The organism is uncultured Arthrobacter sp. (assembly GCF_964021775.1).
Taxonomy (GTDB): Bacteria; Actinomycetota; Actinomycetes; order Actinomycetales; family Micrococcaceae; genus Arthrobacter.
On sequence record NZ_CAXHZI010000004.1, the window covers coordinates 1 to 113,886 of the forward strand.

General features: G+C 66.7%; 103 protein-coding genes and 3 tRNA genes. 46 read left to right on the top strand and 60 right to left on the bottom strand.

From position 1 onward, the window contains the following. Window positions 1-101: 101 nt before the first annotated feature. Window positions 102-635: a hypothetical protein gene (locus ABIN76_RS05195; RefSeq protein ID WP_346958661.1), complete on the bottom strand. Its 534-nt coding sequence runs from the start codon at window positions 633-635 to the stop codon at window positions 102-104. A gap of 63 nt (window positions 636-698) precedes the next feature. Continuing rightward, entirely contained in the window at window positions 699-1,595 is an 897-nt protein-coding gene (locus ABIN76_RS05200; RefSeq protein ID WP_346958662.1) for an SDR family oxidoreductase, read from the bottom strand. 101 nt (window positions 1,596-1,696) lie between these two features. Here ABIN76_RS05200 and ABIN76_RS05205 point away from each other — a divergent pair, with 101 nt between their 5' ends. The 3 genes from ABIN76_RS05205 to ABIN76_RS05215 all read left to right on the top strand — a co-directional run bounded on the left by ABIN76_RS05205 (window position 1,697) and on the right by ABIN76_RS05215 (window position 3,228). Continuing rightward, complete coding sequence (locus ABIN76_RS05205; protein ID WP_346958663.1) at window positions 1,697-2,188, top strand: DUF6328 family protein; 492 nt, start codon at window positions 1,697-1,699, stop codon at window positions 2,186-2,188. A gap of 3 nt (window positions 2,189-2,191) precedes the next feature. Further along, window positions 2,192-2,902 (top strand): DUF6766 family protein, encoded by a 711-nt coding sequence (locus ABIN76_RS05210; RefSeq protein ID WP_346958664.1) that lies wholly within the window; start codon window positions 2,192-2,194, stop codon window positions 2,900-2,902. 101 nt (window positions 2,903-3,003) lie between these two features. Then, a complete protein-coding gene (locus ABIN76_RS05215; protein ID WP_346958665.1) occupies window positions 3,004-3,228 on the top strand; it encodes a DUF2188 domain-containing protein in 225 nt (74 codons plus the stop codon). A gap of 23 nt (window positions 3,229-3,251) precedes the next feature. Here ABIN76_RS05215 and ABIN76_RS05220 read toward each other — a convergent pair whose 3' ends face one another. Continuing rightward, complete coding sequence (locus ABIN76_RS05220; protein WP_346958666.1) at window positions 3,252-4,376, bottom strand: glycerate kinase; 1,125 nt, start codon at window positions 4,374-4,376, stop codon at window positions 3,252-3,254. 165 nt (window positions 4,377-4,541) lie between these two features. Between ABIN76_RS05220 and ABIN76_RS05225 the strand changes: the two genes are divergently transcribed. The 3 genes from ABIN76_RS05225 (at window position 4,542) to ABIN76_RS05235 (ending at window position 6,734) form a co-directional block, all read left to right on the top strand. Continuing rightward, the gene (locus tag ABIN76_RS05225; protein ID WP_346958919.1) at window positions 4,542-5,303 is read left to right on the top strand and encodes a histidine phosphatase family protein; all 762 of its coding nucleotides are present in this window, start codon (window positions 4,542-4,544) and stop codon (window positions 5,301-5,303) included. After that, window positions 5,287-6,180, top strand: a complete 894-nt coding sequence (locus ABIN76_RS05230) for an NAD(P)H-hydrate dehydratase (protein WP_346958667.1) — start codon at window positions 5,287-5,289, stop codon at window positions 6,178-6,180. The genes ABIN76_RS05225 and ABIN76_RS05230 overlap by 17 nt, the downstream gene beginning before the upstream one ends. Before the next feature lie 95 nt (window positions 6,181-6,275). Further along, a complete protein-coding gene (locus tag ABIN76_RS05235; protein ID WP_346958668.1) occupies window positions 6,276-6,734 on the top strand; it encodes a hypothetical protein in 459 nt (152 codons plus the stop codon). A gap of 61 nt (window positions 6,735-6,795) precedes the next feature. Here the strand turns inward: ABIN76_RS05235 and ABIN76_RS05240 are convergent, their stop codons facing one another. The 6 genes from ABIN76_RS05240 to ABIN76_RS05265 all read right to left on the bottom strand — a co-directional run bounded on the left by ABIN76_RS05240 (window position 6,796) and on the right by ABIN76_RS05265 (window position 11,959). Then, a complete protein-coding gene (locus ABIN76_RS05240; RefSeq protein ID WP_346958669.1) occupies window positions 6,796-7,596 on the bottom strand; it encodes a glycerophosphodiester phosphodiesterase in 801 nt (266 codons plus the stop codon). Window positions 7,597-7,706: 110 nt separating this feature from the next. Next, window positions 7,707-7,952: a hypothetical protein gene (locus tag ABIN76_RS05245; RefSeq protein ID WP_346958670.1), complete on the bottom strand. Its 246-nt coding sequence runs from the start codon at window positions 7,950-7,952 to the stop codon at window positions 7,707-7,709. 135 nt (window positions 7,953-8,087) lie between these two features. Continuing rightward, on the bottom strand, window positions 8,088-8,906 hold the full coding sequence (locus tag ABIN76_RS05250) for an HAD family hydrolase (protein WP_346958671.1): 819 nt from the start codon (window positions 8,904-8,906) through the stop codon (window positions 8,088-8,090). Window positions 8,907-9,045: 139 nt separating this feature from the next. Then, on the bottom strand, window positions 9,046-9,543 hold the full coding sequence (locus ABIN76_RS05255) for a YbhB/YbcL family Raf kinase inhibitor-like protein (RefSeq protein ID WP_346958672.1): 498 nt from the start codon (window positions 9,541-9,543) through the stop codon (window positions 9,046-9,048). A gap of 9 nt (window positions 9,544-9,552) precedes the next feature. After that, complete coding sequence (locus tag ABIN76_RS05260; protein WP_346958673.1) at window positions 9,553-10,518, bottom strand: carbohydrate kinase; 966 nt, start codon at window positions 10,516-10,518, stop codon at window positions 9,553-9,555. Between the two features lie 67 nt (window positions 10,519-10,585). Further along, window positions 10,586-11,959, bottom strand: coding sequence for an MBL fold metallo-hydrolase (locus ABIN76_RS05265; RefSeq protein ID WP_346958674.1), 1,374 nt, complete (start codon window positions 11,957-11,959; stop codon window positions 10,586-10,588). 198 nt (window positions 11,960-12,157) lie between these two features. Here ABIN76_RS05265 and ABIN76_RS05270 point away from each other — a divergent pair, with 198 nt between their 5' ends. Further along, complete coding sequence (locus tag ABIN76_RS05270) at window positions 12,158-13,423, top strand: MFS transporter (protein WP_346958920.1); 1,266 nt, start codon at window positions 12,158-12,160, stop codon at window positions 13,421-13,423. 16 nt (window positions 13,424-13,439) lie between these two features. Here ABIN76_RS05270 and nhaA read toward each other — a convergent pair whose 3' ends face one another. From nhaA to ABIN76_RS05290, 4 genes are all read right to left on the bottom strand, one after another. Further along, window positions 13,440-14,801: a Na+/H+ antiporter NhaA gene (nhaA, locus tag ABIN76_RS05275; RefSeq protein WP_346958675.1), complete on the bottom strand. Its 1,362-nt coding sequence runs from the start codon at window positions 14,799-14,801 to the stop codon at window positions 13,440-13,442. A 77-nt stretch (window positions 14,802-14,878) separates the two neighbouring features. After that, complete coding sequence (locus tag ABIN76_RS05280; protein WP_346958676.1) at window positions 14,879-15,574, bottom strand: TrkA family potassium uptake protein; 696 nt, start codon at window positions 15,572-15,574, stop codon at window positions 14,879-14,881. Beyond that, complete coding sequence (locus ABIN76_RS05285; RefSeq protein ID WP_346958677.1) at window positions 15,567-16,958, bottom strand: potassium transporter TrkG; 1,392 nt, start codon at window positions 16,956-16,958, stop codon at window positions 15,567-15,569. Before ABIN76_RS05285 ends, ABIN76_RS05280 begins: the two co-directional genes overlap by 8 nt. Window positions 16,959-17,007: 49 nt before the next feature. Then, entirely contained in the window at window positions 17,008-17,802 is a 795-nt protein-coding gene (locus tag ABIN76_RS05290) for an alpha/beta hydrolase (RefSeq protein WP_346958678.1), read from the bottom strand. A 205-nt stretch (window positions 17,803-18,007) separates the two neighbouring features. Between ABIN76_RS05290 and ABIN76_RS05295 the strand changes: the two genes are divergently transcribed. Continuing rightward, window positions 18,008-19,114: a (p)ppGpp synthetase gene (locus ABIN76_RS05295; protein ID WP_346958679.1), complete on the top strand. Its 1,107-nt coding sequence runs from the start codon at window positions 18,008-18,010 to the stop codon at window positions 19,112-19,114. 37 nt (window positions 19,115-19,151) lie between these two features. On the opposite strand, the gene ABIN76_RS05300 is transcribed toward ABIN76_RS05295, so the two are convergent. Continuing rightward, the gene (locus ABIN76_RS05300) at window positions 19,152-19,592 is read right to left on the bottom strand and encodes a protein-tyrosine phosphatase family protein (protein WP_346958680.1); all 441 of its coding nucleotides are present in this window, start codon (window positions 19,590-19,592) and stop codon (window positions 19,152-19,154) included. A gap of 170 nt (window positions 19,593-19,762) precedes the next feature. Between ABIN76_RS05300 and ABIN76_RS05305 the strand changes: the two genes are divergently transcribed. Continuing rightward, entirely contained in the window at window positions 19,763-20,056 is a 294-nt protein-coding gene (locus ABIN76_RS05305; RefSeq protein WP_346958681.1) for a DUF4287 domain-containing protein, read from the top strand. Window positions 20,057-20,108: 52 nt separating this feature from the next. On the opposite strand, the gene ABIN76_RS05310 is transcribed toward ABIN76_RS05305, so the two are convergent. After that, on the bottom strand, window positions 20,109-21,632 hold the full coding sequence (locus ABIN76_RS05310) for a SulP family inorganic anion transporter (RefSeq protein WP_346958682.1): 1,524 nt from the start codon (window positions 21,630-21,632) through the stop codon (window positions 20,109-20,111). Window positions 21,633-21,808: 176 nt separating this feature from the next. Between ABIN76_RS05310 and ABIN76_RS05315 the strand changes: the two genes are divergently transcribed. Both ABIN76_RS05315 and ABIN76_RS05320 read left to right on the top strand, forming a co-directional pair. Beyond that, window positions 21,809-22,207 (top strand): MerR family transcriptional regulator, encoded by a 399-nt coding sequence (locus tag ABIN76_RS05315; RefSeq protein WP_346958683.1) that lies wholly within the window; start codon window positions 21,809-21,811, stop codon window positions 22,205-22,207. Between the two features lie 90 nt (window positions 22,208-22,297). Continuing rightward, entirely contained in the window at window positions 22,298-23,308 is a 1,011-nt protein-coding gene (locus ABIN76_RS05320) for a bile acid:sodium symporter family protein (RefSeq protein ID WP_346958684.1), read from the top strand. Between the two features lie 26 nt (window positions 23,309-23,334). Here ABIN76_RS05320 and ABIN76_RS05325 read toward each other — a convergent pair whose 3' ends face one another. Further along, window positions 23,335-23,760 (bottom strand): DsrE family protein, encoded by a 426-nt coding sequence (locus ABIN76_RS05325; protein WP_346958685.1) that lies wholly within the window; start codon window positions 23,758-23,760, stop codon window positions 23,335-23,337. A gap of 301 nt (window positions 23,761-24,061) precedes the next feature. Here ABIN76_RS05325 and ABIN76_RS05330 point away from each other — a divergent pair, with 301 nt between their 5' ends. From ABIN76_RS05330 to ABIN76_RS05340, 3 genes are read left to right on the top strand one after another with little or no spacing between them, the layout of a single operon-like run. Beyond that, the gene (locus tag ABIN76_RS05330; RefSeq protein ID WP_346958686.1) at window positions 24,062-24,817 is read left to right on the top strand and encodes a DsbA family protein; all 756 of its coding nucleotides are present in this window, start codon (window positions 24,062-24,064) and stop codon (window positions 24,815-24,817) included. Further along, window positions 24,817-25,659 (top strand): cytochrome c biogenesis CcdA family protein, encoded by an 843-nt coding sequence (locus ABIN76_RS05335; protein WP_346958687.1) that lies wholly within the window; start codon window positions 24,817-24,819, stop codon window positions 25,657-25,659. The genes ABIN76_RS05330 and ABIN76_RS05335 overlap by 1 nt, the downstream gene beginning before the upstream one ends. After that, entirely contained in the window at window positions 25,649-26,176 is a 528-nt protein-coding gene (locus tag ABIN76_RS05340) for a hypothetical protein (RefSeq protein ID WP_346958688.1), read from the top strand. Before ABIN76_RS05335 ends, ABIN76_RS05340 begins: the two co-directional genes overlap by 11 nt. A gap of 36 nt (window positions 26,177-26,212) precedes the next feature. Here ABIN76_RS05340 and ABIN76_RS05345 read toward each other — a convergent pair whose 3' ends face one another. Then, window positions 26,213-26,983: a GntR family transcriptional regulator gene (locus tag ABIN76_RS05345; protein WP_346958689.1), complete on the bottom strand. Its 771-nt coding sequence runs from the start codon at window positions 26,981-26,983 to the stop codon at window positions 26,213-26,215. A 135-nt stretch (window positions 26,984-27,118) separates the two neighbouring features. Here ABIN76_RS05345 and ABIN76_RS05350 point away from each other — a divergent pair, with 135 nt between their 5' ends. The 4 genes from ABIN76_RS05350 (at window position 27,119) to ABIN76_RS05365 (ending at window position 30,276) form a co-directional block, all read left to right on the top strand. Next, window positions 27,119-27,730, top strand: coding sequence for a hypothetical protein (locus ABIN76_RS05350; RefSeq protein WP_346958690.1), 612 nt, complete (start codon window positions 27,119-27,121; stop codon window positions 27,728-27,730). Window positions 27,731-27,985: 255 nt separating this feature from the next. Continuing rightward, window positions 27,986-28,582, top strand: coding sequence for a copper chaperone PCu(A)C (locus ABIN76_RS05355; protein ID WP_346958691.1), 597 nt, complete (start codon window positions 27,986-27,988; stop codon window positions 28,580-28,582). A 2-nt stretch (window positions 28,583-28,584) separates the two neighbouring features. Further along, the gene (locus tag ABIN76_RS05360; RefSeq protein WP_346958692.1) at window positions 28,585-29,862 is read left to right on the top strand and encodes a Dyp-type peroxidase; all 1,278 of its coding nucleotides are present in this window, start codon (window positions 28,585-28,587) and stop codon (window positions 29,860-29,862) included. 174 nt (window positions 29,863-30,036) lie between these two features. Then, window positions 30,037-30,276, top strand: a complete 240-nt coding sequence (locus tag ABIN76_RS05365) for a hypothetical protein (RefSeq protein ID WP_346958693.1) — start codon at window positions 30,037-30,039, stop codon at window positions 30,274-30,276. 121 nt (window positions 30,277-30,397) lie between these two features. Here the strand turns inward: ABIN76_RS05365 and ABIN76_RS05370 are convergent, their stop codons facing one another. From ABIN76_RS05370 to ABIN76_RS05390, 5 genes are all read right to left on the bottom strand, one after another. Further along, complete coding sequence (locus ABIN76_RS05370; protein ID WP_346958694.1) at window positions 30,398-30,694, bottom strand: antibiotic biosynthesis monooxygenase; 297 nt, start codon at window positions 30,692-30,694, stop codon at window positions 30,398-30,400. A 211-nt stretch (window positions 30,695-30,905) separates the two neighbouring features. After that, complete coding sequence (locus ABIN76_RS05375; RefSeq protein WP_346958695.1) at window positions 30,906-32,690, bottom strand: biotin carboxylase N-terminal domain-containing protein; 1,785 nt, start codon at window positions 32,688-32,690, stop codon at window positions 30,906-30,908. After that, window positions 32,690-34,372 (bottom strand): 5-oxoprolinase/urea amidolyase family protein, encoded by a 1,683-nt coding sequence (locus tag ABIN76_RS05380; RefSeq protein WP_346958696.1) that lies wholly within the window; start codon window positions 34,370-34,372, stop codon window positions 32,690-32,692. The genes ABIN76_RS05375 and ABIN76_RS05380 overlap by 1 nt, the downstream gene beginning before the upstream one ends. A gap of 27 nt (window positions 34,373-34,399) precedes the next feature. Continuing rightward, window positions 34,400-35,749, bottom strand: a complete 1,350-nt coding sequence (locus ABIN76_RS05385) for an MFS transporter (RefSeq protein WP_346958697.1) — start codon at window positions 35,747-35,749, stop codon at window positions 34,400-34,402. Window positions 35,750-35,848: 99 nt separating this feature from the next. Beyond that, window positions 35,849-36,607 (bottom strand): 5-oxoprolinase subunit PxpA, encoded by a 759-nt coding sequence (locus tag ABIN76_RS05390; RefSeq protein WP_346958921.1) that lies wholly within the window; start codon window positions 36,605-36,607, stop codon window positions 35,849-35,851. Window positions 36,608-36,730: 123 nt separating this feature from the next. Between ABIN76_RS05390 and ABIN76_RS05395 the strand changes: the two genes are divergently transcribed. Then, window positions 36,731-37,417, top strand: coding sequence for a GntR family transcriptional regulator (locus tag ABIN76_RS05395; RefSeq protein WP_346958698.1), 687 nt, complete (start codon window positions 36,731-36,733; stop codon window positions 37,415-37,417). A 43-nt stretch (window positions 37,418-37,460) separates the two neighbouring features. Here the strand turns inward: ABIN76_RS05395 and galK are convergent, their stop codons facing one another. The 7 genes from galK to ABIN76_RS05430 all read right to left on the bottom strand — a co-directional run bounded on the left by galK (window position 37,461) and on the right by ABIN76_RS05430 (window position 45,941). Beyond that, a complete protein-coding gene (gene galK, locus ABIN76_RS05400) occupies window positions 37,461-38,648 on the bottom strand; it encodes a galactokinase (protein ID WP_346958699.1) in 1,188 nt (395 codons plus the stop codon). Continuing rightward, on the bottom strand, window positions 38,645-39,787 hold the full coding sequence (galT, locus tag ABIN76_RS05405) for a galactose-1-phosphate uridylyltransferase (RefSeq protein WP_346958700.1): 1,143 nt from the start codon (window positions 39,785-39,787) through the stop codon (window positions 38,645-38,647). Before galT ends, galK begins: the two co-directional genes overlap by 4 nt. Before the next feature lie 99 nt (window positions 39,788-39,886). Next, window positions 39,887-40,789 (bottom strand): aldose 1-epimerase family protein, encoded by a 903-nt coding sequence (locus ABIN76_RS05410; RefSeq protein WP_346958701.1) that lies wholly within the window; start codon window positions 40,787-40,789, stop codon window positions 39,887-39,889. Continuing rightward, window positions 40,786-42,306 (bottom strand): L-arabinose isomerase, encoded by a 1,521-nt coding sequence (gene araA, locus ABIN76_RS05415; protein ID WP_346958702.1) that lies wholly within the window; start codon window positions 42,304-42,306, stop codon window positions 40,786-40,788. The genes ABIN76_RS05410 and araA overlap by 4 nt, the downstream gene beginning before the upstream one ends. Window positions 42,307-42,342: 36 nt before the next feature. Next, the gene (locus ABIN76_RS05420) at window positions 42,343-43,074 is read right to left on the bottom strand and encodes an L-ribulose-5-phosphate 4-epimerase (protein ID WP_346958703.1); all 732 of its coding nucleotides are present in this window, start codon (window positions 43,072-43,074) and stop codon (window positions 42,343-42,345) included. Further along, window positions 43,071-44,786, bottom strand: a complete 1,716-nt coding sequence (gene araB, locus ABIN76_RS05425; RefSeq protein WP_346958704.1) for a ribulokinase — start codon at window positions 44,784-44,786, stop codon at window positions 43,071-43,073. The genes ABIN76_RS05420 and araB overlap by 4 nt, the downstream gene beginning before the upstream one ends. Before the next feature lie 132 nt (window positions 44,787-44,918). Beyond that, window positions 44,919-45,941, bottom strand: coding sequence for a LacI family DNA-binding transcriptional regulator (locus ABIN76_RS05430; protein ID WP_346958705.1), 1,023 nt, complete (start codon window positions 45,939-45,941; stop codon window positions 44,919-44,921). A 267-nt stretch (window positions 45,942-46,208) separates the two neighbouring features. Between ABIN76_RS05430 and chvE the strand changes: the two genes are divergently transcribed. The 4 genes from chvE to ABIN76_RS05450 all read left to right on the top strand — a co-directional run bounded on the left by chvE (window position 46,209) and on the right by ABIN76_RS05450 (window position 50,812). Further along, complete coding sequence (chvE, locus tag ABIN76_RS05435) at window positions 46,209-47,339, top strand: multiple monosaccharide ABC transporter substrate-binding protein (RefSeq protein WP_346958706.1); 1,131 nt, start codon at window positions 46,209-46,211, stop codon at window positions 47,337-47,339. Window positions 47,340-47,441: 102 nt separating this feature from the next. Then, complete coding sequence (mmsA, locus tag ABIN76_RS05440) at window positions 47,442-48,971, top strand: multiple monosaccharide ABC transporter ATP-binding protein (RefSeq protein ID WP_346958707.1); 1,530 nt, start codon at window positions 47,442-47,444, stop codon at window positions 48,969-48,971. Between the two features lie 5 nt (window positions 48,972-48,976). Then, a complete protein-coding gene (gene mmsB / locus ABIN76_RS05445; RefSeq protein ID WP_346958708.1) occupies window positions 48,977-50,284 on the top strand; it encodes a multiple monosaccharide ABC transporter permease in 1,308 nt (435 codons plus the stop codon). Between the two features lie 192 nt (window positions 50,285-50,476). Beyond that, complete coding sequence (locus ABIN76_RS05450; protein WP_346958709.1) at window positions 50,477-50,812, top strand: hypothetical protein; 336 nt, start codon at window positions 50,477-50,479, stop codon at window positions 50,810-50,812. A 66-nt stretch (window positions 50,813-50,878) separates the two neighbouring features. Here the strand turns inward: ABIN76_RS05450 and ABIN76_RS05455 are convergent, their stop codons facing one another. Next, window positions 50,879-51,616: a LysR family substrate-binding domain-containing protein gene (locus ABIN76_RS05455; RefSeq protein ID WP_346958710.1), complete on the bottom strand. Its 738-nt coding sequence runs from the start codon at window positions 51,614-51,616 to the stop codon at window positions 50,879-50,881. Between the two features lie 123 nt (window positions 51,617-51,739). On the opposite strand from ABIN76_RS05455, the gene ABIN76_RS05460 reads away from it, so the two are divergent. Continuing rightward, window positions 51,740-52,144, top strand: coding sequence for a DUF5997 family protein (locus ABIN76_RS05460; protein WP_138767873.1), 405 nt, complete (start codon window positions 51,740-51,742; stop codon window positions 52,142-52,144). 35 nt (window positions 52,145-52,179) lie between these two features. Here ABIN76_RS05460 and ABIN76_RS05465 read toward each other — a convergent pair whose 3' ends face one another. The 7 genes from ABIN76_RS05465 to ABIN76_RS05495 all read right to left on the bottom strand — a co-directional run bounded on the left by ABIN76_RS05465 (window position 52,180) and on the right by ABIN76_RS05495 (window position 62,557). Then, window positions 52,180-55,581: a DEAD/DEAH box helicase family protein gene (locus ABIN76_RS05465; protein ID WP_346958711.1), complete on the bottom strand. Its 3,402-nt coding sequence runs from the start codon at window positions 55,579-55,581 to the stop codon at window positions 52,180-52,182. A gap of 70 nt (window positions 55,582-55,651) precedes the next feature. Continuing rightward, a complete protein-coding gene (locus ABIN76_RS05470) occupies window positions 55,652-56,947 on the bottom strand; it encodes a type II toxin-antitoxin system HipA family toxin (protein ID WP_346958712.1) in 1,296 nt (431 codons plus the stop codon). Further along, window positions 56,941-57,165 (bottom strand): helix-turn-helix domain-containing protein, encoded by a 225-nt coding sequence (locus ABIN76_RS05475; RefSeq protein WP_346958713.1) that lies wholly within the window; start codon window positions 57,163-57,165, stop codon window positions 56,941-56,943. The genes ABIN76_RS05470 and ABIN76_RS05475 overlap by 7 nt, the downstream gene beginning before the upstream one ends. 113 nt (window positions 57,166-57,278) lie before the next feature. Then, entirely contained in the window at window positions 57,279-59,474 is a 2,196-nt protein-coding gene (locus ABIN76_RS05480) for a DUF262 and DUF1524 domain-containing protein (RefSeq protein WP_346958714.1), read from the bottom strand. Next, window positions 59,475-60,548 carry a restriction endonuclease subunit S gene (locus ABIN76_RS05485; protein WP_346958715.1) on the bottom strand — a complete coding sequence of 358 codons (1,074 nt, stop codon included), beginning with the start codon at window positions 60,546-60,548 and terminating at the stop codon, window positions 59,475-59,477. Window positions 60,549-60,625: 77 nt separating this feature from the next. Further along, window positions 60,626-62,122, bottom strand: a complete 1,497-nt coding sequence (locus tag ABIN76_RS05490) for a class I SAM-dependent DNA methyltransferase (protein ID WP_346958716.1) — start codon at window positions 62,120-62,122, stop codon at window positions 60,626-60,628. Between the two features lie 57 nt (window positions 62,123-62,179). Then, window positions 62,180-62,557: a VOC family protein gene (locus ABIN76_RS05495; RefSeq protein WP_346958717.1), complete on the bottom strand. Its 378-nt coding sequence runs from the start codon at window positions 62,555-62,557 to the stop codon at window positions 62,180-62,182. A 135-nt stretch (window positions 62,558-62,692) separates the two neighbouring features. Here ABIN76_RS05495 and ABIN76_RS05500 point away from each other — a divergent pair, with 135 nt between their 5' ends. After that, window positions 62,693-63,310 carry a hypothetical protein gene (locus ABIN76_RS05500; RefSeq protein WP_346958718.1) on the top strand — a complete coding sequence of 206 codons (618 nt, stop codon included), beginning with the start codon at window positions 62,693-62,695 and terminating at the stop codon, window positions 63,308-63,310. Further along, window positions 63,307-63,945, top strand: coding sequence for an NAD(P)-binding domain-containing protein (locus tag ABIN76_RS05505; protein ID WP_346958719.1), 639 nt, complete (start codon window positions 63,307-63,309; stop codon window positions 63,943-63,945). The genes ABIN76_RS05500 and ABIN76_RS05505 overlap by 4 nt, the downstream gene beginning before the upstream one ends. A gap of 35 nt (window positions 63,946-63,980) precedes the next feature. Here ABIN76_RS05505 and ABIN76_RS05510 read toward each other — a convergent pair whose 3' ends face one another. The 4 genes from ABIN76_RS05510 to ABIN76_RS05525 form a co-directional block, all read right to left on the bottom strand. Further along, on the bottom strand, window positions 63,981-64,463 hold the full coding sequence (locus ABIN76_RS05510; RefSeq protein ID WP_346958720.1) for a pyridoxamine 5'-phosphate oxidase family protein: 483 nt from the start codon (window positions 64,461-64,463) through the stop codon (window positions 63,981-63,983). 129 nt (window positions 64,464-64,592) lie between these two features. Further along, on the bottom strand, window positions 64,593-66,119 hold the full coding sequence (locus ABIN76_RS05515) for an APC family permease (protein WP_346958721.1): 1,527 nt from the start codon (window positions 66,117-66,119) through the stop codon (window positions 64,593-64,595). Next, window positions 66,116-67,030 carry a universal stress protein gene (locus ABIN76_RS05520; RefSeq protein ID WP_346958722.1) on the bottom strand — a complete coding sequence of 305 codons (915 nt, stop codon included), beginning with the start codon at window positions 67,028-67,030 and terminating at the stop codon, window positions 66,116-66,118. Before ABIN76_RS05520 ends, ABIN76_RS05515 begins: the two co-directional genes overlap by 4 nt. A 75-nt stretch (window positions 67,031-67,105) precedes the next feature. Continuing rightward, window positions 67,106-68,521 (bottom strand): NAD(P)/FAD-dependent oxidoreductase, encoded by a 1,416-nt coding sequence (locus tag ABIN76_RS05525; RefSeq protein ID WP_346958723.1) that lies wholly within the window; start codon window positions 68,519-68,521, stop codon window positions 67,106-67,108. Window positions 68,522-68,678: 157 nt separating this feature from the next. Here ABIN76_RS05525 and ABIN76_RS05530 point away from each other — a divergent pair, with 157 nt between their 5' ends. After that, window positions 68,679-69,368, top strand: a complete 690-nt coding sequence (locus tag ABIN76_RS05530; RefSeq protein ID WP_346958724.1) for a TetR/AcrR family transcriptional regulator — start codon at window positions 68,679-68,681, stop codon at window positions 69,366-69,368. 115 nt (window positions 69,369-69,483) lie between these two features. Here the strand turns inward: ABIN76_RS05530 and ABIN76_RS05535 are convergent. Continuing rightward, window positions 69,484-69,566, bottom strand: a tRNA-Leu gene (locus ABIN76_RS05535). A gap of 386 nt (window positions 69,567-69,952) precedes the next feature. On the opposite strand from ABIN76_RS05535, the gene ABIN76_RS05540 reads away from it, so the two are divergent. The 7 genes from ABIN76_RS05540 to pknB are packed head-to-tail and all read left to right on the top strand — an operon-like array spanning window position 69,953 to window position 79,607. Further along, on the top strand, window positions 69,953-70,696 hold the full coding sequence (locus tag ABIN76_RS05540; RefSeq protein WP_346958725.1) for a DUF3662 and FHA domain-containing protein: 744 nt from the start codon (window positions 69,953-69,955) through the stop codon (window positions 70,694-70,696). After that, complete coding sequence (locus ABIN76_RS05545; RefSeq protein WP_056736728.1) at window positions 70,693-71,175, top strand: FHA domain-containing protein; 483 nt, start codon at window positions 70,693-70,695, stop codon at window positions 71,173-71,175. The genes ABIN76_RS05540 and ABIN76_RS05545 overlap by 4 nt, the downstream gene beginning before the upstream one ends. Window positions 71,176-71,177: 2 nt before the next feature. Next, window positions 71,178-72,878 carry a protein phosphatase 2C domain-containing protein gene (locus ABIN76_RS05550; RefSeq protein WP_346958726.1) on the top strand — a complete coding sequence of 567 codons (1,701 nt, stop codon included), beginning with the start codon at window positions 71,178-71,180 and terminating at the stop codon, window positions 72,876-72,878. Continuing rightward, complete coding sequence (locus tag ABIN76_RS05555; protein ID WP_346958727.1) at window positions 72,875-74,332, top strand: FtsW/RodA/SpoVE family cell cycle protein; 1,458 nt, start codon at window positions 72,875-72,877, stop codon at window positions 74,330-74,332. Before ABIN76_RS05550 ends, ABIN76_RS05555 begins: the two co-directional genes overlap by 4 nt. Continuing rightward, window positions 74,329-75,786: a penicillin-binding protein 2 gene (locus ABIN76_RS05560; protein ID WP_346958728.1), complete on the top strand. Its 1,458-nt coding sequence runs from the start codon at window positions 74,329-74,331 to the stop codon at window positions 75,784-75,786. Before ABIN76_RS05555 ends, ABIN76_RS05560 begins: the two co-directional genes overlap by 4 nt. Beyond that, window positions 75,783-77,609: a protein kinase gene (locus ABIN76_RS05565; RefSeq protein ID WP_346958729.1), complete on the top strand. Its 1,827-nt coding sequence runs from the start codon at window positions 75,783-75,785 to the stop codon at window positions 77,607-77,609. The genes ABIN76_RS05560 and ABIN76_RS05565 overlap by 4 nt, the downstream gene beginning before the upstream one ends. Before the next feature lie 6 nt (window positions 77,610-77,615). Next, the gene (gene pknB, locus ABIN76_RS05570) at window positions 77,616-79,607 is read left to right on the top strand and encodes a Stk1 family PASTA domain-containing Ser/Thr kinase (RefSeq protein WP_346958730.1); all 1,992 of its coding nucleotides are present in this window, start codon (window positions 77,616-77,618) and stop codon (window positions 79,605-79,607) included. A 24-nt stretch (window positions 79,608-79,631) separates the two neighbouring features. Here the strand turns inward: pknB and ABIN76_RS05575 are convergent, their stop codons facing one another. Both ABIN76_RS05575 and ABIN76_RS05580 read right to left on the bottom strand, forming a co-directional pair. Further along, window positions 79,632-80,273 (bottom strand): aminodeoxychorismate/anthranilate synthase component II, encoded by a 642-nt coding sequence (locus ABIN76_RS05575; RefSeq protein WP_346958731.1) that lies wholly within the window; start codon window positions 80,271-80,273, stop codon window positions 79,632-79,634. A gap of 171 nt (window positions 80,274-80,444) precedes the next feature. Further along, window positions 80,445-81,254 carry a class E sortase gene (locus ABIN76_RS05580; protein ID WP_346958922.1) on the bottom strand — a complete coding sequence of 270 codons (810 nt, stop codon included), beginning with the start codon at window positions 81,252-81,254 and terminating at the stop codon, window positions 80,445-80,447. A gap of 180 nt (window positions 81,255-81,434) precedes the next feature. Here ABIN76_RS05580 and ABIN76_RS05585 point away from each other — a divergent pair, with 180 nt between their 5' ends. After that, entirely contained in the window at window positions 81,435-81,689 is a 255-nt protein-coding gene (locus ABIN76_RS05585; RefSeq protein ID WP_346958732.1) for a cell division protein CrgA, read from the top strand. Window positions 81,690-81,812: 123 nt separating this feature from the next. Then, on the top strand, window positions 81,813-82,421 hold the full coding sequence (locus ABIN76_RS05590) for a DNA-3-methyladenine glycosylase I (RefSeq protein WP_346958733.1): 609 nt from the start codon (window positions 81,813-81,815) through the stop codon (window positions 82,419-82,421). Between the two features lie 1,189 nt (window positions 82,422-83,610). Here ABIN76_RS05590 and ABIN76_RS05595 read toward each other — a convergent pair. Beyond that, complete coding sequence (locus ABIN76_RS05595) at window positions 83,611-84,504, bottom strand: rhomboid family intramembrane serine protease (protein WP_346958734.1); 894 nt, start codon at window positions 84,502-84,504, stop codon at window positions 83,611-83,613. A gap of 9 nt (window positions 84,505-84,513) precedes the next feature. Beyond that, on the bottom strand, window positions 84,514-85,059 hold the full coding sequence (locus ABIN76_RS05600) for a peptidylprolyl isomerase (protein ID WP_346958735.1): 546 nt from the start codon (window positions 85,057-85,059) through the stop codon (window positions 84,514-84,516). A 154-nt stretch (window positions 85,060-85,213) separates the two neighbouring features. Here ABIN76_RS05600 and ABIN76_RS05605 point away from each other — a divergent pair, with 154 nt between their 5' ends. Both ABIN76_RS05605 and ABIN76_RS05610 read left to right on the top strand, forming a co-directional pair. After that, entirely contained in the window at window positions 85,214-86,152 is a 939-nt protein-coding gene (locus ABIN76_RS05605; RefSeq protein WP_346958736.1) for a hypothetical protein, read from the top strand. A gap of 155 nt (window positions 86,153-86,307) precedes the next feature. After that, window positions 86,308-87,183 (top strand): glycosyltransferase family 2 protein, encoded by an 876-nt coding sequence (locus ABIN76_RS05610; RefSeq protein ID WP_346958737.1) that lies wholly within the window; start codon window positions 86,308-86,310, stop codon window positions 87,181-87,183. A 40-nt stretch (window positions 87,184-87,223) separates the two neighbouring features. On the opposite strand, the gene ABIN76_RS05615 is transcribed toward ABIN76_RS05610, so the two are convergent. The 12 genes from ABIN76_RS05615 to dnaA all read right to left on the bottom strand — a co-directional run bounded on the left by ABIN76_RS05615 (window position 87,224) and on the right by dnaA (window position 100,632). Beyond that, window positions 87,224-88,138: a DMT family transporter gene (locus ABIN76_RS05615; RefSeq protein ID WP_346958738.1), complete on the bottom strand. Its 915-nt coding sequence runs from the start codon at window positions 88,136-88,138 to the stop codon at window positions 87,224-87,226. A 114-nt stretch (window positions 88,139-88,252) separates the two neighbouring features. Then, a tRNA-Ala gene (locus ABIN76_RS05620) sits at window positions 88,253-88,328 on the bottom strand. A gap of 71 nt (window positions 88,329-88,399) precedes the next feature. After that, entirely contained in the window at window positions 88,400-88,516 is a 117-nt protein-coding gene (locus tag ABIN76_RS05625) for a DLW-39 family protein (protein ID WP_346958923.1), read from the bottom strand. Between the two features lie 59 nt (window positions 88,517-88,575). After that, window positions 88,576-88,649, bottom strand: a tRNA-Ile gene (locus ABIN76_RS05630). Between the two features lie 98 nt (window positions 88,650-88,747). Then, on the bottom strand, window positions 88,748-89,374 hold the full coding sequence (locus ABIN76_RS05635) for a DUF3566 domain-containing protein (protein WP_346958739.1): 627 nt from the start codon (window positions 89,372-89,374) through the stop codon (window positions 88,748-88,750). Continuing rightward, complete coding sequence (gene gyrA / locus ABIN76_RS05640) at window positions 89,371-92,079, bottom strand: DNA gyrase subunit A (RefSeq protein WP_346958740.1); 2,709 nt, start codon at window positions 92,077-92,079, stop codon at window positions 89,371-89,373. Before gyrA ends, ABIN76_RS05635 begins: the two co-directional genes overlap by 4 nt. Before the next feature lie 58 nt (window positions 92,080-92,137). Next, window positions 92,138-94,225 carry a DNA topoisomerase (ATP-hydrolyzing) subunit B gene (gene gyrB / locus ABIN76_RS05645; RefSeq protein WP_346958741.1) on the bottom strand — a complete coding sequence of 696 codons (2,088 nt, stop codon included), beginning with the start codon at window positions 94,223-94,225 and terminating at the stop codon, window positions 92,138-92,140. Window positions 94,226-94,636: 411 nt separating this feature from the next. Next, complete coding sequence (locus ABIN76_RS05650) at window positions 94,637-95,197, bottom strand: DciA family protein (RefSeq protein WP_346958742.1); 561 nt, start codon at window positions 95,195-95,197, stop codon at window positions 94,637-94,639. Continuing rightward, window positions 95,194-96,408: a DNA replication/repair protein RecF gene (recF, locus tag ABIN76_RS05655; protein ID WP_346958743.1), complete on the bottom strand. Its 1,215-nt coding sequence runs from the start codon at window positions 96,406-96,408 to the stop codon at window positions 95,194-95,196. Before recF ends, ABIN76_RS05650 begins: the two co-directional genes overlap by 4 nt. A gap of 22 nt (window positions 96,409-96,430) precedes the next feature. Then, a complete protein-coding gene (gene gnd, locus ABIN76_RS05660) occupies window positions 96,431-97,315 on the bottom strand; it encodes a phosphogluconate dehydrogenase (NAD(+)-dependent, decarboxylating) (RefSeq protein ID WP_346958744.1) in 885 nt (294 codons plus the stop codon). A 179-nt stretch (window positions 97,316-97,494) separates the two neighbouring features. Further along, window positions 97,495-98,619, bottom strand: a complete 1,125-nt coding sequence (dnaN, locus tag ABIN76_RS05665) for a DNA polymerase III subunit beta (protein ID WP_346958745.1) — start codon at window positions 98,617-98,619, stop codon at window positions 97,495-97,497. Between the two features lie 591 nt (window positions 98,620-99,210). Beyond that, complete coding sequence (gene dnaA, locus ABIN76_RS05670; RefSeq protein ID WP_346958746.1) at window positions 99,211-100,632, bottom strand: chromosomal replication initiator protein DnaA; 1,422 nt, start codon at window positions 100,630-100,632, stop codon at window positions 99,211-99,213. Between the two features lie 466 nt (window positions 100,633-101,098). On the opposite strand from dnaA, the gene rpmH reads away from it, so the two are divergent. From rpmH to ABIN76_RS05710, 8 genes are all read left to right on the top strand, one after another. Further along, complete coding sequence (rpmH, locus tag ABIN76_RS05675; RefSeq protein ID WP_003800212.1) at window positions 101,099-101,236, top strand: 50S ribosomal protein L34; 138 nt, start codon at window positions 101,099-101,101, stop codon at window positions 101,234-101,236. Window positions 101,237-101,277: 41 nt separating this feature from the next. Next, window positions 101,278-101,688, top strand: coding sequence for a ribonuclease P protein component (gene rnpA, locus ABIN76_RS05680; protein WP_346958747.1), 411 nt, complete (start codon window positions 101,278-101,280; stop codon window positions 101,686-101,688). After that, window positions 101,681-102,088: a membrane protein insertion efficiency factor YidD gene (yidD, locus tag ABIN76_RS05685; RefSeq protein WP_346958748.1), complete on the top strand. Its 408-nt coding sequence runs from the start codon at window positions 101,681-101,683 to the stop codon at window positions 102,086-102,088. The genes rnpA and yidD overlap by 8 nt, the downstream gene beginning before the upstream one ends. 16 nt (window positions 102,089-102,104) lie before the next feature. Beyond that, window positions 102,105-103,085 (top strand): membrane protein insertase YidC, encoded by a 981-nt coding sequence (gene yidC / locus ABIN76_RS05690; protein ID WP_346958749.1) that lies wholly within the window; start codon window positions 102,105-102,107, stop codon window positions 103,083-103,085. Continuing rightward, a complete protein-coding gene (locus tag ABIN76_RS05695) occupies window positions 103,085-103,696 on the top strand; it encodes a R3H domain-containing nucleic acid-binding protein (RefSeq protein ID WP_346958750.1) in 612 nt (203 codons plus the stop codon). The genes yidC and ABIN76_RS05695 overlap by 1 nt, the downstream gene beginning before the upstream one ends. A gap of 16 nt (window positions 103,697-103,712) precedes the next feature. Beyond that, a complete protein-coding gene (gene rsmG, locus ABIN76_RS05700) occupies window positions 103,713-104,363 on the top strand; it encodes a 16S rRNA (guanine(527)-N(7))-methyltransferase RsmG (protein ID WP_346958751.1) in 651 nt (216 codons plus the stop codon). 85 nt (window positions 104,364-104,448) lie between these two features. Next, entirely contained in the window at window positions 104,449-105,516 is a 1,068-nt protein-coding gene (locus ABIN76_RS05705) for a ParA family protein (RefSeq protein ID WP_346958752.1), read from the top strand. A gap of 68 nt (window positions 105,517-105,584) precedes the next feature. Then, window positions 105,585-106,886: a ParB/RepB/Spo0J family partition protein gene (locus ABIN76_RS05710; RefSeq protein ID WP_346958753.1), complete on the top strand. Its 1,302-nt coding sequence runs from the start codon at window positions 105,585-105,587 to the stop codon at window positions 106,884-106,886. A 5,675-nt stretch (window positions 106,887-112,561) separates the two neighbouring features. Here the strand turns inward: ABIN76_RS05710 and trxA are convergent. Both trxA and trxB read right to left on the bottom strand, forming a co-directional pair. Further along, window positions 112,562-112,888: a thioredoxin gene (gene trxA / locus ABIN76_RS05715; RefSeq protein ID WP_346958754.1), complete on the bottom strand. Its 327-nt coding sequence runs from the start codon at window positions 112,886-112,888 to the stop codon at window positions 112,562-112,564. A gap of 37 nt (window positions 112,889-112,925) precedes the next feature. Next, complete coding sequence (gene trxB, locus ABIN76_RS05720; RefSeq protein WP_346958755.1) at window positions 112,926-113,882, bottom strand: thioredoxin-disulfide reductase; 957 nt, start codon at window positions 113,880-113,882, stop codon at window positions 112,926-112,928. Window positions 113,883-113,886: the final 4 nt, after the last annotated feature.

Below are 113,886 nucleotides of genomic sequence, written 5' to 3' on the forward strand. Positions count from 1 at the left end.
GGTCGTTGCAACTCCCAAAAGTTCTGGGTGTTGCAACGACCGCTAGAAGCCAAGGTGGCAGGGCGCCGGCCTTTCGTGTGAAGACGGCGGTCTAGTTACGTCTAGCCGGCGTCGAACGACTCTGCGTCATCGCGGCCGCGGTCCTTGGGTGACTGCTCGTCCGGCAGGTCCGTGCCGCTGCCGTCCGGAATCCCGGCGGCGTCCTGGCCGGATTCGGAGGAGAACGGCCGGCCCGGCTCGGGCTCTTCGGTGTTGGCCGCGTCCATATCCGCTTCCGAGGAGGGCACAGCGCCGCCGCTTTCGGCTGCCGCTTCGTTGCCCGGCTCGAAGCCGGCGTCGGTGCTTTCGTTTTCCGCGTTCATCTGTTCCTCTGTTCCTCCGAAGCGTCCGGCTCCGGGTTCTCCTGCACTGTCCTGGTCTTCGGCGCCAAACTGGCTCAGGTCCGGCGCTCCGGCCGGGTACGTCTCGCCGTCTGGGCTGTCCTGGTTGAGGCCCGCGGCGTCGAAGGCCTCCTCGTCGCGCGGCTGGGCGAAGGTCTTCGCGTCCCCGTCCGGCAGTTCCTGCTCCGCGGTGGGGGTGCCGTAGCCGCCTGCTTCTTCCTCAACGGCGCGTCCCTGGTGGTTTTCCTCACTCATGTCGTTCCTCCTGCTTCCTGGCATGTGGCCGGTCGAATCTGGATGGTCGGATCTAGGGGGTGTTCAAAGGCCCTTGCCGCCAGTCACTGGCAGCACCGCGCCGGAAATATAGGACCCGTGGTCGGACGCGAGCAGCACATAGGCCGGGGCGAGCTCCGCGGGCTGGCCGGCGCGGCCAAGGGGCGTGTCCTGGCCGAAGCTGGGGAGCTTGTCCGGCCATTCAGTCGCCGGAATCAGCGGTGTCCAGATGGGACCGGGAGCCACGGCATTGACCCGGATGCCCTTCGGTCCCAATTCCTGAGCCAAGGCCTTGGTGAAGGCCACCTGGGCCGCCTTGGTCATGGCGTAGTCGATGAGCTCCGGCGACGGATTGAAGGCCTGGATCGACGCCGTCGTGATGATGGACGCCCCCGGCTTCAAATGCGGGACCGCCGCGCGCGCGGTCCACATAAGGGAGTACAGGTTGGTCTTGAAGACCCGGTCGAACTCTTCGGTGGGCAACGTTTCGAAGCTCTCCCGGTTCTTTTGGTAAGCCGCATTCAGCACCAGGACGTCGAGCCGTCCGAACTCTGCCAGCGCATCCTCGACGATCTTCGCGGCAAACTCCTCGCTGCGCCCATCGCCCGGGAGAAGGAGCGCCTTGCGGCCGGCTTTCCGGATCCACTCGGCCGTATCCCGGGCATCGTCCTCCTCTTCCGGGAGGTAGGAGATGGCGACGTCGGCCCCTTCGCGGGCGAAGGCGATCGCCACTGCCTTACCGATTCCGGAGTCCCCGCCAGTGATCAGCGCAGCTTTGCCACTCAGCGCCGCGCTGCCCTCATAACTGTGCTCGCCGTGATCGGGTTTTGGCTCCATCGGAGCTGTGAGTCCGGGCTGTTCCTGGACCTGCTCGGGAAAGGGCCCGGCGTGATAGCCACCCCTGGGGTCTTTTGGCTGGTCCTGCTGTCTAGAGTTGCTCAATAGTCCACCTACCCAAATGTGTCGGTTTTCCTGTTCCTCCACCGTACCCGAAAATCGTCAGTAAGCTTAGTACCAAGTTTTGATCCACGTTAGGAGCGATGATGCCGAACGCCGAGGAGACCCGCAAAGACGACCGGGACGAGAGCTTCGACGAGAAGATGGACCGCAACTGGGCAGAGCTCCTGCAGGAGTTGCGGGTGCTGCAGACCGGCGTGCAGATCCTCGCGGGCTTCCTGCTGACCCTGCCGTTCCAGAGCCGTTTCGAGACGCTGGACGACTTCCAGGTGACGCTCTATCTCGCCAACGTCATCCTGGCGGCGCTGACCACCGCACTGATCCTGTTGCCGGTCAGCACGCACCGGCGGCTCTTCCGCAAAGGGCTCAAGGACACCCTGGTGGCCAGCGCGGACCGCATCGCGAAAGTGGCACTGGCCGGCGTCGCGCTCTTGAGCGTGGGCACCTCCGCGCTCGTCTTCGATGTGACGGCCGGACGTGCCGCCGGGCTTACGGCCGGCGCCGCCCTGCTCGCCGTACTGTTGGTCCTGCTGGTGCTGATTCCCAACATGCTTCGCCACCGGGCCCGCCAGGACTAGGCCTTGACGGAAACCACACGTCACACCCACCACCCAGAGCCGGGAGCAAAGATGCGCAAGTGGGCCAAGGAACACGGACTGCTGCTAGCCAACATTGGACTTTTTGTTGTCTTCTTCGGCGGCATGGTCGTCAGCGGCGCGGCCGATTACAGCGAGGACCAGCTCGCCCACGGCCAGTCCGCCGTCGGAATCTTCGAGTATCTGGGCACGGGCGCCTTCCTGGAGGCGACGTTCGAAAACTGGGAGTCGGAGTTCCTCCAAATGGGCATGTACGTCATCCTGACGGTGTTCCTCTTCCAGAAGGGTTCCTCGGAGTCCAAGCCGATGAACAAAAAGGCCCCGCAGGATGAGGATCCGCGGGACGCCCCGATCAAGGCGGCGACACCCTGGCCGGTGCGCCGTGGCGGATGGGTCCTCAAGCTTTATGAACACTCGCTCTCCATTATGTTCCTGCTGTTGTTCCTGATGTCGGTGGGACTCCACGCTGTCGGCGGCAGCGAGGACTACAGCGAGGAGCAGCAGGCCCACGGCCAGCCGCCGGTCAGTGTCCTGGGCTATCTCGCGACGAGCCGGTTCTGGTTCGAGTCCTTCCAGAACTGGCAAAGCGAGTTCCTGGCCGTCGCGGTGCTGGTGGGCGCCTCCGTCTACCTGCGGGAAAAGGGCTCACCGGAGTCCAAGCCCGTCGCCGAACCGCACTACGAAACCGGGGCCTGACCTCGGGCGGGCGCGCCTTTCGGCACCGCTTGCCCCCTTGCGTGGCCCGTCTTGTGTAGCGTGACCGTTGTCAGCAGACCGTGATCAACAAGGAGCTTTCCATGGCCAAGGGCGATATCGAGACGTACTACGAAGACGGCGTGTGGAAGAACAAGCGCGAAGGCACCGGGCGCGCTTTTTCCACCAGCGGAACGAAAGACGAGGCGGTCGCGGAGGGCCGGGAAGCCGCCAAACAGGACAAGGTTGAGCACGTCATCAAGAACCAGGACGGGCAGATCGCCAGCAAGAACAGCTACGGCAACGACCCCGCAAACGTCCGGGGCTAGTCCCCGCTAACGGCGAGGGCGGCTCAGGCCCCTTCGAGTACCTGGCTGGTGGCCCAGGCCAGGTACTTCGCTGCTTTCGCGATGGCCTCGGCCGGGCTGGGCGCCACGTCCAGCAGTTGGGCGGCGGCGACCACCCCGTGCCGGGCCAGGTCCTCGGGCGTGACGAGGATCCGGCCGGCCACCATGATCACCGGAATGCCCAGTTCGCGGGCGGCGTCGGCGAGGGCAATCGGCGCCTTGCCGGTCAGCGACTGCGAGTCCAGCGAACCCTCCCCCGTGATCACCAGGTCCGCGTCCGCGAGCTTTGCGGCGAGTCCGGTGAGCCCGGCGACGAGTTCGAACCCGCCTTCCAGCGAGGCGCCGCTAAAGGCCAGGAACGACGCCGGGAATCCCCCGGCCGCGCCCGCGCCCGCGACGTTGACGTCACGGCCGGTCGCCTGCCGCAGCACCGAAGCCCAGTTGCGCAGCCCGGCGTCGAGCACTTCCACGGCCTCCTGGTCGGCGCCCTTCTGCGGGCCGAACACGTGGGCGGCGCCGTCGGGTCCGTAGAGCGGGTTCTGCACGTCCACGGCAATCCGGAACTTCACGGCGGCCAGCCGCGGGTCCAGGCCGCTGACGTCCACGGCGGCCACCTCGCCAAGCGACCCGCCGCCGAGCGGCACCACGTTGCCGGCAGCGTCCACGGGCTTCAGGCCCAGGGCGCGCAGGGCGCCGCTGCCGCCGTCGCTCATGGCCGAGCCGCCCACGCCCAGCACGATTTCGGTGGCACCGGCGTCCAGCGCCGCAGCGATCAGCTGGCCGCACCCGTAGCTGTGGGCGCGCAGGGCGTTGGCGGGCGTCGGCTCCATGTGCGCGAGTCCGGAGGCCTGTGCTGTCTCAATGACGGCGGTGGCGCCGCCGAAAGCGTCCTGGCGCATTGCCCAGGCCGCCCCGATCGGCGCCAGGATCGGCCCGACGACGGCGTTTAGGCGCTCCTCGTAGCCGGCGGCGACGGCCGCCTCCAGGGTGCCCTCGCCGCCGTCGGCCACCGGGAACTGGATGGCCTCGGCCTCGGGATAGACGCGCAGGGCGCCCTCGGCAATGGCGGCGGCGGCCTCGGCCGCGGTCAGGGAGCCCTTGAACTTGTCCGGGGCGATCAGGATACGCATGGTTCCATCCTGCCAGCCGGCGCGGACATTTCGCTTCCGAGACAAGGCCGCGCGGGCGGGAGTAACGTGGGCACTTCCGGGCCGCCCGGGGATTCTCCCGTGGACGGCCGTGGCAGTTCCGGCCCGCGCCGCGGGCCCAGCGCGCAGGAGGTAACGGTGAGCATCATGGGACACGCCGGCGGCGGCCGGCCGGGTATTACGGGGCTGGTCCTGGTCCGGCACGGGGAAAGCGAAGGTAACGTGGCCGCCACGCTCGCGCATCAGGCCGGGTCACACGTCATCAACGTTCCGGCGCGCGACGCCGACGTCGGCCTCTCCGACACGGGCCGGGAACAGGCGCTGGCCCTGGGCCGGTTGCTGGCCCGCGTCCCCGAGCAGGGCCGCGCTGCCGTGTGGTCCTCCCCCTACGCCCGCGCCCGGCAGACCTCCGAACTGGCCGTCCAGACCGGCGGATGGCGCGGGCAGATCAGGCTGGACGAGCGGCTCCGGGACCGCGAGCTGGGAATCCTGGACATGCTGACCTCCGCCGGCGTGGAGGCGCGGCTACCGGAGGAAGCCCAGCGACGGCGGTGGCTGGGGAAGTTCTACTACCGGCCGCCGGGCGGCGAATCATGGGCGGACGTCGTGCTGCGGCTCCGCTCGCTGCTGGCCGACCTGGACCGGGAGCACGCCGGGGAGGAGGTTCTGGTGGTCTGCCATGACGCCCTGATCGTGCTGTTCCGCTACATCCTGCAGGGCCTTTCGGAGTCCGAGCTGCTGGACATTGCCGCCACGACCAGTGTCCTCAATGCCTCTGTCAGCCGCTTCGTCCGCGCCGGCGGGGACGGGGCCTGGGAGCTGGAGAGCTTTAACATGGCGGACCACCTGGCGGAGCAGGGCGTGCCCGTCACCGAACACGCAGGAGATGCCGATGTCCACCCGCGCTGAGTCCTCGCCCGTGGTCCAGGTGACACCGACGCTGCTGCGCGGCTGGCCGTTGCCGGGCGGCGGGTCCGGCAAGGATGACCGCGGCTCGGTGCTGGTGGTGGGAGGTGCCCGCAAGACGCCGGGCGCGGCCCTGCTCGCCGGCGTCGCTGCCCTGCGCTCCGGCGCCGGCCGGCTGACCCTGGCGGTGGCGGAGTCGACGGCGGTGCAGCTGGCGGTTGCCTTCCCCGAGTCCGGCGTCGTGGGGCTGCCGGAGACCGCCCGCGGATCGGTCAAGGGTTCCGGGGCGTCGCTGCTGGCGGACGAGGTTGGTGCGGCCGACGCCATCCTGATCGGGCCCGGCCTGGATGACAAGGACGAGACCCTGGCGTTGCTGCGCGGTTTGCTGCTGCCGGGACGGTCGCGGCCCAAGCGAGGTCCCGCCGTCGTCCTCGACGCCTACGCCCTGGGCTGCCTGCCCGAGCTGGCCGGCGAGTTGAAGCCCTGGGCGGGCCGGCTGATCCTGACCCCCAACGTGACCGAAGCCGGCATCCTGCTGGGGCACGATGTTGAGGACCTCAAGCGGGACGTGCCGAAGATCGCCGAGGCCTACCAGGCCGTCGTGAGCTGCCAGGGCATCATCGCGGCGCCGGGCGGGGACAGCTGGGAAATCACCACCGGACACAGCGGCCTGGGAACCTCGGGCAGCGGCGACGTTCTGGCCGGCGCCATCGCGGGCCTGCGGGCCCGCGGCGCCACCGATGAGCAGGCCGCCTGCTGGGGCTCCCACCTGCACGCCGCCGCCGGTGACCGGCTCGCCAGCAGGCTGGGAGGGCTCGGCTACCTGGCCCGCGAGCTCTGCGACGAGTTGCCGGCCCTGATGGTGGAACTCAGCAGTTGAGACGGACTCTGGACTAATCCTAAGCATGCTGATAATTCTGGATGGGCAGGGCCGGTTCTTCCGGCCGCGGCGAAATTGAGAGTGAGGAGTACGCGATGGGCATCGGAGACAGCATCAAGAAGGGCGCCGAGTACGCGATGGAAGACCTCGCGGGGACGGCTAAGAAGTCGGACGACGGCCACGCCCCGGACCCCGGAAATCCCCGCGACGAGGTCCAGGTACATTCCTCGATCAGCGAGGGCTCAAATGCGATGGAGGGGGAACGGGACGACAATGACGGCGCGCTGACCGGCGACCGCGCCGCAACCGATCCGACCTCCACCCCGCCGGGCGAGCGGCCTGCGGACCCCACGCAGCCACCGGGCGGCCCGCTGGACAACCCTGTCAACGACCCCGACAACGCTCCCCCGCTGGGCGACCCCGCTCCGGGGCCGGACAGTGCCCCCGGCAGCGTACCCGGGCCCGGGGGCCTGCCGGAGACCCAGCCGGGCCAGTTCCGGGGCGATCCCTCTGAAGGCGACGGCGACCCGACCCTCAGCATGGGGCGCGGCTAGGCACCCGCGCACTGCTCCTTCCCCGGCCGGCCGTCGCCGTCAGGGAAGGAGCCTTAGGGCTTCAGTCCTGCCACTGACCGCGCTCCTGCAGCACGCTCTTGAGCAGGTCGGCGCGGTCGGTGACGATCCCGTCCACGCCGAGGTCCAGCAGGCGGTGCATCTCGGCCGGTTCATTGATGGTCCAGACGTGGACGTGCAGGCCGTGGCGGTGGGCGCGCCGGACGAACCCCGCCGTCACCACCGGCATGGCCCCGTAACGGACCGGGACCTGCAGGGCGTGCACGCCGCGCAGCGCACGGGCCGTCACCCGGCGCAGCACGCCCGCTGGAAGCAGCGGACCCAGCAGCACGAACAGGGCGTTGGACGCCATGCCGGCGGAACTGGCGGCCGGACGGCTCAGGCGCCGCAGCACGGCGCGGCGCCGGCGGTCGGAAAAACTGGCGATCAGGACTCGGTCATGCAGGCCGTGCTGCTCGATCGCGGCAGCCAGCGTGGCCACCGAGTTCCAGTCCTTGACGTCGAGGTTGAGCCGGATGTCGGGAAACTCCGCGACCAGCTCGGCCAGCAGCGGGATCGGCTCCGCGCCGGCGATCCGGGCCCGGGCCACGGTCGCGGCGGGCAGCTCGGAAATGCGCCCGCTGCCGTCGGTGACGCGGTCCAGGGTTTCATCGTGGAACAGCAGCAGGACACCGTCGGCGGTGGTGTGCACGTCCGCCTCCAGATAGCGGTACCCGAGGGCGACGGCGGCGCGGAACGCCGCCATCGAGTTCTCGGCGCCTGCCGGCGAGAAGCCGCGGTGGGCCATCGGCACGGGCGCTCCGGCGGCGCCGCCATGGGCGAGGAAAGGGTGCGGGGCGGTCACTCCTGAAGCGTACCGGAGCCGAGCCCGGTGGCGCCCGGCTGGCCGGGGGCGCCCGGCTGGCCGGGGGCGTCCGGCTGGCAGATCCTCGGGCTGGCCGCTGCGGATCAGGCTCAGCCGTGCGGCAGGATCTCCACCCCGTCGCTGCAGTGCAGCAGGGTACGGCCGCCGCCGCCGTCGAGGTCCACCCACACCGTGGTGTGGTCCGGCGTCACCGCGTCCACGAACCCGCCGGTCTCGAACCCGGGCGTGAGCCGCACCCGGACCCGGTCACCCTGGCGCAGGCTCTTCCAGTGCGCGTCCGGGTCGACCCGCCCGAACGGCTGGTCATCACTATTTCGGTTGCCGTATCTGGCCATGAGTGCCCCACCATCAGTCAAGAGATCCGTTCGGTCCCGCCAGCCTAAGAGGCCAAGGTGAACGGCAGTTGTCCGTCAGCTGGGAATCCCATGGCCGTCCGGGCCGCGCGGGCCGCGGCGGGCAGCCGGGGCCGGCTACGGGTGCCGGACTCCCAGCTCGGCGAGCTTGGCCTCAAGGATCTGGGCCACGCCGTCGTCGTCGAAATGCGGTGCCTGCCGGCCGGCGGCGCGGATGGCCTCCGGGTGGCCGCTGGCCATGGCGTAGCCGTGACCGGCCCAGCGCAGCATCTCGATGTCGTTGGGCATGTCGCCGAAGGCCACCACGTCCTGCGCCTCGACGCCCAGGGACGCGGCGTATTCGGCCAGGGTCACGGCCTTGTTGACGCCCGGCAGCGACAGCTCCAGCAGCGCGATGTTGGGGGCGGAGTGCGTGGCGGCGGCCAGGTGGGCCACCGCGGGAGACACCTCGGCGAGGAAGTCGTCTGCGGTTCCTTCCCGGACGATCGCGAGGAACTTCACCACGGCGTCGTCCGGGGTGAGCGTGTCCTGCAGCGGGGCCGGGGTGAATTCGGCGAGCAGGCCGCTGGAGCCGGTTCCGAGGAAGCCCGGCTCCAGGTGGAAGCCGGTCAGAGTTTCCGCGGCGAACAGCGCGGACGGGCGCAACCGCTGGATGATCCGGCGGGCCTCGAAGACGGCGTCGAGCTCCAGTGCGCGGGCGGACACCATCTTGTCGGCCTCCAGGTCCCACACCACGGCGCCGTTGGAGCAGATGACCGTTCCGGTGTGGCCCAGCTGCTCCTGCAGGGGATGCAGCCAGCGCGGCGGGCGGCCGGTGACGAACACCAGCTCCACCCCGGCGTCGCGGCAGGCGTGGAAAGCGCGCACGGTCCGGTCGCTGATGTGACCGTCGTGGCCCAGGATCGTTCCGTCAATATCACTTGCTACCAGCCGCATACTGCCAGTCTACGTTGGCTGCGGCGGTACCATTTCGACGGTTCCCTGCCCGCAGGGTAAGCGGAAACGTCGAGGGCGCGGGGAACCCGTCGAAACGGGGAGCTGGGCGGGCTGCTTCCGGGGCCGACGACGTCGACGGTCAGTGCCGTTCGTAGAGTCCGGTCAACGTGGCCCGGGCCAGGGTGTGCGGGCCGAGCTTGGCTTCCAGCTTGGCCGGGGACCCACCGGCGTCGAGCCCGGACTTTTCCACGTTGAGGGCCAACACCGTGATGACATAGCGGTGCGGTCCATGCCCCTTGGGCGGGGCCGCCCCCAGGTAGCCGGCCGAACCGCCGTCGTTCCGGAGCTGGAAGGCGCCGAGCGGCAGGCCCCCGCCGTGCCGTGCTCCCGCACCGGCGGGCAACGAGGTAGCGTCCGCGGGGAGGTCCAGGACGGCCCAGTGCCAGAAGCCGCCATGGCCGGGGGCGTCGGGATCGAACATCGTGACGGCGTAGCTCCGGGTGCCGGCCGGGGCTCCGCTCCAGTGCAACGGCGGTGATTCATCCTTGCCGCCCGGGCCGGTCGCCGCGCCGCGCTGGGCTGCCGGCAGGATCTGGCCGTCCTCGAAGGTGTCGCTGCGCAGAGTGAAGGTTGCCATGGCTGCCTCTCAGTTGCTGGTTAGGCCCGCACTTTCAGGGTTCAGTTCCATCCGGTTCAGTTCGGCCCGGGTGGGCGGGTTGGCGCCGGCGCGGGAGACCGTTACGGCGGCGGCCGCAGCGGCGTGGACCAGGAGTTCACGCAGGCTCTCCGCGGAGAGGCCGCGCAGTTCGGGGCGGTTCTGCGCCCCGTTGAGGCCCAGGTCCACGATGCCGGAGAGCAGGGCGGCCATGAAGGAATCGCCGGCGCCGACGGTGTCGGCCACCTTCACTGCCGGGGCCGGGGCGTGCGCCTCGCCGGCAGCGTTAATGGCCCAGGGGCCGGCCGCGCCGCGGGTGACGACCACCATGGCGGGGCCCTCCGAGCCGCCGAACGAGAGCCAGCGACGGGCCGACTCGAGCGGGTCCACGCCGGGGTAGAGCCATTCGAGGTCCTCGTCGGAGGCCTTGACCACGTCGGCGAGGCTGACGAACTTCTCGGTCTGGTGGCGCGCATAGTCGGCGTCGGTGATGATGCTGGGACGGCAGTTGGGGTCGAAGCTGATGGTCGTCGAAGGATGGGCATGCTCGACGGCGGCGAGCACGTCCGCGGCGCCCGGGGCCAGCATGGTGGCGATCGACCCGGTGTGCAGCAGGGTGCTGCCCTGCAGCATGAAAGGCAGCCGGTCCGCGAGGCCGGGGAGTTCCCAGGCGAGGTCGAAGGTGTAGCTCGCGGCGCCGTCGTCGTCGATCAGCGCAGTGGCCACCGACGTGGGCAGCTCATCCGGTCCCAGCGGCAGCAGCACCGAACTGGACTTCAGGTGGGCCGCGACGGATTCGCCGTAGGCGTCCCGGCCGTAGCGGCCGATGAACTGTACCGGGTGGTCCAGCCGGGCCAGTCCCACGGCAACGTTCAAGGGACTGCCGCCGACGTGGGCCTGGATACCTGAGGAGCGCTGGACAACATCAACCAGGGCCTCACCAATGACTGTGAGCATGCTCATACTCTGCCAGAGAACCTGGCCGGGCGCCGCTGTGTTTCGCGCGGGGACCCGGCCCGGCGGCCTAGTCCGCGGCCTGGAGGGTCGATTTGTCCATCGGCACCCCGGAGGTCTCGGCTTCCTCGAACGTCGCGTCGATCTGGACGACGTCCCGGCCGGCCCGCTGCAGCAGGCTGGCGGCGACGCCGGCCCGGTAGCCGGACGCGCAGTGCACCCAGAGCCTGCCGTCGGGCACCTCATCCATCCGGCCGAGCAGTTCGTGCAGCGGCACGTTCACGGCGCCGGCCACGCGCGACCCGGCGAACTCGTCGGTGCGGCGCACGTCCAGTACGGCATCCCCTTCGGCCCGGCCGCTGAGCAGCCCGTCCCAGCCGACGCGCGGATACGAGGCGAGTGCGGCATCGGGGGCCAGCGCGTGCGGCTCGGTGCCGACGGCGGCGTCCGGGGAATCGATGCCGATCCGGGAAAGGTCGCGGATGGCGTTTTCGACGTCCTCGAGTGAGCCCACCAGGGTCAGCTTCTCGTCCCAGGGCAGCACCCAGCCCAGGAACGTGGTGAAGCTCGAGCCGTCGCCGTATTCGAAGCTGACGCTCCCTTTCAGGTGGCTGCTGGAGAACGCCACCCGGTTGCGCAGGTCAACAACCCATTCGCCGTCTTCGAGGCGGCGGTTCAGTTCCGCCGGGTCCACCGACTCCGGAACCGACAGGTCCGCGGCGCCGGGGCCCTGGGTGTTGGACGGGCCCATGTGGGCGTAGTACGACGGGTAGGCCGTGAGGTTGGCGATCAGTTCGTGGACAAAATGCTCTTCATCCGGGTCCGTCAGGGCGTGGTTGGCGGTGAGCTGCTCGCCGATCGTGGATTCGTCCGCCCCGGTGGCCGGACCCGAGGAACAGAACGACCCGAACCCGTGCGTCGGGAACAGCGCAGCGTCCCGGTCGGCCTGCTCGACCAGGCGGCGGACCGAGGCGTACTGGTCGCGGGTCAGGCCGACGGTGTCCGAAGCGGCCACCAGGTCGGTCCGTCCCACGGAGCCGTAGAGCAGGCTTCCGCCGGAGAAAACGGCCTGCTTGTCGCCGTCTTCAACGATGAAGGACAAGTGCGTGTGGGTGTGGCCCGGTGTGGCCACGGCCTTGACCGTGAACGCGCCGACCTGCACGGTCTCGCCGTCAGTGATCGGCGTGCGCTCGAACTTCACCGGATCGGCCGCATTGACGAGGTAACTGGCGCCGTGGGCCTTGGCGAGTTCGAGGCCGCCCGTGACGTAGTCGTTGTGGATGTGGGTTTCCGCCACGTGCGTAATGGCGACGCCGGCCTCCCGGGCGGCCTGCTCAACCCGGTCCGTGTCGCGCTGCGGATCGATGACCAGCGCGACGGCGCCGTCGTGGACCAGGTAGCTGCGGTCCCCGAGCTGCGGGGTATCAATGACGATGACATCCATGGTTTCTCCTTCAAGGTCCGGCGGCGCGTGGCGCGCCACCCTTGCGCGGGCAACGTGGGTACAACAAGGTCACCGCTTCCATCATGAAACCCCCGGGGGTATGGACGCAAGGACCCGGCCCCCGCCGGGCGGTTTGGCCGGATACCCCGGGGGGTATAAAATAAGGGCATGGCCCCGATCGAGAGCACACGCCCCGGCATGCCCGCTGCACCACGGTCCGGCGGGCGGAACGCCGTCGTCCTGGGGCTGCGCCAAAACCTTGCCCAGTTCATGCTGCTGGTGGCGGTCAACGCCCTGGTAGGCGGCACCCTGGGCCAGGAACGCACCGTTCTTCCCCTGCTCGCCAGCGAGGTGTTCCACCTCGACAAGTACACCTCCGCCCTGACCTACATTGTGGCTTTCGGGCTGGCCAAGGCGGCCACGAACTACTTCGCCGGAACCCTCTCGGACCGTTTCGGGCGCAAACCGGTGCTGGTGGCCGGCTGGCTGATCGCTCTGCCCGTCCCGCTGCTGCTGATCTTCGGCACCAGCTGGTCCTGGATTGTGGCCGCCAACGTCATCCTCGGCATCAGCCAGGGGCTGACCTGGTCCACCACCGTGGTGATGAAGATGGACCTGGTGGGGCCGAACCGGCGCGGCCTTGCGATGGGCTTCAACGAGGCCGCGGGCTACCTGGGCGTCGCGGGCACCGCCCTCTTCACCGGCTACCTCGCCGCATCCTACGGGCTGCGTCCGGCGCCGTTCTTGCTGGGCGCCGCCTACATCGCCCTGGGGCTGGGCCTGTCCGTGCTCGCCGTCAAGGAGACGCACCACCACGCCAAGACCGAGGCCGCCAACCACGTCGACGCGCACAGCGGCGCCGGCGCGTCGCTCAGCACCCGCGAAATCTTTACCCTGACCAGCTTCCGGGACCGCTCGCTCTCCTCGGTCAGCCAGGCCGGGCTGGTCAACAACCTCAACGACGGCCTGGCCTGGGGCCTGTTCCCGGTGCTTTTTGCCGGTGCCGGCCTCTCGATCGAGCGCATCGGCATCCTCGCCGCGGTATACCCGGCAGTCTGGGGCGCGGTGCAGCTGGTCACCGGCGCCGCCTCGGACCGCGTGGGCCGCAAATGGCTGATCGCCGGCGGCATGTTTGTCCAGGCCGTCGGCCTGGGGATGGTGGCCGCCGGCCGCGGCTTCGACATCTGGCTCGTCGCCGCCATCCTGCTCGGCGTCGGCACGGCCATGGTCTACCCCACCCTGCTGGCAGCCATCGGCGACGTTGCCCACCCGCAGTGGCGGGCCCGTTCGGTCGGGATCTACCGCTTGTGGCGCGACGGCGGCTTCGCCGTGGGCGCGCTGCTCTCAGGGCTGCTCGCTGACGCCTACGGCATCCCGGCGGCGATCGCCGTCGTCGCCGTTGTGACCGGACTGTCCGGCGTCGTCGTAGCGGTCCGGATGCGCGGCACCGACCACCACGCCTAGCCCGGCGGCCGGGCCGCTAGGACTCCGCGGCGTCCTTTTCGTAGACGTCCGGAATGCCGTCGTTGTCCGAGTCGCGCCGCTCCTCTTCCTCGGCCAGCCGGTACTGCCGGTTCCGGGTCTTCAGTACCGCGCTGGCCAGCAGGGCAGCGAGCAGCGACGCCGCCAGGATGCCCACCTTGGCGTGGTCGTCGTGGATGCTGCCGTGGCCGAAGCTGAGTTCCGCCACCAGCAGCGAAACGGTGAAACCGATCCCGGCCAGGATTGAGACGCCGAAGATGTCGATCCACTTGAACGAGCTGTCCAGCCGGGCCCGGGTCAGTTTGGTCAGCAGCCACGTGGTGCCCAGGATGCCGGCGGGTTTGCCCAGCACCAGGGCCAGGATGATGCCGAGGGCGACCGGATCCGTCAGCGCCGAGCCCAGCCCCTCCCAGCCCCCGACGGCGACGCCGGCGGAGAAGAAAGCGAAGACCGGCACGGCGACGCCGGCCGAAATCGGCCGGAAGCGGTGCTCGAAGATCTCCGACAGCCCGGGACCGGCCTCCGGACCCCCGCTGGCCTGGGAGCGCAGCACCGGGATCGCAAAGCCAAGCAGGACACCGGCCACCGTCGCGTGGATGCCCGAGGCATGCACCAGGGCCCAGGTGGCCAGGCCCAGCGGCAGCAGGATGAACCACGCCGCGGGGGCCTTCAGCCCGAAGAAGCGCCGGTACCGGTGCGCCAGATAGGTGTACAACCCCAAGGGAAGCAGGGCCAGCAGCAGGGGGATGATCTGGAGATCGCTGGAGTAAAAGACAGCGATGATGGTGATGGCGATCAGGTCATCCACCACGGCGAGCGTGAGCAGGAAGATCCGCAGCGCGCTGGGCAGGTGCGAACCAATGATCGCGAGGACGGCGACGGCGAACGCAATGTCCGTGGCGGTGGGGATCGCCCAGCCGCGCAGGGTCTCCGGGCTGCCGAGGTTGACGACGGCGTATATCGCCGCCGGGACGATTACCCCGCCCGCGGCCGCGGCGACCGGCACGATCGACTTGTTCAACTGACGCAGGTCGCCGGCTACGAATTCGCGCTTGAGCTCCAGGCCGACCAGGAAGAAGAAGATGGCGAGCAGCCCGTCCGCGGCCCACGCCCCGAGACTGAGGTTTAGGTGCCAGGGTTCGTAGCCGACCTTGAAGTCGCGGAGCGCGAAGTAGCTGTCCGAGGCCGGCGAGTTGGCCCAGATCAGCGCGGCGGCGGCCGCCAGCACAAGCAGGGCGCCGCCGACCGTTTCCTTGCGGAGGATTTCGCCGATGCGCAGGGATTCGGCATAGCTCCCGCGACTGAAGAAGGTCAGGCGCGGTTTGCCGGGCCGGGGCGCGGGAGGAGGGGTGTGGCTCATGCGGGAGTCCTAAAATTTGGGTCGACTGAACTATGCCGACCAGACTTCCCGGCGCACCTGTCCCCAGTCTACTTTGCCTACGGCATCGTGCTGAATCGTTCCGCCTGCGACTTGGCGCCCTGGACGATGATCTGGTCTTCCTCGTAGAGGACCGTTTGCGCCGTGGTGTGGCCCCAGGTTCCGCCGGGGCGCTTGACGGCCACCACGGTCACGCCGAATTTCTCCCGCAGTCCCACGACCCCAAGCGGGCGGTCCCGGACGACCGCCGGCGGGCCGGTCCGGATCATCACAAAATCGTCCTCGAATTCGACGTAGTCGAGGATGGAGCCGAGAACCAGGTGGGCCACCCGCCTGCCCATGTCATGCTCGGGCCGGATCACGTGCTCGACGCCGAGCTGGGCGAGGATTTCGGCGTGGGGCTCGCTGATGGCCTTCGCCCAGATCTGCGGGCGCTGGAATTTCAGCAGCCGTGAGGTGGTCAGGATGCTGGCCTCAATGTCGGAGCCGATGCCCACCACCGCGCGGTCAAACTCGTGCACGGACAGCTGGCGCAGCACCTCTTCCTTGGTCGAATCGGCCCTGACGACGTGGGTGAGGCGGCCGTTGAAGGATTGGACAATTTCCTCGCTGGCGTCCACCCCGAGGACCTCGGTCCCCTGGGCCTCGAGCTCCAGGGCCAGGGAACCGCCGAAGCGGCCGAGGCCAATGACCACCACCGAGGACGCCTTGACGCTGGCGGCCGCCGTGCGGGCGGCAAAAATGTTCTTAGCCAATGAGCGGCCTTTCTTTGGGGAATTCGTAGAGCAGCGGCCGTTCGCGCAGCGCGAGGGCGGCGCCGAGGGTCACCGGCCCCAGCCTGCCGACGAACATCAGCAGGATCAGGACCAGCTGGCCGGCCGGCGGCATGGCGGCGGTGATGCCCGTGGACAGGCCCACCGTCGCGAAGGCGGAGACAACTTCGAAAAGGATCCGCTCCTGGCCAAAGTCGGTGATCAGCATCAGGAACATGGTGGATCCGACCACCAGGGCGATCGCGAGGAGCACCACGGTGATCGCTTGGCGGTGGACGGCGCGGGAGAGCCGCTTCCCGAAGATGTTCACGGCCGTGCCGCCCTGGAGTTCGGTGGTGAGGATGAAGAAGAGCACGGCGAAGGTGGTGATCTTCAAGCCACCGGCGGTTCCCGCCGGGCCGCCGCCGATGAACATCAGGATGTCCATGCCGAGCCAGGACACGGGATGCATCTGCGAGATGTCGATGCTGTTGAAACCGGCGGTGCGCGTGATGGCGGACTGGAAGAAGCCGGCGAGCACGCGGTCGCCGGCCGGCAGCGCGCCGAGTGTGGCCGGGTTGGTCCACTCCACAGCAGTCAGGAACACGGTTCCGCCGGTGAGCAGCACCGCGGTGCCGACCAGGACCAGTTTGGTATTCATGCCCCAGAAGATCGGGCGCCGGTACTGCCGGACCAGTTCAAAGAGGACGGGGAAGCCGAGGCCGCCGATGATCACCGCCGCGGCAATCGGCAAGCACACCCAGGGGTCGCCGACGAACCCCATCAGATTGTCTGAATACAAGGCGAAACCGGCGTTGTTAAAGGCTGACACCGCATGGAAGATGCCGCGCCACACGGCCTCGCCGGGCGGGTAGCCGTAGCCGGCCATAAAGCGGGCCGCGAGGATCACGGCCAATAGTGTTTCCACGATCAGGCTGATGCCGAGGACGCCTACCAGCAGCCCGCGGACGTCGCCGAAGCCGGTGCTTTTGGTCTCCGCGGCGGCGGACAACCGGGATTTCAGGCCCAGCCGGCGGGCGGTCAGGACCCCGAGCAGGGTGCCGAAGGACATCACACCGAACCCGCCGATCTGGATCAGCACCAGGATGACCACCTGGCCGAAGCCGCTCCAGAACACCGGCGTGTCCACGGTGCTCAGGCCCGTCACGCAAACGGCTGAGGTGGCCGTGAAGAGGGCCTCCAGGAAGGTGGCCCCGCCGTCGCCAGTCTTTGCCACCGGCAGGGACAGCAGTCCGGTCCCCGCGGCGACGGCGCCGGCAAAGCCCAGGACGATCACCTGGGCGGGATGGCGGGGCGCGAAAGCGCGCGCGAACTTGGTGAAGCCCGCCACGGGGGCACGGAGCACCGCGGGAACTTTCACATGCATGGGCTCACGCTATCACCGGCGCCCGGCCCCATCGCCCGGTTCAGCCGGTTCAGCCCAGCAGCTGCTGGACGAGTTCGCGGCATTTCCGGTAGGCGGCGGCCTTCGGGTCGATCAGGGAGAAGTGGTCGCCGGGGACCTTGAGGAATTGAACCGGGGCGCCGCCGGCCTTGGCCGCGGCGGAGTAGGCCTCGGACTGGCTGACCGGCACGGTGTCGTCGTCGGTGGTGTGGACGGCGTAGACCGGAACCCGCAACGGCACGGCGCTCATGGGGTCAGCGAACTTATGCCGTTTGGGGTATTTTTCCGAGGAACCGCCCAGGAAGTTGCTCACCGCGCCGTTGCTCAGGTTGAGCCGCTCAGCCTCGGCCAGGTTCAGCAGCCCGGACTGGCTGACCACCCCGGTGAGGTGCACCGCCGCGTCGTCGTCCTTGCGCAGGAGCTGTCGGTCAGCATCCGGGGCGCCGAGCTGTCCGAGCCGGCTCCGGCCGGCAGCCCACACGGCCAGGTGGCCGCCGGCGGAGTGGCCGAGGGCGACGACGCGGTCCAGGCCGAGGCCGTGTTCGCCGGCGACGTCCCGGAGCTTGTCGATCCCGGCCAGGACATCAGCGAAGGTGTGCGGCCAGCCGCCGCCGTTGCCGGGCCGCCGGTACTCCAGGTTCCAGGCGGCCACCCCGTGGGCGGCGAGGTCCTTGGCCAGCGGTTCGCCCAGCTCGGCGCCGTACTGCGAACGCCAGTAGCCGCCGTGAATGACCACCACCACTCCCCTGGGCTCGGCCGCATCCGGGAGGAAGATTTCCCCCCACTGGCTCGGGTCGTCGCCGTAGTGGTACTTCTGCCGCTTCACTGTGTCCTCCTTGGGGCCCGGTGAGCAAGCAGCGACCGCCCCCAGTGTCACCGCCGCTGCGGCCGCGAAGAAAGTCCGACGCCGCACATCAGCCATGTGCAGAGCCTACCGTGGGCACCGCGCGGCACCGTTGAACGCGGCTCTGCTTTGCCGCCGAACCGCCGCCTCCCGCGTAGATGTCACAGCCGCGCCGTAAGCTAGGCCCATGGCTAGCAACTGGGACCGCCTGGACCCCGCACTGCGCGATTCCGTGCAGGAGAACGTGGAACTCTACGAGCGGGTCCGCCCTGCCCTGAAACTGGTCACCCGGGAGGTGCTGCTGTCGCTGCGGGCCATGCTCAAGGGCACCGAGGTGACGCCGCTGTTTGTGACCGGCCGCACCAAGACCGTGGAGTCCTTCCGTGAGAAGATCTCCCGCATCGAGGAGCCCCTGGAGCCGGGCGGGCCGCCGGTGCTGAAATTTCCGGATCCGTTCCGCACGCTCAATGACATGGTGGGCATCCGCGTCATCACCAAGCTCCCGGCGGAAAACGCCGTGGTCGCCAACCTGATCAAACGCCAGCGCCACCTTTTCGACTGCCGCGGCGACCGCGAGAAGGACATCGGCTCGATTGAATCCGGGACCTACGGCTACTCGAGCCGGCACCTGATCCTGCGAACCATCCAGAACGAGGTCGTCAAGGAGTACCAGCACGTCTTCAACCCGGACGTGCAGCCCAACGGCAGCTACTTCTTCGAGTGCCAGATCCGGACGGTTTTTGCGCACGCCTGGAGCGAAATCGAGCACGACATCCGGTTCAAGGCCGAGGATCCGCGCGCCTGGACCCCGCATTTCGACCGGCAGTTCACTGCCACGGCCGCCATGCTGGAAACCGTGGAGGGGGCGTTCGCCGACCTGCATGAACGCTACGAGGAGGTCCGCAGTTACTGGGACATGGACGGCGAGGGCGCCGCGCAGCTCACGCCCAACCGGATCCGGGACGTCTGGCGGACGCTGCTGCCGCACGTGGACCGCAAGGTCGACGACGACTGGGGCTGGGCCGCCGAACTAATGGCCGCGCACGGCCTGAACCAGACCATGCAGCTCGCCGGCCTGCTCAGCGCCAACCGGATCACCGAGGTCCGCAAGGCCCTGGACCACCGCTACTCGCCCGGCCCGGACAGGTTGCTGGACGACCTGCTGCTGTGGCAGTACGGAACCGCGCACATCGACCTCACCGCGGAACCGGCCGACGCCGTCCCGCACCCTCGGCGCGACAGCCTGCTGCGCCGGCTCAAACAGATTGAGCGCTACCGGCTGACGCAGGGCTAACTGCGGGGAATCTGCGCCTCGCGGATGCGCTTGCGCCTCAGGAACCTGCCCCGCGAAACCGCGCCACGTAGCGCCGTTGCCAGGGTGTTTCCACGGCGCTGCGCCGGTAGTTCCGCCGCACGAAGGCCACGGCCTCGGCGGGCGGGACGCCGTCGAGCACCGCGATGCAGGCCAGCGCCGTGCCGGTCCTGCCCCGGCCTGCCCAGCAGGCCACCTCCACCCGCTCGGTTTCCGCGCGCCGCCACGCCTCGCGGAACGCGTCCAGGGCGTCGGCGTCGTCGGCGGGCACATGCAGGTCCCGCCAGCGGACCCAGCGGAAGTCCCACTCCACCGGCCGCGGACGACGGCCCAGCAGATACAGTCCGAATTCGGGCCGCGGGCCGGGCGGAAACGGCGCCAGCAGGCCGCGGCCGCGGATGAGGCGTCCGGAAGGAAGACTGAGCACACCGGGCTGGCCCGGCTCCCATGTCTGCGCCATACTCCCGAGCGTAGCCGCCGCGGTGTGCCCGTTGAAGCCCGGGCCGGGCCGCCAGATATGCCGCCGCAAATAGGGCCGCACGGGCCTACCGGTGGCCGGTTCCAGACCCTAAAGTGACCCCAGCCCCAACAACCCCACGAGCCCCACAAACCGCCGAAAGGAATCCGCGGATGTCATTCCAGGCGTACCTCGACACCATTGAGGACAAGACCGGCCTCACTCCCCGCCAACTTCTCGAACTCGCCCGGCAGAAAGGCTTCGCCGGTACGTCCGCGAAGGCCGGCGAGATCCTTGACTGGCTGAAGACTGACTACGGCCTGGGACGCGGCCACGGTATGGCCCTGGTCCACGTCATCCGGCAGGGGCCGGGCATCAGCAGCAAGCACGTGGGGGCCACCGGCGCGCACAGCGACGAGTCCGACACGCTCTGGCTTGACGGAAAGGCGTCGAGGCCCGCCTCCTAAAGGCGGGGCTCGGAGGCCAGCCCCCTGGTGTCCGGCTGCTAGTGTCCGGCTGCTAGTGTCCGGCGCCGAGCTTGCCGCCGAGGCGTTCGCGCATGAGGACGCTGGCGTCGTTGAGCCCGACGATCTGAACGTCCTTGCCGTGGTGGCGGTATTTCTCGGTGATGGCGTCCAGCGCGGCGATCGTGGACGCGTCCCAGAGGTGCGAGGCGTGCATGTCGATGATGACGTGCTCGGGGTCCAGGGCATATTCGAACTGGGTGTAGAGGTCGTTGGAGGAAGCGAAGAACAGCTCGCCGTCCACCACATAAGTGGCCGTTTCCCGCCCGCCGATGATCTTGACGGAGCGGTTGACGGTGACGAAGTGGGCGACGCGGCGGGCAAACATCACCATCGCGACAAGGACGCCGACGCCGACGCCGATGGCCAGGTTGTGGGTCGCCACCGTGACGATGACGGTGGCCACCATGACGGCGGTTTCGCTTTTGGGCATCATTTTCAGGGTCCGCGGACGGATGCTGTGCCAGTCGAAGGTGGCTACGGAGACGAAGATCATCACGGCCACGAGGGCTGCCATCGGAATCAGCGAGACGATGCCGCCCAGCACCACCACCAGGATCAGCAGGAAGACGCCGGCGAGGAAGGTGGAGATCCGGGTGCGCGCGCCGGAGGCCTTGACGTTGATCATGGTCTGCCCGATCATCGCGCAGCCGCCCATGCCGCCGAAGAAGCCGGTCACCACGTTGGCCACGCCCTGGCCCCACGCCTCGCGGGTCTTGTGGGAACGGGTGTCGGTGATGTCGTCAACGAGCTTGGCCGTCATCAGCGATTCAAGCAGCCCGACGAACGCCATCGCGAGGGCGAAGGGGAAGATGACCTGCAGCGTCTCGAGGTTGAGCGGCACGTTCGGCAGGAAAAGTGTCGGCAGGGAGTCCGGGAGTTCGCCCTTGTCACCCACGGTGGGAACGGCGACGGCGGCGAGCACGGTGATGAGCGTCAGCACCACAATCGCCACCAGCGGGGCGGGGACGGCCTTGGTCAGTCTCGGCAGCCCGAAGACAATGACCAGGCCCAGGGCGGTGAGCGGGTACACCAGCCACGGGACACCAAGCAGTTCCGGGACCTGGGACAGGAAGATCAGGATGGCCAAGGCGTTGACGAAGCCCACCATCACGGAGCGCGGAATGAACCGCATCAGCTTGGCGACCCCGGAGAGTCCCAGGATGATCTGGAAGACGCCGGCCAGGATGACGGCGGCCACGAAATAGTCGACCCCGTGGGACTTCACCAGCGGTGCGATCACCAGGGCGATCGCACCCGTGGCAGCCGAAATCATGGCCGGCCGGCCGCCGACGAAGGCGATGGTGACGGCCATGGTGAAGGAGGCAAAGAGCCCAATCCGGGGATCGACGCCGGCGATGATCGAGAAGGCGATGGCTTCGGGGATCAGGGCCAGCGCGACGACGAGTCCGGCCAGGACCTCGGTCTTGAGCCGACGCGGGGACCTGAGGGTTCCCCGCACGGATTGCAGCTGTTCTGGGGTGAGGGCCGGGGCATCCCCGGCGGTTTGGACGGCCATTGCTGGCTCCGTTCATGGTCAAGAAGGCGCGTGGCAGCGGCTTCGTTTAGCTAATGAATGAGGGGCGCAGCGTCGCGCCGGGAAACGGGGGATTTGATCTTGAAGTCTCACCCCGTACGCTCAACCCTACCCTAACGTGATGGTAGAGTTGATCCCCGAACGGGACAGAGGGGCTCATGACAGCGAAAACCACCAGCACCATGCACATCGGCGAACTGGCAGAACGCACCGGGCTGTCCCTGCGGACCATCCGGCATTACGACGACGTCGGACTGCTCCCCGCGTCGGCCCGCACCGACGGCGGCTTCAGGGTCTACTCGGAGGCCGACGCGGCGCGCCTGATGCTGATCAAGCAGATGAAACCGCTGGGGTTTTCCCTGGAGGAAATGGCGGAAATCCTCGGCCTGCTCGCCGCGGAAGGGACCCCGGGCAGCGCGTCGGCAACTGCCGACTCCGGCCCTGACGCCCGGCTGGCCGAATTCCTGGAGCGCGCCGAGCACCAGCGCGCGAAAATGGCCCGCAACCTCAGCCAGGCGGACGAGTTCATCGCGATGCTGGGCAACCGAACCGCCTGACGTGCGCGCCGCAGCCATAAATCTGACATACTCGCCCGCCCTCCGGTCATAAAGTGGCCGGACCACGGACGCCGGTGGCACCATGCTTGGATGCTTGAGGCAACCAAATCACCACAGTCCGCGCCGGAGTCCCGCACTGACGCGGACACCCCGGTCAATCCGGCCCTCGCCGCCGAGGCCAAAATCGCCCGCATAGCGGTCACCGTGTTTCCGCTCCTCGTGGTGGTCGCCGGCGTCGCCGGCTTCCTGCTGCCAGGCGCGTTCAAGCCGCTCGCGCCGAGCGTGCCGTACCTGCTGGGCATCATCATGTTCTGCATGGGCCTGACCCTAACGCCGCCGGATTTCGCTTCCGTGGCCAAGCGCCCGTGGGCCGTAGTGCTGGGCATCGTGGCGCACTACGTCATCATGCCCGGTGCCGGGTGGCTGATCGCCCAGGCGCTGCACCTTGAGCCGGAGCTCGCCGTCGGCCTGATCCTGGTCGGCTGTGCACCGTCCGGTACGGCCTCGAACGTGATGGCGTTCCTGGCCAAGGGCGATGTGGCCCTCTCCGTCGCTGTTGCTTCCGTGTCCACGCTGATCGCCCCGATTGTCACGCCGCTGCTGGTGCTCTTCCTCGCCGGCTCCTACCTGCAGATCGACGCGGCCGGCATGGTGCTGGACATCGTCAAGACGGTGCTGCTGCCGGTGGTCGCGGGTCTGCTGGCCCGCCTGTTCCTGAAAAAGGTCGTCGCCAAGGTGCTCCCGGTGCTGCCTTGGGCTTCCGCCGTGGTCATTTCGCTGATCGTTGCAATCGTCGTGGCGGGCAGCGCCAACAAGATCGTGGCCGCCGGCGGCATCGTCTTCCTCGCCGTGGTGCTGCACAACGGCTTCGGCCTGGGCCTGGGCTACCTGGCCGGCAAGCTCGGCCGCCTGGACGACAAGGCCCGCCGCGCCCTGGCCTTCGAGGTGGGCATGCAGAACTCCGGCCTCGCGGCGACGCTGGCCACGGCCCACTTCAGCCCGCTGGCCGCGCTGCCCTCCGCCGTGTTCTCGCTCTGGCACAACATCTCCGGCGCCATCGTGGCCGCCTGGCTGGCCCGCCGCCCGCTGCGCGACGCCTGAGTCCCACCGGGGGCCGTGCCCGCCCGTCACAGGCGGATGTACGCCCAGCCATCCCACTGACGCCGGGCAAGGTGCGCGATGGCGGCCGGGACGACGCCGACGCCGGGCAGCAGGCGCTCGGCCGGCAGGTCCGCCGAGCGCAGGCTGTTCCCGCAGGCCAGCACCCGGACGCCGTGGGCGAGCGCGGCCAGGACCGCAGCCCGGTGTTCCGAATCCTCCGCCAACTGGGCAACCCCCGGACCCTGGATAACAGCCTCCACCGGGGTCCCGGGCCCCAGGGCATCCACCGCGTTCTGGCTGCTACGCAGCACTCCGGCCAGCGCCCCGTCCGGCAAAGGACCGGATCCGTGGGCCACGAGTCCCCGGGGACCCGCACCCGCCGGCTCCCCCGGACGGCTCAGGTCATTTTTTGCCGAGCCCCGGGGCTCGTTTTCGGCGGAAAGCTCAGACACACAATCTCCTTTGGCGCGGACGGGTCCGGGCACCGCAGTGCGGGCCCGGACATATCGTGCATGCTAGCGACCCACCGCCGGAAATGTACAGACATTCGACTGGACCCACAGCGCGCACCCGCCGTGCCCCGCCCTCGCCCCACCCGCCGCGCCCCGCCCGGGACCCCCGGACTGCATCCCCAACTGCACCCCCCAACGGCCCGGTTGGGTGTTGTACATGACCCCGGTTGTCACGTAGCCTCGCTAGGACATTAAATGTCTAGACATTTGCGGGCCCGTTGCTGCCCGTTCGAGGAGCCGGATGCCCACCTTGACCTCGTCCAAACAACCCCCAGCCAAGCCGCGCCGCCGCGCCGCCTCGTTCATCCTGCCCGCCCTGGGCATCGCGGTGCTGCTGCTGTTCGTGGGCCTGCTCTCCTACCAGGGCGCAGCGGCGCAGAAAAATGACGACAAGCAACAACAGCAGTCCCGGAGCACCGGAAAACCCGCCAGTGGGAAGCTGGACATGGCACGCCGGATCCCTGATGATCCGATGGCGATCGGGCGTCCGGACGCACCGGTTGTCCTGGTGGAGTACGCCGACTTCCGCTGCCCTTTCTGCGGGCTCTTCTCACGCGAAACCCTGCCGCCGCTGGTGGCAAAATACGTCGGCAGCGGCCAGCTGCGGGTGGAGTGGCGGGACCTTCCGGTCTTCGGCGGGGAGTCCTCCGATGCTGCCGTCGCGGGCCGCGCCGCTGCCGCGCAGGACCGGTTCTGGGAATTCAACAAGGCCGTCTACGCCATTGCGCCGGAACGGGGGCACGCCGCCCTGCCGCGGGAACGGCTGGTCCAGCTGGCCGGGAAGGCCGGGGTCCCCGACCTGAAGAAGTTCGAAGCGGATCTGGAATCCGCCGAGCTCCAGGCTGCGGTGGCCAAGGACGCCCAGGAGGCTGCAGGCCTCGGCGCGACCGGCACCCCGACATTCCTGGTCAACGACACCCCGATCGTGGGTGCGCAGCCGGTGGCCACCTTTGAGAAAGCGATCGAGGCCGCCTTGAAGTCGGCCAAGGGGAACTGATGGACATCGGTTACGCCGGCGCCTTCCTGGGCGGGGTCCTCACCCTGCTGAGTCCATGCTCCGCCCTGCTGCTGCCGGCGTTCTTTGCCTACGCATTCTCGACGAAAACCCGGCTCGTGGCACGCACCGGCTTGTTCTACTTGGGGCTGTTGAGCACCCTGGTGCCACTGGGAATCTTCGCGGGGGCGCTCGGTTCCCTCGTCACGCAGCACCGCGCGGTCCTCGTCGGCGCTTCGGCGGCCTTGGTGATCCTTCTGGGGCTGGCCCAGATCAGCGGCGTCCGGCTTCCCGCCGCCTTCACGCCGACGGCCCGGACCGGGACCTCCCGGCTGTCCGTCTTTGCCCTCGGGACCGTCTATGGCGTTGCCGGAGTCTGCACCGGACCCATCCTGGGCTCCGTCCTGACCGTGGCGGCAGTCGGCAGCAATGCTGTCTACGGCGGTATGCTGCTGACAATCTTCGCCCTCGGCATGGCGGTGCCGCTCTTTGTTCTGGCGCTCGTCTGGGACCGGCTGGGCATCTCCGGCCGCCGCTGGCTGCGACCGCGGCCGCTCACCATCGGGACTTGGACCAATTCCTGGCTGATGGTGGTTTCCGGACTCATTTCCGTCGGCATCGGGGTGCTTTTGCTCCTGAGCGACGGGACGGCAGGCCTGGGCGGCGTACTGACGGTCCAGGACCAGTTCAGGGCTGAATCCTTTGCCAGTGAGGCGGCCGCCGGGGTCCCGGACCTCGCGGTCGCGGGCGCCGCAGCCCTCGCCCTGCTGGCGGGCGTGGCCCTCTATTACAAGAACCGGCAGACAGAGCCGACAAGAGACAGGATGCACGACGATGCGCACTAACACCCTGATACCGGCCCTGGCGCAGTGGCCGGCGCGACGCTGGCTGGCTGCCGCCGTCGCCGCCGTCGGCACCTACGTCCTCGTGGCCGTCCCGACGGACCTGATCGACACACCCCTGTTCAGCCGTGAGGTGCCGCCCACCTGGTGGTCGTTCCCCATCCTCGCGGTGACGGCCGTGCTCACCGGATTGCTGCTGGCCACCTATGTGTCCCGCGAACCTGCGGCCGACGGCGGGAGCAGCAGCGAGGAGCCCGACAGCCGGGGCCGCTTCGGCGCGGCCGGAACAATCGTCTCCTTCTTTGCCGTGGGCTGCCCGGTCTGCAACAAACTTGTCCTGCTCGCCCTTGGCACGTCCGGCGCCATGCAGTACTTCGAGCCGATCCAGCCGCTGCTGGCGGCCCTGTCCATCGCCCTGCTGCTGTGGGCCTTCGTGAAGCGGGCTACCTCCGAGGACCGCTGCCCGGTACCGCGGGTGCGGGCCGCCACGGCGGGTGCAGCCACCGGCAGCGGGCGCTAGGGCCGCAGCCCAGCGGGGCCGGGTCGGCGGGCCGGGTCAGCGCGGAGTGGCCTTGCAGCCGAAAGCGGTCGCAATAGCCACCCGGTCGCCCAGGACGTGGCTGCACCGGAACTCGACGTCGCGCGCCCGGTGGCAGCCGGTCCGTTCAATCAGCAGCAGTGGGGCGCCCTCCGGGCAGCCGAGCAGCGCAGCCTGGGCGGGGGTGGCGGGCACCGCGGTGAGGTGCTCCACCCCGCCGTCGAGCACGACGCCGCAGCGCCGGTCGAGCTCGCCGTACAGGGATGCGTCACGGAAGTCAGCCTCGAGGAGCTTCGCTGCGGTGGTGCCCGGGAGCCAGACCTCGTCCAGCCCGATCGGCTCGCCGTCGGCGAGGCGGACCCGCGAGAGGTGAAAGAGCTCCACGTCCGGAGCCAGGGAGAGCTTGGCCGCCACCTCCGCGTTGACCACCAGGTGCTGTTCGAGGACCACGCTGCGGTGTTCCATCCCGGACTCCCGGATGGACGCCAGGACGCTGTAGATCGGTCCGTAAGCCGTGCTTCTTCCGGCGACCACCGTGGGTTTCTTGCCGGGGTGCGCGGTGATGTGCCCGGCGTCGCGGAGGGGCTTCAGGGCGGCCCGGATGGTGCCCCGGCTGACGCCGTACCGCCGGGCCAGTTCCAGTTCGCCGGGGAAACTGCCCGCAAACGCGCCAGCGAGGACCTCCGCCAGGAGCTCGGCGCTGACCGCTTTCCAGAGCGGTCCCTCCTTGGCCCTCCCGACGGCAGCCTCCGCGCGGGACTGCGCTGCTGGCTCCTGGTGATGTGTCACATAACTCCCGCCCGGTCTCCTGCACACAGCTGCTGGCATTACGACGTTACTGCATCGCCCCGCCCAGGCGGCTGCGCGGACGCCCTAAAGCCGTCTTCGACGGCCTGTAGAATGGTGCGGGAGTGAGGAGGAAGAATGACGGCACCTGCCCTGCGCCTGGTCCGCGGCTGGATCGGCGCCGTCGTCGCGACCTCGCTCGCCGCCACGTCCCACGTCCTGGCCGGCGGCAGCATTCCCGAAGTTTCCCTGCTCGTGCTGGCCCTGGCACTGTCCGGACTGGTCTGCACCGCACTTACGGGCCGCGGGTTGTCCCTGTGGCGGCTGGCAACAGGCGTCCTGCTCAGCCAGGGTCTCTTCCACTGGCTCTTCAGCGGCTCGGCGGCCCCGCGCCATTCCCCCCTTCCGTCCAGCGGCCACGCAGCGCACTCGATGCCGCTCGAACCGGCCGCCGGCACGGCTGTCTCCGCCGCCATGGACCACACTTCGCCCCTGATGTGGGCCGGGCACGCCGTTGCCGCCGTCCTGACGGTCGCCCTCCTGCGCCGCGGCGAGGTCACCGTCGTCCGCCTGGTCCAGGCTTTGCGCCTGCGCGTGACAGCCTTCCTGCCGCTCTTCCAGCCGTTGCCCCAGCCGCCGGCCGCCGTCACCCGGCCCGCCAACCGGCGTCTGCAGCCGCTGCGCAACCTCGGCGTTCCGCTGCTGGTGATGCGCCACCGCGGGCCGCCCGCCGCTCCGATCGCATCCTAGGCGCCCGTCCCGTCACCCGATAAGCCCGGCACCCTGCCTGACAGTTTCGGGGCCGGACACGTCACCTGCCCGCCGCCCTTGACGCTGCACCCTAGCCGGCGCAGCGGGCGGCCGCCAGGCAGACCCCGCGCCCGCTTTCGCCCGTGCTGCCGCCTTTGTGTGCCCGCGGCGGAGCATGCCCGGTGTGCGATTCCCCGCCCCCAACATTTTTTCGGGCAGGCCCGTGGCCGCCCGTAACCCTTCAGGAGTACCACCATGTCCAAAAAGTTCACCTACCCCGGCCTCTCCGTCCTCGCGGCCGCATCCCTGGCCCTTACCGGCTGCGCGCCTTCGGCGTCCACTTCGGCGCCCTCCGCACCTGTTACTGCCACCCCGGCCAGCGCGGCCGGCCTCACGGTTAGCCAGCCGTGGGTCAAAGCCGCCGCTTCCGGGATGACCGGCGGCTTCGGCGTCATCAAAAACACCACCGGCGCCGACGTCACCGTCACCGGTGCCTCGACCCCCGCGGCCCGCAAGGTGGAGCTCCACGAAACCGTTGCGGGCGCGAGCGGCGGAATGCAGATGCGGCCCAAGGAAGGCGGCTTTGTGATCCCGGCGGGCGGCGAACTGAGGCTGGAGCCCGGCGCCAACCACATCATGCTGATGGGGCTGACCGCACCGGTCACGGCGGGCAGCGAGGTCACGTTCACGCTGGCGTTGGCCGGCGGCGGAACCCTCACGTTCACGGCGTTGGCGAAAGATTTCAGCGGCGCCAACGAGAACTACGTCGAGGGCAAAGACCCCGGAATGCCCTCCGGAGCGTCGGCCACCGGCGGCGCCAGCAGCCCCGCGCCGTCGTCGACCTCGAAATGAGCATGGGGAAACGGCAGCCGGCGGACGCCCCCGCGGGCGGTGACGATCCGCGCGAACCGCGGAAACTCCCGCGGCGCGGACTGCTTTTCGGCGGCGCCGCCGTAGGGCTCGGGGCGCTGGCCGCCGCGGGCGCCCCGTTCGCCGGGGCCGCCGTCGGGCAGCTGACCGGAAATCCGGCCCCGGACGAACCCGCGGAGAGGGTCCACGGCGGCACGGCGGTGGCCTTTTACGGTGACCGGCAGGCGGGGATTACCACCCCCGCCCAGGCCCACGGCGTTTTCGTCGCCCTCGATCTGCGGCCCGGGACGACGCGCGCCAGGGTCAAAGCGCTGCTGCGGCTGCTCAGCGACGACGCCGCCAATCTCTGCGCCGGCACCCCGGCCCTGGCGGACACGGAAGCGGAGCTCGCCCAGGTCCCGGCACGGTTGACGGTCACGTTCGGCTTCGGTCCCGGCCTGGTGGCCGCGGTGGCCCCCGCCCGGGCTCCGGGCTGGCTGAAGCCGTTGCCCGCGTTCAGCATCGACCGGCTGCAGCCCGGGTTCTCCGGCGGCGACCTGCTGCTGCAGATCTGTGCGGACGATCCGGTGACCGTGGCACATGCCCAGCGGATGCTCCTCAAGGACAGCCGCAGCTTCACGACCGTGCGCTGGGTGCAAACCGGTTTCCGGCGTTCGTACGGCAGCGAGAAGTCCGGGACGACCATGCGGAACCTCTTCGGCCAGGTGGACGGGACATCCAACCCGGCCCCGGACAGCACGGACCACGAACGCGTGGTCTGGGGCGGCGGCGATATCCCCGCCTGGACGGACAACGGCACCTCGGTGGTCATCCGCCGGATCGCGATGAACCTGGACAAGTGGGATGAGGTTGACCGCGTCGGCCGGGAGGACGCGGTGGGCCGCCGGCTCTCCAACGGAGCGCCGCTGACCGGGGAGCAGGAGCACGATGAGCCGGACTTCACGGCGATGTCCCGGCACGGATTCCCGCTCATCTCCGACGTGTCCCACCTGCGCCGTGCCCGGCCCGAAGACAGTTCGCAGCGGATCTTCCGCCGGGCCTACAACTACGACGCCGCCCCCGGCGCCGGAGGGGTCTCGGACTCGGGGCTGATCTTCGTGTCCTACCAGGCCGACGTCAAGAAGCAGTTCACGCCCATCCAGCGCCGGCTCGCTGAAGCGGACATGCTCAATCTATGGACGACGCCGGTCGGTTCGGCCGTGTTCGCCGTCCCGCCGGGATGCCGCGAGGGCGGCTTCATCGGCGAGCTGCTGTTCGCCTGATCCACGGCCTGCGGGCCGTCCGTCCGGGTGAACTGGAGGGGCGGCCCCGAGGTCGATCCGGCGAGGGGCTGCCGCCGTCACCAGGGAGGGTCTAGCGTGGGAAACATCAGGCCTCCTACCCGGCGTAGGGGGCCGGTATAAGCAGCTGACGGCAGGAAGAACCCAGGAGGACAAGTGACCACAGAGCAGTCCGAACCAGTAGAGATTTCGACCCGCATCCGTCCCGGGGAATGGACGGAGGAAAGCCTGGCGGAGACCGTGGCCGGGTACCGGCGAAAACTCCTGGAGATGGGGGCGGCGCCGTCGGAGATCGACGTCGTAACGGACCGCGATCACGGGGGCGGGGTTTCGGTGGTGGCTACCTGGACCAAGGCCTGGCATCTTGAGACGCCCGGTTCCGGTTCGGACGCGTAAGCCTCGGCCCGGCGCAGGGGCCGGAAGACCCGCTGCGGCCGTCGGTGACAGGTTCCTCGATGGCCGCCCGACGGCTGCGGCCCGGCGGCGGCGACCCCGCCACCCGCCGCCGGAGATGCCCTCAGCCGATGCTGGCTGCCTCGTCGAGCGTCCGCGATTCGAAGTGCTCCAGCATCTCGCGCATTGCCTCCACCTCCTGGATGAAGGTGGCTGATGCCCGCCACTGTTCAATCTGTTCGAGGGACTCCCAGGGTCCGGTGCTGATGAACCGGTTCCTGACGTCATGGTCGTGCATGAGCACCGCCTTGGCGTTGGGGTAGTCCTCCTGCGTTTTTCTCGCCAAATCCCGCCAGGCCTGCACAAAATCATTCTCGCGTCCCGGGTGGACCAGCCAGATTCCAAGCGTGTAGACAGACATGGCTGCCGCCTTCCATTCTCCGTACGGGGTTGATACCGCCGATTATGTTCCCGGGACGCGCGGGGCGGTAGGGCCGGATTGCCCGGCGGTGCGACAGAAAAGCCCGTCCGGCGGCCCCTTGAACGACGAGCATGCCCAGCCCTGAGCTCCGGGGTTGGACACAGTGGCAATATGTCCACCCGCCGGCCCGGGCGGTGGGCATGTCCCGTGGCTAACCGATCAGCGCCAGCACCGCTCCGGCAGTGACCACGCCGCCGGCTTCGGCCCGGACGTCGGTCACGGTTCCGTCCCGGTGCGCGGCGACCTGGGTCTCCATTTTCATCGCTTCGAGCACGACGACGGGGTCCCCGGCTGTAACTTCGGCCCCCGGTTCGACGAGCCACTTCACCACGGTTCCTGCCATATCGGCCCGCAGTTCCCCCGGATCTGCGGGCGCGGCAGCGCCGTCGTCGGACGCGGTTCCCCGCGAGCCCTCCAGCGACACCCCGGCAGGCAAGGTCCCGCCGGGCAGTGTCCGGCCGGACCGGGCCCACCCGTCCAGCAAATCAGCCGGCAGGCCGACGGCGAGACGCTTGCCGTCGACCTCGACCGTGATGGTGCGGCGTTGGCCGTCGGGCGCCGTGGTGCTGTAGGCGGGGTCGGCAGGAATCCTGTCCGCGAAATCGGTCTCAATCCAGCGGGTGTGGATTCCCAGGCCGGCCTCGGACGTGAAGTCCGGGGACTCCAGCACGGCCCGGTGGAACGGCAGCACGGTGGCCACCCCGGTGATGCTGAGCTCCGCGAGGGCACGGCGGGCGCGGCGCAGGGCCTGCTGCCGGTCCGCGCCAGTGACGATGAGCTTTGCTAGCAGCGAGTCGAACTGCGGAGGGACGAACGAGCCGGAGCGGACGCCGGAGTCGAGCCGGATCCCCGGGCCGGTGGGGCCGGAGAACTCGGCAACGGTGCCCGGCGAGGGGAGGAAGCCGCGGCCCACGTCCTCGGCGTTGAGCCGGAATTCGAAGGAGTGGCCGCGGGGCGCCGGGTCCCCGGTGAAGCGCAGCGGCTCCCCGGCCGCGATGCGGAACTGCTCCTGGACCAGGTCGATCCCGGTGGTTTCCTCGGTGATGGGGTGCTCCACCTGCAGGCGGGTGTTGACCTCCAGGAACGCGACCGTGCCGTCCGCGGCGACGAGGAATTCCACCGTGCCGGCGCCGGAGTAGCGGGCTTCCCGGCAGACGGCCTTGGACGCCTGATAGATCTGGCCGGTCTGCTCCTTCGTGAGGAAGGGTGCGGGGGCTTCCTCGACGAGTTTCTGGTGCCGGCGCTGCAGCGAGCAGTCGCGGGTTCCGACGACGACGACGTTCCCGTGGGTGTCCGCCAGGACCTGGGCTTCGACGTGGCGCGGCCGGTCGAGGTAGCGCTCCACGAAGCATTCCCCGCGTCCGAAGGCGGCGACGGCCTCGCGGACGGCGGAGTCGAAGGCCTCCTCGATTTCGTCGAGCGCGCGGACCACCTTCATGCCGCGCCCGCCCCCGCCGAATGCCGCCTTGATCGCGATCGGCAGTCCGTGCTGCTCGGCGAAGGCGCGGGCTTCGGCCGCGGAATCGACTGGGCCGTCGCTGCCGGCCACGAGGGGCGCCCCGGCTCGGACGGCGGTTTCGCGGGCGGTGATCTTGTTGCCAAGCAGCCGGATGGCGTCGGGCGCGGGCCCGATCCAGGTCAGTCCGGCGTCGAGGACCGCCTGGGCGAAGTCGGCGTTCTCGGACAGGAAGCCGTAGCCGGGGTGGATGGCGTCGGCGCCGGATTCGGCGGCGGCGGCCAGCAGTTTGGGGATGTTCAGGTAGGTGTCGGCGGGCGAATTGCCGCCCAGGGCGAAGGCCTCGTCCGCCGCGGAGACGTGCAGGGCGTCGGCGTCGATGTCCGCGTAGACGGCGACGGACGCCAGTTGGGCGTCGTCGCAGGCCCGGGCGATCCGGACGGCGATTTCGCCGCGGTTGGCGATCAGGACCTTGCGCATCAGTTACTCACTTCTTCGTCGGGGGCTTGTTCGGCGGGGGTGTGGTCGGTGGTGGCGGCTCCGGTGCTGCCGGACTCAGCCCAGCGGAGGCGGATCCGGCCGCCGATCGGCACCTGCGCTGCAAGGTCCAGCTGCGTGTCGACGACGACGGCGATCACCGGGTAGCCGCCGGTGATCGGGTGATCGGCCAGGAACAGCACCGGCAAACCTTCGGGCGGGACCTGGAGGGCGCCGGCGACGGTGCCTTCGCTGGCCAACTCCCCATCCCGGCTACGTTGCAGCGGCGTTCCGTCGAGCCGCATGCCCACCCGGTTCGACTGCGGCTTGACCTGCCATTCCTGGGCGGTGAGCGACTCCAGCGCCTCGGCGTCGAACCAGTCAGCGCGCGGCCCGGGGACGACGTCGAGCACGGTCACCCCGGTGCCGGGGAACTCAGGCTGCAGTTCCGGGTGGCCGACGACGCCGGACTCGGAGTCGCCGCCGGAGGGCAGGAGCTGCCCCGCGGTCAGCGGCGCCGGGCCGATCCCGGACATCGTGTCGGTGGCCCGGCTGCCGAGGACCGGGGCGGCATCCACGCCGCCGCGGACCGCGAGGTAGCTGCGGAAGCCGCTCTCCGGCGCGCCGATGCCCAGTGTCTCGCCGTCAAGCAGGGCGAAGGGCGTGGCTATCGGCACGGTACGGCGGTCGGGCTCCGCGTCACGACTGCCGGGGGTGGTGATGGCCAGTTCCGACGGCGCCCCGGCGACAGCCAGGACCTGGTCCCCGACGGCCTGGACGGTCAGTCCGCCGGCCACGGTCTCAATGACGGCGGCCGACGGCGCGTTGCCGACGAGGCGGTTGGCGCGGCGCAGCGAGGCGCGGTCCAGGGCTCCGGCGACGGAAACACCCAGTCCGGAGTGGCCGTGGCGTCCGAGGTCCTGGATCAGGCTCTGCAGGCCGGGCGAGACGATCCGGAGTCCGGAAGTCACCTCCGGCGCGGGGGTTTCAGTCCGGGGTTCCGGGGCAAGCGCCACGGTCTCGCGGACCGCGCGGAACTGGATCCGGTGGCCGGGTGCGGCCAGGGCGGGCTGCTCGCGGTCCAGGTCCCACATCCGGGCGGCGGTGTGGCCGATCAGTTGCCAGCCGCCGGGTGAGCGGCGCGGGTAGACGGCCGAGTAGGTTCCGGCCAGCGCCACGGCACCTGCGGGCACCGCGGTGCGCGGGGAACTGCGGCGGGGCACGTTGAGGGCCTCGTTCTCCCCAACGAGGTAGCCGAATCCCGGGGCGAAGCCCGCGAAGGCCACGGTCCACTGCTGGCGGCAATGGGCGGCGATCACGCCCTCGATCCCGAGGCCGGTCAGCTCCGCCACTTCGGCGAGGTCCGCGCCGTCGTACACGGTGTCGATGACCACCAGGCCGCCGTCGCGCTGCACCGGGGCGGTGAGGTCGAGCTGCAGCAGCTGCGCGGCGATCCGGCGGGCGGCGACGGGCGAGTCGGCGGTGACCATGACGGTTTCGGCGGCGGCGAGCACGTCCAGCTGCCCGGGCAACGGGTGCTCGAGGAGCAGTGCCTGCAGCGCCAGCACGCCTTCGGTGCCGGTGAGTTCTGCGAGCACCGCGCGGGTGCCCACCGCCCGCACCGCGTTCACTTTGTGGACGGCCGACTGCCGCGTTGCCACCGTTTCCATTGCTGCCTCCATCATTGCCGCCGTCTCCAGGGTCCGCGCCGCTTAGGCGCGGGCTTCCTGCAGCAGCCGCTCTTCCTCGGCTGTCTGCGGGTTCCGGCCGATCGCCAGGCCCACCACCGTCACCACGGCGGAGACCGCGAGGTAGCCGGCGATCAGGAACCAGTTGCCGGTGGCGGCGTAGAGCGCGGTGAAGATCAGCGGGGCGACGGCGCCGCCGATCACGCCGGCCAGGGTGTAGGCCAGCGAGCTGCCGGCGTAGCGCAGCCGGGCCGGGAACTGCTCGGTGATGTAGGCGGCCTGCGGGCCGTACATGAACGCGTGGAAGGCGAGGCCGATCACGACGCCGAGGGTGAGCATCAGCACGGACTTGCCCTGGATCATCAGGAAGAACAGCGGGATGTAGACGGCCGTGCCGACGGCGGCGATGCCGTAGACGAGGCGGCGGTTGAAGCGGTCCGTGAGCGCGCCGGCGGCCGGGATCAGGGCGAGCTGGAAGGCCGAGCCGATCAGGATGGCGCCGAGGACGTTGCCGGTGGTCATGCCCAGCTGCTTGGTGGCGTAGAGGGCGACGAAGACCGTGAAGAGGGAGTAGAGCACGTCGGGGCAGATGCGCGACAGGGCGGCTGCCAGCAGCGCGCGGGGTTCCTTGGTGAAGACCTCCTTGATGGGGGCCTTAGGGGCCTCGCCGTGGGCCTGGATGGCTTTGAAGACGGGGGTTTCCTCAAGCTTGAGGCGGATCAGGAGGCCGAAGACCACCAGCAGGGCGGAGGCGAGGAAGGCCACGCGCCAGCCCCAGGACAGGAACGCCTCGTTACTGAGGGTTGCCGCGAGGAGGGCCAGCACACCGTTGGCCATCAGGTTGCCGGCGGGCGGGCCGATCTGGGCGGCCGAGGACCAGAAACCGCGCTTGCGGGCGTCGCCGAACTCGCTGGAGAGCAGGACGGCCCCGCCCCATTCGCCGCCGACGCCGATGCCCTGCGCCAGGCGCAGCAGCACCAGGATCGCCGGGGCCGCGACGCCGATGGCGGAGTAGTCGGGCAGCACACCGATCAGGACGGTGGCGACGCCGATGAGCATCAGTGTGACCACCAGGACGTGCTTGCGGCCGATCTTGTCGCCGAGCCGGCCGAAGATGACGCCGCCGATCGGGCGGGCCAGGTAGCCGACGGCGAAGGTGGAGAAGGACAGCAGCAGGCCGACCAGCTCATCCCCCACCGGGAAGAAGATCTTGGGGAAGATCAGCGCCGACGCCACGGAGTAGATCGCGAAGTCGTAGTACTCCAGCGAGGTGCCGGTGAGGCTTGCGATGTAGGCCTTGAGGGCGCCCGGGGGCAGGTTCTTTTTGCCGGCCCTCTTGCTGGCGGCCGGAGCGGCCTGGTGCGGTGCGGTCATGATGTTCCTCCAGATGCGGGTGCTGCCTGTGCTGGGTGGGTGTGCTGAAGTCGCACCGGGCTTAAAACGCAGCGCCGGTGAGGCTGTTTGGGGGTGTTGCTAGATGAATGAGGCGGTTCCGATGCCGGCAGCGCTAAGCGCCTCGCGAACCGCGGCCGCCATGGCTACGGCTCCCGGGGAGTCGCCGTGGACGCAGATGCTTTCGGCCCGGATTTTCAGGATGGAGCCGTCGATGGTGCGGACGGCGGAGTCGGTGGCCATCCGGAGGACATGTTCGGTGACCTCGGTGTGGTCATGCAGCACGGCTCCGGGGAGGGTGCGGGAGACCAGGGTGCCGTCGCGGTTGTAGGCGCGGTCCGCGAAGGCTTCGGTGACCGCCCGGAGCCCGGCCGCCTCGGCCAGGCGGAGCACTTCCGAGCCCGGCAGGCCCAGGATGGGCAGGTTCGGATCCACGGACTTCACCGCGTCGACGACGGCCCGAGCCTGCGCGGTGTGCGCGACGATCGCGTTGTACAGGCCGCCGTGCGGCTTGACGTAGGTGACCCGGCCGCCCTCCGCGGCGGCCAGGGCCTGCAGCGCACCGATCTGGTAAACGACGTCGTCCGCCAGTTCGTTGGGGTCGATGTCGAGGAAGCGGCGGCCGAAGCCCGCCAGGTCTCGGTAGCCGACGTGGGCGCCGATCATGACGCCGGCGGCGACCGCCTCGCGGCAGGTCCGGCGGATGACGCTGGGGTCCCCGGCGTGGAATCCGCAGGCCACATTGGCGCTCGACACGGAGCGGAACATCGCGGTGTCATCGCCGAGGCTCCAGCGTCCGTAGGACTCGCCGACGTCGCTGTTCAGGTCGATGGTGTTCAGTCCGGTGTGTGCCATTTGTGATCCTCGTCTCAGTGCTTGGCCCCCTCTTAGGATGCACCATTGCGTCGGATTGTTCAACAATCCGACGATTCTTTCCGGGGGCAATCGTGTAGATTCGGCACTATGACGACTTCCGACGCCGGCCCCCGCGCCTTGGCGGCCGCGGCGCGGCTGCGCATCGCCGTCCCCACGGTGGCGGACCGGGTGGCGGCCGAACTCCGCCAGCAACTGGCCGACGGACTGCTGCTGCCGGGCACCCGGCTGACCGAGTCGACGATTGCCGAAGACCTCGGCGTCTCACGCAACACCGTGCGCGAGGCCTTCGCCGAACTGGCCGCGGAGCGCCTGGTGGTCCGGCAGCCCAACCGCGGAGTCTTCGTGGCCAGCCTGGCCCCCGGCGACATCCACGACGTCTATACCGTGCGGCGCGCCATCGAGGTTGCGGGGCTGCGCGGCGGGGGCAGCCCGGAGCAGGTGGCCGCGGTCCGCGCCGCGGTTGAGGAAGGAAAGGCCGCGGCGGCGGCCGACGATGAGGAGGCGCTGGGCACGGCGAACCAGCACTTCCACCGCGCGATTGTGGCGCTGGCCGGAAGCCGGCGGCTGGATACGATCATGTCGCAGGTCCTCGCCGAGATGCGGCTGTTTTTCCACAAGGCCACCGTGGACGCGCACTTCTACCGCAGTTATCTGGACGACAATGAGCAGATCTGCGCCGCGCTGGAAGCCGGCCGCCCGGACCGCGCGGCGGACCTCCTGCTGGCCTACCTCGACCGCTCGGAACAGAGGCAGAGCGCCGTCCACGGCGAGTGAAGGCCTTGCATTTCCAGAGCCTGCGTTTCCAGAGCCTGCGTTTTCAGAGCCGGCGTGCTCCGGCGGCGGCCCGCACCGCAAAGATGTCCGGGGCCCGGAATCCGTGCCCGGCAAAGGCCTGCTGCACGGCCTCTTCCACGCGGCCGATATCGGGCCCGGGAACCAGCGCAATCGCGGAGCCGCCAAAGCCGCCGCCGGTCATCCGGGCCCCGATGGCTCCGGCGGCGCGGGCGGTGTCCACCGCGAGGTCCAGTTCCGGGCAGGAAATCTCGAAATCGTCGCGCATGGAGCGGTGGCTCGCATCCAGCAGCGCGCCGATCGCGGCGGCGCCCCGGCTCTCCAGCAGCCCGGCGGTCCGCGCCACCCGCTCGTTTTCATGGACGATGTGGCGGACCCTCCGGAAGGTTTCCCCGTCGAGAATACTTTCGGCCCGGGGAAGATCGGCGGCGCCGAGGTCCCGCAGGGCGGCCACGCCCATCAGTTCCGCGCCCCGGGCGCAGGAAGCCCGGCGCGCCGCGTAGCCGCCGCTGGCGTGGGCATGGGAGACCTTGGTGTCGATCACCAGGCACACCAACCCTGCCTCCTCCAGCCCCAGCGGGACCCGGGCGAAACTGCCGTCGCGGCAGTCCAGGTACACCGCGCAGTCCTCGGCGCCCAGCATGGAAGCGTACTGGTCCATGATCCCGGTGGGGGCGCCGACGACGTTGTTCTCCGCGCGGCGGCCGATGTCCGCCAGATCGGTGGCGGCCAGATCCGCCCCGGCCAGGGCGGCGAGGGCGGATGCGACGGCGCATTCCAGCGCCGCCGAGGAAGACAGTCCCGCGCCGACCGGGACGTCGGAGGAAACGAACAGTTCGAACCCCGGCACGGACACCCCGGCGCGTTCGAGCTCCCAGGCAACGCCGGCTGGATAGGCGGCCCAGGCCCCCGCGGGCCCCGGCTCGAACGTCTCGGGGTTAAAGGTGTCGAGGTCGAACTCGACCGGCGCCGCGGCGCCGAACGCGGAGGCCAGCAGCACGCGGCGGTCGCTGCGGGCGGCGACGGCGACCGTCGTCGTCCGGTCGATGGCGAACGGCAGGACCAGGCCCTCGTTGTAGTCGGTGTGCTCGCCGATCAGGTTGACCCGCCCCGGAGCCTGCCACAGCCCGTCCGGGGCGTGCCCGAAGTGCGCCGTGAAGGCGACGGCAACCGCTGCCGCGCCGGCGGTGCCGGCCGTGTCCGTCGGTGTCATGGCGTTCCTGTCCTGCCTGCCGCGGTGGCGCGCAGCGCGGCGGCGACCTGTTCCGGTGTGGTGTCGTTGATGAAGGCGCCCATCGCGGCCTCGGAGCCGGCGAGGAATTTGAGCTTGTCCGCGGCCCGCCGCGGTGAGGTGATCTGCAGCTGGAGGTAACCGGAGCGGCGCAGGGCCGGGTCCACCGGGGCCTGGTGCCAGGCGCTGATGTACGGCGTCGGGGTGCCGTATAAACCGTCGAGGCGGCCCAGGAGATCCGGGTATATGACGGCGAGTTCGTCGCGTTCGGCGCCGTTCAGCGCCGCGAGGTCGGGCACCTGGCGGTGCGGGACGAGGTGGATTTCGAGCGGCCAGCGTGCCGCGAACGGGACATAGGCGCTGAAGTGCTCACCTTCGACCAGCATCCGCGAGCCGTCCGCCCGCTCCCCGGCCAGGATGTGTCCGGTGAGGGTTTGTCCCGTGGCCGCGAGGAAGGCCTCGGCGGCCCTGGCCATCACCGCGGCCCGCGGTGTGAGGTAGGGGTAGGCGTAGATCTGCCCGTGCGGGTGGTGCAGCGTCACGCCGATGTCCTGGCCGCGGTTTTCGAAGCAGAACACCTGCTGGACCCCGGGCAGCGCGCTGAGGGCCTCGGTGCGGTGCGCCCAGGCGTCGATCACGGTGCGGACCCGCCGGGTGCCCAGCTTGGCGAAGGCGCCGGTGTGGTCGGGGGTGAACGCCACCACTTCGCAGCGGCCGCCGGCAGTCCCACGGGTGCCCCAGCCGGGCGCGACCGGCGCGGCGGCGAGGTCCGGCCCCAGCGAGGGGAAGCGGTTTTCGAAGACGACGACGTCGTAGTCGGGCGCCGGGATCTCCGAGGGCCGGCCCGGTGTGCTCGGGCAGAGCGGACATTCGTCCGCCGGCGGCAGGTGCGTCCGGTGCTGGCGGTGGGCCGCCACGGCCACCCACTCGCCGGTCAGCGCGTCGAAGCGGACCTCCCCCGAGGGGCCCCGCGGGGGCAGCCCGCGGGTGTCTTCCGTGCGGCGCTGCTGCGGGGTGGTGCCGTCGTCGAAGTAGAGCAGTTCCCGCCCGTCCGCGAGGCGGGTGCTGCTGACCGCCGTCCGCGATGCGGGGGCAGCGGCGCGGCTGGTGCTGCTGGTCATGGTGTGGTCCTTAACGCGGATTGGGTGAGGCGGAAATGGGAGAGGTGAAATCGGGAAGGCGGGCGGGTCATCCCGCCGGCCGCCCGGCGGCGTCCGAAGCTACACGGCGAAGATGCTCCACGAGGCCCGGTGCGACTCCCCCGGCTCGAGCCGCACGAGGTCGTCCCCGCTGTTGAAAGCATCCGGCGGGCAGCTCATCGGTTCGACGGCGAGCCCGGCCCTGCCGGGTCTGGGCGGTCCGGTGTCGCCGGTGTAGAGCTGCAGCCAGGGCAGGTTCCGGTCCCAGGACATGCCAACGCCGCCGCCGCCGGGATCCCGGACGAGAAGCCGGGTGCAGCCGCCGTCGTCGAAGCCCAGCCCGGTGAAGGCGTCGTCGATCATCGTCGCGCCGATGGGGCGCGGGGTATTGAAGTCGTAGGCGTGCCCGCGCACCGGCTGCCGCCCGGCGGGCAGGCGGCGTTCCGGATCGGCGGCCAGGAAGGTGTCGGCCCGGAATTCCAGGGTCCATTCATCCAGCGGTGCGGGGCCGGCCAGCAGGTAGGGGTGCGGGCAGACTCCGTACGGCGCGGCCCGGTCCCCGGCGTTGCTTGCCGTCACCTCGGCGTGCAGGCCGTCCCCGTCCAGCCAATAGCCGGCGGTGAGCCGGACCGCGAAAGGGTAGCCCGGCGCCGGGCCGAGGGTGCAGGAGAGCACCAGCGAGGACTCCCTGCGGGCTTCGGCTATCCAGTCCTGGCCGAGGGCCAGGCCGTGCAGGGCGCAGCCGCGCCCGGGCTCGTTGACCGGCAACCGGTGGCTTTCGCCGTCGAAACTGTAGCGGCCGTCGGCGATCCGGTTCGGCCAGGGGGCGGCGATGATGCCCCGGAAGTCCGGGATCGGTCCGCCGGCCGGGAACGGAAGCACCAGGTCGCGGTCCCCGTGCCGCAACTGGCGCAGCGCGCCGGCCCGCGCGGTGAAGACGGCGCTGTAGCCGCCGGCCTGGATCCGGTGGTCGGTCCAGGTCACAGCCCGCCGGCCAGCCGGTAGTACGCCGCGTTCCAGTTCAGTTCCTTCTTGAACTGCTTGATCGTGGTGCCCTCGTCGATCGCGAGCAGTTCGGTGCGGGCGATCTCGGCGAAATCCTCGAACACGTCCATGCCGACGGCGGTGGTCAGCACGGTGTGGTGGGCCGCGCCGGCGGTCAGCCACGCCGTGGCGGAGGTGGCGAAGTCCGGCTTGGGCGACCACAGGGCGCGCGCCACGGGCAGCTTGGGCAGCGGTTCGTCCAGGTCCACGACGTCGACGGCGTTTGCGACCAGGCGGAAGCGGTCGCGCATATCCGAGAGCGCCACCACGACGCCGGGCCCGGCGTCCGTGTCGAAGACCATCCGGACAGGGTCGTCCTTGCCGCCGATGCCGAGCGGGTGGATTTCGACCCGCGGCTTCGAGGCGGTCAGCGAGGGGCAGACCTCCAGCATGTGGGCGCCCAGGATCTTCTCCTGGCCGGGGGTGAGGTGGTAGGTGTAGTCCTCCATCAGGGAGGCGCCGCCGGGCAGTCCGGCGCCCATGACCTTGGCCGCGCGGACCAGCAGCGCGGTCTTCCAGTCACCCTCGGCGCCGAAGCCGTAGCCGTCCGCCATCAGCCGCTGGACGGCCATGCCGGGCAGCTGCCGCAGCGCGCCCAGGTCCTCGAAGGAGGTGGTGAACGCCGCGGACCCGTTGGTTTCCAGGAAGTGCCGCAGCCCCAGTTCAATCCGGGCGCTGTAGCGCAGCGACTCGTGCCGCGCTCCCCCGGTTTTCAGCTCGGCGGCCACCTCGTAGAGCCGCTCGTACTCGGCAACCAGCGCGTCGACGTCGGACTCCGCGACGCCGTGCACGGCGTCGGCGAGCTCGTTGACGGACCAAGTGTTGACTGAGACGCCGAAGCGCAGTTCGGCCTCGGTCTTGTCGCCCTCGGTGACGGCGACGTTGCGCATGTTGTCCCCGAAGCGGGTGAGTTTCAGGGTCCGCACCGCCGCCCACCCAGCCGAGGCGCGCTGCCACACCCCCACCTGGCGGGTGACCTCGGGGTTGGACACGTGGCCCACCACCGTTTTGCGCGGAATGCCCAGCCGGGACTGGATGTAGCCGAACTCGCGGTCGCCGTGCGCGGCCTGATTCAGGTTCATGAAGTCGAAGTCGATGTCCGCCCAGGGAAGCTCCACGTTGGCCTGGGTGTGCAGGTGGAGCAGCGGCTTGCGCAGCAGGTCCAGGCCCTGGATCCACATCTTCGCCGGCGAGAAGGTGTGCATCCAGGCGGTAACACCGATTACCGCGTCGTCGGAGTTCGCTTCGAGGGCGGTCCGCCGGATCGCATCCGAGTCGGTCAGCACCGGCTTCCAGACCACCCGGACCGGGACGTCGGAGGAGCCGTTGAGCTGGCGGGCGATTTCCTGCGACTGCTCCGCCACCTGCTTGAGGACGGCCTCGCCATAGAGGTGCTGGCTGCCGGTGAGGAACCAGACCTCATAGGGCTCAAGGGAGGTGTTGTGGGCGTGGGTCATGGGATTCTCCTGGAAATTCTTGGGCTGGTCCCGGCCCTAGCGGCCGTAGACGTTCTGGTAGCGGTCGTGCAGGGCCTCGATCTGGGCCTGGTCGATCGGCAGCGGTTCACCGAGCTGGCGCGAAATGTGCACGGTGCGGGCCACCTCTTCACACATCACGGCGGCCTTGACCGCCGCGCGGGCATCCTTGCCGATGGTGAAGGGTCCGTGGTTCTGCATCAGCACCGCCGGCGAGGGCGAGCCGGACAGGGTCTCGACGATCCCGCGGCCGATCGCGTCGTCGCCGATCAGGGCGAACGGCCCCACTGGGATGCTGCCGCCGAATTCGTCCCCCATCATGGTCAGCACGCAGGGGATCGCTTCGCCCCGGGCCGCCCACGCGGTGGCGTAGGTGGAGTGGGTGTGGACCACACCGCCCACCTCCGGCATATGCCGGTAGACGTATGCATGCGCGGCGGTGTCCGACGACGGCGTGAGGTCCGGGTTCTGCCACTGCGCCATGGAGCCGTCCTGTGCAGCGGAGCCGGTCTCGGCGGAGGTCACAGGGGTGCCGTACAGGTCCGTGACCACCATGAGTTCAGGGGTCAGCTCATCGTAGGAGACGCCGGAGGGCTTGATCACCATGAGGGCATGGCCGGGGACCCGGGCGGAGACGTTCCCGGCGGTCCAGACCACCAGTTCGTACCGGGTCAGTTCGGCGTGCAGGGAGCAGACCTCCCGGCGGAGCCGGGCGATGGTTTCCGGCAGGCCCTCCGCTCCGGCGCTCATGCCGGGACTCCGGCGGACAGCAGCGGTGCGGCGGCCCTGCGCTGGATCGCCTTGAGCCGGTGCATGACCTCGTTGGCTCCCCTGCCGAAGTAGTCGTGCAGGGTCCGGTATTCGCGGAAGAGTTCCTCGTAGGCGGCCACGTTTTCCGGGATCGGCGTGTAGACCGCCCCGGGTTCGGCGCCCATGGCAACGGCGGCGGACCGGACGTCGGGGTAGTGGCCCGCGGCGACTGCCGCGTGGATTGCCGCGCCCAGCGCCGGGCCCTGGGTGGATCCGATCGTGGAGAGCGGGAGGCCGGTGACGTCGGCGTAGATCTGCATCAACAGCTGGTTCTTGATCAGGCCGCCGGCCACGGTGAACTCGCGGACAGGTACCCCCGAGTCCCGGAAGGCGTCCACGATGGTGCGGGTGCCGAACGCCGTCGCCTCCAGCAGGGCCCGGTAGGTGTCTTCGGGGCGGGTGGCAAGTGTCTGGCCGACGATGACGCCGGACAGCTCGTGGTCCACCAGCACCGATCGGTTGCCCGAGTGCCAGTCCAGGGCGATCAGACCGTGCGCGCCGATTGCCTGGCGCGAGGCGAGTTCGGTGAGGTATTCGTGGATGCCGAGACCCCGGCGGGCCGCGGCATCGTGGTATTCGGGCGGGACCCCGTTGCCGGTGAACCAGCCGAAGATGTCGCCCACGCCGCTCTGGCCGGCCTCGTAGCCCCAGAGTCCGTCCACGATTCCGCCGTCGACCGCGCCGCACATGCCCGGTACCTCGCTCAGTTCAGCTCCGTTCATGACGTGGCAGGTGGAGGTGCCCATGATCGCGACCAGTTGTCCGGGTTCCACGGCGCGGGCGGCCGGGGCGGTGACGTGCGCGTCCACGTTGCCGACGGCGACGGCGATTCCCTCGGGCAGGCCGGTCCAGGCGGCGGCCTCGGCCGTGAGGTAGCCGGCGGCGTCGCCGAGCCGGCCGATCGTGTGCTCCAGTTTGCTGCTGACGAAGTCCCGGAAGCCCGGGTTCAAGGCGGCGAGGTAGTCATCGGACGGGTATTTGCCGTCTTGGTAGATGCCCTTGTAGCCGGCTGTGCAGGCGTTCCGGACGTAGTTTCCGCACAGCTGCCAGACAATCCAGTCGGCCGCCTCCACCCAGCGGTCCATGGCGGCGTAGACCTCGGGGGCTTCCTCCAGGAGCTGGAGGCCCTTGGCGAATTCCCATTCCGAGGAGATCAGCCCGCCGTAGCGCGGCAGCCATTCCTCGCCGCGCTCCCGGCCCAGGGCGTTGATCCGGTCTGCCTGCGGCTGCGCCGCGTGGTGCCGCCAGAGCTTGACGTAGGCGTGCGGGCTGTTGGCGAATTCCGGCAGTTCGTTCAGCGGTGTTCCGTCGGCCTTGACCGGCACCATGGTGCAGGCGGTGAAGTCGGTGGCGATTCCGACGACGGCGGCCGGATCAATCCCGGCGTCGGCGACGGCGGCGGGGACCGCGTGCCGCAGGACGTCGCGGTAGTCGTTGGGAACCTGCAGTGCCCAGTCCCCCGGGAGCCGGGCGGCGTCGGCGCCGGCCGTGTCGGTGGGGAGGGCGTCGGTCAGGACGGCGTGCGGGTAGTCGAAGACCGCGCTGCCGAGTTCCTTGCCGTCGCGCACACGCACCACCACCGCCCGGCCGGAGAGGGTGCCGTAGTCCACCCCGATGACAAAGTTCTCGGTGCCGTCTGCTGTGACGTCCATGAAATCCTCCAATAACGTGCCCGCCGAACCACGGGCTGGGTTAATTGTGAGCGCTAACACTTTGGCTGTCAAGGAGTCCGCCGGCAGGCGGGTAACGCGGAGGCCGCGGGCCTGGAAGCGGCGCGGGGCGGGCTAGGCGATGCCGGCGGTGCTCGCGCGGATGACCAGCTCGGGGGCCACCACGGTGTTGGCACTGGGTGCACCGTGCTCGATCTGGGCCAGGATCAGGTCCACGCAGCGGCGGCCCAGCTCGCGGAAATCCTGCCGGACGGTGGTCAGCGGCGGGGTGAAGTACGCGGCCTCGGGCTGGTCGTCAAAGCCAACCACCGAGACGTCCTGGGGCACCCGGACGCCTGCCTCCGTCAGGGCGCGGAGCAGGCCCAGCGCCATCTGGTCATTGCCCACCAGGACGGCCGTGGCGGTGCGGTCCGCGGCGAGTGTGCGGCCAAGCCGGTAACCGCTACCGGCACTCCAGTCGCCTTCCAGCTCGAGGTCCGCTTCGAGTCCCATCTCCGCCAGCTGCTCGCGCCAGCCCTGGGCGCGGGCGTGGGCGTCCATCCAGTCGCGCGGCCCGGAAATGTGGCCAATCCGGCGGTGTCCCTCGCTGATCAGGTGCGCCACAGCCATCCGGGCGCCGAGCTTCTGGTCCACCATGGCACCGCTGAAGCGGCCGGGGCTGCCGGCCCCCACGACGACGACCGGCACCTGCAGGTTCAGGCTCTCAAGGGTCTGGACGGTGCCGCCGTGCGGAACGATCACTATGATCCCGTCCGCGCCCTGGTCGGTGAAATGCCGGACGGCATCGGCCACGGAGTCCGCCGTCGAGTCCTTGAGGGCCGCGATGCTGACGAAGTACCCGGCCTCGCGGGCCGCCTGCTGGACACCCACCAGGGTATTGGCCGGTCCGTACTGCGCGAGCTCGACGCCGAGGACCCCGATGGTCTGGGAACGGCGGGTGACCAGGCTGCGGGCGGCGGTGTTGCGCCGGTACCCGAGCTCGGCAATGGCCGCCTCGACCCGGTCCCGGGTGGCCTTGCTGACGTTGGGGTGGTTGTTGACCACCCGCGACACCGTCTGGTGGGACACGCCGGCCAGGGTGGCCACGTCCTCAAGACGCGGCGGACGTCGATCACTAGCGTTCCCCGGCTGAGGCATTTTCCACTCCCTGTGCAATGTGTTGTCAACATCCTACGGCCGGGGCGTAAGGCGCCCGGGCCGTGCCTATTCTGTGACTTGACTCACAAGCCAGGCCGGTGCTACGTTCATCAAACAGACTTGTTAGCGCTAACACAAGCGGGCGTAATCTAGGCTCGTCGGGACATGGCTAACCGGACCCAATCCATACAGGACCGTCGGAAGCGCTGGCGCTGCGACGGTCCCGTACCAGTTCGCGGACTGTGCTGTCCGCGGAAGGAGAAAAACGTGAGAATCAAGAAACTCCTGGGCGCGTTCGCCGTCGTCCTGGCCATCACCGCAGGGGCCACCGGCTGCGGAAGCCGCGGCGGCGCCGCCGCCCCGTCCTCCGGCGCGGCCGCGGATGCCGCCGGAGCCCTGGTCGGCATCTCGATGCCCACCCAGACCTCCGAACGGTGGATCGCAGACGGCAAGAACGTCTCCGAATCCGTCACCAAGCTGGGCTACAAGGCCGATCTGCAGTTCGCCAACGATGACATCCCCACGCAGGTCTCGCAGATCGAGAACATGCTCACCAAGGGTGCCAAGGCCCTGATCATTGCCGCGATCGACGGCACCACACTGACCGATGTCCTCGCCAAGGCGAAGGAGCAGAACGTCAAGGTCATCGCCTACGACCGGCTCATCAACGGTTCCCCCAATGTGGACTACTACACCACCTTCGACAACTACACCGTGGGCGTCCAGCAGGCCACCTCGCTGCTGACCGGCCTGGGTCTTGTCGACGCGAGCGGGAAGAAGGTCGACGGCAAGGGTCCGTTCAACGTGGAGCTCTTCGCCGGCAGCCCAGACGACAACAACGCCAACTTCTTCTGGAGCGGCGCCATGGACACGCTCAAGCCGTACCTCGACGCCGGCACCCTGAAGGTTCCGAGCGGCCAGACCAAGTTCGAACAGGCCGCCATCCTCCGCTGGCAGGCTCCCGTGGCGCAGAAGCGGATGGAGGACATCCTCACCGCGGCCTACAGCTCCGGCAAGAAGCTCGACGGCGTGCTCTCCCCCTATGACGGCCTGTCCATCGGCATCATCTCGGCCCTGACCAGCACCGGCGGCTACGCCAAGGGCAGCCTGCCGATCGTCACCGGGCAGGACGCTGAAAAGGGCTCCGTGAAGTCCATCATCGCCGGCGAGCAGTACTCCACGATCTTCAAGGACACCCGCCAGCTCGGCGCCCAGGCCGTGAAGATGGTCGACGCCGTGCTCAAGGGCCAGGAACCGGAGACCAACGACACCAAGACCTACAACAACAAGGTCAAGGTGGTCCCGGCCTACCTGCTCAAGTCCGTCATCATCACCAAGGACAACTACAAGAAGGAACTCATCGACTCCGGCTACTACACCGACGCCGACGTCAAATAGCCTGCCCGCGCGGGGTGCGGCCGGACCGCCGGCCGCACCCCGCGCGCAGTCACCCTTTAACCGCAGAGCGGCCCAGTTTCGACCAGTCAGTGGGAATTGACGATGAAAACACCCATTCTTCAAATGCGAGGAATCACCAAGACCTTCCCGGGCGTGAAGGCCCTGCAGGACGTCACCCTGGAGGTGAACCGCGGCGAAGTCCACGCCATTTGCGGGGAAAACGGCGCCGGCAAGTCCACCCTGATGAAGGTGCTCTCCGGCGTCTACCCGCACAGCTCCTTCGACGGTGAGATCCTCTTCGAAAACGAACCGTGCAACTTCTCCGACATCTCGGACAGCGAGAAGCGCGGCATCGTCATCATCCACCAGGAACTGGCCCTCAGCCCGTACCTTTCCATCGCCGAGAACATCTACCTCGGCAACGAGCAGGCCCGGAACGGCTGGGTGGACTGGCGCAAGACCAACCTGGAGGCCGCCAAGCTGCTGGCCCGGGTCGGCCTGAGCGAGAACCCGGTGACGCCGGTCCAGCACATCAGCGTCGGCAAGCAGCAGCTGGTCGAAATCGCCAAGGCGCTCTCCAAGAAGGTCAAGCTCCTCATTCTCGATGAGCCGACGGCGGCCCTCAACGACGAGGATTCCGGCCACCTGCTGGACCTCATCCTGCATCTGCGGGGCCAGGGCGTCACGAGCATCATCATCAGCCACAAACTCAACGAGATCCGCAAGGTCGCGGACGCCGTCACGATCATCCGGGACGGCAAGACCATCGAAACCCTGCGCCTCGACGAGGGCAGCGTCACCCAGGAACGCATCATCCGCGGGATGGTGGGGCGGGACCTGGAGAGCCTTTACCCGGAGCGCGAGCCGGTGATCGGCGAGGAAGTCCTCCGGATCGAGGACTGGTCCGTCCGGCACCCGCAGGATCAAAGCCGCATGGTGGTCAACAACGCCAGCCTCAACGTCCGCAAGGGCGAGGTGGTAGGGCTCGCCGGTCTCATGGGTGCCGGCCGCACGGAGCTGGCGATGAGCGTCTTCGGGCGCACGTACGGCACGGCGACGTCCGGGAAAGTGTTCAAGTACGGCCAGGAGATCAACACCTCCACGGTTGCCGACGCGATCAAGCACGGCCTCGCCTACGCCACCGAGGACCGCAAGCTCTACGGCCTGAACCTTATCGAGGACATCAAGCGCAACATCTCCATGGCAGCGCTGCGCAAGCTCGCCAAGGGCGGCTGGGTGGACAAGAACAAGGAAACCCTGGTGGCCAACGGCTACCGGAAGAGCATGAACATTAAGGCGCCGTCGGTGGCGGCCATCACCGGAAAACTCTCCGGCGGCAACCAGCAAAAGGTCGTGCTGAGCAAGTGGATGTTCTCCGATCCGGATGTGCTCATCCTCGACGAGCCCACGCGCGGCATCGACGTGGGCGCCAAGTTCGAGATCTACACGATCATCGCCAAGCTGGCCGCCGAGGGTAAGGCGGTCATCGTCATCTCCTCCGAGCTGCCGGAGCTGCTGGGCATCTGCGACAGGATCTACACCCTGTCCGCGGGGCACGTCACCGGCGAGGTGCCCATCGCCGAGGCATCCCAGGAAACCCTCATGCACTACATGACCCAAGAGAAGGAATAGCGAACATGTCCGCCCTACGAGAATCCCTCGGCTTCCTTACCAGCCGCCTCCGCCAGGTTGGCATCTTCGTCGCCCTGATCCTGATTGTCTTGCTGTTCCAGGTCCTCACCGACGGCATCCTGCTGGAGCCCCAGAACGTCACCAACCTGGTCGTCCAGAACAGCTACATCCTGATTCTTGCGATCGGCATGGTGATGGTCATCATTGCCGGCCACATCGACCTGTCCGTCGGGTCCGTCGCCGGTTTCATCGGCGCAGTTGCCGGCGTCATGATCGTGCACTGGGGCTGGCCCTGGTGGGCGGCCATCCCGGCCTGCCTCCTGGTCGGCGCCCTGGTCGGCGCCTGGCAGGGCTACTGGATCGCCTACGTCGGGATCCCGGCGTTTATCGTCACCCTCGCCGGCATGCTCATCTTCCGCGGCCTGACCCTGATCACGCTCAAGAACCAGCAGATCACCCCGTTCCCCGCGGAGCTGCGTGCCCTCGGCGGAGGGTTCCTGCCGGACATTTCCGGCGGGACTTCGGTGCTGGAGTGGCTCACCGTGATCCTGGGCGTCGGAGCCACGCTGGCCCTGCTGATCCAGTCCATCAAGGAACGCCGGATCCGCGCCAAGTTTGAGCTCGAGAACGAACCCATGACCTGGTTCGCGATCAAGACCGCGTTCATCACGCTGCTCATGCTGGTCATCACCTTCCTGCTGGCCAGCTACCGCGGCACCCCGATTGTGCTGATCGTGCTTGCGGTCCTCGTGATCGTCTACAGCGCCCTGATGAACAACAGCGTCTTTGGCCGCCACACTTACGCCATCGGCGGGAACCTGCACGCGGCCGAGCTGTCCGGCATCAAGACCAAAGCCGTCACCTTCCGGCTCTTCGTGAACATGGGTGTGCTCGCTGCCCTGGCCGGACTCGTCTTCACCGCCCGGCTCAACTCCGCGCAGCCCGCCGGCGGCACCGGGTTCGAACTGGACTCCATCGCGGCGGCGTTTATCGGCGGCGCCGCGGTGACCGGCGGCATCGGTACCGTGGCAGGTGCGATGATCGGCGGCCTGATCATGGGCGTTCTCAACAACGGCATGTCCATCCTGGGCCTGGGCACCGACTACCAGCAGCTCATCAAGGGCCTGGTGCTGCTGCTCGCCGTCGGCTTCGACATCTTCAACAAGAACCGCGGCGGCGGGGGCAGCCTGCTGGGGAAACGCTTCAAGCGCAACACCACCCCGCCGGCCACCGGGACCGCCGCCCCCGCGGCGGAACGCACCGCCGGCGCCGCCCAGGACTCCGGCCGGACCGCCACCGTCCCGACTCCCTGAGTCGGTGACCTGAGCAGAGGACCTGAGTCGGTGACCTGAACCGGCGCCGCGCTGCGGCTCCGATCTGCGAAACGCACAGTTCCTGCCGCCCCGGATTCCGGTGGCGGCAGGAACTTTTCGCATCACGGGCCGATCTTCACGGACGAATCCCGGCCGCCGGGTCGCGAAGCGCCGGCTTGCTAGGCTGATTCCATGAAACGTCCCCTCGCCGCCGCGTCCCTTGCCGTCCTCGCGATTGTCCTGAGCGCCTGCGGCCAGGTGCAGCAGGCAGCCGAGAAAGCCGTCAACGACGGCGCCTCCCAGGTCGCCACCGCGGCCGGAAGCGAGATCAAGAAGCAGGCCTGTTCCCTGGTTGAGGACGGCCTGGTCAGCGTCCAGGACAAGAAGGCCCTCGGCGCCTTGGTCTCCGGTGCCCAGGGCGCCGGGGTGCCCGCCGAGATCACCACGCCGCTGAAGCAGATTGCGGATTCGGGCGACCAGGTGCCGGCCGATTCGGTTAAGGCCCTCCGGGACGCCTGCGCCAAGTAACTGGCAGTCTGTTGGCGTTCTGAGCCTGCAAAACGCCAATAAGCGCCAGCCTGCCGGGTCAGCCGGTCAGCGCTTTCCCTTTTTCCGGGATCCCTTGCCGCGGCCCTTGTCCGGGTTGGGCGCGTACCGTTGCGCCACCTTCGGTTTCTTGACGGCGGGCCCGCGCCGGTCCGGCTTCGGCTCGCGCTTGGGCTTCTCCTGCTGCGCCGAGGGCTGCCGGGAGCTGGCCGCGGTGCGGCCGCGGACAATGCCGATGAACTCCTCGATGACTTCGTCCGTGGTGTCGCTGGGCCAGGCCAGGGCAATCTCGGTGGTGGGTGCGCCGGTGAGTTTCCGGGCCACCGTGTCCTTGACGTTGAAGTGCCGGGCCACGGACATCGGCAGGATGGCCAGTCCGGCCCCGGCGGCAACCACCTGCAGCGCCGCTTCGGGCCCGCCCAGGGCCGCGACGTCGAGGAAGGTCTCGGCGGCGAGGTCCGCCAGTGCCACCTCCTCGAACACGGAGATTTCGTGCCCCTTGGGCGCCACCACCACGGGCTGTTCCTCGTAGAGCGGGATGACGCTGAGGCCCTCGCGCTCCACCGGCAGCCGGACGAAGCTTAGGTCCGCCGAGCCGTCGCGCAGCACCGCGAGCTGGCCGCCGTCGTCGGACATAAAGGAGTGCAGCGGAACGTCGGGCATCCGCTCTTCCCAGCGGCGGATCCATTTACCGGGGGTCACGCCGGCGACGTACGCGAACTTCAACTCCCGCGTAGCGGGGACCGGTTCGTCGTGGGGCTGGGCTGTTTCTTCTTCTGCGGACACACGTTCACAGTACCGTCACTGCCGCCGGGGCGGCCCCGTCCCGGCGGCCGATTGGTGCTGCTTTGGTGCTGTTTTGGTGCTGTTTTGGTGCCTTGCGGGCTGGCCGCCGGATACCCTTGAAGCATGACCTCTGCAAACTCCCAGTCCATGAAGCCGGCCACCGTTGCCAAGAAGCTTGGCATCTACCTGCCCGCAACACCCCAGGAGTTCCAGGATTCAGTCATCACCCGCGCTGATTTCGCCGAGCTCCAGGCCAACCCGCCGGAGTGGCTGGCCGAACTGCGCCGCACCGGCCCGCACCCGCGCCCCGTGGTCGCGCAGAAACTCAACGTCTCCATCAGCGGCCTGGCCCGCGGCGGCGTCGAGGAAGCGCTGACGACGGCGGAAATCACCGCCCTGCTGCAGGCTCCCCCGGCCTGGCTGGTCGCCGAGCGCGCCACCCACGCGGCCGTCCGCGCCGAAGCCCAGCGCGTCAAGGACGAGGCCGCGAAGAAGGACGCCAAGAAGGCCCGCGCCAAGGCCGAGTAGCCTCGCCGCGGGCCAGCTGGCCCGCTAAGCCGTACTCACCCCACGCGGGCGCTGCTTTCGATCGCCCGGAGCGTCCGGATGAGCCGGACCGCGCGCTCCTCGCCGAAGAGCTCATCGGGCCCGCTGGGGGCCAGCTCGCTGTAGGGCGATTTGAACAGCGCATCGGGCTTGACCACACCATTCTCCGTGAGCTGGTTGACGAGGAGTTGAAGGAAGTCCAGCTGTGATGCGGTGAGTGCGGTGTCGGAAATGAACTCCGCAAGGGCCTCTTCCACGGCGTCCCGGTCAAGGCCCACGAGGGAGCGCACGAACAGGCCCAGCCCCTCCATCCCGGCCCGTTCCAAGTCCACGCGAGTGCCCACCCCGCTCTCCGCCAAAATGCGGCCAAGCTCCTCGAGGTCCTGGTCGGTCAGCTGACGGTTCCGCCTCAGCCGCTGGATGGTGGTGTGGTCCTGATAGCCGGCCAGGTACAGCCGCGTCTTGTCCCGGTACCGGCTGAAGTCCATGAAGCCGGTACTGGCCCCGGCGAGTTCAATCTCTTCAAGTTCTCCGAGTTCGTCCTGGAAGTTGGTGTACACCACGTTCCGTTTGCGCTTCTCGATCAGGTGCACAAGGTCGCGCAACTGGACTCGGATGGACTCGAGCCATTCCGGCGACACGGACTCCCACTCGCCGTCGTCGAGAACGGTCTCAAGCAGGACCATCTTCGCGGCGATGGCCGGAACGTTGGGCTGGTCCTGCAGGGCTGCTGCTACGGACTGGATCTTCCTCCGGAAACTAACCAGACTTGCCGGGTCCGTCAGTGCGGCCAGTTGCGCTTGGTACATGGTGCAGTCGAAGCGCTTGGCCTCCTCGGCGTCGGGAAGAGCACCAATGCTCGCCAGCCGGGCCAGGTCGTGTTCCAGAGCATCAAAGTCTTCACCGGCGAGGCCAACCCAGGTCTGGTCTTCGGCAAACCGGTCCACCCACTGCCGGGCCGGTTTCACCAGGAAGTTCTCACGCGGAAGCCTGTCGATGGTGTGCCGGAGCGATGACCGAAGCCCTTCCACATAACCGTCGGCGGGAGCCCAGGACAGGTCTGCGGCCGCGCGCAGGATTCTGGCCCGGGTGGCGAAGGTGATTTCGGCCAGCGACTTGGCGACGCTGCCTTCGTTCCCGGGCATTCCTGCGTTGAAGTACTCGGCGTTGCGGCAAAGGTCGAAGATCAGAAAGTCCTGTTTGTCCTGTCCCGGGCCGAACAGGTCCGGGCACAACCGGGTGCCGCGGCCAACCATCTGCCAGAATTTGGTCTTGGACCGGACCATCTTGAAGAACACGAGGTTGACGGCCTCGGGGACATCCACACCCGTATCCAGCATGTCCACGGAGATCGCAATATGCGGGTTGCTGTCGCTCTTAGAGAAATCGTCGATCAGGGTCTGGGCATAGTTGACCTGGTAGGTGACCACGCGGGCAAAGTGGCCCTTGAACTGCGGGTAGTGATGGTCAAAGCGGCTGGCGATGAACTCGGCATGCTGGCTGTTCTTGGCGAAAATGATGGTCTTACCCAGCCGGTCCCCGCCGGCCACCTTATGCCCGTGGGTCATGAGCACTCCAAGCGCCTTGTCCACGGTATCGGTGTTGAACAGCCAGGAGTTCACGACCGCGGGGTCAACGACGTCGGGAATTTCGCCGTCCTCGTTCCACTCCAGTTCGTCCCATTGTTCCTTCTCGGCGTCGCTGAGGTCGTCGTAGCGAATGCCCTCGTAGGGGAACTTGAGCGGAACCGGCACCACCCGCGGCGGTACCAGGAACCCGGCGTCGATGGCGTCGTTCAGCCCGTACGCAAAGGTGGGAACGTTGTCCTCGATGTCGAAGAGGCTGTAGGTGTTGCGGTCCACCTCCGACTGCGGAGTGGCGGTAAGGCCGATCAGCAGGGAGTCGAAGTACTCGAAGATCGCCCGGTATTTCTGGTAGACCGAGCGGTGAGCCTCGTCGATGACAATGAGGTCGTAGTGGCCGATGCCGAAGCGCCGCTGGCCCAACGTTCCCGTGGTCTTATTGATCAGATTCATCATGGTCGGGTAGGTGGCGACGTGGATGCGGCTGTCGGCCTCCTCGCCGGAGCCGAGGATGACCGGGCCGGAGCCGGGCAGGTGGGTCTTGAATGCGTTGGCTGCCTGCCGCACCAGCGCGGTGCGGTCGGCGAGGAACAGCACGCGCTTGGCCCAGTTGGCCTCCTGCAGCAGTTTGGCCAGCGCGACGACGGTGCGTGTCTTTCCGGTACCGGTCGCCATCACCACAAGCGCCTTGCGCTCATGCTGGGTCTCGTAGGCCTCGGTCACGGCGCGGATGGCGTTGTGCTGGTAGGCGCGTTCGACGATGGTGTTGTCGATGGGCTGTTCGGCCAGCGGTTTCCGGCTGTTCCGGCGGTCCACCAGAAGCTGGAGCTGGTCCTTGGTGTGGAATCCCTGGATCTTGCGTTCGGGATACATCGCGTCGTCCCAGATCCACGTTTCATAACCCGAGGTGTAGTAGATGACCGGACGGCGTGCGTAGCGGCGTTCCAGGCAGTCGGCGTACAGCTTGGCCTGCTGCTTGCCGATGTGCGGGTCCTTGGTGGTGCGCTTGGCCTCGACCACGGCCAGCGGCAGGCCGTCGTCGCCCCACAAAACGTAGTCGATGAATCCTGTGCCGGTGAGTGCCACCGTCTTGGTGGGCATGGTGTCCACCGGGAACTCGCGGTCTTCGGGGTTGCCGAGCGGCCAGCCGGCCTCGTTGAGGTCCAGATCGATGAGGTGTTTGCGGGTCAGGGCTTCGTCGTAGTCGTGGTTGTCCGGGACGGCCTGGTTCTGCTTCTTGGCCGCGGCGATCTGGGCTTGAAGTTGCTGTAGCTGCGCTGCGAGATCCTCGTTGGCCGCGGCGGCTGTCGCCAGGGCTTCGTCTTTGACCTTCAGCTCCGCTTCCAGCTGCTGCAGCTGGACCGGTGACTGCTGCGGGACCGGCGCCTTGGGCGCCGGGGCCAGGAGGGCCGCGTCGAACGCCAACGACGGCGTCAGTTGGTTGCCGTTCTTGCCGTAGTTCCGGACAAGCCAGTAGCAAACGTGGTGCAGCTCTTTGAGGACGAGCTCCGCACCCAGGACCGTGGGGTTGACCGGGTTGTGGACCGCGTTATTTCCGGCCTTGCGGATGATGGTGAATTTGCTGCCGATAACGCCGCCGACGAGGTTCTTGAACGCGGGCTCGTTGAGGAGCGCGTTGAGATCGTCCTTGTACGGCAGCGCCAGTGCGGGCTCCACCTTGTAAAGCCACTCCACCAGGCGTTCGGCGGTGTACCGGGCGTAGAACATGGAGGCGCGGGGGTCGATCCGGGCGAACTGCTCGGCGCGCCGGGCATGCTGAGCCAGATCCGGCCAATCAGCCAGCATGAACCCGAAATTGCTGTTGCCTGCCCCCATGCAGTCTTCTCCGCTCCTACTTCACGATGTTCTGTGGATCAGTCAATCATGCCGGGCGGACAGTTGTGCTCTACGCTGCGTCCGCGGTCTGAACCAAGGGCAGCTTTCGTATGTTGGCCACCGTATCGTCGGCGACCTTCGGCAGGGAGCCCACCCAGCCGGACAGGTCGTCCCTGGCTGAGTCGAAGGCCTCCACCAAGTTCTGCCTGAAATGGCTCACAATCGCGTCAGCGCGGTCCTCCGCGACGCCGAACGGCGCGGCGGACGCGACCAACATTTTGCTGCTGATTCGTTGCAGCCTGTACTCGCCCTTCACGCTCATTGCCAGGTCGATGCCGGATTCCCCGTCCCAATAGGGCGCATATGTTGCAAGGTCATACAGTGGGGCAAGCCGCGCCCGTCGGCCGCTCAGCAGCATGGAGTAGTTCTTGGCGTGGGCGTCGGTGCCGCCAACCACGGTATTGAAGACGAGCGCTCGGTAGAGAGCTTCCCCGGCTTCCCGTCGGTCGGCCTCTTCGGGTAAGGACCGCACCAGGGCTGCCATGTCCGATATGCCTGGGCCGCCGTCCCGGTGCTGGTATTTCTTGGCCGGCGAAACACTGAGTGACTGGCACAGGTCTTCTTGGTGGAGTCTGCGCCATGTTCCGTCCCCGGTTAGCTCGCGGTCATAGCGCTCCGTTATGAACACGTCCCAGTTGCCGATCCGCGAGAGCTCCGATTTGGCCACGTCAAGCCCCAGGAAAATGGCGGCTCGCATGGTCAGCTGTTCGACGACGTCGAGCCTGCTGAAGTTCCCTGTGGCCGGTTTCAGGATGTGGGTGGTGGGTAGGGCATCCGTGGGCACTCCCCACCCGCCGTCCGGAAGCCGATGCAGGGCGATCTTGGGCTGCGCGCCCGCAAGGCTGAAGCGTCCCGCCGCGTCGTTGTACGGTGTTCCGTCCTCATACTCGGCGACCACGCGATCCAACATGTCGGCAACTTCGGAAGTGGTGACGGGCCGGACCCCACGCCGGGAAAGAGTCCCGTCGGAAGACTCATTGCCGGGTGCCGCGAACTGGAGAGCGCCGGCAACATCCATCCCAATGTGCTCCAGAACTGCAAACGGATTGGATGGCGAGACTGCAAAGCGCCGCGCGATAGTGCGCATCGCCCCGTCGCTGTCCGGCAGAAGACCTTGAAGGAAAGGCAGCACTGCCCGTTTCTTGTGCAGCGCCGCGGCCAGCGGCATGGACAGCGAGAGCGGAGTGGCGTCCGGCATCACCTGATATTCAGGCCGGTACCGGAACGTCAGATTGCCTGAGGACGTCTGTTCAACGCGCCCGCATAGGGTCCCGTCCATAAATACGTCGAGGGCCCGGGTCACCATCTGACATTTCCCGTCTCGCGGTCCCGGATAGCCATCTCGTAGCCCAGGGCCTGGAAGACATCCATGAATTTGGACGTCTCCACTGTGGACTTACCCGACTCGAGGTCGATCACAAAGGTCCGCGAAACGTTTGCTCGGCTGGCCAGTTCCGCCTGCGACCAGCCCCGCTCCTCGCGGAGTTCGCGGACCAGTGGTCCGGCCTCGCGGACTGTGTACATAACGACTCCTGTCGGCGTACGGCGACTTTCACATATGTCGCCGTACGCCAACTTTAGCATTTGTTGCCGTACGGCAACAAGAAGCCGGAATCAGTCGATGACCACCTCAAGCCCTATGCGGGAGCCGGAGTTGCCACCAGGGCCTCTTCGTAGTCGAACCCTTCTGAAGCTGCGTCGGATTCAGGATCGTCGTCCAACTGGTTGTCGAAGGCCTGGCGGATAATTCCCATGATGCTGGGCAGCTCGTCCGCGGATGTGAGATGCATGCGGAGATTACCCACTCCCCAGTGCCCGACCATGCTGATGTCCTGACAGATTCCATGGGGATCATCGAGCCTTTGGACCGGCACACGCGCCTGTACCACCAGCCTCTTCTCCGTGGCGTATACGTCCATAAAAGCCCGATTGGCCGTGAAACTTACGACCTGCTTCTTGATGTCCTCGACAATGCCCGGATCAAGGGCCAGAACTTCGGCCTTGAGCGCTGTGTACGTATTGGCCCAGGGGCCGAAAGCAAGGCCCGGGTGATCCTCGAGACTGTAAGCCGATACAAGGCGCGAGTCGATCTCCGTGGACAGTTCTGGCGCGACGTACGGTCTCGCCCAAACCTTCACAGCCTGCGCAGTCAAGGTTTGACCCCGCCGCAGAATGGCCTCCTCATTCCAGACTGTCTCACTTCGTACTGTTTCGTTGAGCTTGAGCGGACTGGAGTTAAAGCCGCCCTCCATGGACTTCTTATTGGCAAAAGCCTTGTCGCTGTACTCGGAGTTGTAGCCCGTGAGTGTGAGGTTGCCGAGTGTGTGCAGGTGTTCGTTTTGGATCCGAGACCACTCGGGCCCCAATTCCTGCTGCCAAGCCTCGGAGAGCTTCGGATTCTGCGGCAAGACGTGTTCGATCGTGTAGTCAGCGATGCTCACGGGTTCCTTGCGGCCGATGTTCTCCAACTTCCGCAGCAGATAGAGGCGACGCAGGAAGTGGTATGAATCGTTGCTTTTCAGCTGCGCGGCGAACTCCGCATCATCCGGGAAGCGCTTGTAACTCTTCAGGGAAGCCAGCCGGGAATTGAAACTCTCCAAGTAGTTGGTCTTGTCCAACTGGCGCATGAAGGTGGCAAACGTCTTGTTCATCGAGGCGGTCGGGATAGAACAGACCGCCCGCCTGAAAACATATGCTTCAACCGTCCGGGCAGCAGCCAGCAGCTCCGACTGAGAAATAAGGGCGTTCTGCTCGTAGTCGGCGTATAGCTCCAATAGAACCGGGTACGCAACGTCCATTCTGAGCTCGGCAATGTCGGCGAAGACGGAGCGAAGCATTGGATCGCTTTCTTTGCCGAGAGCGATCGCGCAGTAGTACTCCGCGTGCATCCGCAGGTCGGCCAGCAGTGTCTCCAGGGCCTCCGTTACGTCGGCAGGGGGATCCGGCAACCGCGTCCTGGCAAAGGTCTTGAACGCCTCATAGATAGCGTTCTTCTTGGGAATGCTGTTTGCCTTGATGGTCAGGTAGTGACGCACGAACGGGTCGAAGTGTTGCGTATAAGCCTCCTGACCAAAAGCCAACTCCATGGGCCGCCAATAGTTCTTGTACAGCTTGGACTGCAGCGATGGCTCCAGCCCCATCAGCACAAAGTTGCGGATCAGGTCCGCCTGGCTGAGCTCCTTGCCGGTGGAGTTCATGGACTCGAAGATCAGCTGTGGGTTCTCCTGATCGCGGTTCAGGGCAATGTCGACCACCATCAGTTTCTGGAGGCCGCGGCAGACGATCGCCAGGTCGTTGCCCTTGCTGGTGAACTTTTGCAGCTGCTCTTTGAACCAACTGAAGTTCTCGTGGATGCGGACGGAAACCTCATTGGGCATGGGGTTGTCATCTACAAGAGCGCACAGCGTGTCCTTATCCGTCTGCGTAAGTATCAGCTTGTACCTGCGGTGGTCCACCTCGTCGTCATTGATCAGGTAGCGCTTCGCGATCTTTGTGGGTGAGAACCCGTCAGCCGGTTCCTGTGCCTCGGGAGGGAGCTCCTTGATGGCCAGCGCCAAGGCCTTGAGGAGCAACGAAGTGGAGGTCAGGCGCTGCTGGCCATCGATCACCAGCAACGGCTCATGGGAGGTCAGGTTGCTCAAGCCTTTGCTGATGTGGACCACGGAACCGATGAAGTGGGCGTTGATTTGATCGCTGGAGCCAGCGCGCACCACGTCGTCCCACAGTGTCTGGCACTCCTCCACAGTCCACGAGTATTGGCGCTGGTACAAAGGGATCTCAAATTGCTGGGCTTGCCGCAGCATTTCAAGCAACTGGGCTTCCGAGGCTTTCACTTACAGTTCTCCTTTGAACGCGCGGTGCTGGAGCGAGGCGAAGAGGGCGTCCAGCTCTACGAGGTGCTTGCGGTGGGTTGCTTTCAAGCGTTCGACGGCGGCGACGCGGTTTGCGAAGGTCTGTTGAAGTTCGATTGGAGGCAGCGGAAGACGGATGGACTGCACCTCCTTGGCATTGATATTTGCCATGCCCACAATGGACTTTGCCATGTTCCGAAGGAGTCGCTTAGTGCTCGGCAAGTTCATAAAGGTCGTTAGGTACTCCGGCAGAAGATCCTCCGATGTCCTCAGGCGAATGAGGTAGCCCGCGTAAGCAGCGGGCCCGTTTCCCCGAAACATTGCAGTCTTGCCGACCAGATCGGCACTATTCGTTCGGTTGAATAGGACGTCGCCATTGCGGAGCAGGTGCTTATCAGGCTGGTTTGCACCAAGGTATTTCAAGTCCGTGAAGTCCAAATCGCCGCCGTAGGTCAGGTTTCCCATGCGAAGTATCGGGATATCACCTGAAATAGCCGCCCTTTCACTAGAGCCATAGGTCGCCGACACCAGCACATCACCCATCTTCACAACCGGATGCTGGCTCTGCGCGGGGACACCGGAGCCGAACGTGGAGTGGAAGATCGATTGGGTGAGGGTGTCGAGGTGGGCGAGGGCTTGGCTGCGCTTGGTGCGAAGCTCATCGGCCTTGTCCAGGATCGCCGCGATCCGCCGCTGCTCGTCGGGGGGTGGAAAAGGGACGTCCATATCCAGGAAAACCGAGTTTGGAAGCGATCGCCGGCGAGCGGTTGAACCCTGGAGCTTGGCCTTGTAGTAAGCAATCGCTTGGGGCGATCGCAGGAATCGTTCGAGATACAGCGCGTCGGTCTCGGCCTCGTCAGTGAGATCCCAAACACCGTACGCGGGGCTTACGATTCCTGCCGGAATGGATCGTTGGAAAGCCAAAACGGCCTCGTCAATGGGAAATCCAACGACCAACTGGTTTCGGTCGATGACTTTGTACTGAGAAAGGTCGGCTCCAGCGACACGCTTTTTAAACTTTTCACTTTGAGGGACCAAGCCGTGGCGCATGGTCATTGAGAGCAAGGGGTAGGACCCGCTGCCCGCACGCTGGACCTTTGCGGGTCTAATGAGTTTCCCCAACTTGGCAACGTTCACTTGAGAAGCTCCCGCAGCTCCGCCATTCCCCGCGTGATCTCCGATTCAAGCGCGTCCAAGGCAGCAAGGACGTCCGCTGGTGCCGCATGGTCGATAACTTCGTGCTCGATCTCCCGGTACCGGTTCAGCGACAGGTCGTAATCGTTCGCCGCGATCTCCGACAGCGGCACACAGAACGACTGCTCGGTCCGCGCCCGGGTGAGTTCCCTCGTCGCGCGTTCCTTCCAGCGGGAGAGGACATCGGGGAGGTCGGATGAGCTGAGCGGCGTGCGCTTGTCGTCCAGCGAGAAACCGTCCGAGCGGACGTCGTAGAACCAGACGTTATCCGTGCCGCCCGAGGTGGTCTTGGTGAAGAACAGGATGGCGGTGGACACTCCGGCGTAGGGCTTGAAGACTCCGGACGGAAGCTTGACCACGGCGTCGAGCTTGTGGCCCTCCACGAGCAGCTTTCGCAGTTCCTTGTGCGCCTTGCTGGAACCGAACAGCACACCGTCCGGGACAACCACCGCGGCGCGGCCGCCGTTCTTCAGGAGTCGGATGAACAACGCCAGGAACAGCAGCTCGGTCTTCTTCGTCTTCACCAGGGCCAGCAGGTCCTTGGCCACGTTGTCGTAGTCCAGGCTGCCGGCAAACGGGGGGTTCGCCAGGATGACGTCGTACTTCTCTTCCTCGCTGCTGTGCAGGTTGGCGAGGGAATCTCGGTAGGCGATGTCCGGGTTCTCCACGCCGTGCAGCAGCATGTTCATGGAGCCGATCCGGAGCATCGTGTTGTCGAAGTCGAAGCCGTGGAACTGCTCATTGTGGAAGAACTTGTTCGACTCCGCATTGGTCAGCAGGGTCGGATGATTCTTGCGCAGGTGCTCCCCCGCCTGGACCAGGAAGCCGCATGTGCCGGACGCCGGATCGCAGATCGCTTCCAGCGGCTTCGGCGCCGTCATGTCCACCATGAGGTCGATGATGTGCCGCGGCGTGCGGAACTGGCCGTTGGTGCCGGCTGATGCCAGCTTGGACAGCATGTACTCGTACAGGTCGCCCTTGGTGTCCCGGCCGTCCATGTTGATGCCGTCAATGACGTCCACCACCTGTTGCAGTACGCCGGCGTTGGGGATTTTGAACTGGGCGTCCCGCATGTGGTGGCTGTAGGTGGATTCCTCGCCGTTGGCCAGCTTGGGCAGTTCGTTGCGCAGGAACGGGAAGACGGACTCCGAGAACACGGTGAACATCTCGTCTTTGGCGAAGTTCTTGAACCGGCTCCAGCGCAGGTCGGCGTACGGCCGGCCCTTGGGGTCGTTGCCGGCGGGGAAGACTGCGTCTTCCATGGGCTGGCCCAGCAGGTTCGCCTTCTTCTCCTGCAGGGTGTGGCGCTCGTCCAGCCGCTTGAGGAAAAGCAGATAGGTGATCTGCTCGATGACCTCCAGCGGGTTGGAGATTCCGCCGCTCCAGAACGTATTCCAGACCTTGTCGACTTGGGACTTTATTTCACCGGTAATCACAGATCGAGCTTAGTGGGAAGCTCAGACGACGAGCGCCCCGGCCCGCTAAGCCCGGGCTTAGTCCTGGTGCAGCTGGACGTAGTTCCCGCAGCCGTCGTCGAGAACCACGCTTGTGCCGCCGGGGCCTTCCGAGGGTTCGGCCTGGAAGATCACGCCCTTGGCGGACAGCCGCTCGTACTCGGCGCGGACGTCCGGGACGCCAAACACGATCGCCGGCAACCCGGCGTCGTGGCAGGCGTTCATATAGGCCGCACCGATCGGGTTGTCGCTGGGCTCCAGCAGCAGGCCTGCCGACGAGCCGCCGCCCGGGTCCTTCACGATATAGAGATTGTGCTCCGGCATCGCCATGAGAGTCTCAAAGCCCAGGATTCCGGTATAGAACTCATGGGCTGACGCCGGGTCCTTGACGTGGATACTGCACATTTTCAGTCGCATGGGCCCTAGGCTACGCCGGCACGGAGCCGGGTGGGAACCGGGGGAAGCGCGGCCATTGACGGCCCGCGCCGGATGGATTCCAATGGAATCAGCGGAACACCGCCCGCCCGGGACGGTTTCCGCAGGAGGTGTGCCATGCCGTCGCTAGCAGATCCCGCCCCGGTCGGGGCCTGGCAGGTCCTGACCCTGGCGCTCGTCGTCGCGGCAGCCGTGGCCGGCACCGCCTATCTGGTTTGGAAGCACCGGAACTCCGACGGCGGACTGCCGGACGCCGTGTTCTGGGACGGTTTTGCCGGGCTCGCCGTCGTCGGCCCCGCAGTGGTGCTGCCGGCGCTGGTCTCCCCGTGGGCCGGGCTGCTGCTCGCCGCCGTGGCCGCGTCGACGGCCGTCGCCAGTTACCGCTGGGCGCCGAGGGTATTCCGCTGGCAGGAAACCCGGCGTGCCGCGCGGCACGCCGCAGCAGCCGATACCGCCGCGGCCGACCGGCACCGCGCTGCCCTCACCCGGTGGCAACGTTATGAACTGGATCCTGCCCTCTGCATCGATTTTCCGGCCATGAGTGATCCGGGCCGGCCGGAAACCGCCGCGATGCTGAAGGCCATGAAGGACGCCGAGCGGCTGCGCCGCGGAACCGGACCGGACAGCCAGGCACCCGGCGGCTACAGCACCGCCGTCGACCGGCTGGAACACGCACTGGCGGAGGCGGAACGCGCCGCCGGTGCACTGCAGGTTTCCTCTAAAGGGGCACGATGACTGACATCACGATTATCGGCAGCGGCAACATGGCGAGGGCGATCGGCCTCCGGGCGGTAGCAGCCGGACGCTCCATCCAGATCCTGGACCGGAGCCCGGAGAACGCCGCGAAACTCGCGGCGGAGCTGGGTCCGACGACGACGTCCGGCGGGCTGGGCGATGTGCCCGAGGGCGACCTTGTGGTCCTGGCCCTCTACTTCGAACCGGCCAAGGAGGTCGCCATGCACTATGGCGACACGCTCAGCGGCAAGACGGTGATCGAGATCAGCAATCCGGTCAACATGGAAACCGGCGATTCGCTGGTGGTCGGGCCGGGGACCTCGGCGGCCGAAGAGGTGGCCCGGCTGCTGCCCGGCGCCCGGGTGGTGAAGGCGTTCAACACGACGTTCGCAGGCACCTTGGCGGAAGGCTCAGCGGCCGGGATGGCGCTGGATGTCTTCATCGCCTCAGACTCGGAGGCCGCCCGGAACGAGGTGGCGGCGTTTGCCGCCGCGGCAGGACTCCGGCCCCTCCAGGTCGGGGCGCTGCGCCACGCCCGAGAGCTGGAGGGGATGCAGCTGCTGGTGGTCGGCCTGCAGCTGAATCCGGCCTACGAGTCCTTTAACTGGGACACTGCGCTCAAGATCATCGGCTGAGAGGATCGGGTGGGACGCGCAGCGCCCCGGCCGGCCTAAAGCTCGACCGTGCCGCTTTCGCCGACGCTCATCCGGCTATTGGTGACCTTGGACTTCACCCACTGCAGGACGGTGGCGGCGGTTCCGCCCGGGCTGGTCCAGTATTCGGCCGAATCCGAGTCCACGTGCAGCAGGACCACGCCGGGGGTGTCCGGGCCGTCCGGGAACCACGCCTCGACCGCCTGGTTCCACCGGTCGCGGATCTGCTGGCGGTCGGTGACCACCCGTGCCGTGCCGGCCACCGACACCCACTCGGTGCCCTTGCCGAAGGACACGTTGACCTCGGGGCTGGCCGTGACATGGGCCACCTGGGAGGTGTCCGACGAGGTGAAGAACCACATGTCGCCGTCGTCCTGGACGTCCTGAACCGCCAGCGGCCGGCTGACGAGCGCGCCCTTCTCATTGATCGTGGTGAACATCCCGATCCGCGAATCGTTAATGATGTCCGTCACCTTGCTGATGTCCTGTGCATCCGACATGCGCCCACCTCTTCCTTGATCAACGGAGGAAGGTCCTCCTCCCGCCAGCCTATTGATAAGTGTGCTTACTTTTCAAGCACGCGCTCCGGCTGGCGGGCGGAGGACCTTCGCAAAGTCCGGCCGCCGGGCTCAGATGCCGCGGGACAGCACCTGGCCCTTGAAGAACTCGGGACGAAGTTTGGCCATGACCAGCATCAGCACCACACCCAGCAGGATGACGCCCATGCCGAGGATGAAGACCAAACCCAGGCCGCCGATGGAGGAGCCGGAACCGTACTCCGGGTCCATCGAGTCGTAGGCGGTCTTGACGAACATCACCAGCAGGATGACGCCGCCCAGCAGCGGTGCGAGGAACTTGAAGAAGAACGAATGCGCTCCGCTGAACGCCTGGGCACGGAAGAACCAGACGCAGGCCAGGGCGGTGATGCCGTAGTAGAAGCAGATCATCATGCCCAGTGCCGTGATGGTGTCCCACAGCGCGTTTTCGGACAGGGTCCGGGTCACCACGTAGAAGGCGGCCGCGGCCACGGCCGAGGCGATGGTGGCGTAGCTCGGGGACTTGTAGCTGGGGCTGATCTTGCCGAACTTGTGCGGCAGCGCCTTGTAGTGGCCCATCGACAGGAGCGTACGCGCCGGCGACACGAAGGTGGACTGCAACGATGCGGCCGAGCTGCTCAGGATGGCCAGCGACATCAGGATCGCGAAGGGCCCCATGACGGGTCCGGCGAGGACGGCGAAGATGCTGCCCTGGTTGTCCGGGTTGCCCGCGCCAAGGCCCTCGGTGCCGATGCCGGCGAAGGCCAGGGTGGCGAGGGCGACGGTCATGTAGATGATCACAATGACCAGGACGGTGACGGTGGCCGCGCGGCCCGGGGTTTTCTCCGGGTTCTTGGTCTCCTCGTTCATGGTCAGCGTCACGTCCCAGCCCCAGTAGATGAAGATGGACAGCGAGACGCCGGCCGCGAAGGCGGAGAAGGATTCAACGGCGAACGGGTTGAACCAGTCCGGCGCGATGGCGGTGGCGTCAAAGGCGGTGCCGTTGGCGACGTGGCTGAAGGCCGCGACTGCGAACCAGCCCAGGACCAGCAGCTGGAAGGCGACCAGGACGTACTGGACAGTTTTGGTGGTTTCCATGCCGCGGTACGAAATCCAGCACGCCAGCGCAATGAAGACCAGCGTGGTGGCAATGTTCAGCGGCAGGTTGGTGGTCAGGTCCGCCAGCTCCGGGTTTCCGAAAATCTGCGCCAGCATGAGGTAGAAGAAGTCCACCGCGACGGCCGCCAGGTTGGACAGCACAATGATGGTGGCCGCGATCAGTCCCCAGCCGCCCATCCAGCCGAGCCAGGGGCCGAAGGCCCGCGAGGCCCAGGTGAAGGAGGTGCCGGCGTCGGGCATGGCGTTGTTCAGCTCGCGGTAGCCGAAGGCCACCAGCAGCATCGGAATGAAGCCCACCAGGAAGATCGCCGGAAGGTGGACGCCCACCTCGGAGACCGTCGGGCCCAGGGCGGCGGTGAGGGTGTAGGCGGGGGCGATGCAGGAGACGCCGATGACGACGGCGCCGATCAGCCCCACCGATCCGGCCTTCAGTCCCTTTTCACTCAGTCCGTGGTCCCGCTGCTGTGGTGCGGCCTTGGCGGTGGCGTGTTCGGTGCTCATGCTTGTGCCTCTCGGGAAATGTCACTCGACGTGGAAGGGGACGGGTGCTTGAGCTCGTAGTCGCTGGGGACCACGATCATCGGCACCGGCAGGGCCCGCAGGATGCGGTTCGCAGTACTGCCCAGGAAGATGGAGCGGTTCCGGGCGAGGCGGCTGGAACCGATCAGCAGGACTTCGCCGTCTTCCCAGTCGAGCCGGTCCACGGCCTCTTCGACGCTGCGGCCCTGGGCCACCACGACGTCGGCCTTGCCGGCCAGCGGTGTGCCCTGCGAATCGGACGGAAGGGCGGCCGCGAGGTGCTTGTTGGCGTAGTCGCGGGCTGCTTCGGCGGCGTCCGCCGAGTCCCCGTCGTCCAGGGTCAGCAGCGACACAACACGCAACGGCACCAACCGGTTCGCTGCCATCGAGACGGCGAAATCCAGCAGCTCTTCGGCGCCCGGGCGGTCCCCGAGCCCGCAGCTGACCCGGGTCAGCGCGTCCCGGCGGTGGTAGCCGTGCGGCGCCAGCGCCACCGGCACGGTGGCGGCGTGCAGCAGCGCGCTGGCCACAGACCCGACGGTGAACCGCTTGAACAGCCCGTTGCTCGTGGCGCCGATGATGAGCATGTCCGCCTGGAACTCCTCACAAGCCTCGATGAGGGTCTGCGCGTCGGATGCACCGCTGCGGATGTGGGCCTGCGCCGGCACGTCGGCCGGGATCAGGGCCAGGGCTTCATCGAGCCACTCGGCCGCCTGCTGGTGCAGGTAGCTGTCATAGCCCGCGGCGGGCGCGTGGGCCGCATTGAACACCCCGGCGTCCGGGATGGCCACCACCAAGTCCAGGGCCGCTCCGCGGCCGCGGGCCAGGGAGACGGCCAGGTTGACCGCATCACGGCCTCTGGCATTGGCTGAATACCCCACTACGTAACGCATCTGGCCGACCTCTCTGGTTGTTGTGCTGTTGCTGTGTGGACAGGGGTTGTTGGACGGAACATGGGTTGCCGGCCGCTAGCGGGCAGCCGGTGTGCGGTCCGCCACGGCGACGATTCGGGCCGCCGTCGCCCGTCCCATCCGTACCGCGCCGTCCACGTGCTGGTAGCCCTCGGCTGCGAGGTCGGAGGAGGCCCAGTAGATCGGTCCCACCGGGGCGTGCTGGTCCTTGCCGTAGCGGTGCAGACCGCCCAGGTCGTAGCTGGCGGCGTAAGCGCCGCGGGTCCATTCCTCGGAGCCCCAGTCGGACTCGTAGTAGACCTCCGGGTCCAGGGCCTTCTCGCCCAGGAACCCGGCAATCGATTCGAGGATGGCGCGGCGGCGCTCTCCGGCGCTGAGCTCGAACATGGCGTCCGCTTTTTCGTCCGAGACGAAGCCCACCAGGGTGCCGCGGGGGTCCTCATGGTTGGTGTTGTCATAGACCTCCTGCACCAGCGCGTCCGCGCCGAAGCAGGTTCCGGAAAGCCCGTCCTCGCGCCAGAACGGAGTGCTGTACACGGCGTGCACCTTGATGACCAGGCCCAGCGACTGGTGCTGGTGCATCTGGTGCTGGCGGCGCGGCAACGGCGGGTTGTAGGAGACCCGGGAGTAAAGGTTCGGCGGCACGGCCATGATCACGAACCGGGCGTTCACCGTAGCGCGGTCCGACACCACGGTCACGCCGGCGGGGTTGCCGGCGGTGTCTTCCGCTGGGTTTCCGGCGGCCCCGGCTTCCCAGTGGATGGTGCGCACCGGGCTGGAGAGCACGACGTCGTCGCCCAGTTCCGCTGCCTGCAGCAGCGATACCTGCTGCATGCCACCGACGACCCGCTTGTCCAGGATGAAGTCCTCATCGGTGAGGTGGGTGAAGGAACCGGCCGAGGCGGCCATCAGCACGGCCTGCAGGGCGGAGAACGCATGCGCGGGCTTGGTCAGCATGCCGCCGGCGATGAACAGGCCAATGTTGTTGCAGGCCTCCTCGTCGGCGGAGTTCGCGCGCAGCCAGTGGTGGAAGGAGATCGTGTCGAGTTCGCGGGCCTTGGGATGTGCCCACGGCTCCGTGGGGCCGATTTCCGCGGCGAGGGAATCCAGCAGCGCGGTGAGCTTATCCATTTCGGCGGCGGTGGTGTCGCTGACCGGGAAGGAGTCGCCGGAGTACAGGGTGCGCTTGCCGTCGGCGCCGATGTAAACCGCCTGGCCCTCACGGTAGCGGTCGTAGGTTTTCAGGCCCAGCTCCTCCAGGAGCTCCAGCAGTGCCGTCTGATCCGGCGAGACCCACTGGCCGCCGATCTCCAGCATGGCCCCGTCGACGGTGTCCGTCCAGGTCCGGCCGCCCACGCGGTCGCGTGCTTCCAGTACGGCGACACTCAGGCCCGCTTTCCGCAGCTCCCTTGCTGCGGTCAGGCCGGCGGGGCCGGCTCCGACGATGACGACGTCGCGGTCAAGTTCCAGCATGATGTCCTCTCCGTGACCGCGTAAGTGATGCGGACCACTAAATGAATGCCATTCATTTAGGATGACTATAGCGGCACGGATAGAAAGAGGGAAGACCCCGGCGCAAAATGGCATCCGGTGGAATAATCCTTGGGACAGCCCAGAAGAAAGGCCCGGAATGCCGGCAGCTACCAGCGCCACCGCGGATCCGCACCGTCCCGACGCCAAACCGCGCCGCCGGGTCGGCCGGCCCGCCTCGGCCGTCCTCGACCTGGACGGCATCACCGCCGCGGCACTGCAACTGGTCCGCAAGAGTGGCTACGACGGCTTCACCATGGCGGCCCTGGCCCGTTCCTTGAACGTTGCGCCGTCCGCCCTCTATAACCATGTGTCCTCCAAACGGGAGGTGCTGGTCCTGATCCAGGACCACCTGACATCGTTCGTGGACGTGTCGGCCTTTGAGACCGAGCCCTGGGACCAGGCCGTCCGGGACTGGGCCTGGAGTTACCGTGATGTCTTCTCGCGTCATACCCCGCTGATTCCGGTCATTGCGGTGCTGCCGGTCGCGGATGCGCCGAAGACCCTGGCCATGTACGAGGCCGTCAGTGCGGGATTCCGCCGGGCAGGCTTCCCGCAGGGGCGCATCATTTCCGCGATCGTGGCCCTGGAGTCCTTTATCTTCGGCTCCGCCTATGACGTAACGGCCCCTGCGGACATCTTCGATTCCGGCAGCCTCGCGGCCTCGACGCCGAACTTCTCCGCCGCCGTCGCCAGCCTCGGCGGGCAGGGCTACACTAACCAGGCCGACGCGGCCTTCAGCCTGGGGCTCGAGGCGCTGGTGGCGGGCTTCGGGGCGCTGCGCGAGTAGTCGCGCCCCGCCGCCGGTGGCAAGGCGCCCGCACGGAGTCGCCCGCGCGGCGGACCAAAGAACCCGATGAAAGAAAAAGAACCCCGGTCCGAAGACCGGGGTTCTTTCGTTTGCGTGCGCGAGGGGGGATTTGAACCCCCACGCCCTTTCGGACACTGGCACCTGAAGCCAGCGCGTCTGCCGTTCCGCCACTCGCGCGCAACTTCTTTCACCCGGCTGAGGGCCCGGAAACCGGACCGTCTACCTCGTAAAAGCAGCGAGATCAAGCATAACGGACAACTGCGGGAAAACACCAATCGGGGCTCCGGAGGCGCCAAACCACCGCGTCAGCGCCTCCGGCGGCCGGCCCTTCCGCGGGGCCGCGGCCGCAGCGCTCCGGCGTCGCCGTCCGGACATCCGCGCATGTCAGAGCCCCTCCGCCGCAAATTCCCTGGCCCCGGCGGCGGGGCTCATTAAGGCCATTCCCAGCCTTGCCCAGTAGTATCTGATGTAGGAGTGCCCGACTACGGCGGGCCCCTGCGAATGTTGGAAACCGAGTTCCGGAACAAACGCTGCCCGGCAGCTGTCAGGAAAGGAGAAGGACCATGGGCTTGCTGGACAAAGTCGAGCGCGGCATCGAAAAGGCCGTCCGCGGAGTCTTCTCCACCGGTTCCCGCGCGCAGGTTGAGCCGGTTGAGATCGCCAGCCACCTCCGCCGGGAAGTGGACAACAAAGCGCTCACCATCGCCGCGGGACGCACCCTGGCCCCCAACGTTTTCGATGTCCTGCTCAGCGGCGATGATTTCCAGCGCGCCCAGGAGTGGGGCACGCCGCTCGCGGAAGAACTGTGCGACGTCGTCATCAATCACGTCCGCAGCCAGGGTTACACGCTCCAGGGCCCGGTGCGGATCAGTTTCCGCCGGGACGAGGAGCGCCGTGCCGGCGACTTCGAGATCACGTCGCGGACCGAAAAGGCCGGCGGCTCCCCCACCCAGCCAGGCAGCCAGGCTTCGATGCCCGCAGCCCCCACCCGCCAGCCCGGCCGCTTCCAGCCGGTCCTGGACATTGACGGTCAGCGTTATTCGCTGAACGCGTCCTCGGTGGTGCTGGGCCGGTCCTCCGAAGCGGACATCCTGATCGACGACACCGGGGTTTCACGCCGGCACCTGGAAATCCGCACCGGCGACGGTGTGGCTCAGGCAATCGACCTGGGCTCCACCAACGGCAGCTACGTGAACGGCCATAAAGTGGTGGGCAGTTCGGAACTTGCCGACGGCGCCACGATCACGATGGGACGGACCAAAATCATCTTCCGCCTGATGCCCGCCAACCCGGGCGGCCGCCCGTGAGTGAACTGACCATCACCGCACTGCGCTTTGGTTTCCTGATCCTCCTTTGGGTCCTCATCTTCAGCATCGTCTCCGCCATGCGCCGGGACCTGATGATCGGCCGCAAAGCCGCCGCCGGCGCCCCCACGGCACGCCAGGTGCGCCGCAACCCTGCGCTGGCCGAACCTGCTCCCGCCCCCGTGAAGCAGCAGGCCCGCCAACTCGTCGTCACCGAGGGGCCGCTGAAAGGCACCACCCTTCCGCTGGCCGCGAGCCCGATCCTCCTCGGCCGCGCCCAGGAAGCCACCCTGGTCCTGGAGGACGACTATGCCTCCGGCCGGCACGCCCGGCTGTTTCCGCAGGGCAGCCGCTGGTTCATCGAGGACCTCGGTTCCACCAACGGCACGTATCTGGCAGATCAACAGCTCACCCGGGCACTTCCGGTGGAGCTGGGTGTCCCCGTGAGAATCGGCAAGACGGTCATTGAATTGAGGCCGTAGCCATGGCTGCCCCCGAATCCCCCGCAGACACGGCAGCAACTGCCCCGAAGCGGCCGCTCATCATGCGCTATGCCGCGCGCTCCGACGTCGGGCGTGTCCGTGCGAAAAATGACGACTCCGCCTACGTGGGCCGCCACCTCGCCGTCGTCGCGGACGGCATGGGCGGCCATGCCGGCGGTGACGTGGCGTCCGCCGCAACCGTGCTGGACATGATCCACCTGGACCGCGATGACTACTCCGGCGATGCTGACACCGTCCTGGCGGACGAGATCCAGACGGCCAACTCGCTGCTCTCCGAGCTGGTCCACATGAATCCGAAACTGGCCGGGATGGGAACCACCGTCACGGCCCTGCTGCTGGCCGAGGGCAAGCTGCATTTTGCCCACATCGGTGACTCCCGCGCCTACCGGCTGCGCCACGGCACCTTCGAACAGGTCAGCGTGGACCACACCTTCGTCCAGCGGCTGATCGACGAGGGCAGGCTGCGCCCCGAGGAAGCCGAAACCCATCCGCACAAAAACGTGCTGATGCGTGTCCTCGGCGACGTCGACGCCAGCCCCGAACTGGACCTGGACATCCTCGACGTCGAACCCGGCGAACGCTGGCTGCTCTGCTCCGACGGGCTGAACTACGTGGCCGGCCACGTCGTGGAGCGCACCGTCCGGGAGACCAAAGACCTGCGCGAATGCACCGAACGGCTCGTTGACCTCACCTTGGAGGCCGGTTCACCGGACAACGTGACGGTCGTGATGCTGGACATCGCCGAACAGACGCCCGACGACGTGAACACCGCCGCCGTCACGGTCGTCGCTTCCCCGGCCCCCGTCACCGCGACGTCTACGCCCCGGGCCACGCCGGCCGCACCTCCCTCCGGCAGCACCTTTGCGGGCGCGGCAGCCGAGGGTACGCCGTCGGACGCGGCACCTTCGGACGGTACGCGGGACGGCAAGTCCGGCGGGGCGACCGGCAAGGGCCCGGAGGGCGCGGGCACCGCGGCGGAACCCCCGCCGTCGACCGACCCGCATCTGGGCGAGCATCTGTCTGCCGAAGTCCTGCGCGAGGAACTGTCCACGCGGCCCCATGAGCTCGTCGGAGCCGCAGCGGCCGCGGCGGCATCCGGTTCCATCCCGTCCATTGCCGGCCGGACCGTGGCCCGCCGGGCCGCAACCGTCCTGACACACAAGGCCGAGCAGGACAAGGACGAGTCGGAAGACGACAAGCCCCCGGTCAGGCACCGTCGCTGGCTAACGATCTCCATCGCTGCGGCGATCGTGGCCGTGCTGGGCATCGGTCTCTGGCTCGGCTACGCGTGGACCCAGACCCGGTACTACGTTGGTGAGCACGATCAGCGGGTCGCGATTTTCAACGGGGTCTCCCAGCGCCTGGGCCCCATTCCGCTTTCCACCCTCGAAACGGTGACCGATATCCGGATGTCTGACCTGCCAGAGTTCTCGCAGCAGCGTGTACGCCAGACTGTTCCCGCGCGGGACCTGTACGACGCGCAACGGATCGTCAAGAACCTGGAGCGCACCGGCACAACGGCGCCGGCTGACGAGTGCCTCACGCCCTCCCCGACACCCAGTGCCAGCGCCTCGGCGACCGCACGGGCCACTGCGGCGCCCTCCGGTTCGGCACGGTCCAAGTCGGCCTCGCCCACCCCCACCCCGACGCCGTCTCCGAGCTACTGTGAGGTGGCGAAGTGACGCCGATCGATCCCACACCCAGGCCGCGCCGCAACGCCGAGCTGGTGCTGCTGATCCTCGCCCTCACGGTGGGGATCGGCGCGAACGCCCTGGTCGGCGTCGACCGGCAAAAGGCCTTCGACACTGACTTCTGGTTCCAGTCCGGGCTACTCACAGCCGCAGCGCTGGCGTTCCACCTTGTGCTCCGCATCCGCGCTAAATATGCCGATCCGGTAATACTTCCGCTGGTCGTGGCCCTCAACGGTCTCGGCCTGGCCATGATCCACCGACTGGACCGCGTCAACGAGGACACCGGCAACAACCAGTTGCGCTGGACCCTGGTGGCGATGGCCGTGGCCATCGTTGTGATCTGGTTCCTGAAAGACCACCGGATCCTGCGCCGCTTCACCTATATTTCGCTCGCGGTCAGTGCCGTCTTGCTGATCCTTCCGCTGGTTCCGGGTATCTCCGCCGGCGAAGTCCTGGGCGCCAGCGTCTGGATCAAACTCGGCTCCATGACCTTCCAGCCCGGCGAAATCGCAAAGATCACCCTCGCCATCTTCTTCGCCGGCTACCTTTCCTCCAACCGGGACCTCATCCTGCTCGCCGGGCGCAAAATCGGCCCGGTGCAGTTCCCCCGGTTCAAGGACATGGGCCCCATGATCACGGCCTGGCTGGTCAGCATCGGCGTGCTGATCTTCCAGCGCGACCTCGGCACCTCGATCCTGTTCTTCGGCCTGTTCCTGGTGATGATCTACGTGGCCACCAGCCGGATCAGCTGGGTGATCATCGGCGTGGTGCTGATGGTGGGCGGCGGCTTTGTCGCGTCCAAAGTTTTCTCGCATGTGGCACTGCGGATCGATGGCTGGCTCAACGCCTTCACGCCCGAGGTCTACGACCGTGAATTCGGCGGCAGCCGGCAAATCGTCGAGGGGCTGTTCGGCATGGCCAACGGCGGCCTCGTCGGTACCGGCCTGGGCCAGGGGCGTCCCAACCTCGTCCCCTTCGCCAACAGCGACATGATCGTCGCCTCCTTTGGCGAGGAACTCGGGCTGATCGGCGTGTTCGCGATTGTGCTGATGTACCTGTTGCTGTTCACCCGCGGCTTCCGGGCCGCGCTCGGCACCCGGGACGCGTTCGGCAAGCTGCTCGCCACCGGGCTGTCCTTTGCCATTGCGCTGCAGTGCTTCGTGGTGATCGGCGGCGTGACCCGCCTGATTCCGCTGACCGGCCTGACGACGCCGTTCCTCGCCGCCGGCGGCTCGTCGCTGCTGGCGAACTGGATCATCGTGGGCCTGCTGCTGATGATCTCCCACACCGCCCGCGGACCGGTGGACACCACGCCCCTGCCACCGGGACAGGACCCTGACGCGGCGAAAGACGTCCCGGCCATGCCGCCCAAGCCGGCCACGGCGCCGGCCCGCGGCACCGGCGCCACCAGTCCAGACGCTCCCACCGAGGCGGTGAAACTGTGAACCAGGCCATTCGCAACTCCTGGATCGCCGCGATCGCGATGTTCGCGCTGATCTTCGGCGCGCTCAGCTACGTCCAGGTGGTCGGCGCCGACGAACTCAAGGCCAACGCCTGGAACAAGCGCACCTTGCTGCAGAACTACTGCAACGACCGCGGCGCCATCATCGTCGGGGGCAAGCCCGTGGCGCAGTCAGTCGCCGGCACGGACAGCTGCCAGTTCCAGCGCACCTACACCCAGCCGGAACTGTACGCCGGCATCACCGGATACTTTTCCAAAAACTACGGCCTGACCGGCATGGAACTGGCGATGAACGAACAGCTCGCCGGCAGCTCGGACCAGCTGTTCCTGGACCGGGTGGGCCAGTTGTTCCTCGGCAACCAGCCCAAGGGCGCCTCGGTCGAGCTCACGCTCGACCCGAAAATCCAGAAACTCGCCTACGACCTGATTCCGGACGGCCAGCGCGGATCGATCGTGGTGACCAACCCCAGAACCGGCGCCGTCCTGGCGATGGTGTCCAAGCCCTCGTATGACCCCAACCTGATCGCCACCCAGGATGCCGACGCCGAAGCCGCCAACATCACCAAGCTGAACAAGATCCCCGGCATCAACCTGAACCAGTCCGTGAGCGGCCCCACCGGCGCCCTGCTGGCACCGGGTTCCGTCTTCAAGATCATCGACACGGCGGCGGCCCTGGGTTCCGGGAAGTACAACAAGGACAGCGTGCTGCCGAACCCGGCCGAGATGCCGTTCCCGGGCATCCAGTACAAGCTGCCGAACTACGCCGGCGGCAATTGCTACACCCGGAACACGGCCTCGTTCGCCTTCGCCCTGCAGCAGTCCTGCAACACTCCGTTTGCCAGCATCGCCCTGGACCTGGGGCAGAAGGCAATCGAAGAGGAAGCCGCCAAGTTCGGCTTCGGGCAGGACTTCGGTGACCAGCTCAAGCTCGATTATGCAAAGAGCAAATTCCCGACCGAACCGCTGGACGACGCCGGCCTGGCGCAGTCGGCCATCGGCCAGCGCGACGTCCGTGCCACGCCGCTGCAGATCAACATGATGACCGCCGCGATCGCCAACGGCGGCGTCCAGATGAAGCCCAACCTGGTCAAGGCCGTGCGGTCCCCGGATCTGCGGATCATCAACGAACCCAAGCCTGAGACACTCCGGACCTCCACGAGCCCGGAGACTGCCCGCCAGATCTCCGAATGGATGACCAGCGTGGTCAGCGACGGCATCGCCCGCGGTGCCGCGGTTCCCGGCGTCGAGGTGGCCGGCAAGACCGGCACGGCCGAGCTCGGCAACGGCCTGAACAATTCTTGGTTTACCGGGTTCGCCCCGGCCAACGACCCGCAAGTGGCCGTCACCATCGTCATGCAAGGCGTGGACATCACCACCGGCGCAAATCTAACCAGTCCGAACGCGAAGAAGATTTTTGAGGCGGTGTTGAATAAGTGAGGCCTACATCGGGAATCACCCTCGGCGGAAGATTCCAGCTGACCACACGCATTGCGATCGGCGGTATGGGGGAAGTGTGGAAGGCCAAGGACCTGATCCTTGGCCGGATCGTGGCCATCAAGGTCCTCAAGGAGGAATACACCGGCGATCCGGGCTTCCTCCAGCGCTTTCGGGCCGAGGCGCGGCATACCGCCCTGCTGAACCACGTAGGCATCGCCAACGTCTTTGACTACGGCGAGGAGGAGGGCTCCGCCTACCTCGTTATGGAACTCGTTCCCGGCCAGCCGCTCAGCAGCATCATCGAGCACGAGCAGGTCCTCTCGCCGGACCGCACTTTGTCGATGATTTCGCAGACCGCACGGGCGCTGTCCGTCGCGCACGCCCAGGGCCTGGTGCATCGCGACATCAAGCCGGGCAACCTGCTCATCACGCCGGACGGCCGGGTCAAGGTCACCGACTTCGGCATCGCACGGCTGGCGGACCAGGTTCCGCTGACGCAGACGGGCCAGGTGATGGGCACCGCCCAGTACCTCGCTCCGGAGCAGGCCACCGGCCAGACCGCGACCGGCGCCTCTGACATCTATTCGCTCGGCGTCATCGGCTATGAGTGCCTCACCGGGCACCGTCCGTTCTCCGGCGAATCCCAGATTGCCATTGCGCTGGCCCAGGTCAATGACGCCCCGCCGCCGCTGCCCGAAACCCTGCCCAAGCCGGTGCGTGCCCTCCTGATGTCGATGCTGGCCAAGGATCCGAAGAACCGCCCGGCCGACGCGATCAAGCTGGCTGAGGCTGCCGACGCCATCCGCAACGGCGACATCGCGGCCGCCCACGCGGCTGTCCCGGGCATGTTGCTCTTTGAGGCCGCCACCGGCCCCATTACCGCCCCGGTGGATGTTGCCACCGCCGCAACCGGCGTGATCGGCGCCAGCGCCGCGGACGACAAGTCGACGTCGGCGTTGCCGGTCATTGGCGCCGCGGGTGCCGGTGCCGCGGCCGGCATGGCTGCGGGGGCAGCCGCAGCCAGCGGCCACGGCGCCCGCAATGCCCTGTCGCGCGCGGATGCGCTGGCTGCGCAGCGGACCTGGGTCCCGGAGGAAGAGGACTACGACGGCTACGAGCCCGAGGAAGAGCCGAAACGCCGGGGCCGCAGCCCCTGGACCTGGCCGCTGATCGCCCTGATCCTGCTGGTGTTGTTTGCCCTGGTGGGGGTCGTCCTCTCACAGGCCGGGATCCTGTTCCCCTCGTCCCCGGCGGCCACCAGTTCCAGCGCCAAAGCGAGCACCACGAGCGCTGCACCCACGTCCAAGAGCCCAAGCCCCAGCCCGACGAGCAGTTCGGCTACACCCACCCAGTCGACGCCTCCCGCCATCAACCTGGTGCCGGACGCCTACAAGGGGCGGCCCTACAACGATGTCCGCGCTGAACTCATTGGCATGAATCTCCAGGTCAAGGGGAATCCCGTCAACGACCCCGCCGCACCTAACACTGTCCTCGACATCGATCCTTCCGGCCCCGTTCAGCCCGGTGACACCATAACCGTGAGCTATTCCAAGGGCCCGGAAATGGTTTCCGTCCCGCCGCTGGAGCAGGGGGCCAGCGAAGCCCAGGTCCAGCAGGCCATCCAGGCCGCCGGCCTGCGCTGGCAGAAAGGTGCTCCGGTTGAGGGTGACGGAACCCAGCAGGAGGGCACCTTCGTGAGCTCGGAACCGGGATCGGGGGAGAAAGTCGCCAGCGGTTCCGTGGTGATCTACCACCTTGCCACCGCGCCCGCTCCGAGCACTCCCGAGCCCTCGCCTTCACCAAGCGTCAGCACCACCAAGTAGGCATCCTTGTCCACTTCGCCCCGCACTCCATCACACCGCGAGGACAGCAGCCCGGTTCCGGCGCAGCGAGTCCTCAGCGGGCGCTACGAGCTGGGTGAGCTGATCGGCCGCGGCGGCATGGCTGATGTGTTCCGCGGCCTCGATACCCGGCTGGGGCGGACCGTGGCGATCAAGCTGCTCCGTCCGGACCTGGCCCGGGACCCGCAATTCCAGGCCCGGTTCAAGCGCGAGGCCCAGGCCGTTGCGGCCCTGAACCACCCCTCGATCGTTGCGGTCTTCGACACCGGGGACCATGCCGTCCCCGGCGGCCACGACGACACCGTGCGGGTGCCGTACATCGTGATGGAGTTCGTCTCCGGCAAGACAATCCGCGACCTGATCAAGGCCAAGGAAGTCACGATTGACCAGGCCATCGACTTCTCGCTCGGAGTGCTCGCCGCGCTCGACTACAGCCACAAGGCCGGGATCGTGCACCGCGACATCAAGCCGGCGAACGTAATGTTTTGCCCGGATTCGAACAGCGTGAAAGTGATGGACTTCGGGATTGCCCGCGCCATGGCCGACTCTTCGGCCACCATGACGCAGACGCAGGCCGTGGTGGGAACCGCGCAGTACCTCTCCCCGGAACAGGCCCGCGGCGAAACTGTCGACGCGCGGAGCGACCTGTACTCGGCGGGATGCCTTTTGTACGAAATGCTGACCGGGCGCCCGCCGTTCGTCGGGGACAGCCCGGTGTCCGTCGCCTACCAGCACGTCCGGGAGATCCCGGAGCCGGCCAGCAGCCTCAACCCCGACGTATCCACGGCGCTGGACAGTGTGCTGGCCAAGGCGCTGCAAAAGAACCGGGCCGACAGGTTCCAGGACGCCGCGGCTTTCCGTCGCGCGCTGAGGGCTGCGCGCAGCGGCGTCCCCGTAGCCGCCCTGCCGCCCAGCGAGGCGCCGACGGACCCGAACAACACGGTGGCTGGGTCGGAGCAGCTGCCGCCCACGGCCGCTTTTGCCATGACCGGGGCGAAATTCCTCGATGACGCCCCTTCCGGCCGTTTCGCGCCGCAACAGACCGCTGCCGACGTCGAGGTGCCAGCCGTTCAGCCCGCGTCCGGCTCCGGTCCCGGGCGCCCGGACACCGACAGCCTGCCACTGAGCCTGCCGGCGGAACGCGAACCCACCCCCCGGCAGAAATCCCGACGGCGAATGTGGACGGCAACGTTGTTGATCTTCACCCTGCTGGTGCTGGCGGGGGGCGGCCTGTGGCTCTACAACATGGTCAACCAGCGGCCCGCCCCAGTGGCCAAGGTGGACGTTCCCGTCGTGGCGTCGATGACCGAATCCGAGGCGCTGCAGAGGCTTTACAACGCCGGGCTGAAGCCTCAGTTGAAACGCATCCAGCACGAGAGCATCCCCAAGGGCATCGCGGTGGACACCGCGCCGCCCGCCGGGAGCCCCTTGGAGGTCAATTCGGAGATCACCCTGAACATCTCCGAGGGCCCCAGTGTGATCACCATCCCCTCTGATCTGGCCGGCCGGACCGAGGCGGACGCCAGGGACGAGCTGCGCCGCACCGGCCTCACCGGCGCGCCGAAGACCACCCTGAGCAACAGCCCCAACGTGCCGGCGGGGATTGTCATCACGACCAACCCGGCGCCGGCGCAGGCCGTGGCGGTGGACAGCACGGTGGAAATCATTGTCTCCACCGGAAAGGTGGCCGTGCCGCAGCTCGTCGGCCTGCCGAAGGCGGAGGCGCAGGCCGCGCTGAAGAAGGTGGGGCTGCTGGCCATCATCAAGGAAGTCGAAAACTCCCAGGTCCAGCCCGGCAAGGTGACGGCCCAAAGCGACGCCGCGGACGCCGCCGTCGAGCAGGGCAAGGCGATCACGGTGACCGTGGCCAAGGCCCCGCCGCCCCCGCCGACGCAGACCCCCACGCCTTCACCGACGCCGTCGCCCACCGGGACCGACGTGACGGAAGGCGTCGGCAAGCTGCTGGACCCGGCGGGCTGACCGCCGGCTAACCGCAGGCCGGAGTCAGTGCTGGATTAGCGGGCTCAACGCCGCGGCGCGTTCCGCCGCCCCCGCCATGCCCAGGGACTCGAGCCAGTTGCCCAGCATCAGGTACCCGCCCTCGGTCAGCACGGACTCGGGGTGGAACTGGACGCCGCACAGCGGTGCCGTGCGGTGCTGCAATCCCATCACGACGCCGGTCGCCGTCTCCGCGGTGATCTCCAGGTCCTCCGGGATGCTTTCCCGGACGGCGGCGAGAGAGTGGTAGCGGGTCGCGGTGAACGGCGAGGGAAGACCGGGGAAGACGCTGGTCCCGTGGTGTTCGACGAGCGAGGTTTTGCCGTGCATCAGCTCCGGGGCGTGGGTGACGCGTCCGCCGTAGGCTTCGGCCAGCGCCTGGTGTCCCAGGCAGACCCCCAGCATCGGCTTGTTGTGGCTGCCGCACCACTTGATCAGCTCGATGCAGACCCCTGCATCTGCGGGGGCGCCGGGGCCGGGTGAGATGAGGACGCCGTCGCGCGCTTCGGCCATCTCGATCGCCTCGGCCAGCGTCACATCGTCGTTGCGGACCACGGTGGTCTCCGCCCCGAGCTCCTGGAGGTAGCCGACCAGGGTGTAGACAAAGCTGTCGTAGTTGTCTACGACCAGGATCTTGGTTGTGCTCATGGGTGCCTTGCCATACCAATCGTCGAATCAGTGAACGGGCTAAATTGCGCCATCCAGGGAAAGAGGAACTGAACCATCAATACCAGCACGCCGCCCAGCAATACCAGCGACGTGACAATCCTGAGCCACAACGGGCCGGGCAGCCGGCGGAAAATCCATCCATACATCTGCCTAGCCCTCCCCGAGGGTGCGCGCCGCCTGGGCTGCGATCTCGGCCGGGGGGCCGGCCGAAGCCGGCTGCCAGTGCTCCAGCAGCGAGTACGCAATGATGCGCTCCTGTGAACCGAACCGCGGGTTGCAGCTGGTCATGGTGAGGTAGCTTTCCGTGGGGGTGGCCGCCGGCTGCGCCGGGACGGGCAACAGGACCTCGGTCGCCGAGGGCAGGACGATGTCGCTGTTGCGGTAGCGGTACACGTAGTAGCCCTCGCGGGTTTGCACGTAGATCCTGTCCCCGGGGACCAGGGTGTCGATGTTGTCCAGCACGGCGCCGTGGGTCTGCCGGTGACCGGCCACGGCAAAATTACCGGCCGCGCCAGGCATTGCGGTGCCGGGGTAGTGTCCCAGGCCCAGGGAATCCAGCACGGCAGGTGTGGTTCCCTGGACGACCGGTCGGGTGTAGCCGGCGCCGAAGCGGGGGATGTAGACGACGCCGATCGTCGCGCCGGCGTCCGGCTCGGCGGCGACGGCGGCCGGGCCGTAATCGGGCTTCATGGGGCCGAAACGTGCGGGGCCGGCAGCCGGGACGGATGCGGAGGACCCGGCCGGGCCGGCAAGGCTTCGCGCGAAATCCCTCACGACGTCGCGTTGCCGGGCGTCGGCGTCGAGGTTGGTCCACCAAAGTTGCCAGGCCACAAACAACAGCAGGACCGCCCCGGCGGTCAGCAGCAGCTCGCCGAAGACCTGGAGGGTGCGGGACAGGGCGCCCCGCGGGGCTCTGCTGCCGGTGGCAGGTGCGGCAAGGGGTTCTGCCTTCTCCTGCAGCACCGTGGGCTCTCCTTATGGGGCGTTCGCAACGGGCGCGGGTGTGGCCTGAACTACAGCTAGAATTGGCTGCGATTAGGATTTCATACTTGACCAAGAGCGCGTTGACCGCCGGCTTTTCCTTTCTTGCAGGATATCAAGCCGGGGTACCGCTCCTCATCCAGCCGCCAAGGAGGACCCGTGCCCGAGTCGAAGCCGCGAAAGAGGACTGCCCGCGTTGCGGAGCAGACTGCTGCGACGCAGGCCTACAAGCCCAACCCCGTCTGGTTCAAGCCGGTGATGTTTGGCCTGATGATCATCGGCCTGCTGTGGATCATCACCTTCTACATCAGCGAAGGCACCCTCCCGGTGCGCGACTGGGCGTCGTGGAACATCGTCGCCGGGTTCGGCATCGCCATCGTGGGCTTCCTGATGACCACGCGTTGGCGTTCCTGATCCCCTCATTTCCTTCGCGGCAGGCCGGCACACTCAATGTGCCGGCCTGCCGCGTTAAGCCCATGCCGCACCGGCCGGCGGGCGATCTGGCCGGGAGGCAACTCTCTAGCAAAGGACCCTGCGATGACACCGGACGTTTCCAGTGGCTGCATCATCGGTGACGACGGATTGGCCCGGCCGCTCTGGGCGGCCGCAGACCCGCTCCTGCGCGACTATTACGACACCGAGTGGGGCCTCCCGGTCCGGGATGAACAGGGCCTCTATGAACGAATCTCCCTGGAAGCCTTCCAGGCCGGCCTGTCCTGGGCGACGATCCTGCGCAAGCGGCCGGCTTTTCGGGCCGCCTTCGCCGACTTCCACCCCGAGACCGTGGCCGCCTTCACCGACGACGACGTAGAGCGGTTGCTGCAGGACGCCGGCATTGTGCGCAACCGGCTCAAGATCCGCGCCGCCATCACCAACGCCCGCGCCACCCTTGATCTCAGGGACGACGGCGGCCTGGTGGACTTCGTCTGGAGCTTCCAGCCGGACACCACCCCTGAACCCGCGGCCCTGTCCGAGATCCCCACAACTTCACCCGAGTCCGTTGCCCTGTCCAAGGCGCTGCGCAAGCGGGGCTTTGTCTTTGTGGGGCCCACCACCATGTACGCCCTGATGGAAGCCATCGGGATGGTGGACACCCATCTGGTGGACTCCCACCGGCGTGGTACCTCAGGCGTGTGGCTTCGTTAGGCCGCGGCCCAGGGCCTCGGCTGGGTCCACAGCTGTGCACAACAAACCATAAGTTATCCACAGGTTGGGGATAACCGGGCGCGCCGCAGCCGGGCGCAGGCAAGCTCCGGCGGGCGTCCTAGCCCGGATAATCAGCAAAGCTATTCCCGAAGGCCGGTGAGTTACAGGTCTGTAAGTTATTAACAGTGTGGATTGCCTGTGGATAACCGAGGTTCTCGCCACCGCCGGTGAAACCTGCCGGATGACGACCCCCGGGATTCGCAGCGCTACTCCCCGGATCTGCAATCCCAGGGCCGCCCTCGCCCTATCCACTTAATAACAGTCGACTACCCACAACTTATCCACAGGTGGGGATAAACTCGGGCCCGAGGCGGCACCGAAGGCTCCGGAGGCCCCGGACGACGGTCTTTCCGGACCAAAACTCAGAGCATCAAGTTATTAACAATGTGAACAACCCTGTGAATAACCGGCTATAAATCAGATAAGAAATGGCCGCACAGCACCCACCGTCGCCGCGACTCGACCTGGCTGGTCCCGCTGGGCGTCCCTGAAACGGCTTGTCGCGCCCCGGCGGGTCGCCAAGGCACCGGCGCCGTCCGGCCCGCGAGGGCTGCACGCGGCCATCTGGAGACGGCACCGCGCGGGCAGGGCCGGGCGGGGTTCCTCCTGGGGCGAAAGTTGTCCACTTAACCACAAGGCGGGGCCGGAATGTTATCCACAGGTGTGGAGGAAGGGATCGTGAGCTCGCAGAGATTTCCCAGCTGTGGCGGCTAGATCAGGCATCTGGACCTGAACTACAGGCATGTAAGTTACCAACAGTGTGGATAACCCCTGTGGAAAAGTCGCCGACAGAGACTCGTGAAAGTGACCGGGAGCGAGAACGAGCAGTGAGGCTCCAGGGCCGCGGGTTGGTAGCGGGTGCGGCAGATCCGGAAAAGCGCGCCGGTTGCGGACCAGCGCACCCCGGACCCGGGCCGCGTCAGTCCGGAAGTGTAGCGAGAACCCGGAAGCGCGGCGGAAACCAGGCCGGGAGCGCCCGGGCGGCACGCGGAAAGCGGCGCCTGTGGCGGAGACTGCCGGGACGTGTAACCGCAGCTGGAACTAGGCGGGAGAGCTGGGGTGGCGGCCGGCGACCTAGGCGGGAACTAGGCGGGAGGGCGAGGGCGGCGGCCGGCGACCCGGGCGGGAACTAGGCCGGGAGGGCGGTGGCGGCGGCGTGCAGGGCGGTGGCCGCGACGAGCAGGCACAGGACCGCGGCCAGCCCGGCGGCCTGAAGAAGCCCTTGCCGCCGGCCCCGTGGCACGTAGGCGATCACCGCGGCGCACAGCGCTCCGGTGACAAGGCCGCCCAGGTGGGCCTGCCAGGCGATCTGTGGAACCACAAAGCCGATGACGCCGTTGATGGCAATCAGGACCCAGAGCTGCCGCGTGTCCCCGCCGCGGTGGCGCTGGACCACCAGCATGGCGCCGAAGAGGCCAAAGATGGCACCCGAGGCGCCCACGACGCCGGTGAGGGACTGGCCCGGGACGTAGGCCGGGGTCAGCAGCAGGTAACCAACGGAGCCGCCGATCGCGGAGAGAAGATAAAGCGCCAGGAAGCGGATGCGCCCCAGGAGGGGTTCCAGCGCCTGGCCGAACATCCACAGCATGTACATGTTCAGCACGATGTGCAGGATGAAGCCCTGGGAGTGGAGGAAGGCCGAGGTCAGCATCCGCCAGGGTTCAAAGGCACCGTACGCGGGGTTGGCGTAGGCCGTGGCAAAAGCGAAGTCCTGGTAGATCCCGTCGTTGGGAACGAGCCATTGCAGCACATACACAAGGACGCAGGCTGCGATCAGCCCGAAGGTGGCCAGCGGCCTCCCCAGCGCGGCGGCACCGCCGTAGACCGAACGGGCCGCCGGCGTCGTACGTTTGGTTTCGTTGACGCAGTCAACGCATTGGAACCCGACGGCGGCCGCCCGCTGGCAGTCGGGGCACGCAGGGCGCCCGCACCGCTGGCACCGCACGTAGGCGGGCCGGTCCGGGTGCCGGGGGCACACCGGGATCTGCGCGGACGGCTCTGCCGCCGGAATTCCGTAGCTCATGGCGTGGGTCTAGAGCTGTTCTACGTCGATGCTGTTGATGACGACGTCCTCAACCGGACGGTCGCCCATGCCGGTGCGGACGCCTTCGATGGCGTCGACAACCTTCCTGGACTCGTCATCTGCGACTTCGCCGAAGATGCTGTGCTTGCCCTGGAGCCAGCCGGTCGGGATGGTGGTGATGAAGAACTGGGATCCGTTGGTGCCGCGGCCCATCTGGATGCCTGCATTGGCCATGGCCAACTTGTAGGGCTCGTTGAAGGTCAGCTCCGGGTGGATCTCGTCGTCGAACTTGTAGCCCGGTCCGCCGGTGCCACGGCCCAGCGGGTCGCCGGCCTGGATCATGAAGTCCTTGATGATGCGGTGGAAGATGGTGCCGTTGTACAGCGGCGTGCCGGTCTTGTCCTCCCCGGTCTCCGGGTGGGTCCAGGCCTGCTCACCGGTGGCCAGGCCGACGAAGTTCTTGACGGTCTTGGGCGCGTGGTTACCGAAGAGGTTGACGACGATGTCGCCCAGGCTCGTGTGAATGGTTGCTTTTGCGGTTGCGATGGCAGTCATGGCCCTATTCTTCCACGGCAGTGGTCCACGCACAGGGCCGCACAGTCAGTTCCGCGTTGGGTGAAATCCGGGGGAAATCGGGCCCAAGAATAGCCGGTGGAGTCCCGGCCACGTAGGCTAACTGCAGAACCGTCACATTAATCGGGAGGTAGTTGTGAAGAAATCGGATCGTATTGCCCGTGACCTGGAGCAGTCAGTCAGCACCGCAGTAGAAAACGCCAAGGACTGGGCAGCCCCGCGGGTTGAGGCGGCAGTCGACTGGGCCGTCCCGCGTCTGCAGCAGGGCCTGGACACCGCTTCTCCCAAGATCCAGGAGGGCCTCAAATCAGCGGCCCACAACCTGGCCGACGGTGTCGCCACGGTAACCCCCCGCCTTCAGGACGGGCTGGCACAGCTGGCACCGAAGATCCACGACGCCGTCGAGAGCGCCACTCCCCGGCTGCATGAGGCTTTGGACCGGGCCACCCCGGTCATCGCCAACGCACGGGACCGTGTGGTGGTTGAATACCTGCCTAAGCTTTCGGACCAGATCGGCCACGCCTCCGACGCCGTGCACCGCACCCTGGAAGGCACCCCGGCCCACGTCGACGCCGTTGCACAGCGGCTGGTTGACTCCGGTGTTGTCCACAGCATCCAGGAGCAGGCGCAGTCCGCGGGCCAGCAGCTCAAGGCTGCGGCTGCCGAAGCAAGCCGCGTTGTCACCGGCGAGGTAGCGAAGCCGCAGAAGCCCAAGCACCGCGGATTCCTGATCTTCGGCGTCATCGCCGCGGCCGTCGCCGCCGGCGTCGCCGCGTGGAAGGCTTCCAAGCCGATTGAGGACCCGTGGAAGACGCCTTCCCCGGTCACGCCCTCGACCCCGGCCCCGGTACCGGCCACCACGGTCAGCGACGTCAAGGAAACCGTGAAGGAGAACGTCAGCGACGCCGCGGACACCGCTGCCGCAGCCACGGTGGCCGCAGCCGACAAGGCAGCCGATGCCTCGGCAGACGCAGCCGACGCAGCCAAGTCGGAGGACTCCAAGGTCGCCACCGACGCCAAGACCGCGGTGCGGAACATCGCCGCGAGCATGAACGGCGAGGACAAGGCCAAGTAGTTCGCGGCCAGCCGGCGGCCGAACCGGCGGCCGAGCGCCACAACTCGAGAAGGGATCCCGCCACCGGCGGGGTCCCTTCTTTTGCTTTGCCATTGCCCGTCCCTGAGGGCCCGTCAACAGGCCGCCGGAACGGCGCAGGTGCTAAATTTGGGGGGATGTCACCCGAAGAGCTCTCCGTGGATGCCCCACACGATGCTGCGCCGCCGCCGGCCGTCTCCATCGTGATTCCGGCGTACAACGAGGAAAGCGTCATTCGGCAGTGCCTGATCGCCGCCGTCTACCAGTCGGTCCCCGCCCACGAGATCATCGTGGTCGACAACATGTCCAAGGACCGCACCGCGGAAATCGTCCGGCAGATGCAGCTGGAATACCCGGAAAGTCCGATCATCCTGCTCAGCCAGGACCGGGACCAGGGCCTCATACCCACCCGGAACTTCGGCCTGGACCACGCCACCGGCGATGTCTTGGGCCGGATCGATGCTGACTCAGTGCTGGAACCGGACTGGGTGGAGCAGGTGCAGGCGGCCTTCGCGGATCAGTCCGTGCACGCCGCTACCGGCCCGGTGGTGTACTACGACATGCCGATGCGCCGCTTCGGCCTCAAGGCCGACGACAAAATGCGCCAGCTGATGCTCAAGCTCGCGAAGCACCAGTACCACTTCCTCTTTGGCTCCAACATGGCCCTGCGACGTTCCGCGTGGGAGGCCATCCGGCTGGAGACCTGCCGGGATGAGAAGGACGAGATGCACGAGGACATCGACCTGTCCCTGCATCTGGCCGACCATGAGCTTCGCATCCAGTACTGGCCGCAAATGGTGTCCGGGATGTCGGCGCGCCGGCTGGAGGATTCGCCCCGCGATTACCGCTACTACGTCACGCGCTTCGACCGCACCTACAAGGCGCACAACGTCAAGAAGATGGCTCTGAAGGCCCCCATGGTGGTCTTCTTTTCGGTGTACTTCCCGGCGAAGCTGCTGCGCGCCATCCACACCGTCAACACGGCCCAGCCGGCCCGCCGCGGCGGCCAGTAAGGCAATCGGGCCCGCGGGCTCACCCTCGCCGCCGTCGTCGTCAGTCCGTTCCCAGCTCCGCCAGGCGGGCGGCGCTGCGCCGCACAGCGCGGGAGCGCCGCTGGCCCATCACGACGACGGCGAGTCCCACCAGGATCATCCCCAGCCCGGCATAGGTTCCCGCCGGCAGGGTCTCGCCCAGGAATGCCGCCGCCAGCAAAGCTGCTCCGGGGATTTCCAGCAGGATGATCATCGACACCAGCAGTGGACTCATCGTGGCGAGCAGGTGGTTAAACGCTGTGTGCCCAACCAGTTGCGCGCACACGGTAATAGCTAGGATGCCCAGCCAGCCGGTCGCGTCGAAGCCGGCCAGCGGCTGCCGGGTGGCCAGCGCCAGGACGGCCACGACGGCGGCGCACATGCCGTAGCAGAGCGTGGTGTACACGCCGGTCCCCATGGTCTGGCGGGCCTTGCCGCCGGCCAGCGTGTAAATGCCGGCCAGCACGCCCCCGGCAACCGCCAGCAGGTCGCCAACCAGCGCCTGCGGGGAGCTACCCATGTCAAAGCCGGTAATGGCCACGACGCCGCCAAATGCCAGTCCCAGCCCCGCCAGGACCTGCCAGCGGTGCCGGACCCCGCGGAAGAGCTGGAAGACGGCGATCCAGCCGGACTGCAGGCAGACCAGCGCCGTCGCGGCAGCCACCGAGGTCAACTGCAGCGACGTGATAAAGCAGGCGAAGTGCAGTGCCAGCGCGACTGCCGCGGCCAGGGACCAGCGGAATTCGCTAGCGGTGACACGGCCGAACTGGCGGGGCTGGCGCACCAGGACGGGCCCGGCCATCACGGCCGCTCCGATCGCGTTGCGCCAGAACGCGATGGCGAGGGCGCTGACCGAGGTGGCGCCCAGGGTGGCGGCGATCAAGGGGCCGGAGGAGGCGACGCCCAGCACGCCGAGGGCGGCGAGGAAGAAGTTCACGCTCCCACAGTAGTGTGCCGGCGCGGGCGTCCCGGTTCCGCCCCGGTCCTTTGCGGATCCCGGTCCAACGCAAAAGGTCCCGGCCAGCGTTTCCGCTAACCGGGACCGTTCCTATGGTGGAGGCACGGGGACTCGAACCCCGAACCCCCTGCTTGCAAAGCAGGTGCGCTACCAATTGCGCCATGCCCCCATAAGAAGCAACCCGTCAATCATACCCCGCTGGCGGAGAGCCGTTTCCAGCTTTCCTGCCGGGGTTCCGGGCTAATCGACCGTGTCGGTCGACTCGCTCCAGACTGCCTTCCGGGCTTCGGATTCCTGCACTTTCCTGTAGACCAGGACGCTTGCGATCGTGGCTGCAACAACCAGCAACTTCTTCACATGCACCCCGTTCCGGTCCAGTTTCACGTGGACCTTTACAAGAACCAGTACAGGTTCCGTGGGCGTACCAGGACTTGAACCTGGGACCTCTTCGTTATCAGCGAAGCGCTCTAACCGCCTGAGCTATACGCCCCGATGCCTCATCGGGCCGAGATATGACTTTACAGCACATCCCGGCCCGATCTCAAATCGAGGCAATTCCCCGGTGAATATCCGGGAAAACTACGGGTTTTAGTCGTCCGTGAGCGTCACGCCGATGCCGCCCACGAGGGTGGCCGCAATGTTGTAGAGCACCGCGGAGAGCATCGAGAGTGCGGTCAGCAGCACCACGTTGATCACGGCGATTATGACCGCGAAGGAGGCGACCTGGCCGAGGGAGGCGACCTTCTTCAGCTCGAAGCCGCCGCTTTCGGAGCCGGCCAGGGTGCCGAGCAGGCCATCCACCTGGTCGAAGATGCCGGTCAGGTCCAGGACGGTCCACAACACGATCGCAGCAACGACGGTCACGATGCCGAGCGCCACCGAAAGGAGGAACGCCATCTTGAGCACCGACCAGGGATCCACCTTGCTGATCAGCAGGCGCGCTCGGCGGACCTTCGCCTTCGGTGCCGGCTTGACCAGGCCGGGCGCACCCTGTGCCGGGCGCTGGCCGGGAGCTTCGGGACGCTGGCCGGGGACGGCGGGGCGCTGGCCCGCACCGGCCGGACGCGGGCCCGTGCCGGACGGGCGCTGACCGGAGCCGACGGCCCCCGGGCGCTGCTGCGGCCGCGACGGTGCGTTCACCCGCGGGGCAGCGGCCGGCTGCCGCATCCCGCCGGGACCGCTGCTCGACTTGGGATATGAGTCGGAATTACTCACGCGTTACCTCCGGTGTTGTCTTCGTCCAGCTCGGCACTGCCTGATGACTCATCTGACTCCGGGGCCGGTACTGATTCTGTCTCTGCGGACCCCTCGTGTGATCCGTTTTCTCCAGCCAACGTTACGTCATCCTGCTCGCTGGCCGGACTTTCAGCACCTTCTTCGAGGGCAGTTTCGTCGGTTTCCAGGCCGCGTTCGCTGTTCCGGGCCACCGCGATGATGCGGTCGTTCTTGTCCGGCTTGGCAAAAATCACGCCCATGGTGTCGCGGCCCTTGGCAGGCACCCCGGTCACCGAGGAACGCACCACCTTGCCGCCTTCCATGACCACCAGGACTTCGTCCTCCTCGTTGACGATCAGGGCACCGACGAGGTGGCCGCGTTCCTCTTGGTACTTGCCGACCTTGATGCCAAGGCCGCCTCGGCCCTGGAGGCGGTACTCCTCCACCGCCGTCCGCTTGGCAAAGCCGCCTTCGGTGACGATGAAGACGAACGAGCCGTCCTGCACCACGTCGGCCGCCAGCAGTTCGTCGTCCTCCCGGAACTTCATGCCGGTCACACCGGACGTGGCACGGCCCATGGGACGCAGGGCCTCATCCGTGGCGGTGAAGCGGATGGACTGGCCCTTCCGGGACACCAGCATCAGGTCGTCCGTCTCGGAGACCAGCTGCGCGGAGACGAGCTCGTCGCCGTCGCGCAGGTTGATGGCGATAACGCCGGCGGATCGGTTGGTGTCGTAGTCCTCGAGCCGCGTCTTTTTGACCAGGCCGCGCTTGGTGGCGAGCACCAGGTACGGGGCGTGCTGGTAGTCGCGCAGATCCAGCACCTGGGCGATGTGTTCGTCCGGCTGGAAGGCCAGCAGGTTGGCCACGTGCTGGCCCTTGGCGTCGCGGGCCGCTTCGACCAGCTCATAGGCCTTGGCGCGGTAGACCCGGCCCAGGTTGGTGAAGAACAGCAGCCAGTGGTGGGTCGTGGTCACAAAGAAGTGTTCCACGACGTCGTCGCCGCGCAACTGGGCGCCCTTGATGCCCTTGCCGCCGCGCTGCTGGGACCGGTAGTTGTCGCTGCGGGTGCGCTTGACGTAGCCGCCGCGGGTGATGGTGACGACCATTTCCTCTTCGGGGATCAGGTCCTCCATGGACATGTCGCCGTCGAAGCCCATCAGGACCTTGGTCTTGCGGTCGTCGCCGTGTTTGGCCACGATTTCGGCGAGTTCGGTGCTGATGATCTCGCGCTGGCGCTCCTCGGAGGCGAGGATCGCGTTGTACTCGGCGATCAGGGCCTCGAGTTCGGAATGGCGGTCCTGGATCTTTTGGCGCTCCAGGGCGGCGAGTCGGCGCAGCTGCATGTCCAGGATGGCCCGGGCCTGCAGTTCATCGATGTCCAGCAGCTCCATCAGCCCGTCGCGGGCCGCCTCGGTGGTAGTGGACGCACGGATCAGGGCGATGACCTCGTCGAGGGCGTCCAGCGCCTTGAGGAGGGCGCGCAGGATGTGCGCTTCCTCCTCGGCCTTGCGCAGGCGGTACCGGGTGCGGCGGGCGATGACGTCCATCTGGTGCGTGACCCAGTGCCGGATAAAGGCGTCAAGGCTGAGCGTGCGTGGCACACCGTCGACGATCGCCAGCATGTTGGCCGCGAAGTTGTCCTGCAGCTGGGTGTGCTTGTAGAGGTTGTTCAGCACCACCTTGGCGACGGCGTCGCGCTTGAGCACGATCACGAGGCGCTGGCCGGTGCGGCCCGAGGTTTCATCGCGGAGGTCGGCGATGCCGGAAATCTTGCCGTCCTTGACCAGCTCGGCGATCTTGATGGCCAGGTTGTCCGGGTTGGCCTGGTACGGCAGCTCGGTGACCACCAGGCAGGTGCGTCCCTGGAGTTCCTCGACGTTGACGACGGCGCGCATGGTGATCGAGCCGCGGCCGGTGCGGTACGCGTCCTCGATGCCCTTGTGGCCCAGGATGGTGGCGCCGGTCGGGAAGTCGGGGCCCTTGATCCGCTGGATCAGCTCTTCGAGCAGCTCTTCGCGGCTGGCGGTCGGGTTGGCCAGGTACCACTGCACCCCGTCGGCAACTTCCCGGAGGTTGTGCGGGGGAATGTTGGTTGCCATGCCGACGGCGATGCCGGAGGAACCGTTCACTAGGAGGTTCGGGAAACGCGCCGGCAGGATGGTGGGTTCCTGGTTCTTGCCGTCATAGTTGTCCTGGAAATCGACGGTTTCCTCGTCGATGTCCCGGACCATCTCCATGGCCAACGGGGCCATCTTGGTCTCGGTGTACCGAGGTGCCGCGGCGCCGTCGTTACCGGGGGAACCGAAGTTGCCCTGCCCCAGGGCCAGCGGGTAGCGCATGGTCCAGTCCTGGATCAGGCGGACCAGGGCATCGTAGATCGCGGTGTCGCCGTGCGGGTGGTACTGGCCCATGACCTCGCCCACAACGCGGGCGCATTTGTTGAACGAACGGTCCGGGCGGTAGCCGCCGTCGAACATCGCGTAGAGCACGCGGCGGTGGACTGGCTTGAGTCCGTCGCGGACGTCCGGCAGTGCGCGGCCCACGATCACGGCCATGGCGTAGTCCAAGTAGGAGCGCTGCATCTCGGTCTGCAGGTCAACCTGTTCGACCCGGTCGGTCAGCACATCGGTGTCAAGAACGGTGCCTTCGAGTACGGATTCCGCGCCGGATTCGGCGGGGACCTCGGGTGTTTCGTCACTCATAGTCTATATTTTCCGTTTCAGGTATATATCGGCTCAGGAATATGTAGCGGTACGTCCGCTAGATATCGAGGAACCGAACGTCCTTGGCGTTCTGCTGAATGAAGTTTCGGCGGGACTCGACGTCCTCACCCATCAGGACGGAGAAGGTCTGGTCGGCCGCCAGGGCGTCGTCCATGGTGACCTGCAGGAGGGTGCGGTGCTCCGGATCCATGGTGGTGTCCCAGAGTTCCGTGTAGTCCATCTCGCCGAGGCCCTTGTAGCGCTGGATCCCGTTGTCCTTGGGGATCCGGCGGCCGGCCGCCTGGCCGGAGACCAGCTTCGCGTCGCGTTCCCGGTCGCTGTACACGTAGTCGTGCGGGGCGTTGGACCACTTGATCCGGTACAGCGGCGGCTGGGCGAGGTAGACGTAGCCGTTTTCAATCAGCGGGCGCATGTAGCGGAACAACAGCGTCATCAGCAGTGTGGTGATGTGCTGGCCGTCGACGTCGGCATCGGCCATCAGGACGATCTTGTGGTATCGAAGCTTGGCCAGGTCGAAGTCCTCGCCGATACCGGTGCCGAAGGCCGTGATCATGGACTGGACCTCGGCGTTGCCGAGGGCCTTGTCCAGCCGGGCACGCTCGACGTTCAGGATCTTGCCGCGCAGCGGCAGGATGGCCTGGGTCTCGGGGTTGCGCCCGCGCTTGGCCGAACCGCCGGCCGAGTCACCCTCCACGATGTAGACCTCGCACTTCTGCGGGTCCTTGGAGGAGCAGTCGGACAGTTTGCCGGGCATGCCGAAGGATTCCAGCGGGCTCTTGCGGCGGGCATTGTCGCGGGCCTTGCGCGCTGCCATGCGGGCCTGGGCCGCGGAGATGGCCTTGCGGATCACGTCGCGGGCGGGACCGGGGTTGCGTTCCAGCCAGTCGCCCAGCCCGTCAGTGACGACGCGCTGCACAAAGCCCTTCACCTCGGAGTTGCCGAGCTTGGTCTTGGTCTGGCCCTCGAACTGCGGCTCGGAGAGCTTGACCGAGATGACCGCGGTCAGGCCTTCCCGGATGTCGTCGCCGGTGAGGTTGTCGTCCTTTTCCTTGATGATGCTCTTCTCCCGCGCGTAGCGGTTGATCAGCGAGGTCATCGCGGCGCGGAAACCCTCTTCGTGGGTTCCGCCTTCGTGGGTGTTGATGGTGTTGGCGTAGGTGTGGACACTCTCGGAGTACGCGTTGGTCCACTGCATCGCCATTTCCAGGGCGATGTGCCGTTCGGTGTCCTCAGTTTCGAAGGCGATGACGTCCTCATGGACGACGTCGACCTTCTTGCCGGAGTTCAGGTGCTTCACGTAGTCCAGCAGGCCGTCGTCGTACTGGTACACCACGGTGTGGAATTCCGCGGGGACTTCGCCCTCGGTTTCGACGACGTCGAGGTCCAGGTCCCCGTCCTCGGCCGGCTCCTCCGCAGCGCGGCGCTCGTCGGTCAGGGTGATGCGCAGGCCCTTGTTCAGGAACGCCATCTGCTGGAACCGGGCACGCAGGGTTTCGAAATCGAAATCCGTGCTCTCGAAGATGCTGGCGTCCGGGTAGAACGTCTGGGTGGTTCCGGTGTCGGAGGTTTCCTCGCCCTTGACCAGGCTGCCCTGCGGCTTGCCGCCGTCGGCGAAAGACATCCGCCAGACGTGGCCCTGACGGCGGACCTCCGTGTCGACGCGGCTGGAGAGCGCGTTCACCACCGAAATACCGACGCCGTGCAGGCCGCCGGACACCGCGTAGCCGCCGCCGCCGAACTTTCCGCCGGCGTGCAGGATGGTCATAACAACTTCCACCGTCGGCTTGTGCTCGCTGGGGTGCATGTCCACGGGAATACCGCGGCCGTTGTCGACGACTTTGACGCCGCCGTCGGCCTGCAGGACGATTTCGATGTGCGTGCAGTAGCCGGCCAGCGCTTCGTCGACCGAGTTGTCCACGACCTCGTAGACCAGGTGGTGCAGGCCGCGGGGTCCGGTGGAGCCGATGTACATGCCGGGGCGTTTCCGGACAGCTTCCAGGCCCTCGAGCACCGTGATGTCGCTGGCGCCGTATTCACGGGGCTTCACCGTCTCCGCGGGGGTGTCCGCCGAAGCGCCTTCCGCCGCTGGGTCCGCCGCCGGAAAATCTGTATTGTCGTTAGCCACAGGCGCTTTCGACTCCTCTATGTTCGTTGAAGGCCGGCCGTCGCCGCCTCCGCAGAGGAACGGTTACCGCCAACAGGCACGTCACTGATGGCCCCGGCTGCATCGTTTGCGCGAGCCTATTTCCGCACACAAAAATGCGTCGGAAACGGACTCAGTCGACGTTTCACCGGCGCCCAGTTATCTATCACGATTCTACCGTGTTATAGGGTGATATCCCGCATTCCGGAGGCCTAAACGCAAGGCAAAATGCCGCTGGGAGGCCGTTGATTCCGCCTGCACGGCCCCCGGGGTGCTCCGGCTGGGTTCCTATACGCCTCCGGGGCGTTGGAGCGCCCTACACGGCGCTTGAGGATTTTTCAATAGTTTTGGAAGAAGTGCTTCATACCCCGCGGGCCAGCCCGACCCGGGTGGCTATCCGTAGGTGTCGCGCGGGCCCCGGCCGTTGACCGTCCGTGACCCCTTGCGCCAGCTTGGCGCAGCGGGACCGAGGACCTGGATGCTCGTGACCACGCCGTCACCCAGTTCCAGCCGGAATTTCTCCAGCAGGCTCAGACTGAGCAGGCGCAGCTGGGTGGCCCAGGCCGTCGAGTCGCAGCGGACGTGCAGGGTGGTGTCGGTGAAGCTCTCCGGTGTGCAGTGCGCGGAAATCTCCGGGCCCACCAGGGCGGGCCACTGTGCCATCACGGATCCGACCGCCACCGGCGAACTCCAACCCCGTTCGGCCACCAGCCGCCCCACCACTTTGCCAAGCCCCAGCGGGTCCCGTCCGGTGCCGTGGAACTGGGTGAAGCCGCGGGTACCAGCGCCGCGGGCGGGTTTCTGGCCGACGCTGCCCGGGCGCGGCGGCGCCTTGCGGCGGATTTCGCCGCGTGCCGCCGCGGCATCGCGCATCCGGTTCAGGGCAGCCTGGGCAGCGTCGATATCATCCGGGTCACGGCCCGGCTGCAGACCGCCGTCGGTGTCCTTATTCATCGATCGACCGGCTCATCGATTCCTCCCGGAATGACCTTCACCCGCCGTCCGGCGAGTTCCGCAGGGATGTCATCTTCGACGGCGGCGGTCACCAGGACCTGTTCCGCGCCGGATACTATTGCCGCCAGTTTACGCCGACGCTGGACGTCGAGCTCGGCAAAAACGTCGTCCAGGATCAGGATCGGGGCGGAGCCGCCGGTACGGGCATCATCCAGCATTACGTAATACGAGGCGAGCCGCAGGGACAGGCACATGGACCAGGTTTCGCCATGGGAGGCGTACCCCTTCGCGGGGGCCTGGCCCAGGACCAGCTCCAGTTCGTCGCGGTGCGGGCCCACCAGGGAAATTCCGCGTTCCAGCTCCCTGCGGCGCGAGGCCGCAAAAGCCTGCACATAACGATCGGTGAGGTCCTCGACGCTCAACTGCCGCAGGTCCTCGGTCCCGGCAGCCGGCTCGCCGGCTGCGGTACCGCCTGCGGCGGCGGGCGCCTCGCCGTCGTCGTCAAACATTCCCTGCAGCGTGGAGCGATAGACCGCCCCGGCCGCCTTGGAGCCGTCGGTGAGCTGGGCGTAGGCGTTTTTGAGGTGGGGCTGCAGCCGCTCCACAAGTTCCAGCCGGGCATGCAGCAGTTCCGCGCCGGCCCGGGCCATGTGCTGGTCCCAGACATCGAGGGTCGCCTCATGGCCGGCAGTGAATTTGCCGGTCCGGCCGGATTTCAGCAACGCATTGCGCTGCTTGAGTACCCTGTCGTAGTCACTGCGGGTGGCAGCATGCCTCGGCATCAGGCTGACCAGCAGCTCATCCAGGAAGCGCCGGCGGTTGGACGGATCGCCCTTGACCAGGGCGAGGTCTTCGGGGGCGAAGAGCACCGTCTGGCAGATCCCCAAGATGTCCCTCGCACGGACCGGGTTGCTGCGGTTGATGCGGGCACGGTTGGCCCGGCCGCCGTTGATTTCGAGTTCCAGCACGGTGGGCTGGCCGGCGCGGACCAGTTTGGCCCGGATCATAGCCCGCTCGGTGCCGAACCGCAGCAGCGGTGCGTCGCTGCTGACCCGGTGTGAGCTGAGCGTGGCGAGATAGCCGATCGCTTCCATCAGGTTGGTCTTGCCGATGCCGTTGGAGCCCACCAGCACCGTGACGCCGGGTTCCAGACTGAGGTCCACCTGGGCGTAACTACGGAAATCTGTCAGCGAAAGTTGTTCTAGGTACACGCCGGTTTCAGGATTCCAGGGTCTACTTGGCCGGCCGGGTGGCGTGTCCGCCGAACTGGTTGCGCAAAGCCGAAACCATCTTCATGGCCGGCGAGCTGTCCTCACGGGAGGAGAAGCGCGCAAACAGCGCCGCGGTGATGGCCGGGGCCGGGACCGCGTTGGCGATCGCTTCCTCCACGGTCCAGCGTCCCTCGCCGGAGTCCTCGACGTAGTCGTCAATGGACGCCAGCCCCGGATCCTCGTCCAAGGCCTTGACCATGAGATCCAGCAGCCAGGAGCGGACAACGGTGCCCTTCTGCCACGCCCGGAACGTTCCCGGCAGGTCGGTCACAATGTCCTTCGCGGCGAGAAGTTCATAGCCTTCCGCGTAGGCCTGCATCAGACCGTATTCGATCCCGTTGTGCACCATCTTGGCGTAGTGTCCGGCGCCCACACCGCCGACGTGCACGAAGCTGTCCGCGCGGTCACCTTCCGGTCGGAGCGCGTCGAAGACCGGGAGGGCGCGTTCGATGTCGGCGGAATCGCCGCCGGCCATCAGTCCGTAGCCGTTCTGGAGGCCCCAGACGCCTCCGGAGACACCGCAGTCGAGGAAACGAATGCCCTTTTCGGCCAGCGCAGCCGCGTGCTTTTGGTCCTCGGTGAAGCGGGAGTTGCCACCGTCCACCACCAGGTCGCCGGCGTCGAGCTTGTTGCCAAGGTCGGTGATGACGGCGTCGGTGATCTCGCCGGCCGGAACCATGACCCAGATCAGGCGGGGCGCCGGCAGAGCGGCGATCAGCTCGTCGACGCTGGCGACGTCGGTGATGTCCGGGTTGCGGTCGAATCCGGTGACCTGGATTCCGCCGTTGCGCAGCCTTTCGCGCATGTTGAAACCCATTTTTCCAAGGCCGATTAGTCCGATGTGCACTTAGGTGAACTCTTTTCTGCGCTGGGTGTCGGTCGTCGTTTTGGAGCCCAGAAAGACAACAGCCTGGGCCCACCCCGCCAGGGTTCCCTGGCCGTGGAGCCCCATCGGCGAGGGGCCCTGCCTGAGCTTGCGAAGGCTGGGAGCCGATGGGAACTTGCGAGGCGAGGGGGGCGGTGGGACTAGTTGGGGAGGCGGACGGGCATGACCAGGTAACGGTAGTCGTCCTGGTCTTCGCCGTCGGCGTCCTGCTGGGCGGTGATCATCGCCGGCTTGGGCGCCGTGGTGAAGGAGAACCGCACGAACTTTGTCTCGATGACGCTCAGGCCCTCGATCAGGTAGTGCGGGTTGAAGGCCACGGTGATGTCCTCGCCGGTCAGCTGGGCTTCGAGCTCCTCCGAAGCCTGGGCGTCCTCACCGGTTCCGGCGTCGAGGTGCAGCTGGCCCTGGGTGAAGGCGAGGCGCACCGGGGTGTTGCGCTCGGCCACGAGCGAGACGCGGCGGACGGCTTCGACCAGTTCCTGGGTCTGCACGGTGGCGTGGATCGGCGTGGAATCCGGGAACAGCGAGCGGATCTTCGGGTAGTCCCCATCGACCAGGAGCGACGTTGTGGTGCGGCCGCCGCTTTCGAAACCGATCAGTCGGCTGTCGTCATCGGCGAGGGCGAGGTTGATGTCGCCGCTGCCGCCGAGGGTCTTGGCGACCTCGTTGAGGGTTTTGGCTTTGACCAGCGCGCTTGTGGAGATACCGGGGGTTGCCGGCTTCCACGGTACCTCGCGCATGGCGAGGCGGTAGCGGTCGGTGGCCAGCAGGGTGATGAGATCGTCCTCGATCTCCATCCGGACACCCGTCAGGATGGGCAGCGTGTCGTCCTTGCTGGCCGCGATGATCACTTGGGACACGGCCTGGGCGAAGGAGTCGCCCGGAACGGTGCCGCTGATCGGGGGCAATGCGGGCAGCGGCGGGTATTCAGCCTCGGGCATGGTGGCCAGGTGGAAGCTGCTTCGGCGGCAAGTCAGGGTCACCTTGTTGCCATCGGTTTCGATCTCCACCGGGGCCGAGGGCAGCCTGCGGCAAATGTCGGCGAGCAGGCGGCCGGAAACCAGGATGGTGCCTTCGGTGGTGATGTCCGCAGGAATTTCCAGGCGGGCCGAAGTCTCGTAGTCAAAGCTCGAGAGGCTGACGGTGCCGGCTTCTGCCTTGAGGAGCAGGCCGGAAAGCACTGGAACAGGCGGCCGCGGAGACAACGACCGGGCGGTCCAGGTCACGGCTTCGGCCAGGACGTCCCGCTCGACTCTGAACTTCACGGAAGGGTGCCGCCTTTCATTGCTGCTGACAAAAGCTAAAACTCACAGGGCCATGGCGGTGCCGGACGCAGTGCCGGTTCCGCCAAAAAGGTAAGTGCATTCATCCCGGGTGTCCTGGCCACCGGTCCCCGGCGCCGGGGACGGAATCACAAAACATGTCCGGGGCGGACGCACTGCAGACAGCTTAGCCCCAAGATCCGAGTTCTCCCATCCCCGGGTTACACCTGTGTGGTTCCGGACGGGGGTCCGGCGCCTCGGTTCAGCAGGGTCCGGGGTGGCCGGTGGTGGGTCGGCAAGAAACTGTTGTTTGAGGGAATTTCATTTTCTTGGGATTAGTAGTGTTAATAACTGCTGTGGAAACTGTGGATAACTCGGTCTGGCCGTGCCGTTCCGGGGTTAAGCCCTGTTCATGGACTGTGGGTTGAGCAGGTTTTAAACAGGGTGTGGATGGGGACAACATTTTTGGCCGGTTCGCCGATCCACAGGCGCCTTAAGGGTTTTAAGCCCATTAACTGCGGTTGTCCCCTTAACTATCCACAGGGTTGTCCACAGCCTCCTGTTAATAAGGTAAGAGTGCGCCGGCAGCGATGCTTAGGAATTGCGCTGCTGCTGCTTGATCCGGTTGGTCAGCTCGGTGACCTGGTTGTAGATCACACGGCGTTCGGCCATCAGTTCACGGATCTTCCGGTCGGCGTGGATCACCGTGGTGTGGTCGCGGCCGCCGAGTTCCTGGCCAATCTTGGGCAATGACATGTCGGTGAGCTCGCGGCACAGGTACATTGCGATCTGCCTGGCCGTGACCAGGGTCCGGGTGCGGGACTTGCTGCAGAGTTCTTCCATGGTGAGCTTGAAGTAATCGGCGGTCTGGGTCAGGATCTGCGCTGAGGTGATTTCCTGGGCGCCGTCGTCCGTGATCAGGTCCTTGAGCACCATCTCGGCCAGTGCCACGTCCACCGGTTGCCGGTTCAGGCTCGCGAACGCCGTGACGCGGATGAGCGCGCCCTCCAGTTCACGGATGTTGCTGGAGATTTTCGATGCGATGTACTCCAGGGCATCGTCCGGCGCGGACAGACCCTCGCTCAGCGCCTTCTTGCGGAGGATCGCGATGCGGGTTTCCAGTTCCGGCGGCTGGATGTCGGTGAGCAGGCCCCACTCGAAGCGGGACTTCATCCGGTCCTCGAAGCCGGCGAGCAGCTTGGGCGGCTGGTCGGAGGTGATGACCACCTGCTTGTTGTTGTTGTGCAGCGCGTTGAAGGTGTGGAAGAACTCCTCCAGCGTCCGGTCCTTGCCGGCCAGGAACTGGATGTCATCGATCAGCAGGACGTCCACGTTGCGGTAAGTGGTCTTGAAGCTGGTGCCTTCATCGTCGCGGATCGAGTTGATGAAGTCGTTGGTGAATTCCTCGGAGTTCACGTAGCGGACCCGGATGCCGCTGTAGAGGCGGCGTGCGTAATGGCCGATCGCGTGCAGCAGGTGGGTCTTGCCCAGCCCGGAGTCCCCGTAGATGAAGAGCGGGTTGTACGCCTTGGCGGGCGCTTCGGCGACGGCGACGGCGGCGGCGTGCGCAAAGCGGTTGGAGGAACCGATTACGAAGGTGTCGAAGACATACTTCGGGTTGAGCCGGCCAAATTCATGCGACGTGCTCGGCAGCATCGGCTGCGGCTTCAGCTCCACCAAGGGATCGGCAACCAGGGAAAGTTCGGCGGTGGGTTCCGGCTCGACGTGAAGCGGCACCAGGTCGGTGTCGACGTCGATCGCGCAGCGGATCTCATCGGAGAAGACGTCCCGCAGGGCGTCGTCGAGGGCTTCCTTGACCTGCGTCTGGAGCACCTCCCGGGTGAGTTCATTGGGGACGGCGACCAGCAGGGTGGAGCCGATGAGGCCCTGGGCCTGGGCGAGGATTACGAAGCCACGCTGCCGGGGTGTGACCCGGTGGTCGTTCTCGAGAAGGCTGACCACCCGCCGCCAGGAACTTCCGACGGTGTTCGCGTGGTTGGCTTCGTCTACCGTCATCAATCAGTTCCTCAAACCTTGCTTGCCTGCGTTACCTGCAGCCACAAGACCGAACCAGACTGCTGGCCCCGGCATAATCCACAGGGTTGTGCACAGTCCGTGGATAATCGGCTACTGGGACACTCTAGGGGATCAAAAGCCTAGAAGATAGCTGGGATCAGCCCTGTGGATAATTACACGGGTGTGGTTCCAAATCGGGGCGCGTGACGCACTTCATCCACAGGCAGGCGGCCCGGTTAACCACAGCTGGGGACAAGCGGCGGGCCAGCGTCCGGTTTGACTCCGGGGGCGTTTTTCCCCTAACGTTGTGAAGTCCTTTGTGTCCGCTTTTCGCCTCATTTGAATCTCTCCCCGACGCCTGCGTCTTGCGAGTCGAGGGAGGCGGCACATACAAAACTTAGCGTCGGCCAGTTCTTCCCCTTTTTTGATCGGGTGGGCGCACCTTTGATCCACTGGAGTAACTAACGTGAGCAAGCGGACTTTTCAGCCGAATAACCGCCGTCGAGCCAAGAAGCACGGCTTCCGCCTTCGTATGCGTACCCGTGCCGGCCGTGCCATCCTGGCAGCCCGTCGTGGCAAGGGCCGCACCGAGCTGTCGGCCTAAATAACTGACTCGTCGGTCACCATCCCTATGCGAGTTGAACGGTGCTAGCCACCCGGAACCGTCTGAGGACCCCTACCGATTTTTCAACAACTGTACGTTCCGGCGTCCGCAATGGACGCCGGAACTTAGTGTTATATGCGGCAGCTCTCGCTGCCGATGAACCAAGCCGGATCGGTTTCATCGTTTCCAAGAGTGTTGGGAACGCTGTTGTCAGGAACCTCGTTAAGAGGAGACTAAGAGAAGCCGGCGCCTTGTCGCTGCAGAAATATCCCAGCGGGTTCGCTATCGTGGTCCGGGCACTGCCCGCCTCGGCAGCTGCCGGCTGGGATGATCTGTTGGGCGACTATGACGCTGCTTTGGAGACAACCATGAAACGGTTGGGCAGCCGCCTTCCACAGGCCGCTTCTACAGTTTCTTACGAGACAACACAGGAAGGGACCCCGCGTGCGTAACTCAACTGCCGCCGTCGTCCCTGTTCCTGGATCCCGCCTTAAAGCCGCCGCAGCCTGGCTGGGCCGGGCGATGTGGAATCTGCCCCGCAACCTCCTGATCGTATTGCTGATGGCCTACCGCAAAGTGGTGTCCCCGCTGTATGGACAGGTCTGCCGCTTTTTCCCCAGCTGCTCGGCGTACGCGCTGGAGGCGGTCACGGTGCACGGCGCCGTCAAGGGCAGCTGGCTCGCGGCCCGGCGCCTCGCGCGCTGCCACCCATGGAATTCCGGCGGTGTGGACCATGTCCCCGCCGGGCACCGGGAGTGGCCCGACGGCCACACCCCCAGAATTGTTGTACTGAACAACCCGGACAAGTACTTGGCTGCTCGGTCTGATGGAGAAGGCCGCTCGGCGGCCTGACGAATAGGGATATCGTATGGACTTCTTTGAAACAATCATGTTTCCGTTCAAGTGGCTGGTTTCCATCATCATGGTGGGCTTCCACGATGGACTGAGCGCCATCGGCCTCCCGGCCGCCAACGGCTGGACGTGGACGCTGTCCATCATCGGGCTGGTGCTGGTCATCCGTGCCGCCCTGATCCCCGTGTTCGTCAAGCAGATCAAGGCCCAGCGCGGCATGCAGCTGCTGCAGCCGGATCTGAAGAAGCTTCAGGACAAGTACAAGGGCAAGACCGACCAGCTCTCCCGCCAGGCCATGGCGCAGGAACAGATGGCCATGTACAAGAAGCACGGCACCAACCCCTTCTCGGCCTGTCTGCCGATGCTGATCCAGATGCCGTTCTTCTTTGCCCTCTTCCAGGTGCTCTCGGGTATCAGTAACGCCAAGACCACCGGTAAGGGCATCGGCGCCCTGAGCCACGACCAGGTGGTCCAGTTCGACGAGTCCAGCATCTTCGGCGCCCCGCTGTCGGCGTCCCTGCTCCACGGCGGTGGCGGCAACCAGGTGGCGGTCTGGATACTGTCGATCGTGATGATCCTGGCTATGACGGCCTCGCAGTTCATCACCCAGAAGCAGATCATGGCCAAAAACATGTCCGAAGAGGCCATGGCGAGCCCGTTCATGAAGCAGCAGAAGATGATGCTGTACATCCTGCCGCTCGTCTTTGGTATCGGCGGAATCAACTTCCCCATCGGTGTCCTGATCTACTGGACCACCACGAACCTTTGGACCATGGGCCAGCAGTTCTTTGTCATCCGCCGGATGCCGACACCGGGATCCCCGGCCGCGAAGGCCCTCGCCGAGCGCCGTGCCGCCAAGGGAATGCCATCCCTGCCCCTGATGGGCGCCAAGAAGGTCGACGCCGAGGCTGAAGCGGCTGCCGCGGCGGCGGCCGCCGTCGCCGCCGCGAAGAGCCAGCGCGTCCAGCCCCAGCGCAAGAACAGGAAGAGGAAGTAATGTCTGCCGAGAGCACCGAACACGCTATTTCCGCCGAGACGCCCGTCGACTACGACTTGCAGGACAGTGTCCAGGAGGACGGCGTCGGCGAGGCCGGGTCCGACTCCGAGGATGCCGGTGCGGGCTCCGCGAAGGGTACGTCGGCGAGCCGGCTGGAGGAAGAGGGCGACGTCGCCGCGGACTACCTCGAGGAATTGCTCGACATCGCCGACATCGACGGTGACATCGACATCGAGGTGCGCAACGGCCGCACCTACATCTCCATCGTTGCCGAGGAGGAGGGCTCCGGCCTGGAGAACCTCGTGGGCCGCGACGGCGAGGTACTCGAAGCCCTCCAGGAGCTGACCCGCCTCGCGGTGCTCTCCGCCACGGAGAACCGCTCCCGCCTGGTCCTGGACATCAACGGCTACCGGGCAGACCGGGCCGGTGACCTGCAACAGATCGCCGAAGACGCGATCGCCTCGGTCAAGGAGACCGGCGCGGCGGTGGCGCTGGCCCCCATGAGCGCCTACGAACGCAAGATTGTGCACGACGCCGTGGCCGATCTCGGGTTTGTCAGCGAATCCGAAGGCGAAGGCGCCGACCGCCACATTGTTGTCTCCGCAGACTGATTCGCAGGGTAGCTTGATGGTGGAGATTAACGCGGCCGAATTGAAGGCCGCAGAGGCTATTTTTGGTGACCGGCTGGAGCTGGCGAAGCGTTACGTTGAGCATCTGGCCACCTCCGGCACGGAACGGGGCCTGATCGGCCCCCGCGAAGTGCCGCGTCTGTGGAGCCGGCATGTGCTTAACTGCGCAGTCATTGAACGTGAGATTGCCCCGGGAAGCCACGTCGCCGACGTCGGCAGCGGGGCCGGTCTCCCAGGACTTTGCCTCGCCATCGCGCGGCCAGACCTGGAACTGACCCTGATTGAACCGCTTGAGCGTCGGGTGATCTGGCTGCAGGAAGTGGTCGATGACCTCGGCCTGGAGAACGTCACCGTGATGCGGACCCGCGCGGAACTGGCCGTGGGCCAAGTAACTGCCGATGTTGTCACCGCGCGGGCCGTTTCCGCCCTTTCCAACCTGGCAGGACTGACCATTCCGCTGCTTGGCGGCAAGGGCGAGATTGTCGCGATCAAGGGGCGCAGCGCCGGCGAGGAGATTGAGAAAGCCGCCAAGGTGATCCGGAAGTTGGGCGGCGTCGAGACCTCCGTGGTTGTGGTCGGTGAGGACCTCCTCGAGGAACCCACAACAGTCGTCCGAATCGTTGTGAACAAGCCTCGAAAGATTGCGTAGCACCAGCCCGGTGCCCTCGGTCTTCCAGGGTAAGAGGTTAGGCTAGTAACCGGCAGTAAAAGCCGAATGAGAGCGAGAGTGTCAAGTGAGCAGTAGCGAAGCCTCCACACAACGGATTCCGCCGTTTGTGTCCCTGGGGTCCGCACGGGCCTTTTCCGCGCCCGCCCTCACTCACAACATTTCCGCTAAGCAAACCGGATCGGTTGCAGCAGCCCCAACGGTTGCCAGCGTTTCACGTGAAACCTCAGGCTCGTCGGTAGCCAACGTCCTGGACTCCATTGACGACTCCAGCCCGATCGCGCGCGAACTGGCACACGAAAACAAGCGCCGGGAAAGCCTGCTCGGCCGTGAATTGCCGAAGCCGGAGAAGACCCGCATCTTCACCGTCTCGAACCAAAAGGGCGGGGTGGGTAAGACAACCACCACGGTCAACATTGCCGCGGCCCTCGCTGCCGCCGGCCTCAACGTGCTGGTGATCGACATCGATCCGCAGGGCAACGCCTCAACCGCACTGGGTATAGAACACCACGCCGACGTCGACAGCATCTACGACGTCCTCATCAATGACGTGCCGCTGCAGGACGTTGTGGCGCCTTGCCCGGATATCGCCAAGCTGATCTGCGCCCCGGCCACCATCCACCTGGCCGGTGCCGAGATCGAGCTGGTCAGTCTGGTTGCCCGTGAGCAGCGGCTCCGGCGTGCCATCGACGTCTACGCCAAGGAACGCGCCAAGAACGGCGAGGAACGGCTGGACTACATCTTCATCGACTGCCCGCCGAGCCTGGGACTCCTGACGGTCAACGCTTTCTGCGCGGCCAGTGAGGTCCTGATCCCGATCCAGTGCGAATACTATGCACTGGAAGGGCTGAGCCAGTTGCTCAAGAACATTGAAATGATCCAGAAGCACCTCAATGCCGATCTGGTGGTATCCACGATTCTGCTGACGATGTACGACGGACGAACCAACCTCGCCGCCCAGGTGGCCGCAGAGGTTCGTGAACACTTCCCGGAGCAGGTCCTCGGAGCTGTGGTTCCCCGCTCGGTGCGCATTTCGGAGGCCCCGAGCTACCAGCAGACCGTGATGACCTACGACCCTTCCTCCAGCGGCGCTCTTTCCTATTTGGAAGCCGCAGCGGAAATTGCTGAACGTTAGAATCTTCTCAACAATTGCACTAGCCAGAGCCGCGGTCTGCCGGGCTCTTCCACTGGAGGGATTTATCCATGAGCGATAAGCGACGCGGCCTCGGCCGTGGACTTGGCGCGCTGATTCCAAGTTCCGCCTCGGCTAACGCCTCCGGAAACGGTTCCGCGCCGTCCCGGCCCGTGGATTTGTTCTTCCCGGAAGCCAGGAAGCGAAGCTCCGATGCGGTGTCGATGGAAGAGACCGCCGAAACGATGGCAGCCCCGGCTGCCCCAGCAGCCCCGGCAGAGAAGACAACGGCGTCTTCCGCACCGGAAGCACTTTCGGGCACCGCAGCTTCAGACCAGGCTGCCGAGGCGGCTGCTCCGTCCACGACTGCGGCCAAGAGCTCAGCCGCCAAGGAGGCGCGTCCTGCAACGTCTGCCGGTGCTGCCGCCAAGAAGGCACCCGCCCGCAACGCATCTGCGGCCCGGACCGCTACACAGGACGCGGACGACGCCGACGCGCGGACCGCTTCTGCGGCCGAGGTTGACGCCGCAGACAATGGGGTGGATCTGGTTGAGGTCCCGGGCGTCCGTTTTGCGGAAATCGCGGTGTCGGACATCCACCCCAACCGCAAGCAGCCGCGCTCAGTCTTCGATGAGGACGACATGGCGGAGCTGGTGCACTCGGTTCGCGAAATTGGTGTCCTCCAGCCAATTGTGGTGCGGACTTCAACCGAGGAAGGTGGCGAGCCGTATGAGCTCGTCATGGGTGAACGCCGCTGGCGTGCAGTGCAGGCTGCCGGCCTGGAAACAATCCCCGCGATTGTCCGCGATACCACCGATGATGACCTGCTTCGCGATGCGCTGTTGGAGAACCTCCACCGCAGCCAGCTGAACCCGCTCGAAGAAGCGGCGGCCTACCAGCAGCTGCTGGAGGACTTCGGAACCACACACGAGCAGCTGGCCGATCGTATTGGTCGGTCGCGGCCCCAGGTATCCAATACCCTTCGGCTGCTCAAGCTCCCGCCGTTGGTGCAGCGGCGGGTGGGTGCCGGCGTCATTTCGGCGGGGCACGCGCGCGCCCTTCTCGCCCTCCCCGATGCAGCGGCCATGGAACGCCTGGCGCAGAAGATCGTTGCTGAAGGCATGTCGGTCCGCGCCACCGAGGAAGCTGTAACTCTGTACCAGAGCCCGGCAGCTCCTACGAAGAACAACATCCCGCGTCCGGGTGCGCGGCACGAGCGCTTGGATTATCTGGCTTCCTCACTGTCTGACCGCTTGGACACCAACGTGAAGATTTCATTGGGTGCCCGCAAGGGACGCGTAAGCATTGAATTCGCCAGCGTAGAGGACCTAAATCGGATCATGGAAGTGCTTACGCCGGGAAGTCCAAGCTAAGCGACCACTGCCTTCGGCGTACAGGCTCTGTTTCACGTGAAACAGAGCCTGTTTTTTGTGCTCTGATTCTGCAGATATACCAGCATGTTCTTTGGTTCGGCCGAGCTCCCCTCTCCGTCTGCGGCTGTTGGGGACGCGTCTCCGCGCAGGTGCAGGTCCTCGAGTAGGCAGGTGCTAAACGATGCCCTGGAACCTGGAACCTGGAACCGGGAACCTGGAGCCTGAAACTTGGAACCGGGAACCTGGAACCTGGGGTCTGCGATTGGTAGAGTCCCGGGCCCTTGTGTGGTGTCTATCGGAGCCCCAGAGGAACCCGACTGGGTCCGGTGCCTGTCTGGAGGCGTCGTAGAGGCCCTCGGGACTGCATGAGCGGCTAGATCTCAGCGTAGCTGGTTGAGGCTCTTTGCAGAGCTTGTGGGCGTTGTGGAGCGTCCCCCACGGCTTGAAGCAGCTGGATTTCCGCATCGTTGTTACCGGGCGGTGCGTCGACGGCTGACAGTACGCGTCCGTGCGGCGGAATGTTTTCTGGGCGGGGGTGATCAGCCGACGTGTAATCGCTGAACGCGCAGTTACACTGCAAGGAATCTGCGAACTCCTGTCCAGACAGCACCGAGCAGGTATCATCATTGTCTACTTTGCGATTCAAGTGGTCCGAGGTGTTTCACGTGAAACACCCCCAGGCCTGCCGAATCAACATGCAGCAGCAGTTGCTGTCGCCGTTTTCGGCTGCCCGCCCGCGTCGGTAGGCATCAGTGCTCCATGGCCCTATCTCGTTATCCGTGTAGTGCTTATGCGTGGATCGCGGAGAGTCGACGACTGAGGCAGGAATAGGCTTCGCGGGCACTAAGTGCGCATGAAAGTGTAATCCCTTCAAGGCCTAGGTAGGCTGAGATCTTCGGCGCTCATGGCATTTGGAACTAGGTGCTCAATATGAACAGGGCCGCTGTTGCACGCCACGAGGGGAACTACCGCAAGAGGCGGACTTTCCTGGGGCTACCGAAGAGTCCAGTCAGTTCCTATGACCGGGTCACTCTTGAGCGGGTTAGGCCGTACAGTCCCGAGATCAGGGCGATGCTGGTGAGGGGGTGGGGCGCGCCAGTCCGCAGCATGCCTGATGGAACCTCATCGTGGGCTCCGATGGAAGTCTAGCCCCTTGTCAGTGTCAGCTTTTCCGAGATGTTTCACGTGAAACAAGGCGCGGTGTGGTCAGTTATTGCTGGAGTCCGCTGAGTGTCCGAGGCAGTGACAAGCGGAAGACTCGTGAGGACGGGCATGGTCACTACATCACCGCCGGCGGGTAGGTGACGGCCCTGCGCTTCTCGAGTTCAACTAACTTCCTGTCAGTCCTTACGCCGTCTCGGCCGCTCTAGGGATCACCAGCAGTGCTGCGCAGTCTCCCCTCTTCTTTCTGCTGTTCGCGCCTAGATGCCAGCGGACGGCGTCTAGGGCGCTGTGGCGCTTGAGCGGAGCGAGTAGTTGAGACTCATGGCGCTGTGACTCGAACTGAACATGCGACCAGCAGGAGCCGCAGGAAATTGCCCAAGATGCTGATCGAGCTGTGAGCTGGCGAACAGCTGGGGCTGCTGGATTCGCGGCAAGTAGACGCATAGTAGCGGTGCCATGGTGATCAGCAGGCGGATGGACTTCTATGCCGTGGTGATCCGACACCTAGCGTTTGATGGGTGTGATGGACAGGTCAGCGTCCTCTGTAACGTACTGGTCTCACAGCTAACTGTCAGTGGGAGGGTTGCCCCTAGATCAGTGTTACGGCGATATCGCTTGGCACTCCGTGGCAGCTCGGGAGGCTCAACCATTCTTCACGAAGGGTGACGCGACTTTGGGCCCGCTCCCCCGGAGAAGGTTCTCGGGCAGACACGTTCCTGGCCACTTGGCTGGGTGTTCGTCCCTGAATCGATGGCGTTGATGCAGCCCGCAGTCGGATGAGCGACCGATGACTGTGACGCCTTCCGCGCGCCTTGTTCGGCCCCAGCTGATGTTCCGCCAGTCCTTGGCTTGTCCGACCCGAGAGGGCCCCATCCACCTGGTTGGGAGCTTCTACTTTTGGGAACCTAGGAGGAACTCCTGGCTCGCAGTTGCTGCGCAGGCTATGGGCTTCTAAGCGGGTCCGAACTCTGTGGTGGAGCTGGCTATGGTCTCGCGCTTCGCTGCATTTGTTGGCCGCCCCCCGTTTAACGGCCAGGCATCGGGGTCACTAGGTAGGTCTTCACGGCGACCGGCACACGAACGATTGGATGGGATAAGCCGGTGGATATCCCTGTGGATAACTTTGTGGATTAGTCCGGACCTGCTGCGGCTCAGGCGCGCCGGCCCCTAGGGGCATTGTGGGTCGCTGAAGCCAGGTAGGGCTGGACCCAGAGCTGGGTAAGTTATGTTTCACGTGAAACGGTGAGAAGAGTTTGCGACGACGAATCATACACCCGGCTGTGCGTCCAAAATCCCCGTCCTGTGGTTAAATTTCGGATGATCTAGGCGGGCTGAGCGTCCCCGCCCTATGGACGCTCTAATAGAGGTCGGACGTCGGATTTGCGGATCCTAAGACAACGATCGTTGGCACTCCGCTGAGGCGGGGTATCTGCAGCGTAAGACCTGTGGATAGAGCTGTGCGTAATATCTCAGTGGCATGTGGATAACTATGTGTATAACTATCGGCAAACCACGGCCCGCCGGGCCAGTGAACTGGTTACTCCTTCCACTTAAGGGCCCCTTCCCCGCCGTCGTGGAAGTAGAGTCGGGCTGACGTCATACGGCAGAGGGGGTCGCTCACGAGTAATGAGAATCAGCGCCCGAACCCGTGTGCGGATTTTATGCCGTGCTTTCACACACCCCACCGCAGAACAAGTCAGATAGTTTTGTCCGACCCCGTTGTCGTGACCGACCCATACGCTCTGTCCAGCGATGATGCAGCTGGGGAGTTTGGCGTGGAGCTGTATGGCGGTGGGTCACGTGTATGGGGCCGCCCGGATGGCGCTCGAAGGCTGGGCACCTCCGCGGTGGAAGGGTTGTCGAGGTGGTGGCAGGAGACGAGGAGGTGCCCCAGGTCAGCCCGACCAAAACAACACTGCATGCCTTGCTTTCGGTGGGAGGGGTAGATCCGACCCGTGCCGGCGGAGTACCAGGGGGGCCACCGGGTCACCTGCGTTGTGGCGGTTCTGAACGCGCAAGCGGAAGTAGCAGGACACGCTGCCCTTGGGACCTCCGTACGGCAGCAGTGCCTGCTGCTGAAGGGACCTCCGGACATCAGGGCGTTGTGGTTCCTGCGGACTCCTGCGCTGAGCTGCGCCGATAACTGCAGGGTTATCCGGCGGTATCCGGACGTGGAACTGCCGCGATTTGGCGCCCGCAGGGTCGTGAGTCCTGCCGAGATTGCCAGGGGTTGTTTGAAGATTTGGGCCGAGCAGACGTGTGTCACGCATCTGGTCCAAGCAAGAGGCTGGGACCCGATCCCGTGTTGGCGAGGTCGCCCGCTTGTTCTGGATAGGCCGGCAGCTGCGGGCCCTGGATAGGCAGGCCGCTGTGGCAGAAGGACAGCGCATCACTGCCACCAGAACGCCAGCATGCCAGACGCAAGAACCGGTTGCGACGTGACCTGCGACTGCGTGGGTTGTCCCCGGGCTGACTGACATAGGTTCAGTTCAGAGGCCGCCTGAGCTGTTCTCTCTGCCCTTCTCGCTCCTATTGTCGCGGCATGATCCCCTGCCGACTCCTCAACCCGCATTGATTTCTCGGCTCCGCCGTGGAAGGTTCCACAAGGTGTAGGCCGCCTGAGCGAGGCATTTGGGTAAACTAAGCGGCGCGGCTTCCCAAGGCTAAGGGCCGTTCAGCACCGTGCAAATTTGCCACAGTGCGTACTCCGCGCACTCACTGATTGCAGTTCCTCGCGCTGGTTTTATGTTTCACGTGAAACAAGACGATACGCGGTCCGCCATTCGACGAGAGCTGGGTTTTGTCTGTGGCGCGGTGCGGACCGCCAGGTCCTCGAATGGCGGGCTCCCCTCTTTCCTTAGGATTCGAGCTCAACCCGCTTGTGGTCCTCCACCAAGCGGAAGTGCAGAGGGCACCCGCGAAATTGCTCAGGCGCTCTGGCCGTGCGGATACACGCGTTGAGTGCACCCCACGAAGGGGCTCAGCCGGTGTGGCCCTGTAAGGACTGGCCCTGCGCGGATACGCGCGTTGAGGCCACCCCCGCGAGGGGGTCAGCGTCGATCTGGCTCGGTGTGGGCGTGCGCGTCGATGGCCCGCGGTGTGTGCCGACGCCGCTGGTCCTCGAGCTGATCGTCCTTTTGATAGCTGTCTATCGGTATGAACAGTGAACCCGCGCGTCAGCCACTTTGATCGATGGCTCCGCTGCGATATCCATGTTAACCGCTGTCCGGTGAGCGTTTCACGTGAAACATGACCCTGGGCGGGCGCCCAACCCACTTTGTCCGAGGATCATTTATCACCGTTCTAGTCTGGGCAGCTGCACTTCGGGGGTTCGACGAGCCTTAGCGCGGCGGTAGAACCACTTCAGAGCCGCACCGCGATCGGGGGGCTAGTACCTGTGGCTTCTCAGAGACGTTCTCGGAGGGCCCCGCGCACGGTCTGGATCCGCCCACCTAGGTCATGATCGACGGCCGCTTCCAGAGGACGGCCGAAATCGCGACGATCGGCTTGTCCGCGGCGCCGAACTCCTGTCTTCCTGCGGTAAAGTGCGGAGACACGGCCCAGCGCGCACGAGGAATCTGTTCTGAACCCGGGCCAGCGCGCAAAGCGGGTATGGAGTTCCTGACGGCCCGCCAATCAAGGTTTCACGTGAAACATTGCCAACTGTCCCCTAGGTACGTACCGAGAATGACTGTGTTGAGGACGGTGCGAGGAAACATACGAACGAAGGCAGCATCCCAGGGGGATTTTGGACCGGGATCTTAGGAGAACACGGTCCCCAAGCGGGCCCTCCGGTTTCACGTGAAACATGCACCCGCTGGGACGCCTAGCGCGGGAGGTCTGATGGTAGTGACGAAGCAAGCGGAGGAGGACCGGCCTATTGCAGGATCTAACTCCGCCGGAAGCTTGGTTAGATGAGATCCGGCCTACTAGCGTCGGCGAACCTAGGTCGCCCGCCGCGTTCAAGCCGTTCCGGCCCAGCGATGCGCGGCCTACCGCGCCAACCCGCCGGCCCTTCTCACACACTGGGTGGGAGGCCTCTCTTGGCGCGCCGCCAGCCCCGCGGGTGCCCCTGGATCACGCTGCGATCAGCAGGTTTTTTGCTCAACGGCCGGTGATTCCTAGCAATCTGAGCTCATCGAAGGCTGGTGTCCGCCTACTGCCGTGTGCCGGACGCTGTAGGTGTCGTCGTGTCCAATTCCATCGAATTCACGCAGCTCAATTAACGACTTTAGGTTTCATCCCCGTCAATGCGCCAGCTCCGGTTTGACTCTGGCCAGCGGCCAGCGGCCGCAGGCGGCACGCCGCCCCGGCGCGTCGGCCGGCCAGCAAATGCAGCCCACAAGGTTCTGCGTCCCCGGGGCCCGCACCGGGACGCGCCCGGATCTCTTCAGCCACGCAGGAGGGCCAAAAAAAGGCGGTGGCCCTCACTCTAGAAGTGGGGGCCACCGCCCGGCTGCGGACCCTTCGGCCGGATCAACCGGCCAGCGCGGGGCCAGCGCGGGAGCAGGTTAGGACAGGAAGTCCGCGAATTCCTTTTCGAAGAACTGCTTTGGCCGGGCGCCAATGACGGTGCCCTTCACTTCGCCGCCCTGGAACAGGTAAACGGCGGGGATGGAGGTTATGCCGTATTCGGCAGCGATCGCCGGGTTGTCATCAACGTTGACCTTGACGACGTTGACCTTTTCGCCGTACTCAACGGAGATCTCGTCGAGGATCGGGCTGAGCTTGCGGCAGGGTCCGCACCATTCGGCCCAGAAATCGACGATGACGGGCTTGTCGGCTCCCAGCACGTCGGTGCTGAAGCTGGCGTCTGTTACATCTTTAGCGTTGCTCATAACCTTGTCTCTCTCTTGGGTGATTGCCGCGCGCTGATTAGGCGTGGAGGTCAGCGAGGTAGTGCTCGACGTCGAGGGCTGCGACACAGCCGGATCCCGAAGCCGTGATGGCCTGGCGGTAGGTCGGGTCGATCACGTCGCCGGCGGCGAAGACGCCCCGGACGCTGGTTTTGGAGGTGCGGCCGTCGACGGCGATGGTGCCTACGGGCGAAAGGTCCAGCTTGCCCTTGATGAGGTCGGTGCGGGGATCGTTTCCGATCGCGACGAACACGCCGGTCACGGCGAGTTCCGTTTCGGTGCCGTCAAGCAGGTTCTTCAACCGGAGCCCGGTGACCTTGTCGCCGCCGAGCACGTCCTCCACACCGCTGTTCCAGATGAAGTTGATCTTCTCGTGGGCCAGGGCGCGGTCGGCCATGATCTTGGAGGCACGCAGGGTGTCGCGGCGGTGCACCACGGTGACCGACTTTGCGAACTTGGTGAGGAACAGTGCCTCTTCCATCGCCGAGTCGCCGCCGCCAACCACGGCGATGTCCTGATCCTTGAAGAAGAAACCGTCGCAGGTTGCACACCAGCTCACGCCGTGGCCGGAAAGGCGCTTTTCGTTGGGCAGGCCGAGCTCGCGGTAGGCGGAACCGGTCGACAGGATAATGGACCGTGCCTGGAAGGTCTCTCCCGTAGCAATCGTGACGGTCTTGATGTCGCCGTCGAGATCCAGTTCGGTGACGTCCTCAAACTGGATCTCGGTACCAAAGCGCGCGGCCTGCTTCTCGAAGTTCTCCATGAGGTCCGGACCCATGATGCCGTCCGGGAAACCCGGGTAGTTTTCGACGTCGGTGGTGTTCATCAGTTCACCGCCGGCGGTAACGGACCCGGCCAGGAGCAGCGGTTTCAGGTTGGCGCGTGCCGTGTACACCGCGGCCGTGTAGCCCGCCGGTCCGGAGCCGACGATGATGACATCACGTACTTCGGACGCGGTGTTTTCTGCGTTGGTCACTGAA

What these genes read in the sequence shown, in the direction of transcription:
- ABIN76_RS05195 (WP_346958661.1), bottom strand. Translation starts at nt 635, where the DNA reads ATGAGTGAGGAAAACCACCAGGGACGCGCCGTTGAGGAAGAAGCAGGC.
- ABIN76_RS05205 (WP_346958663.1), top strand. Translation starts at nt 1,697, where the DNA reads ATGCCGAACGCCGAGGAGACCCGCAAAGACGACCGGGACGAGAGCTTC.
- ABIN76_RS05215 (WP_346958665.1), top strand. Translation starts at nt 3,004, where the DNA reads ATGGCCAAGGGCGATATCGAGACGTACTACGAAGACGGCGTGTGGAAG.
- ABIN76_RS05220 (WP_346958666.1), bottom strand. Translation starts at nt 4,376, where the DNA reads ATGCGTATCCTGATCGCCCCGGACAAGTTCAAGGGCTCCCTGACCGCG.
- ABIN76_RS05225 (WP_346958919.1), top strand. Translation starts at nt 4,542, where the DNA reads ATGGGACACGCCGGCGGCGGCCGGCCGGGTATTACGGGGCTGGTCCTG.
- ABIN76_RS05230 (WP_346958667.1), top strand. Translation starts at nt 5,287, where the DNA reads ATGTCCACCCGCGCTGAGTCCTCGCCCGTGGTCCAGGTGACACCGACG.
- ABIN76_RS05235 (WP_346958668.1), top strand. Translation starts at nt 6,276, where the DNA reads ATGGGCATCGGAGACAGCATCAAGAAGGGCGCCGAGTACGCGATGGAA.
- ABIN76_RS05245 (WP_346958670.1), bottom strand. Translation starts at nt 7,952, where the DNA reads ATGGCCAGATACGGCAACCGAAATAGTGATGACCAGCCGTTCGGGCGG.
- ABIN76_RS05250 (WP_346958671.1), bottom strand. Translation starts at nt 8,906, where the DNA reads ATGCGGCTGGTAGCAAGTGATATTGACGGAACGATCCTGGGCCACGAC.
- ABIN76_RS05255 (WP_346958672.1), bottom strand. Translation starts at nt 9,543, where the DNA reads ATGGCAACCTTCACTCTGCGCAGCGACACCTTCGAGGACGGCCAGATC.
- ABIN76_RS05260 (WP_346958673.1), bottom strand. Translation starts at nt 10,518, where the DNA reads ATGCTCACAGTCATTGGTGAGGCCCTGGTTGATGTTGTCCAGCGCTCC.
- ABIN76_RS05265 (WP_346958674.1), bottom strand. Translation starts at nt 11,959, where the DNA reads ATGGATGTCATCGTCATTGATACCCCGCAGCTCGGGGACCGCAGCTAC.
- ABIN76_RS05270 (WP_346958920.1), top strand. Translation starts at nt 12,158, where the DNA reads ATGCCCGCTGCACCACGGTCCGGCGGGCGGAACGCCGTCGTCCTGGGG.
- nhaA (WP_346958675.1), bottom strand. Translation starts at nt 14,801, where the DNA reads ATGAGCCACACCCCTCCTCCCGCGCCCCGGCCCGGCAAACCGCGCCTG.
- ABIN76_RS05285 (WP_346958677.1), bottom strand. Translation starts at nt 16,958, where the DNA reads ATGCATGTGAAAGTTCCCGCGGTGCTCCGTGCCCCCGTGGCGGGCTTC.
- ABIN76_RS05295 (WP_346958679.1), top strand. Translation starts at nt 18,008, where the DNA reads ATGGCTAGCAACTGGGACCGCCTGGACCCCGCACTGCGCGATTCCGTG.
- ABIN76_RS05300 (WP_346958680.1), bottom strand. Translation starts at nt 19,592, where the DNA reads ATGGCGCAGACATGGGAGCCGGGCCAGCCCGGTGTGCTCAGTCTTCCT.
- ABIN76_RS05305 (WP_346958681.1), top strand. Translation starts at nt 19,763, where the DNA reads ATGTCATTCCAGGCGTACCTCGACACCATTGAGGACAAGACCGGCCTC.
- ABIN76_RS05310 (WP_346958682.1), bottom strand. Translation starts at nt 21,632, where the DNA reads ATGGCCGTCCAAACCGCCGGGGATGCCCCGGCCCTCACCCCAGAACAG.
- ABIN76_RS05315 (WP_346958683.1), top strand. Translation starts at nt 21,809, where the DNA reads ATGACAGCGAAAACCACCAGCACCATGCACATCGGCGAACTGGCAGAA.
- ABIN76_RS05320 (WP_346958684.1), top strand. Translation starts at nt 22,298, where the DNA reads ATGCTTGAGGCAACCAAATCACCACAGTCCGCGCCGGAGTCCCGCACT.
- ABIN76_RS05330 (WP_346958686.1), top strand. Translation starts at nt 24,062, where the DNA reads ATGCCCACCTTGACCTCGTCCAAACAACCCCCAGCCAAGCCGCGCCGC.
- ABIN76_RS05335 (WP_346958687.1), top strand. Translation starts at nt 24,817, where the DNA reads ATGGACATCGGTTACGCCGGCGCCTTCCTGGGCGGGGTCCTCACCCTG.
- ABIN76_RS05340 (WP_346958688.1), top strand. Translation starts at nt 25,649, where the DNA reads ATGCGCACTAACACCCTGATACCGGCCCTGGCGCAGTGGCCGGCGCGA.
- ABIN76_RS05350 (WP_346958690.1), top strand. Translation starts at nt 27,119, where the DNA reads ATGACGGCACCTGCCCTGCGCCTGGTCCGCGGCTGGATCGGCGCCGTC.
- ABIN76_RS05355 (WP_346958691.1), top strand. Translation starts at nt 27,986, where the DNA reads ATGTCCAAAAAGTTCACCTACCCCGGCCTCTCCGTCCTCGCGGCCGCA.
- ABIN76_RS05360 (WP_346958692.1), top strand. Translation starts at nt 28,585, where the DNA reads ATGGGGAAACGGCAGCCGGCGGACGCCCCCGCGGGCGGTGACGATCCG.
- ABIN76_RS05370 (WP_346958694.1), bottom strand. Translation starts at nt 30,694, where the DNA reads ATGTCTGTCTACACGCTTGGAATCTGGCTGGTCCACCCGGGACGCGAG.
- ABIN76_RS05375 (WP_346958695.1), bottom strand. Translation starts at nt 32,690, where the DNA reads ATGCGCAAGGTCCTGATCGCCAACCGCGGCGAAATCGCCGTCCGGATC.
- ABIN76_RS05380 (WP_346958696.1), bottom strand. Translation starts at nt 34,372, where the DNA reads ATGATGGAGGCAGCAATGGAAACGGTGGCAACGCGGCAGTCGGCCGTC.
- ABIN76_RS05385 (WP_346958697.1), bottom strand. Translation starts at nt 35,749, where the DNA reads ATGACCGCACCGCACCAGGCCGCTCCGGCCGCCAGCAAGAGGGCCGGC.
- ABIN76_RS05395 (WP_346958698.1), top strand. Translation starts at nt 36,731, where the DNA reads ATGACGACTTCCGACGCCGGCCCCCGCGCCTTGGCGGCCGCGGCGCGG.
- galK (WP_346958699.1), bottom strand. Translation starts at nt 38,648, where the DNA reads ATGACACCGACGGACACGGCCGGCACCGCCGGCGCGGCAGCGGTTGCC.
- galT (WP_346958700.1), bottom strand. Translation starts at nt 39,787, where the DNA reads ATGACCAGCAGCACCAGCCGCGCCGCTGCCCCCGCATCGCGGACGGCG.
- araA (WP_346958702.1), bottom strand. Translation starts at nt 42,306, where the DNA reads ATGACCCACGCCCACAACACCTCCCTTGAGCCCTATGAGGTCTGGTTC.
- ABIN76_RS05420 (WP_346958703.1), bottom strand. Translation starts at nt 43,074, where the DNA reads ATGAGCGCCGGAGCGGAGGGCCTGCCGGAAACCATCGCCCGGCTCCGC.
- araB (WP_346958704.1), bottom strand. Translation starts at nt 44,786, where the DNA reads ATGGACGTCACAGCAGACGGCACCGAGAACTTTGTCATCGGGGTGGAC.
- ABIN76_RS05430 (WP_346958705.1), bottom strand. Translation starts at nt 45,941, where the DNA reads ATGCCTCAGCCGGGGAACGCTAGTGATCGACGTCCGCCGCGTCTTGAG.
- mmsA (WP_346958707.1), top strand. Translation starts at nt 47,442, where the DNA reads ATGAAAACACCCATTCTTCAAATGCGAGGAATCACCAAGACCTTCCCG.
- mmsB (WP_346958708.1), top strand. Translation starts at nt 48,977, where the DNA reads ATGTCCGCCCTACGAGAATCCCTCGGCTTCCTTACCAGCCGCCTCCGC.
- ABIN76_RS05450 (WP_346958709.1), top strand. Translation starts at nt 50,477, where the DNA reads ATGAAACGTCCCCTCGCCGCCGCGTCCCTTGCCGTCCTCGCGATTGTC.
- ABIN76_RS05460 (WP_138767873.1), top strand. Translation starts at nt 51,740, where the DNA reads ATGACCTCTGCAAACTCCCAGTCCATGAAGCCGGCCACCGTTGCCAAG.
- ABIN76_RS05465 (WP_346958711.1), bottom strand. Translation starts at nt 55,581, where the DNA reads ATGGGGGCAGGCAACAGCAATTTCGGGTTCATGCTGGCTGATTGGCCG.
- ABIN76_RS05470 (WP_346958712.1), bottom strand. Translation starts at nt 56,947, where the DNA reads ATGGTGACCCGGGCCCTCGACGTATTTATGGACGGGACCCTATGCGGG.
- ABIN76_RS05475 (WP_346958713.1), bottom strand. Translation starts at nt 57,165, where the DNA reads ATGTACACAGTCCGCGAGGCCGGACCACTGGTCCGCGAACTCCGCGAG.
- ABIN76_RS05485 (WP_346958715.1), bottom strand. Translation starts at nt 60,548, where the DNA reads ATGACCATGCGCCACGGCTTGGTCCCTCAAAGTGAAAAGTTTAAAAAG.
- ABIN76_RS05495 (WP_346958717.1), bottom strand. Translation starts at nt 62,557, where the DNA reads ATGCGACTGAAAATGTGCAGTATCCACGTCAAGGACCCGGCGTCAGCC.
- ABIN76_RS05500 (WP_346958718.1), top strand. Translation starts at nt 62,693, where the DNA reads ATGCCGTCGCTAGCAGATCCCGCCCCGGTCGGGGCCTGGCAGGTCCTG.
- ABIN76_RS05505 (WP_346958719.1), top strand. Translation starts at nt 63,307, where the DNA reads ATGACTGACATCACGATTATCGGCAGCGGCAACATGGCGAGGGCGATC.
- ABIN76_RS05510 (WP_346958720.1), bottom strand. Translation starts at nt 64,463, where the DNA reads ATGTCGGATGCACAGGACATCAGCAAGGTGACGGACATCATTAACGAT.
- ABIN76_RS05515 (WP_346958721.1), bottom strand. Translation starts at nt 66,119, where the DNA reads ATGAGCACCGAACACGCCACCGCCAAGGCCGCACCACAGCAGCGGGAC.
- ABIN76_RS05520 (WP_346958722.1), bottom strand. Translation starts at nt 67,030, where the DNA reads ATGCGTTACGTAGTGGGGTATTCAGCCAATGCCAGAGGCCGTGATGCG.
- ABIN76_RS05525 (WP_346958723.1), bottom strand. Translation starts at nt 68,521, where the DNA reads ATGCTGGAACTTGACCGCGACGTCGTCATCGTCGGAGCCGGCCCCGCC.
- ABIN76_RS05530 (WP_346958724.1), top strand. Translation starts at nt 68,679, where the DNA reads ATGCCGGCAGCTACCAGCGCCACCGCGGATCCGCACCGTCCCGACGCC.
- ABIN76_RS05540 (WP_346958725.1), top strand. Translation starts at nt 69,953, where the DNA reads ATGGGCTTGCTGGACAAAGTCGAGCGCGGCATCGAAAAGGCCGTCCGC.
- ABIN76_RS05550 (WP_346958726.1), top strand. Translation starts at nt 71,178, where the DNA reads ATGGCTGCCCCCGAATCCCCCGCAGACACGGCAGCAACTGCCCCGAAG.
- ABIN76_RS05575 (WP_346958731.1), bottom strand. Translation starts at nt 80,273, where the DNA reads ATGAGCACAACCAAGATCCTGGTCGTAGACAACTACGACAGCTTTGTC.
- ABIN76_RS05590 (WP_346958733.1), top strand. Translation starts at nt 81,813, where the DNA reads ATGACACCGGACGTTTCCAGTGGCTGCATCATCGGTGACGACGGATTG.
- ABIN76_RS05595 (WP_346958734.1), bottom strand. Translation starts at nt 84,504, where the DNA reads ATGAGCTACGGAATTCCGGCGGCAGAGCCGTCCGCGCAGATCCCGGTG.
- ABIN76_RS05600 (WP_346958735.1), bottom strand. Translation starts at nt 85,059, where the DNA reads ATGACTGCCATCGCAACCGCAAAAGCAACCATTCACACGAGCCTGGGC.
- ABIN76_RS05610 (WP_346958737.1), top strand. Translation starts at nt 86,308, where the DNA reads ATGTCACCCGAAGAGCTCTCCGTGGATGCCCCACACGATGCTGCGCCG.
- gyrA (WP_346958740.1), bottom strand. Translation starts at nt 92,079, where the DNA reads ATGAGTGACGAAACACCCGAGGTCCCCGCCGAATCCGGCGCGGAATCC.
- ABIN76_RS05650 (WP_346958742.1), bottom strand. Translation starts at nt 95,197, where the DNA reads ATGAATAAGGACACCGACGGCGGTCTGCAGCCGGGCCGTGACCCGGAT.
- dnaA (WP_346958746.1), bottom strand. Translation starts at nt 100,632, where the DNA reads ATGACGGTAGACGAAGCCAACCACGCGAACACCGTCGGAAGTTCCTGG.
- yidC (WP_346958749.1), top strand. Translation starts at nt 102,105, where the DNA reads ATGGACTTCTTTGAAACAATCATGTTTCCGTTCAAGTGGCTGGTTTCC.
- ABIN76_RS05695 (WP_346958750.1), top strand. Translation starts at nt 103,085, where the DNA reads ATGTCTGCCGAGAGCACCGAACACGCTATTTCCGCCGAGACGCCCGTC.
- rsmG (WP_346958751.1), top strand. Translation starts at nt 103,713, where the DNA reads ATGGTGGAGATTAACGCGGCCGAATTGAAGGCCGCAGAGGCTATTTTT.
- ABIN76_RS05710 (WP_346958753.1), top strand. Translation starts at nt 105,585, where the DNA reads ATGAGCGATAAGCGACGCGGCCTCGGCCGTGGACTTGGCGCGCTGATT.
- trxA (WP_346958754.1), bottom strand. Translation starts at nt 112,888, where the DNA reads ATGAGCAACGCTAAAGATGTAACAGACGCCAGCTTCAGCACCGACGTG.